The sequence below is a fragment of the Pseudomonas paraveronii genome (genome assembly GCF_963681955.1).
Lineage (GTDB): Bacteria > Pseudomonadota > Gammaproteobacteria > Pseudomonadales > Pseudomonadaceae > Aquipseudomonas > Aquipseudomonas paraveronii.
The window spans coordinates 1,204,832-1,320,174 of the sequence record NZ_OY817130.1 but is presented as its reverse complement, the minus strand read 5'-3'; the positions used below and the strand labels follow the sequence as shown (position 1 = coordinate 1,320,174).

The following is a 115,343-nucleotide window of genomic DNA, read 5'->3' as shown; positions in this document are numbered from 1 at the left end:
GCGACAGCGTGCAGTTGCATTTCGCGGCAACCGCCGACCAGCCGCAACGTCACGTCACGCTCACCCAGGCCTGCGCTTTTGTTCATCAAATCCCCGTCCCCAGCGCGCTCGAGCAACGCTGCCGGGTCATCGGCCTGCCGGCGGGCAAAACGCAGTATGCGGCGCAACCGTTCGAGCTGCTAAAACCCTTTACCCAGCTCAACGTGCAACAGGCCCTGCGAACCGCCTGGGTGCGCTACTGGTGGTTCACGCGCGCACCCGGCACGTCGGTCTCGCGCCGCGATCACGCGGTCGCGCAGTACAGCAGCCACCTCCAGGCGGCCGCTCAATTGGCCTGCGCCTGCGGGGCGATCACGGCCGATCAATTGAAACCGTTACTGACGGTCCTCGACCCGCCGAGCGGCGCGTTGCAGCTCGACGGTCAGAAGATCTACACCGAGCAACTGCTGCTCAAGCGCACGGGGTTGGCCGATGCCGAGATACCCGGTGCGCTGGTCATCACCCTGGATGCCGAGATCGTCCTCCAGCTGTTGTACCTGCCCTCCGAAGAACCGGCGCTGAACCTGTTCAACAGCCGCGTCAGCATGGAGCAATGGTTGCTCGATCACCCCACGCTGTTCCCCGGCGTGACGGCGATCACCCGAGACCACCAGATCGACTACCGCGAGGTCAGCGACCCCTTGCAAGCCGGCGTGACGCACCTGCTGGAACATCGCCTCAAAGAAAAACAGGCGAGCTTGGCCTACCCCCACGGCAGAGACCTCGCCGAGCATGGTCACAGAGCGTTGGATGCGGCCGATCAGGTTGACCGGCAACAGCAAAGCCAGGGTTTTTTCGCCTTGCCGCCGGCTGCCGAACTGACTGCCGTTGCGAGCGATGTCGCCCGCGACACCCCACCCATGCTCTTCGCCGGACTGACCGCCGACCTGCCCCTGGCCCAGCGCCGCCACGCGCTGTCGCGGCAACAGCAGCCGCTCTTCGGTGCCGAGCACGCGTCCGCCCTACGGCCGCCGCCGAACGATGAGCAACTGGCCACATTGCGCAGCCAACTCGACCGCTTGCACGAGGCGCAACAGCAGGCCCATGAAGCGGCCACCGCGCTGTGGAATCAACCCCAGCACCAACTGCTGGAGCTGTCCCAGCAAGCCAACCCCGACTACCACACCTTGCTCCAGGCACGCCTGAACGGGCTGCTTGCCGAGGCCAGCCTGCAGCGTCAACTCAACCAGATCAGCCAGGCCGGGCACGACATGCTCCTGACCGCGCTTGACCCGCTCAACGCGCCAGACCCCGAACTCAAGGTGTCGGTGGCAACCTTGACGCTGTCGATCAGCGAGCGCAGCAACGGCGCGGTCAACATCCAGCGCAAAGAGCTGGACGGCGTGCTGCTGATCACCCTGGAAGCGGCGCTGCTCGATGCGTCAACGCCTCAGGACCTGTTGCTGTACTGGCCAGGCAGCCAGGGCGGGCTGCAGCACTTCGCCTCGCTGCAGGCGCTTGAACAGTGGCTTGGTGTAACGCCGTCGGACGCTGCGTCGCTGGAACTGGCCCTGCTCAATCAGACCCCGTTCGAGTACAGCCTCACCGTACAACTCGATGGCTGGGTCACCCAGATCGAAGCGATGCTTCGGCGCTCCCCGGACGACACCGAGCGCCAAGCCCGGGAACTGGAACCCATGCGCGTGCAAGCGATCCAGGAACTGGGCGTATCGACCCACAGCGTGCGCGAACTGGCCTATGCGCAGCTTCTGGAGCAGAACCAGAGCGGCGCCCTGGCCGCGCAACTGCCGGCCTGGCTCGGCCAGGTGTCGGCTGCCGACAGGGCCGAACTCAAGGCCCTGCTGGAGCGCTACATCCTCGCGTTCCAGCGCGCCGACGAGGCATTGAACCTGAAGCTGCCGCTGATCAGCAGCTTTTGCAAACAACGCCTGCACGCACGGCTGTCCCGGGACTTCTCGCTCAAACAACCGTTCCACGTTCAGCTCGACGTCCCCGAATCGGTCACGCAGCAACAGCATTTCGTCGAAGCCCCCGGCGCACCGGGCACCCCGACCAAGACCGTCCCGGTGCCCAGCGCCACCCGGGTCAAAATGAGCCTGGATGAGCTGGCGCTGAGCAACATCGATACGCCGACCTCCGAGCGCTTGACGTTCATGAAGGTCGAGGTCAGCACCCAGGACGCCACCGAAGGCCTGGCACTCACCGCCGGGCTCAGCGCCAACTACCTGCGCCGGCTGGTGCCGGAACTGGACCTGGCCCAAGCGTATGAAGACCTGATCGTCGAGGCTTACCAGGGCTCGGACCGCGAAGCGGACTTCAGCCGTGAGTATCGCCTCGAATGCCTGCTCGACCCTCATCGCCTGCTGCTCACCCTTCAGGGGCGCCTGGCGTTCCTGCAAAAGCACATCACCGCCACCGAACTGAACACCTTCAACATCGCCGTGAATGCCAGCACCGCCCAAGCCTGGCGCGCCGATGGCAATGACATTGAGTTGCTTCCCGCCCACCTCAGCGTCGGCGGGCCAGACACCCAGGACGGCCCAAGCACCTTGTCCGGCGTCACCTTCATCCGTCAGAAAAACACCGGGAGCACCCTGCTCTATCTGCCCGAGAGCCCGGACGGCCAGGCCCTGCGCAGTTACAACAGCCTTGAAGCGGCGCGACTGGCGCTGTTCCGCCTGTGCCTGAACACCACGATGGTCAACTACCTGGCCGGCCGCGCCTTGCTCGGCAACGTGGCCAACCACGTCAGCCGGATCAATCAAGCGGTACTCCGGCATTTCGACGCGCTGATCGGCGTCGGCACCGCCTGGCCCGTCACCACGTCGCTGGCCAGCCATTTGCTCAACGCGCAAATGGGCCGCGTCAAGGAGGCCCACCGCGCCAGCTCCCGTTCCAACAGCGATCTGTACCTGGAACGCTATGCCATCAAAGGCGTGCAGGCCTTCAGCTATATCAAGATGGCGCTCGGCGTGGTCCCCGTGGTGGGCAGCGTGATCGGCCTTTACGATGGCTGGGTCAGCGCCAATGACGCGGTGGCTGCGTTTCGACGCGGTGATCATGCCCAAGGCATGCACGCCATCACCCAAGTCCTGCAATCATTGATCGACGCCGGCATCGACGTGGCCGGCGGGGTGCTGATCACACCCAATGCAGCGCGCACGCGCACGTTTGGGCGCCAGTTGCGCAATGCCTTCAAGGGTGCCCGCTACCTGCAACCACCCATGAGCCGCAAGGCGCGCCGCATCGCCGAGCGCTTCAGCGGGTATGAGTATGCCAAGGAGATCGCCCTGGCCCATCTGACCCCGGCGAGCCACGGTGTTTATCGCAACGTCTACCGCCATGCCGACGGCGACTTCATTGTGCGGCAGGGCAACGTCTATCAGGTCGAACTGCAGAACGGGCATTGGCGCTTGAGCGGCAACACGCTGAAGACCTACAAACAACCGATTGCCCTGGATGAAGCCGGCCAATGGGACACCCACTTCGGCGTCTATGGCACCGCGCAACCGGTCGGCCTGGCGGGCGGCGGCGGCGTGCTCGGGCACCTGGCGGACACCCTCGAACCGCTCTGGCCGATGGCGATTCGACAACGGCTGCCGATCTGGTGGACCGATCATGTGCTGCGCCGCCAACTGGCGCTCAACGATGCGATCAATACGCTGAGCAGTCGGTTCGACACTCAACTGGCCGCGACCAGCAACCTGCAACACCTGTCCAACCAAAGCGACATCGCCACCCGCAAGACCTTGCAGCCGACCCTGGATCAGGCCTACGCCAAAGACATCGAGCTGGCGATTGAGCAGGCCAACGCCGTTCAGGACGTGATCGCCTTCACCCCCAACAGAGAGCACCTGGCCCTCAAAGGCATGCAGAGCCGCGCCGCCCTGATTGTCACCAGCCGAGCCGTGGAGCGCTTGAAAGTCGCCGCGGCCGCGCTGCAGGAATTGACCGGGCAATTCGCTGACCTCCAGGTGCCGCCGACGAGTCCGGCCGCCATCCTGCAGTTTCTGCAAACCCGCAAAGGTCTCAGCCAGAACATCGTGCAGGCACTCGACCGGATCGACCGCATCTTTCTGGTCATGAACGAATGGAGCGCCAAGATCAACCTTATGGCGCAGGAAGCCGATATGCGCCTGCAGGGCAGAAGCACCCGCAGGACCGCGCAACAGATCGACGCGGATCTGCACAACACGCGCACGATGGTGGGCGAGGCTCGCGACGACGCGGCGCGCTGGAACGAACTCTACGATGAAGACTTTCGCACGCACCTGCGCACCGTCCACAGCATCGATACGTTCAACCGCTACGATCACGTCACCGATCCTTCCTGGTTGTACTTGCAAAGTGAGGTCAATCGCGTCTATCTCGACGCCCACCTGGCCCTGAACACGCATTTCGCACTGACAAAGACGCCCACCACCGTCAGCCAACGCACGCGAATCCTCAACGAATGTATCGATGCCTACGCGCGTTTCAGCCTCAGCGTTAAAACCTTGAGTGCAGGCTACCCGCAACATTTTGACCTGGATAACCTGGACGCCTTGCTGAACAACCTTGAGCGCATGACTCAACTGGCCCGTCAGCGCATCGGCACGCCCGCTCGCCTGCGGCGCCCACGACCCGACGAACCACAAGGGACGGTGTTTGAAAGCGAAGACAACCGGCTGCTGATCGGCATAAAAAGCACCGACCCTGGCACCAACACCACGCGCTATACCATCGACAACCTCAGCGGCCACACCGAGACCTGGGAGCAACGCCCGAACGGTCGGGCCCAGCGCCAACCGGCGCCGCCCGTGGAGTTCCCGGCGGAGGCGAACGTGAAGTCGGTGATGGTGAGCGAAGCCCAGAACCGCCTGCGCGCCGTGCCGGCGTACCAGGTCAAAGTCGAAGCCTACGCCCGCCAGGGCATGTTGCCGGTGGACCTTGAACACATGCTGGTCAGCGAAGCCGCCGAACTCACCTTGCGCGCAAACCGCATCGCGCGCCTTGACCCCACGGAGCCGAGCATCCAGCCATTGCGCGCGACCGCCACCGAGCTGAGCGCCGCCGGCCGCACCCTGCGCACCCGCCAAGCATTGGCCAGCCGCCAACCCACCGACGGCATGCTCGATGATCTGGTCAGGCACCACGTGGTCGAGGTGCGTCGAACCGCGTCGATGACCGAGCTGGCGCGGCGTGCGAACGGGCACCGCGACTTCATGCAGGAGTATGAAGTCTGGGACCTGACCGCCACCCCACCGCGCCCCGTGTGGTACGCGCACTTTCATTACAACCGCCGCACGGCCACCTTCGACGAGTTCGAAAAGGCCCACTTGAAACTGCCGGAGCATCGCTACTTGACCCATGCCGACGACCCCTCGCTGCCGTTCTCGGACATTGGCAGGCAGTCCGCCGCGTTGCCGCATATCCGGCCGCTCTGGGTCGCCCAATAGTCGCGCAGGCCTGCGGCTGTCAGCGGAACGCTGCGGTCACAGCGTCAAAAACAGTTTTTCATCCAGCGGCGGGCCGATCCGCGCTCTGACGATCTGTTCCACCACGCGGTTATTGCCCGCCTCGGCCACCAGGTCTTTCTGGGTCTTGGTGCGCTGCGACGGGATCTTCAGGTGCGCCGCCGTGTAGAGATTGCGCGGCGAACCTTTGGCCGGGTAGTGGAAATGGGCATACCACAAGACGTCGACCTTGCCTTTTTCACGCACGGCGTATTCGGTGAAGACATCGCCGCTTTTGGTCGCGGTGTCTCGCTGGACCAGGTTGATGTCGACGAACCCGTGCTTCCACAGGTAGTCGATGTTTTCCGGTTTGGGGGGGAGGAGCTTGTAGCCATCGGCGCAGTGCTGGCGGGCCTTGATGAGCAACTCGTCCGCCGCCGTGCGCCACTGTTTGACCAGTTGTTCGGTTTCGGGCCTGCCGCTGTGGCTGGTTTCAGCTTGCAGGGCCGTTGCCCGCAGCCGCTCAGCCTGGGCTTGCAGCATGTCGTTCCAGTCCAGCGGGTTGATGCCCTCGCGGCGTTGCGGGTCGTTGAGTTTGCGTTTCTGGAACGCGATCGTGCGTTCAATGCCGGCGCTTTCTTCGAGCAGTTTTCTGGCGTCGGACTTGAGCGTTGAAAGCGACTTGGGCGACTGCGCGGGCCGTGCAGGTTGCGCGGGAACGATCTTCACCCACTCGCCGTCGCTGGGGTGTTCGCTGTAGCTGGCGACCGGCTGGCCGGACTGCGGGTCCAGTACATCAATGATCGCGCTGGTGCCTGCCGCGTGAGGACGCGCGGTGCCGATCAAGGTTTCCTTGTCGCGGGTTTTGAAGGTGCGCTGGCCCGCCGGCTTTTGTTGTTGATCGATTTGCGCGACGGTGGCCGGCACCAGTGCTTGTTCCTCGCGAATCACTTCGCCCAGGTCGGTTTGGGCATCGTTGATCACCGCGCGCAGGCGTTCGGTAAACAGCTGCTGATACTCGGCCCGCTGAAGACCGGGGTTGGACTCTTGCAAGGCGAGGCTATCGCTGAGCACTCGCTGGTACGTGCCAATGACGGTTTGCAACGTCGCCTTGCGTTCGCTCAAGCTGTAGCCGGTGTACTGCCGCAGGTCCAGGTGCGCCCTATAGACCGGGATCAGGTTGGTTGAACTGAATCGCTCCAGGTAGAAAGACTCCACCGGGTCAGCCGTTCGGACATAGCGATCAAGGCTCAGTTCTTTGAGATTGGACAGCGTGGCGAGCTTCATGCGCAGGGCGGTAATCGCAGGTGGCTGCTTGTCTTGCTGCTTGAGAAAGTACGCGGCCTTGGTTTTGCCGAACGATGAATCGCGGGTCCACTTTTCCAGTACGGCGGCGGAGGCCTGGGCCGCTTCGCGCACGTTTTCCAGGTTTTTGTAGACCCTGGCGTAGTTGTCCATCAGCTCGATATAGGCGCTTTTCGAACCAGACCTCGCCTCGCTGACCACTTCCGCCATCGACCGTCCGCTGGAGACGTGTTGATTGCTGTCTTCGGCCAGCAAGGTGTAGAAACGTTCGATTTGACGGTAGTTGTCGAGCACTGCGCCGTAGAGCTTGGAGCGCGCCTGTTTTTCCTCGGAAAGATCGTCCACCGCGCCGAGTTTTTTCGGCGCCAGGCGGTCGATGGCGGTCTGAACGGCCGCACTGTGCGCCTCAGTGCGTTGCTTGAGTTGCACGAGTTGCTGTTCGCTGGTTTGCCTGAGGTTGTTCGTGAGTTCCAGCTGCGTCAGGTACGGCGCAAGGAAGCGCTGTTGATGCTGACCGGTGGTGGACAGCCCCCACAGCGTGCGCAGTTTTTTGCGGGCCTCGACGTAGTCATTAATGCTCACGACCAACTGGTTATGCGCCTCAACCCTGGGCACTTCCAACTGCAGCGCATCCTCGACGGCTTGGCTGAACAGCTCCCCCCGCTCCTGTTGCGCCTGCCGATTCTGTTTGACCCGCTCGGCGACACCGTTCTTGCGCGGCATGCCACCGCGCAACCGCGGGCTGCTGTCGAAACTCCAGCGGCCCTGTGCGTCACGCCTGATCGGCGGGCCGGTACGCGCACGGTTGTTCGCGTCGATGATGAACACCCCGTCGAGGTCGTTGGCCACCCGGAACCACTGGTTGTCGATGTTGGCGTACAGCCGGCCCTGGCTCAGGTACAAGCCCTGTTTTTGCCCCTCGGCAATCGCGGCACCGACATCGCCCGGCGCGGGTACCCGGAATGACTCGACCAGTGCAAGCTGGCCGGGGGTCAACCGGCGCGGGCTGGAGAACGCAAAATCCAGCATGCTCGTATTATCGCCGACGACACCCGCAGAGGGCTCTATGCTGCTTTGGCGCAGGGTCGCGCGATGGGCGTTCGGCGCCTGGCCTGGCGTGCGGCGCGTCGGTCCATCGTGCTTCGGGATGGCTTTGAGCGCGTCGAGCGTCAGCGGCGGTTGTGCGATATCGGCGGGCGCGGCGTGGGTCAAGACCATGCCCATATTGAGCAACAGGTTCACCACGGTCGCCGTGCTGTCGTCCTGAGCGTTCGGGTTGGACAGTTTGCGGATGTCGTCCTCGCTGCCGGCCAACTGCAACAACCACCCCGCCATCGCCCCAGGCCCGCGCAACACGGGTAGCAAGGTGTTGAACAACAACCCGCCCAGCTCCTTGAAGGAGGCCCAGCGACTTTGTGCGTCCGATACCGACTGCCCCTCGGCCAGGCTCACCAGGCTGTGGGTATTGCTCTGGTACAAGTGCTGCATCAGGCGCCCTTGTTCCAGGTCCTGGCGTAATGTGCGTGCCGCGTCATAGCCGTCCACGGCCAGCGCCGTCGGTGCCGGCTGGGCGGGCGCGTCGAACTCGTTGAAGACGCTGTAGCGGGCAATGTTGGGGGTCTTGAACCCGCCGTTGCCGTACACCGCGCGCGTCCTGTCGTCGGGCAACCAGGCCAGTATGCCTTGCTGTAAAGGGCCGGGCTGTTGCACCGCCTCCAGCAGCGCTTGGCGAGAGGGAAACTCCTGCAGCACCGGAGACAACATCGGACGGTAGAGCAGGTGCGGGCCGACAGCCGAATCGGCCGGCTCGATGACAAACATATTCTGGACCACATCGGGTGTCGCACCGGGCTTGCGTAAAAACGCCAGGGGCCGCATGACGATGTCTTGCCCGTCGACCGGTTTCGCTCCAGCGCCGGGGGTCAGCACCGCCTCCACATACCGGTAGCCGTGCGCGGTGATGCCCGCTTCGCCCTTGAGTTTGAGTTCCAGTGCGCGCATGGCCAGTTGGCGCGGGACCTGTTGGGCGAACAAGGCGCTGCGTCGACGTGATTCATCGCTGTCGCCAAGCAGGTGGGTGCGCAGTAGCGCGGGGTAGTGTTTGCCGATGTCCACCTGGCTGACGATGTCTTTCAGGCGCTGGGGCATTGCGGGGTCGCTGATCGGTTGACCTAAGTGACGCACTTCGATTTCCCCCTTGGGCAGCCCGGCCAGATTGCGCAAGGCCATGTCGGTCAGGCTCATCGTGACGCGCTCGATATAGCCGCCGCCCAACGTGCCGACCGGTACCTTGAAGGTGACTTCGAGGTGGTCCGCGAGCAGCCCGGTGTCCTGCAACTGCGCTTGCAACTGTTGCTGGGTATAGGTGCGAATATCGGGGACGTCCGAAAAAAAGTTACGCCCCTGATTGCGCTGGACATCGCTGGCCAGTTCGAGGGCGTGGCGGTGGTAGGCAAGGCGATCGGCCGGGTCGGCGTTGCGCAGCCACTGCGGCAGTTTTTCCTGCAGCCGCGCCAGTTGTGCGGAATCCGGGGCATAGGCGCCGACAAACCATGGGCTCGGATCGCTGAGCACGCGCAAGCGCTGCTCCAGAGCGTTGAGGCCACCGGCTTGTGGGAGTTCGAGGGCGTCTATCGCCTGCAACTGGTTGTTCAGAAGGATGCCCGCTTGCGCATCGAAGATATTCGCGTCCGGCTCCTGGCGTTTCCAGGTCAAGTGGTCGAAGACGAAGTCGTTTTCCAGCGTCTCGCCCCAGGCCTTGCCGAAGGCTTCCAGGGAGTCGTAAGGGGTAATCTGGCCGTTGGCAGCGGCATGCAGAACCTGGGTGCTGGCGCCGATCTGGCGGGTGATCAAAAGATCCGGGCTGAGCTGCGTGGAGGCACCACCAGCGTAACGGACGCTGGTGTCCAGCACGAAGACCCGGGCCGCGTCGTCACCGTTGGCACTCACGCGTTGCGCACGCTCGGGCCAGGTGACCACCTGGTCAAGGGTGGCGCGTTGCGCAGCGCTAAGGCCGGGCTGTTTCAGCGCCGCACTGCGCAGGTTGTCGCTGAGCATGCCGCTGAGCCACAACCAGCGATTGTCCGCCCCGGAAGCAGTTTGTCCCCAATACCGCGTCAAGGCTCGTGCAAAACCGTCTTTGAGGCTGGGCCGAAGGCTGCGGATCACCAGCTCGATGGCCGACATGTCGATGTCTTCGCGCCGGTTGCCTGACGCGTCGGGGACTCTGAGGGTGGTACCGGTGCCTTGTTTGACCAGTTTCTGCGGCCATGAATACTTGTCGGTGAAATCGATGTCGGCTCCGGTGGCCAGGTGGTTGAGCGCGACATCCAACAGCGGGGTCAAACGGTATTGAACCGGGTTCTCCGCGATCGGCTCTGCCACCGAGGTCTGCGCGACGTCGAATTCCAGCGTGGGGTACAGGCTTTTGATCGCCTCGCCGAGCATGTCCCTGACCACCGAGTACACGTCGGGCCGCGTCGCGAACTGGCTGCTGACGGCGTGGGCGGCGAGGTTCGTGGCGCTGGGTAAGGGATGCACGGCGGCGCTGGCGCGGCCCAGGGCGGTGGTCGCGAATGCCGTGGATGAAGGGGTCGGATTGACGGGTGGTGCGGCAAGGTACAGGCGAGGGATAAAGGGCGTGGCAGCGGTGCTAGCGGTCATGGGGCACATCCTTGGCGTGGAAATACGGTGTCGTCCCAATGACGCATAAAGTGCCTTTCGGGACGAATCTCGCGGCCAAAATACCCACTCATCCCTACGGTGAAATAAGAAATGCGTAATTGACTATGTCCACATGCGCGAGGCCCGCCAGGACTCCGGATCAGCGCCCTTTGGCAATGTATGGCCGGATATGAACATCACGCCCAGGCCTGCGTGTCGACAGCCCGCACAACATGAGACAAACTCACCCCATTCGCATTACTCATCAATATTGCTCATGGAGACCACGGTGCTGGAAATCCGCCACCTGAAAACCCTGCACGCCTTGCGCGAGGCCGACAGCCTGGTCGAAGCCGCCGAACGCCTGCATTTGACCCAATCCGCCCTGTCCCACCAGTTCAAAGAGCTGGAAGAGCGCTTGGGCATGCCGTTGTTCGTGCGCAAGACCAAACCGGTGCGTTTCACCAGCGCCGGCCTACGCCTGCTGCAACTGGCCGACGCCACCCTGCCCCTGCTGCGCGGCGCCGAGCGTGACATCGCGCGCCTGGCCGGCGGCACCGCCGGGCGCCTGCACATGGCCATCGAATGCCACAGTTGCTTCCAATGGCTGATGCCGACCATCGACCAGTTCCGCGACGCCTGGCCCGAAGTCGAGCTGGACCTGGCGTCCGGTTTCGCCTTCGCCCCGCTGCCGGCCCTGGCCCGTGGCGACCTGGACCTGGTGGTCACCTCCGACCCGCTGGAGCTGCCGGGCATCACGTATGTGCCGCTGTTCACCTACGAAGCCATGCTGGCCGTGGCCAACCAGCACCCGCTGGCGAACAAGTCGTACATCGTGCCGCAAGACCTGCTCAGCGAAACCCTGATCACCTACCCGGTGGAACGCGACCGCCTGGACATTTTCACGCGGTTCCTCGAACCCGCCGATGTGGAACCGGCCCAGGTGCGCACCTCGGAGCTGACGGTGATGATGATGCAACTGGTCGCCAGCGGTCGCGGCGTGTGCGGCATGCCGCATTGGGCGCTGCATGAATACAGCTCGCGCGGTTACGTCAAGGCCAAGCGCCTGGGTGAGAAAGGTCTGTTTGCAACGCTGTATGCGGGGATTCGTGCAGACATGCTGGACGCGCCCTACATGCGCGACTTTCTGCTCACGGCCAAGGACACGTCGTTTTCCACATTGGATGGGGTCAGCGCCGTGCGTTGAGGGACGCACGGCTCAGTCCTTTGAGCGCGCCAATCAGGCGGTGGTGGTCAGCGATTGGCGATAAAACGGCAGGATCAGCTCACGCGTCAAGGGCGCCAGGTGCAGGCCGCCGTCACCGGCAGGGTCGATCCAGCGCACTTCTTCGATCTCGGCCGCCGGGGTCACCGGCACATCGATCTGCACCCGGAACAGTTCAGCTTGCACCGTGAAGCCCGGTTCGTTGGCGGCCGGGGCCGAGAAGCGGCCGAGGTAGACCGCCTGGCTCGGCTCGATGCGCACGTTCAGCTCTTCGTGCAGCTCACGGGCCAGCGCCTCGACCGGTTGTTCGCCGGCATCGATCTTGCCGCCCGGTTGCATGAATGCCTGGGTGCCGCGCTTGCGCACCAGTAAAGTCTGGCCGTCGCCGCCGATCAAGAGAGCGGCGGCGATACGGATAGTGGTTGGCATGGACAAAATCACCTTGAATGCAAAGGCACAATAATCCCATGAAGCGCCTCAGCCTAAAAGCTGCGGCTCTTCCGGCTCCTTGATAAACACGCTGTACTTGGCGCCCTCCATCGCTTCAAACGCGATCAGCTTGTCCACCAGCGGCAGGTTGAGCACCTTGCCGGCATTGAGCAGCAACATGCCGTTATCGGCGTTGAGATTGCGCGCCAGGACCATGCCTTCGGCCAGTTCGCGGGTGCTCAGCACTTTGACGTTGGGGTCGCCCAGGGTCACGTCGCTGAGGAACGTGGCGCAGGCCAGGACGAAGTTTTCGACCATGTCCGGATCATAGAGCCGCCCCGCGTACTTGCGGATGTACAGCAGTGCTTCACCGCTGTTCATCTGCCGCTCCAGGATCAGGCCTTTCTGCAGTTCGATGAAGTCCACCGCCAGTTTGAGCAACCGCGCGCCTTCGGGAATCGCATCGCCCTTGAGGTGATCGGGAAACCCGGTGCCGTCCCAGCGTTCCTGGTGATGGCGGATCAGCCGGGCGGCGTCCTTCATCGGCTCCAGGGTCATCAATAACGATTCGCTTTGGGTCGGGTAGACCCGATAGCGTTCGCGGTCGTTGCTGTGCAGCAGGTCCGACGGGGCGGCCATCATGCCGTCGCTCCAGCTCAACTTGCCGATGTTGTAGAGCGCCGCAGCCATGGCCAGGTCACGGGCGCTGGCTTCGTCCACCGACTGGGCTTTGCAGTACACGCGGATCAGCTCGATCAACTGGCGGTTGGTCTGCTTATGCTTGGGCAGGCGCAGGTTGGCCAGCAGCGAAAACACTTCGGTGCCGGTCACATAGCTGCGCTTTAGCTCGTCGTAGGCCAGGTCGAGCATGTCGGCGGTTTGCTGCAACTCGCTGGTGCGGGCTTCGACGCGTTTTTCCAGGGTGGCGTTGAGCGCCTTCAACTGTTCGTTCTGATCACGGGTCAAGCGCTCAAGGCGCACGCGCTCGCGTTCGGAATGCTGGTGCTCCAGGGACTGGCGCAACGTCAGGAGCATTTCCTCGTCGTTCCAGGGCTTGCTGATATAGCGGTGGATCTGACCTTCGTTGATCGCCTTGATCATCATGGTCATGTCGGCATAACCGGTCAGCAGGATGCGCGTGGTGGCCGGGTACAGCCGGTGGGTCTCGGCCAGCAGCATCGCGCCGTCCATCGACGGCATGCGCGCGTCGGTCATGATCAGGTCGACGGGCTGGGCAGCCATGATTTCCAGGGCCTGGGCACCACTGCCGGCCAGCAGCACATCATAAGGCTGGCCCCGCAGCAGGCGGCGCAGGCTGTTGAGGATCGACTCTTCATCGTCGACCAGCAAAATAGTAGGTTTGTAAGGGGACGTCGTAGCAGTTGTTTGTTCATCCATGGCGACACCTCCTGACAATGGCACACAGTTGCTTCATTGCACCCCCGCGTGATCCATCGCTGTACTTGCGCAAGCAATGAGCGCTAGATGCTCGCGGGGTAATTGGGGTTGATTTGACGCCAACTGGCGTACTTATTCAAGGGATCCGACTATGCTAGTAGCATGAAGCCATGACTCGCCCCGTTTACCGAAGCATTCAAGGTAAGGAAGCCCGATGCGTAAGAATCTCCAGTTGCCCGCGCCCCGGTGTCAGTCATGAACCCGTGCTCGGGACGGGCCAACCGACGAATCCTGATCGTCGATGACACGGCCTCCATCCACGAGGATTTCCGCAAGATCCTGTGCGCCGATGCCAATGGCGGCCTGTCCCTGGACAGCATCGAAGAAACCCTGTTCGGCACCGCCCCCACCGTGCGCCAGACCTTTGAGCTGGACTCTGCCTACCAGGGCCAGGAAGCGCTGGCCCTGGTCAACCAGGCCGTGGCAGACAAGGCGCCCTACGCCCTGGTGTTCATCGATATGCGCATGCCGCCGGGCTGGGACGGCCTGGAGACCATCGAACAGCTGTGGAACGTCGACCCAAACCTGCAGATCGCCCTGTGCACGGCCTACTCGGACTATTCCTTCGAAGCCATCGAAGCGCGTATCCAATACAGCGACCAGTTGCTGATCCTGAAAAAGCCGTTCGACAACCTGGAAATCCGCCAGATGGCCAGTGCGCTGACCTGGAAATGGCAGTTGGCCCAGGACGCGGCGCTCAAACTGATGGGGCTGGAGCGCACAATTGAAGAACGCGTGCAGGAACTGCTCAAGGTCTCGCACCTGCTGCAATACGACGCCCTGACCGAACTGCCCAACAGCACCCTGCTGGGCGATCGGTTGACGCAGGCGATTGCCGTCTGCAGGCGCCATGACACCCAGCTGGCCGTGATGTTTATCGGCCTGGACCGCTTCAAGCGCATCAACAATGCCCTGGGCTATCCGGTCGGCGATGACATGCTCAAGCAGGTCAGCCAAAGCCTGGTGGCCACAGTGCGCGCATCGGATTCGGTGTTTCGCTACGGTTCCGATGAGTTCGTGCTGGTCCTCAACGACATCAAGCACCCTCAGCAAACCCAGTACATTGCCGAAAAACTGCTCGGTGCCATCAGCGCGACACGCTATGTGGCCGGGCATGACTTGAGTGTCACCGCAAGCCTGGGCATCAGCATTTACCCCAACGACAGTTTCAGCGCGGTGGAACTGATCAAGAACGCCGAAACCGCCATGCACACCAGCAAAGCCCATGGCCCCAATGACTTCAGTTTCTTCGTCAACGAGATGAACCTGCGCGCCCAGGCCCAGCAGAGCCTGGAAAGCGCGATCCGGCAGGGCTTGCAGCGCAATGAGTTCATGTTGCACTACCAACCGAAACTGGATTTGAACAGCGGGCGGATCGTCGGCGCCGAAGCCCTGATTCGCTGGCACCAGCCCGATCACGGCTGGATCTACCCGTCAGCCTTCATTCCCGTGGCCGAAGACAGCGGCCTGATCGTGCCCTTGAGCCAATGGGTGTTGCGCCAAGCCTGCGAGCAAGCGCATGCCTGGAGCGCCGCCGGCCTGCCTGCGCTGTGTATCTCGGTGAATATTTCGGCGATTGATTTTCGCCAGCGCAATTTTGTCGCCAACCTGGCGGCTATTCTGGAGCGCACGGGCCTGGCGCCCGGTTTGCTTGAACTGGAAATTACCGAGAGCGTGCTGATGCAAAACGTCGAGGACACGCTCGTCACCCTGCGAGGCATCAAGGCCCTGGGCGTGCGGCTGTCGATCGACGATTTCGGCACCGGCTATTCCAGCCTCAGTTACTTGCGACGGTTTCCCATCGATGTGCTGAAGATCGATCAATCCTTCGTGCGCGGCTTGAGCGAAAACAGCCAGGATGCACAACTGATCAGTGCCATCATCAGCCTGGGCAAGAGTCTGGACTTGAACATCGTTGCCGAAGGCGTCGAGACGCTTGAACAGTTGGATTTTCTCAAAGCCCACCACTGTGAGGAGGGCCAGGGTTTTCTGTTCAGCAAAGCCGTGGCTGCCGATGACTTCGCTCAATTGATGCAGGCCGGGCACCCCAGCCTGATGCCTGACCTATAACTGTCCATCAAGGAACGAACGCTTGAGCCGTCTCCCCTCTCGCTCTCCTCGCCTGTCCCCTCGGGCACTCGGCTTTGTCGTCGTCCTGGGGTATGGCGGCGCCCTGCCCGTGTTGGCCGCGCCGCTGGATGAACCGCTCAAACCGCTGCCGCCGGTGCCGCTGCTGGATGCGGCAACGGTTGAGCTGGGTCGCCAGTTGTTCAACGAGAAACGTCTGTCGGTCAATGGCAGCCTGTCCTGTGCCGGTTGCCATCGACTGGAGACGGGCGGGGCCGACGACAAGCCGTTTTCCCTGGGCTTTGATGGCCAACCGGTCAAGATCAATACGCCCACGGTGTTCAACGCCAGCCTGAACTTCAAGCAGTTCTGGGATGGTCGGGTCGACACCCTCGAGGCCCAGGTCGAACAGGTGGTCATCAGCCCGCGGGAAATGGGCAGCGACTGGAAGACCGTGGTCGACAACCTCACGGCCATGCCGCAGTACCAGGCCCAGTTCACCCAGGTGTACCCCGACGGCGTAACGGCGGCCAATGTGCAAAATGCCCTGGCGACTTATGAGCGCACATTGCTCACGCCCAACTCACGCTTCGACCAATACCTGCAAGGCGATACCGAGATCCTCACCCGCGAAGAAAAATACGGCTACCAACGCTTCAAGGAATATGGCTGCATCGCCTGCCATCAAGGCATGAATATCGGCGGCAACATGTTCCAGAAATTCGGCGTGATGGGGGATTATTTCAAGGACCGTCCCCCCGCCGAGACCGACCTGGGCCGCTATCTCGTCACCCACGACGAGGAAGACCGCAACGTGTTCAAGGTGCCCAGCTTGCGTAACGTCGCCGTCACCGCACCGTATTTTCACAACGCCTCGGCCAAGACCCTGGAAGAAGCCGTGGATGTGATGTTCACATTCCAGCTGGGGCGCGTTCCCTCAGCAGAAGACAAGGAGCAGATCATCAAATTTCTCAAGACCCTGACCGGCCAATGGGCGGGCAAACCTCTATGAGCAAACGGTCATGAGACTCTCCCGCCACAACGTCGTCCAATTGCTGCTGGCCACCGCGACCGTGCTGCTGGCCTCGGTCCTGGTGTTCCTGTACATCAAGTCAACCGCCGACCAGACCAGCCGCTACACCGAGTCCCGTGACCTGATCCGCCAGATGCAGCAGCTCAATGCGCAGTGGGACAGTGAAGTGCTCAAGGCCAGAATCGCCCTGACCCACAACTACGATCCCCTGGTGACGCCACTGACGCAGATCACCCGACTCTGGGAGGAACTGCACCACCACGCGTCATATCACGCGCCTAAAGACCTGCCAGGCTGGCAAGCCAGCCTGGACGCCGGCGAGGCGGCGATCCGGGACAAAGCGCGGCTGGTCGACCAGTTCAAGTCCCATAACGCGGTGCTGCGCAACTCCCTGGCGTTCCTGCCGACCGCCGAAGACGATATCCAGGCCCAGTTCTCCCAGCTCGACGACGAGGGCCGACTGTCACTGCAAGGCGTCGCCACCGACACCTATGACCTATTGCTCAGCAGCATGGAATTCGCCCAGGTCGCCAGTGACGACCGCGCGGCAGAGATCCTGTTGGGCCTGAACCTGCTGGCCGTGAACAAAGAGCACTTGCCGGCTGACTTCCACCTGCCGGTGGACATTCTCAGCAACCACATCGCGCTGATCCTGCGCGAACAGCCACTGGTCAACACCCTGCTGGAACAGATCGCCGCAGTTCCCGTGGCCGAGCGCCTGGACGAGCTGACCACCCACCTCAATCAGGATCAGCAGGCCTCCGACCTGATCGACCAGATGTATCACAACTACTTACTGGTGTTCTCCACCCTGCTGGTGGCGTTGCTGCTGTACCTGGCCATCAGGCTGTTGCGCAGTTTCGCCGAGATCAACCGGGTCAACCGCGCCCTGCACACCGCCAACGCCAGCCTGGAGCAGCGCGTGGAAAAACGCACCCGCCAGCTCAAGGATGCGCAAAGCGAACTGCTCGACAGCGCCCGCCAGGCCGGCATGGCGGAGATCGCGACCAATGTGTTGCACAACGTGGGCAACGTGCTCAACAGCGTGAACATCTCCGCCGAACTGGTCGCGCGCAAGCTGCGCACCAGCAAAGCATCGGGGTTGGGCAAGGCCATGCAGTTGATCAACGAGCACCCTGATGACCTGGGCACTTACCTGCGCGAAGACGAAAAAGGCAAACTGCTGCCCGGCTACCTCAACCAATTGGTGGAAGCCATCGCCGTCGAGCAACAGGGCATGAGCGATGAGTTGGCGCAGTTGAGCAAAAGCGTCGACCACATCAAGGACATCGTCTCCACCCAGCAATCCTACGCCGGGGTTTCCAGCGTGCTGGAGCCCTTGCAGGTCAGCGCCCTGATGGACGACGCGCTGCGCATGAATTCCGGCGCACTGAATCGCCACCATGTGACGGTGGTCAAGGAATACGCCCAGGTGCCTGAGATCATGGCCGACAAACACCGGTTGCTGCTGATCATGGTCAACCTGATCAGCAACGCCAAGTACGCCATGTCCAACCTGAGCGACCGGCCTCGGCAGATTACGTTGTCGATCAAGACCGTGGAGGACAGCATCCTGCAAATCAGCGTCAAAGACGAAGGTGAAGGCATTCCCGCCGAAAACATGACGCGGATCTTCACCCACGGCTTCACCACGCGCAAAGAAGGCCATGGCTTCGGCCTGCACAGCTGCGCCCTGGCCGCCATTGAAATGAATGGCCGGCTGACCGCCCATAGCGACGGCCCGGGCAAGGGTGCGCTGTTCACTTTGCAAATCCCCCTCAACGATGCAGCAGGCCCCGCATGAACCAACCACCGAACCGGCGGATTCTGCTGATCGATGACACGCCCTCGATTCACGAAGATTTCCGTAAGATCCTCAAGCCGCCCCTGGAACAGAACCAGGCCCTGGACGATATGGAAGCGACGCTGTTCGGCACCCGCGACAAACCGCAAGGCCCGCTGTTCGAGCTGGACTCCGCCTACGGTGGCGAGGAAGGTTTACACCTGCTCAAGGCGGCCATGGCCGCGCAACTGCCCTACGCCCTGGCCTTCGTCGACATGCGTATGCCCCAGGGCTGGGACGGTGCGCAAACCATCGAAGAACTGTGGAAAGTCGACCCGAACCTGCAAGTGGTGGTGTGTACCGCGTACTCGGATTATTCCTGGGAGGATCTGCTGTTTCGCCTACACGCCCATGACCGGCTGCTGATCCTGAAAAAGCCATTCGACAACATCGAAGTCCAGCAAATGGCCAACACCCTGACCGCCAAATGGGACATGGCCCGGCGCGCGTCTTTGCAAACCAGCCAACTGGAACTGTTGGTGGAACAACGTACCCAAGCGCTGACCCACGCCAGCCAGGCCCTGCAACTGGAGATCGACGAGCGCAAACAGCTGGAAAGCCAACTGGTGCAATCGGAAAAACTGGCGTCCCTGGGGCAACTGGCCGCGGGCGTGGCGCACGAGATCAACAACCCGGTGGGGTTCATCTCCTCCAACCTCGGCACCCTCGACAGCTATTTCAAACAGTTGGAGCAGATGCTCGATGCCTACCGCCAGGCTGAAGCCGCGATCGGCGATGATCAGCTCGAAGCCCTGCGCCGTCGCCTGGACCTGGACTTTCTCAGGGAAGATATTCCGACGCTGATTCGCGAAACCAAGGAAGGCATCGGCCGTGTGGCGCAAATCGTCAAGGACTTGAAAGACTTTTCGCGGGTGAACAACGACCAGACCTGGCAGTGGGCCAACCTGCAACAAGGCATCGATTCGACCCTGAACATCGTCGCCAGCGAGCTCAAGTACAAAGCCGACGTGATCAAGCACTATGCGCCCTTGCCGGAAATCGAGTGCCTGGCCTCGCAGCTCAACCAGGTGGTGATGAACCTGGTGATCAACGCAGCACAAGCCATCGGGCCGGAGCGCGGCACCATTACCATCAGCAACGGCGTGGAAGGCGAGAGCATCTGGCTGGAAGTCGCGGACAACGGCTGCGGAATTGCCCCGGACGCCCTGCAGAATATCTTCGACCCGTTCTTCACCACCAAGCCAGTGGGCGAAGGCACGGGGTTGGGGCTGTCACTCTCCTACGGCATCGTCAAGAAACACCATGGGGAAATCTCCGTCAGCAGCGAACTGGGCAAAGGCACCACGTTCCGGGTGGTGCTGCCCATTCGCCAAACACTTAGTGCCCCTGAAGTGACGTAGCGTGGGGCAGAATCGACAGCCAACCCGCCGGCTTTTTTAGCATCACGGCGCGCCGCCAACTGTCTATATCGGGCCAGTCCGCCGTGTCTATGCGACCCAAGCGAATGCACCTACAGGTTGTTCAGGGTTTCCTTACTGGCGCAGAATGTCGCACCGACCAGAAGAGTCCGACCCAAGGTAACCGTATGAGCCTGTCCTTGCTAAGCCGTTACGCGGTGTTTGCCGTATGCGTCATTTTCACCCTCGCCAGCCTGCCCTTTATCGAACATGAATGGTTATGGCCCATTACCCTGGTCACCGGCATCCTCAGCCTGCTCGGCCTCTTCGACCTGCTGCAAAGCCCTCACGCGATACGTCGCAACTACCCGATCCTGGGCAATATCCGTTACCTGGTCGAAGGCATTCGCCCGGAGATCCGCCAGTACCTGCTGGAATCCGACAGCGACGCCCTGCCCTTTTCCCGGGCGCAACGCTCATTGGTCTACTCGCGCGCCAAGAACGAAACCGCCGACAAACCCTTCGGCACCTTGATCGACGTGTACCAGTCGGGTTTTGAATTCATCGGCCACTCCATGCGCCCCGCTCCGTTGACCGACCCGAGTTCGTTTCGCGTGATGGTCGGCGGCCCGCAATGCAAGCGGCCGTACTCGGCCTCGGTCTTCAATATCTCGGCCATGAGCTTCGGCTCTCTGAGCGCCAACGCGATCCGCGCGCTCAACCAGGGCGCCAAGCTGGGCAACTTCGCCCATGACACCGGCGAAGGCAGCATCAGCCCCTATCACCGCGAAAACGGTGGCGACCTGACCTGGGAGCTGGGCAGCGGCTACTTCGGCTGCCGCACCCGCGACGGCCGTTTCGACCCGGAGCGCTTCGCCGAGCAGGCGCAGAACCCGCAAGTACGCATGATCGAAATCAAAATGAGCCAGGGCGCCAAGCCTGGCCATGGCGGCATCCTGCCCAAGCACAAGGTCACCCAGGAAATCGCCGAGACACGCGGCATTCTGATGGGCGAAGATTGCGTCTCGCCGTCGCGCCACAGCGCGTTTTCCACGCCGATCGAGTTGATGCACTTCATCGCCCAATTGCGCGAGCTGTCCGGCGGCAAGCCGGTGGGCTTCAAGTTCTGCCTCGGTCATCCGTGGGAATTCATGGGCATTGCCAAGGCCATGCTCGAAACCGGCATCCTCCCCGACTTTATCGTGGTCGACGGCAAGGAAGGCGGCACCGGCGCCGCGCCCGTGGAGTTCACCGACCACATCGGCGTGCCGATGCGCGACGGCCTGCTGTTCGTCCACAACACCCTGGTGGGCTTGAACCTGCGCGACAAGATCAAACTCGGCGCCAGCGGCAAGATCGTCAGCGCCTTCGACATCGCCAGCGTCCTGGCCATCGGCGCCGACTGGGCCAACTCGGCGCGCGGCTTCATGTTCGCCATCGGCTGCATCCAGTCGCAAAGCTGCCACACCAACAAATGCCCGACCGGCGTCGCCACCCAGGACCCCCTGCGCCAACGCGCCCTGGTCGTGCCGGACAAAGCCCAGCGCGTGTTCAACTTCCACCGCAACACCCTCAAGGCCCTGGCCGAAATGCTCGCGGCAGCGGGCCTGGAGCACCCGTCGCAACTGTCGGCCAAGCATCTGGTGCGACGCATGTCGGCGACCGAGATCAAGCTGTTCTCACAGTTGCATGTGTTCCTCAAGCCTGGGGAATTGCTGACCGGGGGAGTGAACGGCGAGTTTTATTCGCGCATGTGGCAGATGGCGCGGGCGGATAGTTTTGAGCCGCAGGAAGTGGTGGCGGCGTAGTCCAAACGGCGCCTGGAGCTCAGGCGCCCCTTAACGAACCCTCCCGTCGGCAGATATATCTTTCATCACGACAACTGCAGTCTTGTCCTGAAGATACACACTGTAAAAGCGGTTCTCGATCAGACGCTCTCCCTGTTGCTGTCGGCCCCACCAATCAAAACTCCGAGTAGGTGAGAACGGTACTATTACTCCCGAACGGCTCAGTAACTCTGGCAGGAGCAGGACATGAACGTTAAGCACATACCTCAAAGCAGGCATTAGTTTCATTGTGCCCTCAGCACCACCGAGCCAATCGTTGCTGAAGTTATTGACCATCTGAACGTGCTCGATACCCGATAGCCGCTCGTTGGTTATCAACTCATAAGACAGGTAGTGAACGACACTGTTTTCCAGTTCCTTCTGTAACGTTAATACACGCCCATAGGCATAAGAAAAAGCCAGCATTGCCAGTAACGGCAGCAGCAATAGCAGTCCCCATTTCTCCCCGCCCAGCACCAGTACGTTTAGGGAAAAATAGAACACCAGCACCAGAAATGTCGACATCCCCATCATCAACCTGGCATTGCTGTCAAAAAACCTGAAAACCAGTGCCAAGCCCGGTATCGCAAGAAACGCCACTGCAAGGGCAATAAGGCAGATCAGGCTCAACATAAGCCTTTGGAAAAATGTGTTATCGCTTTTGAAAATGCGATAAAGGCTCAAGCAAAAGCCGCACGCCGCGAGCGCGAGCACCAGAGCTATTAACCAACGGTTTCCGTCGTGAGCCAACAATGCAATGTGCTGCACGCAGGTCAGCAGGTCATTGCTCAAAAGCCGTAACCAGTCGCCGTCAAGGACGCGCAAAGCCTTTCGTTCCGCAACCGTGAACTGATAGGCCGTCAGCACATAAATCAGAACCCCCAAGGTCAGCTTCAAACATTGATCGAGCAATAACAGCAAACTGCGACGTAACGATAGGTTCCTGTCCACTTCCCGAATCAATTCAACACAACACAATCCGATGTATACGTTGATGACCATTTGATAAAAACCCAACCCCAACGCCATTAACAGCCCCGCCACGGCCTGTCGCAAAATCATTGAGCGATGACGAAACGTAATTGCATAAATAACAGCCACCACCCCAAAAGCCATTGTCGGGCCGTCATAGTGATAGGAAAGGTTTTGCAGGAAAAAAGGGCTGTACCACAGTGGTAATACCACCAGGCAAGTTGCGGCTGTAGATCTTTGGAATAAGTGCGTAACCAACGCGTTAAGCGCACAAACAAACAACACCATCGCCAACACTAACGGCAATGGAAAAACATCCGGCGCACCGCTGCTAAAAGACAGCCCTTGATAAAAAAGCTCGACCCACAGCCGACCACTCTCTTGCCAGGCCATCCCGCCGGATAGTGCTCGCCAGTTATCATCAAGGTAGAGGTGGTCAGCTAGGATCAGTGGCCAGGCGAACAAAAAGACAGCTACGCCAAATAATTTGGACCGGTGGCATCTTGAGAGCGGCCTCAGCCAGAAATCAGTCATCGTCTACCTCACTGCGTTCATTCAAACCCCACGTATGCCCGTCTTTTTTTAGAACAATATTCCGGATCACATACCTCGGCCGATGCTTGGCCTCCATATAAATGCGCCCCACATACTCGCCCAATATCCCGATCCCAATCAGTTGCACCCCACCCAAAAACAAGATCGCCGTCATCAACGACGGATACCCCGGCACCGCATTGCCAAACAGCACCTTGTCCACCACCAGATACCCGGCGTACACCAGCGCCAGCAGCGAAATACCGCCGCCGATATAGCTCCACAACCGCAGCGGCAAAGTGCTGAACGAGGTGATGCCATCCAGGGCCAGGTTCCACAGTTTCCAGGCGTTGAACTTGCTCTGGCCGACAGCGCGGGGGGCGCGGTCGTACTCGACGATGGCGACGTTAAACCCCGCCCAGGACAGCACGCCTTTCATGAACAATTGCTGCTCGGGCAAGGCCTTGATCACGTCCACCACCTTGCGGTCCATCAACCGGAAGTCGCCGACGTTTTCTTCGATGTGGGTGTAGGAAATGCGATTGAGCAGGTGATAGAACAGCGACGCGCTGTGGCGCTTGAGGTAGCCATCGCTGGAACGATCCCTGCGCTTGGCCAGCACCACATCGGCGCCTTTTTGCCATTCGGCCAGCAACTGCGCGATGACCTCGACCGGGTCTTGCAGGTCGACATCCATCGGGACCACCGCATCTCCGGTGGCATATTCGAGCCCGGCGAACAGCGCCGCTTCTTTACCGAAGTTACGCGAGAAGTTAATCAGCACCACGCGGCTATCGGCCAAGGCGAGCGCCTGGGCATACTCGGCGGTGCGGTCGGAACTGCCATCGTTGATAAACACGATCTCGACCGTATGCTCGCGCAACGCAGCCTCTTGACGCACGCTGCGGTAAAACACGCCGACCGCCTGCTCTTCGTTATACACCGGCACCACCAGCGAGAGCCTCATTGCCCACGCTCGCGAAACACCACGCACCGCGACAGCAAAAACCCGCACACCAGGCTGATCAGCGAAAACGCCGCCACGGTGACAATCCCCGGCACCAGCCAACGATCCGCCAGCCAGCCCACGCCCAGGCTCAAGCCACCCATGCACAGCATGAACAGGCCATAGCGCGGCAACGAGGCCGGCATCGCAAAGGTGTAGATCGCATTCACATAGAAGGAAAAGCTCGCCGCCACGCAGAAAGCCAGGAGGTTACTGACCGCCTGGCTCAGCTCAAAGACCGCTCGAAACACAAAAAACAGCTGCCAATGGATCACCGTATTAGCGATGCCAATCACCGTGTAGCTGGAGAATCCCTTCCACAGTCTGGCCATAGCGTTGTCCCGTTGCGACTGGCTCCAGCAAGCCACGGCGCCCGCGCTCCGTCTACTGTCAGAATTAACAGGTAGCGCCGCCGCGCCATTGAGACATTCAGTAATACCCAGCCTTTGCAATTGCTTATAAATACCGCCAACCTGCGCCCGCCCGACGTGCGGCGTAAGACAACCGCCGCGCGCGCCAATCATTTCTAAACCTTTCGTACAAGAGCCCGCTGCCATGCTGAACGGACGCGACCCCCGCATCGATTTTTTTCGGGGCCTGGCGTTGATCTTCATTTTCTGGGATCACGTCCCCCACAATCCCCTCGGCCAGATCACCCTGCGCAACTTAGGTTTCAGCGATGCGGCGGAGGTCTTTGTGTTCCTCGCCGGTTACGCCGCCGTGCTGGCCTACGGCAAGATCCTGCAACGCGACGGCTACTGGATCGCCGCGCTGAAAATCCTGCGGCGCGCCTGGGTGCTGTACGTGGTGCATATCTTTTTGCTAGCGCTGCTGATGGGCATCGTGTTTTTCGCCAACAGCCATGTGCAAACCCGTGATCTGGTCGAGGAAATGGGCCTGACGCACTTCGTCACCCAGCCGCAGCAGGCGCTCACCGATGAATTGCTGCTGCGCTTCAAGCCCAACCTGATGGACCCGCTGCCGCTGTATATCGTGCTGCTCGGCGGGCTGGCGCTGATGCTGCCATTGCTGCTGCGCCAGACCTGGGCGGTGGTGGGCGTGTCGTTGAGCGTGTACCTGCTGGCGCCGTGGATGGGCTGGAACCTGCGGGCGATCGCCGATGGCGTGTGGTACTTCAACCCCGTCACCTGGCAGTTGCTGTTTGTGCTCGGCGGCGCGGCGGCGATTCATGCCGGCCGGCCACGCCCGGCACAAACCCGTGGGCTGCTGCGCCAGCCGCTGTTTGTCGCGGCGGCGGCCTACTCGCTGCTGGCGGCGATCATCACGCTCGCCTGGCGCTGGCCCGAAGTGCATGACGCGCTGATGCCGGCGTGGCTCAGCGACCTGCTGTACCCCATCAGCAAGACCGACCTGTCGCCGGTGCGCCTGGTGCACTTCCTGGCGCTGGCCTATGTCACCGCCAAACTCTTGCCGCATACCGGCTGGACCCGCCATTGGCTGGCGCAACAGAGTTGCCGCATGGGCCGCTATTCCCTGGAGGTGTTCTGCCTCGGCGTGCTGCTGGCGCCGCTGGCGGACATGCTCAATGCCCTGGCCGGCGATGCGTTGGCCATGCAACTGTTCAGCGCGATGGCAGGCATGGTGTTGATGGCGCTTCTGGCGAGCTGGCTGGAATTCAACAAGCGCCTGGACAGCTCGTTGCAAGAGCGACGCGCGCTGCCCACCGCGTCATTAAATAGTTAGCCCCGGCAGGTTTCGCGGCGGTGCTTCCATGCCCTTCCACTTATCGTGAAAGGTCATGGCATATGTCGACTTATCAACTGCTCAACGGTTTGTCAGGGAACTTGCAGTCCAGCAACGCCTGGTCACACCAACAAGCCCTTGAGCAGATCCAGCACAACGTCATTCAAGCCATGAACAGCTTGAACCCAGCGCAAACCGCCCGCTACGTCAGCTTACAACGCGAAGCACTGAAAGCCCTGGCGGCGCTGGAAACCGCTCAGCAAGCGCTGACCCGCGACTTCAAGACCCAAGGCCTTGCGCAATTGCGGGAAAAGCTCGGCGGGCGCGATCCCGAGCAGTACACCCTTTTCACCCGTTTCAAGGAAAAACGAGAGCAGGGCTTTCCCTGGGACCCGTCGGACCCGCTTACCCCGATCGGCTATGTGCCCATTCCCGAGGGCGCCAATCGCACGCGACGAGCCGAATACGACTTTCACTACATTCACCACCTCAAGCACCTGTCACTGTGGGAGGCCGCCTGCCTCAACTATGGCTTCACCCACTCCATCCCCGGCGACTCGGGTTTCAGCCTGGTGGAAGCCAGCTATATCGTGGGGCCGGACAACGACCGCAGCTTGAGCACGTCCACCTTCATCGACGCCGCCCGCGCGCTGGACCTGGGTGCTCAGTTGCGTGACAAAACCCGTACCGCCATGGCGCCGGATGGGGCGTTGCGCCCATTGTTCGAGGCGTCGGCCAAGGCCAGCCTGTTGTTCGACGTGATCGAAGCCTATCGCAACCGCGCCACCACCGGCGTCACCCTGGAGATCTACACGCGGCTCAACGCCGCCATCGAAGGCACTGGCGCGCAATTGCCGTTCGACACGCTGAACCTGAGCTCCGGTATCACCCCCCTGATCTCGGTGCCCTTCGTCCCCTGGGATACCTGCATCCCCGTGCCCTTGATACTGATTCGCGTGGCCAGCCTGGGCGTGCTGTCCTACTTCCCCTTCCGCCCCGGAGGGGCGTTGAAATACCACAACGATGCTCAAGCCGCCGAGTGCGCGTTTCGCACACAACTCACTGACAGTCACGCGAAAAAAGACTTGGGCTGGTTCTCCCGGCAATTACCCTTGATCGGGCTGTCGGTGTTCAAATCACTGATCGATAAAGAGCAGCACCTGAAGGGGTTCAGTTGGTTAGGCGCGTATGTGTACGACGGCTTTCACCTGGCCTTCCCGCCAAAAACCCTCGACAACATCCGCTTCAGCACCGACATCAAATCCGGGCGTGAAACCACCCTGGTCCAGGCGTGTGTCTATCGCCAGATCCAGCGCTTTCAGTCAGACCTGGACACCCTGGCGCAAACCCGCGCGGAAAAAGACTGGCAAGCCCTCAAGGATGCAACGGCGGCGATTGCCGGTGAAGTGCTGCAAATGCTGCTTATGCCGCTGCCCGGCGGCGTGACCGGCATGAACCGGGTCATGCAGCTCACGGCCATGGGCAGCCTGACCTACAGCGCCGCCCAGGGCGTAAATGAGTTGGCCAGGGGCGAAGCCAGCGGATTTGCCTCGGCGCTGGCCGATGTCACCGACCTGGCAGTCAGCGGCAAGTTGATCTCAACCGCCGGAAGGGCTCATCGCCGACGCATGCACGAGTACCTGGAAAAACTCGGCAACCCGTACAAGATCACGCGCGTCGACGGCAGCCATGGGCTCTGGAAAGCCGACGCCCAACCGTATGCCCACGACAACCAGCGCCTGGTCAACGGTATCAGCCCCAATGCGTTGGGCATTTACACGCACCAGGGGCACCTCTACGCCAAACTGCGCCAGGGCGAGACGGACGTGCTGGTCGAAGTCAAATTCGACGACGCGCACAAACGCTATGTACTCACACAGGGTAAAGACGGCTACACCCCAGCGATCATATTCGTCCCAGAACTCCAGGCCTGGACCTTCGATTTGCACAACGCCCATCTCCTGTCCAACCAGGAGTTGCTGCAACGCATGCTGCCTGACGGGGCGTCGACGATCCCGTCGGCTGACCTTGAACACATGCTACGCAGCACCGCCACCACACGCGATACACTGGATCGCGTGTGGCAGGCCCAACCGGCACCGTTGAACCTGATCGAAGGCGCCAGGCGTCTGCAGGTCGATCAGGTCATCCAGCAAATCATCGAGCGGTTCCCCCAACCCGGCCAACTGCCGGCGCATGCCGACAGCACGGTCTTCTGCCTGCTGACCCAACTCAACGGCTGGCCGACCGACACCCTGCTGCATATCCACGATGCACAAGGCACGCGGCTGGAGACCTACGGCAAAACCGAGCAACCACCCCCACGCCCCCATGCCATCAACCTCAAGCGCCACGAGGATGGCAGCTACACAGACCTCAACGACGACGGCAGCGGCCCCGAGGGCAACGAGCACCTGCTTCAACTGATCATCCGCCAGCAACCACGCGACTCGGCCCTGGGCAAAGAGGACCAACCCAACGCCTCCGAGGACGCGCGCGTCAGCAGCGTGCGCCGACAGGTTGGCGCATTGGCAAACACCGAGCGCCACGCGCTGTTTTCGGCGCTGTTCGATTATTGGGGCTACGAAAAAGGCGAACTCGCCGCCGCGCCGGCAGCCAGACGGTTTCTGCCGGTCAAGGTCTCACCGGCCTTGATTACCGTCACGCCCTTGCTGAAAAAACTGCGCGACCTGAACCCGCCCCTGACCGCCGCCAACCTGACGCGACTACTCGCCGAGCACCCGCTGACAGCACGCCAGCAGGAGGCGTTTCTGAGCGGAGGCACCCTGCCGGTGGCGTTTGTTGAACGACTCGATCATCAACGTACCGCGTTGCGCATCGATGCAGTGATCGACAGCCTGTACAACCCCCGCGACTTCAATGCCGACACCGACCTCTGGGCCAGGGAATTCGCCGGCGCGCTGATACGCGACAGCCTCAAGCGGCCGTTTGTGGTCACCGATGTCAGCCAGGGGCAGACCTTCGTGCCCAGCGGTCCGGACGACCTCACCGTAAACCTGCGCCTATACCCAGGCGGTCGTTACTGCGCCTACGACATCCGCAACGCTGGCGAAATCCCCGTCTCCCCCGTCCAAGACAGCTTCTACCTGGCCATCGCCTCGGTGCTCCACCCTCACGAACGTCAGCTGCTGGGCATGAACGGCGCCACCGACGCCAAGGGCCTGCGCAAAACCCTGGGGGATAACATGAGCGCGCGCCGCAACCCAGAGGGGTTCGTCAGCCTGGTCAATGGCTCACTGGCGCCCTACGAACACAACCTGATGCTGCCACCGCACCTAAAACCCAGGGCCGACGGCATCTTCAGCATTGAGGGCAACGAATACCTACCGCTGTCCGGCAGCCTGTACCGGATCGTCTTCGACAAAAAGCGGCTCAAGTGGCGGCTCAAACACCCGAAAAACATCGGCGTCGACACCCCACTCCTGGAACACAACGGCCAGGGTGCCTGGCGGCTGGCCAGCGAGAACCCCATGACCTGGGACGCCCATCAATTGCTCCATCGGCTGGGCCATAAGGACTACGCGTTCACCCGGCAACAGGCCGATCGAATCCTCGCCCTGACCGATACACCGGACCACGTATTGCGCCAGGTTCACCGCGCCGGTCACCCGGCCCCGCCGTTGCTCGCCGACACCTGTAAACGCTTCAAGATCGAACAACAGATCCAGCGCTTCATCGCAGCATTGCGGGAGGCCCCCAATACGCAAGATGCCGATCCAGACCTGCAATTGCTGGTGATCTCCGGGTTTCCGGAATGGCCGGACAGCCACCGGCTGCAGATCATCGGGCCGCACAATGAAGTGCGCTATCAACACCCGGCCACTTCGGGGCCGCATGTTGAAACGATCCGCGTGACCGAGTCGCAGTACAAGGAGGCCCGGCTGCTGAACCAACTCGCCCGCCACGATGCGCTGATCAACGCCTTGCTCGGAGAGTTACCTGCATCTGCTGAAGAACGCTTGTTCAAACTGGTGAAAAAAATCATCGAGTTTGCCGAGAAAGAAACCAACGATCTGTTCACCTCACTCTACCGGGAGAGCGAGCACGGCGGCCCCAATGCGTTACGCGAACGGTTCAAGGTCGCTCATCCGGAATTACCCAACAGCACGGTCGACGGCATCCTCGGCCACGCCACGCCCCACGAGCTCAAGCAGTTGCACGAGCATGACAAGGTAAGCCTGCGCCTGGGCGAAAAAGCCCGGTTGACCGCCCACGAGGTGCGTCTGAATCGAGCCTTCGAGGGCTTGTACCTGGACAACCTGATCAACCCGGACAGCGACCGGATCATCCTGCACCTGCTTCAATCCGTCAGCGGCTGGCCAACGGACCTTCGAATAGAGGTGCGCGACCGACATTTCAACGGCCCCAGCATAGAAGGCGCCGGCAACCCGGCCGGGACGAACCGGAAAGTGTTGGTCAAACAACACCGGGTTTACCACGCTTATGATCCTCAAGGCACAGCACTCGCCACTCCCGACGGCAGGGGCAGCCACCTGCTGCCGGCCATCATCCAGACCTTGAGCCCTGCCGAACGGACCTCATTGGGAATCACTGCCGAATACGACCTCACGCCACTGCGCGAGCAGATAGCCAACCTGGCCTTGTCCCAACGTGTGCAAATAAAGAGTCTGTTGGACCTGCCTCACCTGCAACCCTGGCTGCAACCACCCATGGGCCTGGATCGCTCGTTCCTGGCGTACCCCGTCTGGAACTGGCTCTGGCCATTCGGCGGTAATCGTGCGCCGAGCCTGAGGAGCCGGGTGCAGGAGCTCTACCCTCGGTTTGACAACGATGCCGCCCGCGCCTTCATCCACCGACTCGGCCTGGAAGAACCCGCCGCCCTGATCGAACTGGACCGACGCCAGGCCGAATTCAGCTTCATGGACACTGAACTGACACGCTGGAGCGACACCCCTCGCGCCATCGACGCCCCCCAGACCGACCCGTTAGGCGTGCATCTGGGTCAACGCCGCTACATCGCGAACCAACTGCGCAGGGCGTGGCGACGGGATGAGTCGATGTTGCATTATGTTGCCGGCTTGTTCGACGTCCACTCGCTGACGTTGCGACTGGACGACAATGACCTCCCCACAGACGCCTTTGGTACGGGGTTCACCGGGTTCGAACACATCGAGCACTTGAGTATCGCCGGGAACACCTTCCCCGCCGCAGGCCACGCGTTCCTCGCCCTTTTCCCTAACGTGCGCGCCTTACACATCGACTGTCAGCTGACCGAACTGCCCACGGCTATCACCGACATGACGCAACTGACCCACCTGGACCTGCAATTCAACAGGCTCCGCTTAACTGAAGCGTCGGCCGGGCGACTCACCAACCTGGTCAATCTGCGCAGTCTTAATCTGAGCGGCAACCCCCTGGGCATCACCCCGGACCTTACCCGGATGGTCCAACTCACAAGCGTGAGACTAAGGGGCACCGATCTCCATGAATGGCCGATAGGCGCCGCAGAGCACGGGAATCTGAACACGCTGTATTTGCAGGAAAACCAGATTTCAAGCATTCCCGAGCAAGTCTTTACTCACATCAGGGCGCGCATGCGAAACCGCCGTATCTATCTGCATGGCAACCCGCTGTCCGCGCAAGCCCTGGAACGTCTGGAGCAATACCGCAACGACAGCGGCATTATCATGGTCAGAACCGTGCCAGGCATCACTCACTCGCCCGCGACAGAACGTAACGTCGCGCCCTGGCTGGGCGCCCTCGACAGCGCTCAACACGCGCCGGCGAAACAACTGTGGGACGCGCTATCAAGCCAGGAAGGCGCCCGGCCGGATGACACCTTCAGAGTGTTGGCAGACCTGACTAAATCGTTGGACTACCAGCAGGGCGGCGCAACACGCAAAACACTGACGCGTCGTGTCTGGCGGTTGCTCAACGGCATGGGCGAGTCCACCGAGCTGCGCGAAAAAGTGTTCCTCAACACCAGTGCCGCAGGCACCTGTGGCGACGGGGCCATACTGCTGTTCAGCAACATGGAACTCATGCACCGCGTGCATCAGACCCTCGCTCGGTACGACAAGCAGCGGATCGACCGCGAACTGCTCGGCCTGGCCAAACAGGTGTACTACCTGGAGCAGCTCGACCAGTTCGCCGACGATCACATCAGCCGCTTGACCGTGCAAGGACGTTCGCCGGACCCGGCCGAAATCACCCTGTTCTATCGGGTGAGGTTGCGCGACGAATTCAACCTGCCGGTCCAGGTCGAGCAAATGTTGTATTCCGTGGAGGGATATGGCGTGGTCGAAAACGATGTCCAGCAGGCCCGTCAAATACTGCGTGGGCTGGAGAACTCACCAGGGCTGGCGAACTCCTATAGAACCCGCGACTTCTGGCTCGACTACCTCGAACGACGCTTCCCCGAGCCGTTTTTAACCATCAAGGACGTGACCCGCTACAAGATCGGGCTCTTGCAAAAGGAGCTGCCGGACAAACACTCCGATGAACACCTCGACCAGCTGCAAGCGCTGATCGACACGCAGACCGCCGAGCGCAACCGCCTCATCGGCCAGTTGACGGACGCCGCCCTTCACGCGTTGCAGCGCGATTGAGCGCATCAGGGCGGCCTGTGCGCCACAGGCCGCCCTGAACAAGCGTTACGCCGAGCGCGCGACGCCTTGGGCAACCTGGGTCGGTTGCAACTTGAACGTATAGAACAGCACCGTCAGCAGCACCAGGAATACCGGGCCGACATACAGCGCGACGCGGGTGTCCGGGAAGTACGCCATCAGGCCCACCACCAGCACCAGAAACGCCAGGGCCAGGTAGGAACTGATCGGGTACAGCCACATGCGGTACTTCAGGCCCGCCTGTTCCGCCGGGCTCAGGCTCTTACGGAACTTGAGCTGCGCGAGCAGGATCATCACCCAGGTCCAGATCGCGCCGAAGGTGGCAATCGAGGTGACCCACACAAAGACTTTCTCCGGCACCAGGTAGTTGAGCAACACGCCCAGCAGCAGCGCAGCGATCGACAGCAGCAACGCATTGCGCGGTACGCCGTTGCGCGAGGTGGTGCCGAAGGTTGCCGGGGCCTGGCCGTTCTGCGCCAGGCTGTAGAGCATGCGCCCGGTGCTGAAGATGCCGCCGTTGCAGGACGACAACGCGGCGGTGATCACCACGAAGTTGATGATACCGGCAGCGGTCTTGATGCCCAGACGCTCGAAGGTCATCACGAACGGGCTGCCCTGGGTACCGATTTCATTCCACGGGTAGATCGACAGAATCACGAACAACGCGCCGACGTAGAACAGCAGAATGCGCCAGAACACCGAGCCGATGGCATTCGGGATGGTCTTCTGCGGGTTCTTCGCTTCACCGGCGGTCAGGCCGATCATTTCCACGCCCAGGTAGGCGAACATCACCATTTGCAGGGACATCAACACGCCCTGCACACCATTGGGCATGAAGCCGCCGTGAGCCCACAGGTTGGAAATCCCCAGCGCCACACCGTCATTGCCGAAGCCGAACGCGATGATACCGACGCCGCCGATCACCATGGCGATGATGGTGACGATCTTGATCAGGGCGAACCAGAACTCGAACTCACCGAACGCCTTGACCGCGATCAGGTTGACCGTGCCCATGCTGATCAACGCCGCCAGGGCCCAGATCCAGCGCGGCACATCGGGGAACCAGACGCCCATGTACACGGCCACGGCGGTGATTTCCGCGACGCAGGTCACCAGCCACAAGAACCAGTAGTTCCAACCGGTGAGGAAGCCCGCCAATGGGCCGAGGTAATCCTGGGCATAGCGACTGAACGAACCGGCGACGGGGTTGTGGACCGCCATTTCGCCGAGCGCGCGCATGATCACCAGGATCGCCAGGCCGCCAATGATGTAAGAGAGCATGATCGCCGGGCCGGCCATTTCAATGGCCTTGGCCGAGCCAAGGAACAGGCCGACACCGATGCAGGCGCCGAGGGCCATCAGGCGAATATGCCGTTCGCCCAGTTCACGTTTCAGCGGGCCGCCCTGAGCGGTCTCGCCATGAGGCAGGTGGTTGCCAACTGGCATAGGGGTACAACCTCGTCTTGTTATTGGATTAAGCCACCGAGTACTCGACGTCACGGCAGGTCCGCCACAACGCCTCATACCGGGCTCGCCTCATGGGCCAACCCGTCTGGCCAGGGCCAGATCAGCGGGGGTGCAGTATAAAAAGCTCAAGCCAGGGTTTTTCACTTAATAAACGCCAAGATTCAGCGAGAAGTCGCGGTAAAAGCGGCTTTTGTGGAGGTGCATTACCTGGATAGCGTAGGGATTTTCTCCGTTTGACGCGCGCCGAGTATTGCACAGCTTTGGTGCAGCGTCATGCCCCTACCTAGGCCGTATATACCCAGCCGAAGGCTCTGCTTCAATGCTTTGAGCCCATCAGGCAGACAATGCGGAAGCCGGCCACGGTCGGACGAGAAGCATCGCCATATCAGCAGCCGGGCCGCCCATTCACCATGGGACGCTTCGATTGCCAGGACGGCAATCCCAGCGAAAGGATCTCCCCATGCCAACCCCCTTCGACGTACTCCAACAAGGTCGAACGCAACGCCTGGCCGCCGATGGCCAATTGATCAGCGCGTTGTTCAACCACCTGACAACCGGCAATTCCACCACAGTGATCGTGCCCGAGCACTCCACCCTGGGCTGTTGGCTGCAGGTGTACCGCCGCGCACTCAGCCGCCCCCACTTGCAGGCCTGGACCACGCGCCTGCCGGTGGCGCTGGCGGGCCTGGATGTGCCACTCGATACCGCGCCGCTCGAACTGCCGGCGCAATCGGTGCTGAAGTTCTACGGTTACCCCTACCCCGGGCATCGCGGCCAGCGCCGGGTGATCACCCAGGCGCTCGATCAATCGAACAGCTTCGTCGACCCCAAGGCGGGCCTGAATGACCGTTTGAGGCGGTTGAATCAGGACCAGCAGCAGATCGCCGACCAACTGCAAGCCCTGCTCGACGACGACTTCAACCTGTTTTCCGTCTACAAGACCTATTTCACACTCGATTCCGGTTCGTTCTGGGCCAGCACCCAGCAAGCCGGCGTCGCGTTACTCGACGCCATCACCCGCAGCCCCGCGTTCCTGGCGCTGGACGTGGTCGACGGCCTGCAACCCGGCGCGTATACGTTCGACCCTGCCACGCGCCGGCTCATCGGCAAAAACGCCTGGGGCGGGATGGTGGATATCGACATCGAACACCTGCTCGCGCTGCCCCTCGACGGCCAGCTCGAACAACTGGTCGCGGTCGCCGAGCAACTCGGCAGCTTTATCCACCAGAACGGCCAGTTCAGCCTCGCCCAACTGCTGAAGTGCCACGATCTGCCGGTGCCCGACACACTCGCCGACGCCCGCGCACTGATCGACACGCTGCGCCAGTCAACGCCGTTGACCACGTTGCCGGTCAGCGACCTGGCCGACTCCGATCTCGCCCTGATGCAATACCAGCAGTGGCTGGCCCAGGACCACGACCGCGACGTCATGGCCGAGTGTTTGCGCGGGCTGATCCAGGACCCGCCCAGTGACCACCTGATCGACACCGCCAGCGTGACGCTGACACCCGCACCGGACTCCGCTGCGCCGCACCACCCCGCCGTCATCCCGCGCCCCGCCTGCGGCCCCTTCACCCTCAAGCAACTGCTGCAACAACATGATATTGAGCCACCGCGCAACGTCGACGAGGCCCAGGACACCCTGCAAGCCCTGGCGATGAACCTGCCGCGCCGCGTCGAGTTCGACGACTACCATGGGCTGTTGAGCGCCACGCCCCACTCGCCGCTGCAACTGCTGAGCGAGCAACGGCAAACCCTGCTCGCGACGGCCAATAACCACCTGCCCGCCAGCCCTCCACGCCTGCTCGACCGCTTGTGCGGCACGCTGCTGACCGACACACCCGCCGACGAGGTCCGCCGCCAGGCCGATCATCTGCTCAAGCAACTGCTGCGCCAGGAGCCGGCGCAACAACTCGGCCAACGCCTGGTGACGGCGCTGCACTGGTACGGGCAGCACCCGGACGAAACCGCCAGCCAGACCAGCCTCGACCTGCTGGTGCTGAGCGCAGTGATCCTCGACCTCGACCCTGCAGCCGGCGAAGAGGGCGCGCCCGTCGCCGGTTTCGACCTCAGCGCCCACGCGGGCCAGCCCCACGGCGAAGTGCGCCAAGCCCTGGAACTGCATTTGGTCCGCACCTGCACCGTCTCGGCCCGTGCGGCACCGCTCGCCGCCCACCTGTTGTTGGCCGCTGCCGCGCCGGAGTTTCTGGTGCAGGAGCTGCCCGAGACCTTGTGCTTTCGCACCTCGATCGCCTGGATGAGCTTCAAGCAAGGGGTCTTGATCGCGCAGGCCATGGCGCCCGGCTCGCCGCGCCACCTGACCTACCACGACATGCTCGCCCTGGCGTCCCAGCCCCCCACGACCGCCGAGCAGCAACAGTGGCGCGAATACCTCGCCACCCGCACCCTGCTCGACTGGGCGCTCGCCGTGGGCGAACTGCCCGAGCGCGACACCACTGCCTACCTGGCGCAGGAAATCGACGCGCTGAAGCTGCGCCTCACGCAACGCCTGCACGCCTTGAAGCAGGCCCTGATCACCTTTGCCGACGTAGCGCCAAGCCGCCGCAGCATTGCCCTGGCCGACCTGAAGAACGTCTTCCCCAACCAGCCATTGCTGGACAAAGCCTGCCTGTGGCGCCCCATCCCACCGCTCGCCGGCGGCAGTCTGCGCTTTCCGATGCACCATCACGAACGCCAGAACTACAGCCTGCACAGCCTGGTGGAGTTGCACATGGATGGCCAACTGAGCGACAGCCGCTGGCAATCCACCGAGCCCGAGCTGGACCTGGCGCGACTGCGCCCGTCGTTCGGGCGCCTGGGCAATATTCATCAACGCTTCGACACAGCCTTCAGCGCCCATATCGAACGCCTGAAGCAGGCCTACAGCACCCTGATCGAAGACCTGCTGGCGCAACTGCCGCTGGCGGATCGGATGTTCCTGCAACAGGCCGACCTGCAGCTGTTGGTGCTGAAAAAAGAGCCCGGCAAAGACCTCGCCCTGCTGAGCCCGGAGGAGGAACTGGCGCGCAGCGCCCGAATGGGCGTGATCCTGCGCGGCACATCAGCCACGGCGGTGCAGGAATACGAGCTGTTCCCACTGTTGAACCGCGTTCACAAACGCAGCGGCGCGCCGTTGGCGTTCCGCGAGGGCGGTACGCTGATAACGGTGATCAGCGGCACGCCCCATGCCACCCATCCAGTCACCCCACTGCTGATCGGCGATGACCTGCCGTTGGACTGGGACGCCTATGCCAGCGGGCGCCCGCCACGGCCGGGGCAGCGCGCCAAGGTGATCGTACACACGCTGTGGTCATTCAGACCGACGTCCGCCCCCCCCACCGACGACCGCGCTGACCTATGGTTCGGCGCTCAATCGCACGATTGCCCAAGCCATCGTGCAGCAGCACTTCTTCCTCGAAGTCGATGCCTTGCACGCGCACGCCCGGGGCACCACGCAGCGCGAGCAGCTTCAACAACGCTGGGATCGATTGTGGCAGCGCCTCAAAGCCTTCGTGCCGTTCTGGTCCTGCGCCGAAGACCTCGGCTCCGGTAACACCCGTCGTGTCATCGACGGCGGATATGCCTGCTTCATCGACCTGTTGACCCTGTTGTTTCCCACCCAACACTTTCTCAAGGCATCGCTGAGCGTGCTGAAAAAAACCGCGCCGCTGCCGATCAAACTGCTGCAACTGGGCCGCTTGAGCAGCACCTTCCTCAACACCGTGCTGAACCCGCTGGATGGTCTTCCGGGCTTGTTCAGGCTGGCACGCAGCGGGGCGATCCGGCTGAGCAGCGGCACACGGAAAATCCTCGACACGGCCATCACACAGGTGCAACGCCACACCGCCGACCTGCGCCTGCTGGACTACCCCCGGCTGCTGGCCGGCGCCGACATCGGCAGCGGCACGGTGTTGCGCGGCAGTGACCTGCTGCGCATCAACGCAATCCTGCACAAAAACCACTGGCACCCCTGCCACCCCTTCACCCGCAAACCCTACGGGCCACCGAGCCCCAGCTTTCGCCTGGACAACGCCCTGGACGTGACGCCGATGCAGACCGCCAAGGGCCATCCGGTGCTGGTCACCGACCGCCTGTTCGCCACCCCGCCGCTGCTCATCGCGCGCCGTGATGCCACCGACCTGCTCGACCACGACAGCCTGTTCCGTCTGCAGCACCAGGCGCCGACCCATCTGGACGACCTGACCTCGCCCGCCTACTTCAAGGCCGCCGAAGGCTTCGACAGCCAATGCGGCCCGAGACGAAGCAAACGCAGCCCGATCCCGTTGATCTGCTTCACCAAAAAACTCACCGCGTTCAACGCCCCGATCCACCAACGCCGGGCCGAGGCCATCGAACACATTCGCCTGATCCCCGCGCCTGCCATCGGCACCGACACGCGCAAGCTGGTCCACAACCGCCGGCTGTACGCAGTGACGCCCCAGAACACCGCATTTGAATTGACGCCCGTGGCCGCGCCGACACCGTTGACCTACAAACCCCAGGTCACCGGCCGGCTTATCGAGAACGAAGCGCAATTCGGCCTGCCCAACAATCAAGTGGACAATAAACTCACCCGCGAAACGCGGGTGGTCGAACTGAACGGGCTGACGCTCGGTACGGACGACAAACGAACCCTGCGCGCCATGGCGATCGAGCTAAGCCCGGGCGGGGGCACGCGCATTATCGTGGAGGCCGACGCCGGAGTCTTTTACGAAGCGACCCCCAGCACACCCGCGCCCGCGATGCTGTTCAACCGCCTGGACTTCAGCCAGGGTGGCGAAGCCGAACAACTGATCCGTGCATTCAGCCAGCGCAAGCTCGACTATTTGAGCGCCGCCGGGTTTGTGCATAACCGTCCGCTGGTCACCCTGCCCACCCTGGAGGTACTGAACATGCAACTCGCCTCGCGCGGTTTCAGTGCCGCAAAACGCAGGCGCCTGACCGAGCAGGCCGAAGGCCTGCGAACCATCAAGCAGCGCGAGCTGTTGCTCAACGCCAGCGATCAGGGCGAACGCCTGGACCTGGATGTGGCCGCCGCCCCCTTACAGCTCGACACCTGGCCGCACTACGTTGCCCAGCCGGGCCAGACCATCAATCAGTACCTGGCCACCAAGGCCCAGGCCAGCACCCTGGCGCTGGTCAAGGCCACCGGCATCGGCCCGTCCAACGTCGCGGGGCTGGGGGTCGACGAGTTGGAACGGCTGTCCATTGCCGAATCGCTGGTGATGTGGCAGTACAGCCGGGCCGGGCAGCCCAACTACACCGAAGTGATCCTCAAGACCGGCGCGGGCAATTGCGACCAGATGGCCCATGTGGCGAACGAATTGATCCGTTTCAACGGCGGTGCCTCGCGCGTTTGGGGCACCAGCCCACCGGCTCACGCGTTTGTGGTGGTGGGTATAACGCCCCCGACATTGGGTTCGACGCTGAACTTCAGCGAAGCGGGCTGGAGGGGCCTGTGGATATGTGACCCCTGGGCGGCCATCGTCTGCCCGGCAAACGAATACATTCGCGAGCTCAGCATCAAAATGTACGCCTGGTACCTGGCGGACATTTCGGTGTTATTCAACGACCACGGCACCTACCGCTGGGGCCGGGCCAACGACCGCAACTGGCTGCCCCTGCTACGCAGCGCAGTGAAACGCCCACAGCCGTGAACCGACACATTTCGCAACTAACGACTAAGCTACACCCAAGTCCGATCAATCTACGTCAATGGATGAATCGACTATGGGCGCTTTATGGCAAACCGATTCGAAGCAGGCTGCGCAGCCAACCGACAGCCCGGATCAACCGCCATTGCCACACAGCGCCCACACGCGAAGCCGGTGGTGGCGCCTGGTGTGGCTGGTGCTGTTGTTCGCGCTGCTGGCGCTGGGCTGGGCCGCCAGCGTAGAAATGCACACCTCGCGCCTGCAGGCCCGCTACCTGAGCCCGTTGGCCGCTTCCCTCGGTTACCGCCTGGAGCCCGGCGCCAGCGATGCCATCGTGTACCCCGGCGACGGCCCGTTCGACCGGCGCCTGGGCTACAGCGCGCTGGATGAATTCTTGCCGCGCCTGCTCAAGCGCAATTACCTGATCCAGGCCCAGACGCGCTTCTCCCCGGCCTTGATGGACTACGCCCGGAACGGGCTGTTCGTGCCCTACGCAGAAAAAGTCCAGGCCGGCCTGAGCATCACCGATTGCCGCGCCGCGCCGCTGTATACCTTCATCTACCCACAACAGCTCTACACCCGCTTTGCCGCGATCCCGCCGCTGGTGGTGCAGAGCCTGCTGTTCATTGAAGACCGCGACCTGCTCGACCCCAAGCAACCGCTGGCCAACCCGGCGGTCGACTGGCCGCGCTTTGCCAAGGCGGCCTGGTCGCAAGTGGCCAAACTCATGCATCTGCCGGGGCAGACAGCCGGCGGCAGCACCCTGGCCACGCAGCTGGAAAAATATCGCCATTCGCCCGACGGCTTGACCGTGTCCGGCGGCGAGAAAATCCGCCAGATGCTGTCCGCCAGCGTCCGGGCCTACCAGGCCGGGCCGGACACCCTGGGCAGTCGGCAGACTATCGTGCGCGACTATCTCAACAGCGTGCCGTTGTCCGCCGTGCCGGGCCACGGCGAAGTGCACGGCCTGGCCGAAGGCCTGCGGGTGTGGTACGGCGCCGACTTCAATCAGGTCAATCAGGCCTTGAGCGACAGCGCGCAAGACCCGGCGAGCCTGGCCAGACGCGGCCTGGCCCTGCGCCAGGTGCTGTCGCTGATGATCGCCCAACGCCGCCCCTCGCACTACCTGACCAAAGGCCGCGAAGAGCTGGCGCAATTGACCGACAGCCATCTACGCCTGCTCGCGCAGAACCAGGTGATCCCCGCCACCTTGTCCGCCGCCGCCCTCGCCAGCCCTGTGACCTACCGCGACTGGCAGCAGCAACCGACCCTGCAGCCGGTGGAAACCAACAAGGCCATCAACGTTGCGCGCAGCCGGCTCGCCAGCCTGCTCAACCGCTCGCTGTATGACCTCGACCGCCTCGACCTGTCGGCCACCAGCACCTTGCACTACGCCCTGCAAACCCAGGCCACCGACTACCTCAAGCACCTGGCCGACCCGGCGTTCGCCGCGCAGATGGGCCTGCTCGGCCCGCGCCTGCTGACGCCGCAAAGCACACCGCAGGTGCGCTACAGCTTCACCCTCTACGAACTGACGCCCGACGGCGCACGCGTGCGGGTGCAGACCGACAACACCGACCAGCCGTTCGACATCAACGACGGCAGCAAGCTGGAACTGGGCTCCACCGCCAAGCTGCGGGTGCTGACCACCTACCTGCAAATCATCACCGAGCTGCATGAGCGCTATCAGGCACGCACGCCCGCCGAGCTGAAAAGCGTCGAGCTGCCCGAGCAGGACGTGCTCTCGCGCTGGGCGCTGAATTACCTGACCCAGCACAGCGACCGCGACCTGGCGAAGATGCTCGACGCCGCCCTCGACCGCACCTATTCGGCCAACCCCGGCGAGGCGTTTTTCACCGGCGGCGGCCTGCACCGCTTCCATAACTTTCGCAACGAAGACAACGGCCGCAACCCGACCTTGCGCGATGCCCTACGCGAATCGATCAACCTGCCGTTCATTCGCCTGATGCGTGATCTGGTGCGCTACACCACCTATTCGGGCGAAGACAACAGCGCACGGCTGCTCAAGGACGACAACGACCCGCGCCGCCAGGAATACCTGGCCAAGTTCGCCGACCACGAAGGCACCGCGTTCCTGCTCAAGTTCTGGAAGAAATACCGCCACAAAGACACCCAGGCCCGGCTCGACACCTTCATGGACAGCCTGCACCCCACCGCGATCCGCCTGGCCGCCGTCCACCGCTACCTGCTGCCCCAGGCCAGCCAGGAAAGTTTCAACGGCTTCGTGCGCTCGCACCTGAAGCCCCTCAAAACCACCGATAAGCTCAGCGACGAGCGCCTCGAACGCCTTTACCAGAGCTACGGCCCCGGCGCTTACAACCTGCCGGACCAGGGCTATATCGCCAAGGTGCATCCGCTGGACCTGTGGTTGCTGGGCTACCTGCTCAACCACCCCGAGGCGACCTTCGACGAGATCGTCAAAGCCAGTGAATTCGAGCGCCAGGAGGTCTACAGCTGGTTGTTCAAGAGCCGCCACCAGAGTGCGCGTGACAGCCGCATCCGCACCATGCTGGAGATCGAAGCGTTCCTCGATATCCACCAGCGCTGGCAGGCCGTGGGCTACCCGTTCGACCACCTGGTGCCGTCGCTGGCCACCGCCATCGGCAGCTCCGGCGACCGCCCCGCCGCTCTCGCGGAACTGATGGGGATCATCCTCAACGACGGCGTGCGCTTGCCCGTGCTGCGTATCGACAGCCTGCAATTTGCCAGCGGCACGCCCTACGAAACCCACGTCGCCAACGACCCGAACCGCGGCAAACGGGTGCTGCCCAGCGCAGTCGCCACGGCGTTGCGCGGCGCGCTGTCGCAAGTGGTCGACGCCGGCACCGCCAAGCGCGTGGCCGGCAGCTTCAAACTGGCCGACGGCACACCGCTGGCGATGGGCGGCAAAACCGGCACCGGCGATAACCGCATCGAAGCCATGGGAGCCGGCGGGCGCATGCTCAGTTCCAAATCGATCAACCGCACGGCGACCTTCGTGTTCTACATCGGCGCCCATCACTTCGGCACCCTCACCGCGTTTGTGCCGGGGGCGTCGGCGCAGCACTTCACCTTCACCTCGGCCTTGCCGGTGCAGGTGCTCAAGGGCATGGCGCCGCTGCTCAACCCGCTGCTGCAACCGGGCGACCCGGCGCTGTGCCTGGCGGGCACCCCCTGACGCCAGGCGGCACTATCTATCTGCCACCTCGGCGCGGCAGCGTTGAACACACTCCTGGATCACCCTTAGACAGGACCTGATCCATGCCCCAATTACCGCCACCCAACAGCGCCTTCAACGGCGCCCACTACACACACATCCGCGACGCCCTGCCAGACTGGCTCACCCAGGCCACGCCGGGACGCCTCGGCGCACTGAAAGCCGCAGGCGTCAAACACGTGACCGCGCCAGCCCCGCTCAAGGCCGCCATTGCCGAGCATTGGCAACAACAAAACCGCCTGGACCAACGCCTCGCCGGCTTGAACGACGTGTACGCCTTCGCCGAACCCCTGCTCAAACACGCCCTGCGCGACTACGGCAACCTGGATGTACGCAACACCTACCTGCGCCTCTACGTCGACGCCAAGACGAGTGGGTGGAAGCTCAACGTGACCGGCGCCCAGGCGAGCAAGACCTTTTCGTTGCTCGATGCGGCGCTGTACAACTTCGCCGCCGACCAGACCTTTCTCGACTTCGCCTTCCTCGGCCCGACCGATGCGCGCGGGCAACGCGACGTGCTCTCGATCACCCACCGCCGCAGCGGCACGCGGCTCACCGCGCAACAGTTCAAAGACATTTGCCGCCAGCTGGATATCGGCGCGCAGTATCAACTCAAGCTCAGCCAGGCCCTCGGTTTCAAGAACCCGGCACTCGCCCGCACCCTGCACGGCGAGGTCACGGCACGCCACAAGGCCGCGCTGAAAAGCGCCGCGCTCCTGGCCCTGGCCAAGGCCGACCTGAAGCCCGATGCCCATGTCGCGATGCTCAATCTGCTGGACGACCAGCCGACCCCGCAGCTCGACGGCGCCGCGCTCCAGGCCTACACCCTCAGCCTGATGAACGTCGCTCTGGTGGGCATCGTGCTGTTTATCGCCGCGCCCAGCCCACGGGTGATCGCCTACGTCGCCGAAGACCCCGAGCACCCGCTCAAGGAATACCCGTCGCCCCAGGCGTTCATGCAAGAACTGACCCGCCAATTGCGCGACAAGGCGCGCTATCAAGTGTTCTTCAGCCAGTTCGTGCCCCACGCCAAACGCGCGGCCTTTTTCGCCGGGATCAATGCGCGCCTGAGCCACATCCAATGGCATCAGAAACAGCCCACCGACAGCGGGCCGAGCTGGCAAGACACGCCGATCAGCGATCCCAACCTGCACTTCAGCCTGCACGCCTGGCAGGACGACTATCGCCAGCGCCCGCCTTCGCCGGCCGCCGATACGCTGTGGGACTACCTGTTTCGCACCCAACTGAACAAAATCGTCAACGACGCACGCAACATCGCACTGTCCACCGTCGACGCCGACCGCCGCGCCCGCTGGGCCTGGTGGGACAACCTGGAGCAGATGCTCGCCGACATCCTCAACGCGGCGTTGCTGGTGGTCACGCCCTTCGTGCCGGTACTCGGCGAATTGATGCTGGTCTACAGCGCGTACCAGGTCATGGACGAGGTGTTCGAAGGCGTCGTCGATTGGAGCGAAGGCCTGCGCACCGAAGCCTGGGAACATGTGGTGGGGGTGGCCGACAGCGTGATCCAGTTCGCCCTGTTCGCGGCGGGCGCCAGCATCGGTCAGTTGGCGCGGCTCAAGCTCTCGCCGTTTGTCGAGGGCCTGGTGCCGGTGCAGCGGGCCGACGGCTCACGGCGCTTGTGGAACCCGGATATCAGCGTGTTCGCCCAGAAAGACCTGATCCCCGAAGGCTCGACTCCCGCGCCCTCGGGCTTGCACACACACCAGGGCAAAACCCTGCTGGCGCTGGACGGCCATCACCTGGAGGTGCATTACGACCCGCTCAGCGACGCGCACCGCGTGGTCCACCCGGAACGCGCGGACGCCTACCGGCCGCGCCTGCAATTGAACGGCGACGGCGCCGTGACCCACGAGGGCGAACGCCCGCGCACCTGGGAGCGCCCGCAGCTGCTGCGGCGTCTCGGGCATCGGGTGCAACCGTTCAGTGACACGCAACTGGAACAGCTCAGGGTCGCCAGCGCCACCGAAGACGGCGCGTTGCGTCGTGTATACGAGCACAACGAAGCGCTGCCGCCGCTGCTCGATGCCGGCCTCAAACGCCTCGAAGCGGCCGAATCGATCCAGGTCGCCAGTGACAGAATCCGCACGGGGCAAGCCTTGAGCGCCGACCCCAGCTCGGACTGGTTCGAGCAAATGGTCACCGAACTCGACGGCTGGCCCCAGGACAAAGCGCTGCAAGTGTTCCTCAAGCCCGACCTGAGCGGCAGCTCGCACCGCTATGGCGCCGCGCAAGCCGGCCCCGCCGACACCTTGCGCATCAGCCTCGGCGAGGTGCTGTCCGGGCACTTGCCGGAGCGGGTGCTGGGCTTTCTCGATGAAGCGGCGATCCCCCCCCTGCTCGGCGCCGAGGTGCCGGAATCGCAGCGGGTACAGGCGTTGCGCGATCTGCTGGCCAACTACGTACTGAGCCAGAGCCGCGATATCGCCCCGGCGGTCTACCGCGCCCGCGAAGAGAGCGACGACCCCGGCATCGTCGGCCTGCGCCGGGACCATCCCGACCTCGACCTGAGCCTGGCCCGCCGCCTGCTGGAGCGCGCCCGCCCCCACGAACGCGAGGCCTTGGCGAACGACCGGCACGCGCCCCTGCGCCTGCGCAATCAAGCCAGCGAATTGCAGCTGGCGGCTGATTCGGTGCATGCCTACGAAGGCTTTTATCCACCGGCCATGCCCAACCCGGCGACTGAACACCTGCTGCTCAAGAGCCTGCTGTTCAATACCGATGCACTCACCGATCTGCACCTTGAAATCCGCGAAGCCACGGTCACGGGCACCCTGCGCAGCCAGGCCGGTTCGGACACGGCCGCCACACGCCGGGTGCTGGTTCACACCCGCCTGGGCTATTCGGTCTACGACAATGCCGGCCAACCGTTACACCGCCCCGCCAGCCTGTATGAAGCAGTGTTGCTCGCGCTGCCCAGCGAGCCACGCACCGCCCTGGGCTACCAACCCGGCGAGGGCGAAGACTTCAAGCACTGGCTGATGACCCACCTTGAACCCCTGGCCGAGCGACGCAAGGTCCTCGCCGGGCCAGACACCCACCGCGTCATGGAGCGGGATACCGCGCAATTGCTCGGCGGCCCGCTGCTCAGCCGCTGCCGCCCCGCCCCGGCCGAGAACCACGCGGCGTTTGCCAGGGACGTCCTGCAACGCTTGTTTCCGAGCCTCAGCGAGCAACGCCTGAACCGCTTTATCGAGGACATCCCCGCCGACCAATTGAGCAGCACCCTGAACGAACTGACGCTGGAGAAACACACCCTGAACACCCAGCTGCAAACCTGGAAGCAATCGCCCACCCATCACCCCAAAGGCAGCGCCCAGGAACGGCAACAACTGGCCGCCCGCAGACGCCTGGCCCTCCAACTGGAACAGTGCTGGGGCGAACGTTACGCCGAATACACCGACGATTGGGGCAGAACCCAATCCGGCGCGCGGGTCAATCTGGACGGCATGCCGTTACCCGAGTCGCTGCCCGCGCTGACCGTCAACTTTGAGCATGTGACGTTCCTGAACCTGAGCCAGAGCAGCGTCGGGCAATCCCATTGCGGTTTGCTCAAACACTTCCCGGCGCTGCGCTCCCTGGACCTGAGCCACAACCACCTGACGAGCTTGCCGGTCGAACTGACGGCGATGCGGCAGTTGCGCAACCTGAACCTGTCGAACAACCGCATGGTGCTGTTCCCTGAAGACGTGACGCGCCTGCGCAATCTGCGGCGCCTGCACGTCGCGATTCTGGACCACAACCCCCTCACCGCCGCACCGGATATCACGCGCATGCCCAACCTGCGCCGCCTCGACTTGAACCACACGCAAATCCACCAATGGCCCGCCGGCCTGTTCGCGCACGCCAGGAACGAGCTGTTCGACCTGAACCTGAGCGGCAACCCGATCACCACCCTGCCCGCGCTGACCGCCGAGCCGACGGCCGCGCGCACCGTGGCGCGCACGCGGCTGGACCGCCACACGCTGAACGACGATCAGCGCGCCCTGTACGAACGCTACCGCACCGAGGCCGGGCTGGACCCGTATCGCACCTATGAACCCCAGGGCAACAGCGACCCGTGGCTGGTAGACGCCGACGCGGACACCCGCGTGGTGCGCGAGCACCTGTGGGACGCCGTCGAAGACGAGCACGGCTCCCAAGGCTTTTTCGAGGTTATCAAGTACCTGGAGCCCCCCGAGTTCTTTGAAAACCCTCAAGACCGGCAGCGCCACGCCGCCAACCAGGCCGGGTTGACCCAGCGGGTCTGGCGCTTGATCAACGCCGCCCACGCCGACAGCGCCCTGCGCGAGCGCCTGTTCAAGCTGTCGAGCTTCCCCGGCTTGTGTGGCGATGGCGGCGCGCAGATTTTCAATGAAATGGGGATCGAGGTCATGGCCAGCGAAGCGCGGCGTTTTTCAACGACCTTGCCTGAACTCGAAGGCCGCCTGGTGACCCTGGCCAAGGGCGCGGCGCGGCTCAAGCAGCTCAATCAGGTGGCCCAGGAAGAAGTCGCCCGGCGCCTGCGACCCAAAGCGGCCGGTGGCGAAGGCCAGCGCCTGCGCTCAGAGGTGCTGGACGGCGAAGCGGGCGAGGTGGACGAAGTCGACATCCACTTGGCCTATCAGACCGCGTTGGCCAACGAGCTGGACCTGCCGTGGCTGTCGGACCATATGCTCTACCGCGACACCGCCGACGTCAGCCCGAGCCGGATCCAACAGGCGCACACCAGCGTCAGGGAGTTGGGCCGGGGCGATGGCCTGGTCAACCAGATGTTACTGGAGCCGTACTGGGAGACCTTCCTGCAGGAAACCTACGACAGCCTTTATCAACAGAATCTCACCGAGTACACCGAGAAGTTCTACCGCCTGGACGACCTGCAAACCCTGCAGGCGCAATGGCACGCCGAACAGGAGCCGCAGCAGAAAGCCCGGCTCAAGGACCAGCTCAAGGCCCTGGCCGACGAACTGCAAACGCAGGAAAGCGTGGTGTTCGCCGACACGCCGATCAGCGACGCGCTGTACAACCGCCTGCTCAATGACCTGGGCTACAACGAGAAGGAATGGATGCGCGGCCTGACACGCGAGGCGCTGAAAAAGGCGCACCTGCGCCGTAACCGCGAGCCGCTGTCCGCACGGTGAGGCCAGCGCAGGCGCGAGCATGTTCGCGCCTGCCCTCGTTGATCAGCGGGGGTCGGCATCGGCCATCCAGCGACAGGTCTGGGACCGGCTGACCTGACTCCGATGGTCGGCCAGTATTGTCGCCGCCGTCGGGATCATCCAGCGCGAAAATGACAGCGGCAGCTCGGTTTGCCGGGTCGCGTGGTGCTGCTCGGGGCTCTTCAGATACGCAGCGGTAAACAAGTCGTCCCGACCGACTGCCTGCGGATAGTACAGGTGGATATACCCCTCTGACTGACGGGTATGAACGTCCACGACCTGGCAGAACTGCACGTAATCATCCGCACCGTCGTCCACCCGATACCGCCCCGGCCGGTTGACCAACTGCACCTCATGACCCGCCAGGAGCGCGTCGACCCCCGCCTGGACCGGTGCGCGGGCCTTGATCACCGCGATCCTGGCATGAACTCCCTGTTCATACAAACGGGCCGCCGCCGCGCGCCAATCCGCTTCAATGCGTTGCGCCGTGCTGCGGTGCTTCACCGGCCAGCGGGCAGCGCTCGCTTGCGCCAACTTGCGACGCATCGCTTCAGCGCACTCAAGCAAGAAAAACGCCGGCACAGCGAGCACGTCTTGCAGCGAATGAGCCCTTTTGGCCGTGGGGACCATCCTCAACACCTGGGCGATCATTCGCTCGACACCGGCCACCGTTTGCTTGCCGTGCTCGATCATCTCGACCAACGTGTCGGCCATTGCACAGCCGAGCGTGGCGGGTGCTCGCTCCATCGGGTCCCACAAACCATCGGCCGCCTGTTTGAAGGAGGCAATCAACTCATCCGCGCGGTCATGCACTTGAGCGATGCGCGCGGGCTGTTCGTGAGTCGGCTCAATGATACGCACCTGATAAACGTCGTCGCCGCGGGTACGAATCAGGCTGTTGCGCGGCGCGCCGACAGGTGCAGCCGGGGCGTTGTCCGCCAGCGCCTCCAGCAGATTTTTTTCGGCGGTGGCGTGCAGCTCGTCGATCAAGGTTTGAAGCTCATGCAGGTAGTCCAGATCAAACGCTTGCGGCGTAATCGCCCTGCAAAACGCCAACCGGTCGGCGGTATCGCCATACACCTGCAGCACGCTGTCGAACAACTCGATCCGCTCGGCTCGCGTCAGCGCCATGAACCCCGCATGGGACTGACTCGCGCACGCGACGCGCTGAAGGGTCTGTGCCAGCATCCCGGCAAACAGCGCGTCGCCTCCCGAACCCTCGGCGCGCCAGGCCGCCTGCCACAAACGCCGGACCTGCTGCGCCTGCAACGCCAGCACCGAGGCTGGCGCAACGGCCAGCGTGAGGGCTTGCCCCTTATCGGCGCCACAGCCGATGACCGCCGTCAACTCATCGAGGTGACGATTTTCCAGTTCACGCCAGTGAATCGACCAATTGTAGGCGGCCAGGCGGTTGCGCCGGCTCTCGTCCACTTGCCCTTGCGACATCGACGCCAGCGAGGTATCGAGTGACGCGATGTAGCGTGCTTCCAGACTACCGAGGGTGCGTGCTGTGCCCACCAGAGACTCGAGCAACGCACAGACCTGCGCCTCATAGCCCAGGCGCGGTGCCAGGCCGCGCAGCTGCCGGAGCGCGTGTAATTGCTGGGACAGCGCCTTCAGCTTGACCTGCAAAATCTGGTGGTATTGCTCACGCACCTGGTTAGCCGCTGCATCTGCAAGGTTGTCGGCAATGCTGTCCACCAGCCTGGACAGCACGCTCACTCGGCTCTCAGCCTCAGCACGCGTGCTGTCGGCGCCGTCGTAGAGCGCTTGCCACTCTTCAAGACGCAGATCCGTCTGTTGCCGAACCTGCTGAATGAGCGCTTTCACACGGAGAACGGAGCCCCATTTATCCGGCTGCTTGAACTGCTTGGGCACTGGGACACGGGTCAATTCCAACGGGTTTTGCAGCCTCTGCGGCGTCGCAAACATCAACGCTGACAGGTCCAGTTGCAACTGCACATTGGCCGGCGAAACCCGGTGCGCCAGCACCCACGCCAGGTTGCCAAGCACGTCGACACCCGTGGTAGCCCCGACATCCTGGCGCACAGCGTCCATCAACTGCCCCAGCCACCCGCTCAGCGTGTCCACGCCCTGCACCAGTGGCATCAGCCCATCGGGCAACGACCAGCCGGCCGCTTTGAAGCAGGCCCAATGCCGTGCATCACCACCCGATACGGGCCATTCACCCAAGGTTTCCAGCGCCAGATAGAACACCTCGCGCAAGGAATGCACCGACTCGAGGTCCTCGCTCACCTCCACCGCCAGCGCCGCGTTGTCATCGGCCGGTAGGGCGCTGAGCAGCGGCTCGAACACCGCTCGGTGATTCGTCGGCAGCCATGCCAGGACACTGTCGCGCAAGCCACCAGGCGCCTTGATCGCTGTGTGCAGATCCTCCAGCGAGGCAAATTCCTGTACGACCGGGTTCAACAGCGGTCGATACAACAGGCACGCGCCCGGTGACGCCTGCCGGGGCATCAACAGGTGCATGTGCTGCACAACGGCCGTCTGCCCTTGGGGCATGGCCTTGAGCGTCAGCGGCAACAGACGGGAGGATGCCCGCAGCCCCCCGGCACGCTCGCTAATGAGGCGATAGCCCTGCTGGGTCAGCCCATGCAGCCCCTGGATTTTGTACGCCATTGCCAGCATCTTCAGCTGTGACAGCACCTGATCGCCGGCCAGGTCCCGGTCCCAGTCGTTGGCGGCGTCGCCCTTGGCAAACCGTTGCCTCAGGATCGCGCCGTAAGCCTTGGCGATATCGGCTTTGATCAGCCAGTCTCTGAGCAAGGGCTCGGTCAGCCAGGCGGGCGCGGGGGCGCCTTTGAGCGTGATAGCGGTGGGGCTCGGCGTGAACCCGCCCAGGGTTTCCAGCGCCCATTCGGTCAGGGTCAACTCAAGGGACGCAGCGCTCGGCGGGCCGAACACCACATGGATATCCAGGACCTTGAGCTCAAGTGCGCGTGGCTCGTTGTCCAGACAGTCTTGCAACGCTGTTTCGGCAAACGCTGCCAGGGACGGGACTTCGGGGAAAAACCGCCGGCCCGCGCCCTGGTTCAAGTGGCGCACCTGCTCGACCAGTAGACGCCCATATTGAAGTCGATCAGTTTGCGCGGCGTTGAACAGCCACGCCGGAATGGCCTCGTGAACGCCTTGTCCGAACGCCGTCAGGGGGGACACAAACCAGCGACGTGTGTCGGTGATGGCATTGAGCAGGGCCTGATACTGTTGCGCGGTTCTACGCACCGTGAGGTCGATGGCGGCAATTTCCCTCAACTGGCGTGCCAGGTAACCGCTTGCCAGCGATTCAGGGGCCAGGCCTGCGTGCTCACCTACAAACCACTCACCTGCCGGTTCATCCAACAACGGGCTCAGGTGATCGGCCAGCAACGGCCCGATATCGTCCAACTGGTCGATCAACTGCACGCCCATGGCCGGGCTGTAGAGCGCCATGTCCGTGGAATGCGTTGCCTGGAGCAACCACAGAGGCAGCACTTCGCCCGAATCGTCGTCTCCCGCGTCCTCGCGGCGCAGGTGAACCGTAGAGACGCGCAACGGACCGGCCGGAGCGGTCAGCTCCCCGCTGGGGTTGGTGAAAGACAGCGAAAAGAACGTATCAAGATGGCGCTGGCTCATGCCAGGCTGTCTGGGCGTATCGCTGACGACGCCCATCAACGCCTCGACCAGCGGCCACCAACGCGTTTGCCACCAGACCTGCAACTGCTCCCGGTAAGACGCCAACAACAGCGCGCCGCGCTCATTGACCAGCACTTCACACTCGAAGAGGTCCAGTGTGCCCGGTTCATAGTCATCCCCCACCCGCTGGACACTCTCATGGTGGCCCGGCACGTAGAGCACCGGTTCACCATTGACCAGCCGCGCCACCAGTGCGTCCGCCAACGCGGTGTAGTCATACGTCGCGGTTTGGCCCGCCAGCGGCGTGCGCAGGTAAAGCTGCTCGGCGGTCAGTGTACGCGCCGCGAAGTGCTCGTCCAGATGGGCCTGGGCGCTGGCCTGGGCCACCGCCCGTAGGGACGGTGGATCGGCGAACAGGGTGTGGATCGTATCGATGTGGGTCTGACGCAGCAGCGCCGTGGGATTGGCTTGTGTCACAAAACGAGCTCCTTGCCTGGTGAGTCGGCGACTCACCCAAGCCAGGGAAACTAGTTCTGCAGCCATGGGCAACTGCGGTAGACAGTTAGTCTGTTACATCTGCGAATCCCGGATCACCGTGACGTTTGCTTCATGCGCGCCGCCTTCACTCGTCCTCGAACGATTCCAATACGGCGCGCCGCTCATGGGCGCAACGCGTCAAAGATGATCTGCACGTTGCCGAAGTACTGGCCGGGCAGATAACCGTCGTCAGGCTTCTGCGCGGCGATTTCCAGCAGCACGCGTTTGCCGACGCGGGCCTCCTCTTCCGGCACCACGCGCAAGGCGTCAAGCCCCAGTTCCTGTTGGTTGAAGGTGACTTTGAGCGCAATGTTGTCGCGGCCGTTGAACAACACCGGCGCATAGGCGAGGTAAGCGTCCACCGCGCCCAGCACGTTTTTCACGTCGAAAGGCTCGCGCAACGCGCTCAGGGTTTCAGTCACCGGGTTCCAACGCATGGTTTGCTCGCGCTCCAGAAAGCCGGGGTTGAGCGGCAACACATAAAAGTCGCTGGTGGGGACTTTGACCGACACCTGAAACACCGCCTCCTCGCGGGCGGCCAGGGCGCTGAAGCTGAGCGCACTCAACAGCCCCAACATGGCCCACCGGCTCATCCTTTCACCTCTTGATTCTTCTGCGTGTCGCCTTCCACCAGCTTGAAGGTGTAGTGGCGCCCGGCTTGTTTTTCGAAGGCAAAGGTGCGCCCCGGCAGCACGTGGTTTTTGGTGGTCGGATGGCAGTCGGTCGGCTTGCCGGCCACGCAGTTCTTGAACTCGTCGACCACGATCACGCTGTTGCCGTTGTTGCGCAGCTCATAGCGCGCGGCGCCGTCGTCGATGCGGGTGTCGTAGCGGGTGTCCTTGGGCCGCACGAAAAACACCGTGCCGTAGCCAGCCAATACGCTGACGCCGGCCTGCAAGGTTCTTTGATATTCCTCACGCTCTTCTTCGGAGAGGGCAAAGGCGTCTTCTTTTTCCGGCACCACCGGGATGTAACGCACCCGGAAATACCGCTCGCTGGCGCGCTCGCCCATGTACAACAAGCGTGTGCTCTGCATGCCGTTGGCCGGCACGATCAGGCGCGCGGGGCTGGCCATCAGGCCATTGCGGGTGCTGGCGTCGGCCTGGGATTGCAGCGGCACTTCCTGGGGCACGCCGCTGGCGTCGTAGACGATTTCGAGGATCTCGACCCTGACGAAGGCGGTACTCGTGCCGCCATTGAAGATGCGCTTCAGGTAGCTGCTTTTGCTGCCGTCCAGGTAGTCATACACCACGCCGACGTTGATATTCGGGCCTGCCTGGACGCCCAGGGAAACCAACCATATGCCCAGGATTGCGGCTAATACTTTCATTGCATAACACCTCATTAACGATTGGCCCGAGGCCAACGCACTAGACTTGCGAATCCCAAATAACCGTGACCGCGCCCGCGTAAGTGCCAGGGTCCTGCGCCAGCATCTCGGCGACCGCCTGTTGGCTCACCTCGAAATGCAGCGTGCCGGGGCGCCGGTCGACGTACATGGCCGGTTTAAACAATTGCGTGCCCGCGCCGCTCAACAGCAGCGGCTGGCGACTCACCGCCGAGCCGTCGGGGTTGCTCAGGCCGTGGGGCAAACTCACGCGGATATCCACCGGGACTTCATGACCGTTGGCAGCATTCCTGATCGCGCAGGTGTCGCCGATCACCCGCTCGCAGGCCAGCTGCATCTTGAAACGCGAGGAGGCGTAGAGATTGAAGGTCTGGTCCCGGAACAACCGCGACGGTTTGCGCCCCTGTTGCAACCAGGCTTGCCAGCCGCCCTGAGGCACCAGCTCGACCCGGTCACCGCCCGGCGGAATTTCGACTTTGAGGATGTGGTCCACGGCGAGGACGAAGTTCAGGTTGATCGCGTTATCGCTGGGCAACATCACGTCGCCCATGTCGAAGTCAGCGCCTGGGCCTACCCGGTAAGTCAACTGGCCGGTGTAGGTGCCTGATGACATGCCCAAGGGGTTGGGTGTGCGCAGTTCGTAGGCGAAGTCCAGATAGGTGTAACCCATGGCAGGAATCGCATAATGCGTGAATTTGACGCAAGCCCCCTCAACGGGAGTCCGCCAGAAAAACGCGTAGGTTTTACTCCCGAAAAAACCATGGCCGGTGTAGCCGCAGGGTGGAGGCGGATACACCCAGCTCAACCCCCCCCACAAGGCCCGGTGGGCGGAAAGCGCATTCGGGATGCCTGTCAGGTTCTCTACCGTGTCGCTGAGTTCATATTGGGAGCCTATGCCCGCAACACGCAGCTCGACCTGCTCGGTTTCCCCGGTCTCGGTATGTGTCACCGTCAAGGTTCGCCACTGTGCGGGCACCGAAAACATCGCGTGATTACGCGGGTCGGTGCCGGGCATCAGCGGCTGCGCAGAGTCATAGCGCACCGGCAACCGAATGCTGAAGATGCCAACACAAAAACTGGGGTAGGCCGCGCAGTAGCCACTGACCGGCGTGGTGTTGACGAACTTATTGTGCTGCGCCTGACTCGGGTCGGGCCGAAAGCTCGCCGTGATGTCCTGGTTCAGCGCCATGGCGGACGGCGCAACGCCCAGCGCCAGTGCCCCGAGCAGCAGTTGGTATGGCTTGATGTTCATGTCTTCAATCCTGTGTGAGTCAACCCGACTGCTGTTGAGTGAGTGCGGCATCCGCCAGGGTGTCCGGCGTGCAACGTAAATCACCGATCATCAGCACATCGTTTTCACTGCGGGCCTGGCTCGGGTCGAGGCGGAACTGGCAGAGCAACTGGTTGCCCTGGCGCACTTCCAAGGTGGGCGAGCCGGCGTTCATTTCCATCGAGAAGAACCCGTCCACTTCGCTGACCCCACGGCTGGCGTGGTTGATCACGTGATGGCCCTTGAGCGGGCGGCCTTGCGGGTCGACCAGGCGACCGAGCACGGTGACGGTTTTCATCACGCTGATCTTGCGGTAGTCCACCCCGCCTTTGTTGATGTGGTAAGCGCTGCGCGGCGGCTGGATGTTCGCCGCCGGTGGGTGGTTGCCGTCGAAATCGAACGCCACCGAGCCGGTTTTATACGCCGTGATCGGCACGAAGTTGCGCCCCGGCCGCAGCGTGGTGCTGCCACCGCTGAGGTCGTCGGCGCGCAGGGTGATGTCGTCCAGATCGGTTTCCACATCGACGATCATGCCCGCGCCGTCGCCGTGGTACTGGCTGGTCAGGGCCATCTTCTGGCCACCGACGGCGAAGGTGCTGTGCAGGTTGAGGCCGCCGGTGAGGTTGCCGTTGAAAGAGGAGCGCTGGGCAAAGGCATCGCCGGCGAGCGTGTCGCCGTGGAAGCTGGCCATGCCGGACAGGCCGACGCCGTAGGTGTCGGTGAGCACGGTGGCCGAGACGTTCTGCAGCACGTGGTCGCTGAGGTCTTTGCGGTAGGTCAGCGAGCCGTTGTTGTCGCGCTTGCCGTCGCGCGAGGTGCGCGAACCGATGCTGCCCGACCACTGTTCGCCCGGCCCGCCGAGGGCCAGGTTGAGGGTCAGGTCGACGCCACGGTTGCGCCGGTCGCCGGTGCTGTGGCTGGCGGGGCGGTCGAACAGCGACAGGCGCCAGTTGGCATCACTGCCGAACAACGTGTCGTGTTTGCTCCAGCCCAGGTCCAGGCCGACGCCCTCGACGTTGCCCTGGCTGTGGGACAGGCGCGCATTGAGCGAATGCTGGTTGATCAGGCGGTGGTTGATCGACAGCGACGAGGTGCTGGTCTGGCCGACAAAGGTTTGCCGGGTGCGCAGCCGCGTGCCGTCGGGCAGCGTGTCGTAGGTGTTGCGGGTGTCCAGCCAACTGCGGTTGTGGCTGGCGATCACGCTGCCGGCGCCATAACTGTAGAGGCCTTGCAGGTCCATGCCGGTGCCGTGGTCCTGGGTCTGGTAGACGTTGGCGTACAGGCTCGCATGGGTCGCCAGTGTCCAGTCGATGGACGTGCCGTATTGCATGCGGTCCTGCACCTGGCGGCCGGACAAGCCGACGATCACGCGCGGGTGCAGCAGGTAATTGACCGAGGCGCCGGCGGTCATGTCGCCCTTGTCGCGTTGCTCCCAGTTGTTGAACAGGGTGCTTTCGCGACCGGCAAACAGGTTGTAGCGCCAGCGCTCGTCGTGGTTACGCCAGTTGTTGGGCTTGTACACCAATTCCTGGGTGGTGGCGGTGACCTGGCCGTCTTCGACCAGGCGCACTTCCACTTCATAAATGCCGCCGGGCAATGGCCGCGTGTCGATGCTCTGCAAACCGGCCGCCACCGCCTGGGTGTTGATCAGCAGGCCGTTGCGGTAGATCTCCACCGAGCCCTGGCGGTTGGAGGTGACGTAAATCGGGTACACGCTAGGCTTGGGATTGCTGATGGCCAGGCTGTCGGAACTGCCGAGCATCACACCGACGGCGATATCCGGCGCGGCGCCGAACGCACGCGGCTGGCGATTGAGCCCCTCGGAGGTAGGCGTGAAATACCCCAGGCGCAGGAACCGGCCTTCGAATTCGCGCTGGGCGTACAGCGAATACAGTGCGTGATAGAGCTGCGTGTCCGGCCCGCCGAGGCGCGCCAGTTGCAGGTTGAGCGCGTGGCTCCAGTTACCCAGGCTACTGCTGGCTTCAACGCCGAAACGTCCGCCGAGTTCCTGGTCTTGTCCGCCGTTGAGGTTCAACTGATTGCTGACAATCAGGCCCGTGCTGCCATCCTGGGGCTGGTGGTAATAACGTTGATGATCGGTGTCGTGCTCGGCGTTCTCCGTGAGGATCGAAACCAGCGAGTTTTCCAGGTTGTAATGCACCGCCAACATCTTTTCCGGGCAGGTTTGCGTGCAACTTCCCAGGGCCACGCCTTGTTGCAGATAGTTGCTCCAGGTATCGCGCTCAGCCGGTTGTACCGGGCTGTCGCTGATATCGGTAAAGTCCAGCAGCGTGAGGCGGTCATCGCGCGACAGTACCACCATCGCCTCGCCCAACAAGACTTCGTCGCGCTCGATACGCACGGCCAGGGGCACATCAAAAAAGTGCTCTTCGAATTCGCTCGGCAGACCTTTCGCCTGAGCCAGCAAACTGCGCGGCGTATAACTAGTGTCAGTCGCTGCCAAAGCCGCCGAACAGGCAAGCAAGGCCAGCGCCGCCGCGATGGGTTTCATCGGGAACATGAACTTAATACTCTAGGGCGAACTGCAAACCATCGGGGAACCGACCACAGGCAATATCGCCTGTGGTCGGGTGATCAATAAGGCCAGGCCTTATCGAGTGCCGGGCGCTTAGAAAGTGGTGCGCGGCACGTTGTCGAAGATCACGGTGGCGACGCTGGTGTAGAGACCGGCCTGGGTGTCCGCCGGCTTGGCGGCTTTAATGGTCATCAGCTTTTGCAGGCCAGGGTTGGACTCTGCATCGGCGGCCACTTCTTGCGGGGTGCCGGTCAGGGCCACGGAGCCCAGGCTGATGGTCAGCGCAATGGAGTCCGTACCGTTGGTGAGCGCTGCCGGACCATCCTGCAGGTAGGCATCGATCGAGCCGCCGGTGTTTTTCAGGGTGAACATCGAAGACAGGGTGCTCAGCTCACCGGTCACGGTGTTGTAGGTCATGATTTCGTCACGACCGAAGTTGGGGTCCAGAGGCTGGGCGTGGAACTGCTTGGTCGGAATATCGGCCTTGATGTTGATCGTGGTACTTGCATCGTTGGCGGCCATGGCAGCCGAAGAACCCAATACCGCAACAGCCAGAGGGAGCAGAACAGCAAACTTCTTGATCATGCTTGAATACCTAATAGTCATTTAAAGGAAGGCGGTTAACTCAAAAGCAAGTCAAGACTCACTTCCAACTAACACCTGGGCATCAGGTTCATTTTTTATGAACCTTCACCGCCGCAAATAATCGACCAAATCAAGCTCAACGTAAGCAGGCACGCTCCGAGAAACATGCAGGCCAATAGGCCATTACGCTGGAGGAAGAAATACAATAAATACGACTTTCAAAAAAACAACTGTAAGATTTGAGTGACACACAGATAAATCAATAAAAGCAGCACAGATATAAAAACCAACTTAGCCGATAAAGCCGCGACTGTAGTATTGAAACTACATGCGAGCATTGCTCTATACGTTCAAACTGTGCGGCACCGGCTGACCTCGGTGAATGAGCGCAAACGCCTCCCCTTCAGCCAACCCGCTCAAACCGCCGCCGCTTCAGGAACAACCCCACCCCCAGCGCAACGGCAAAGATCGACAGCAACCCCAGATCAAACCCTAACAAGCGGATTTGGCCCGTAGCAACGCAGCCGGCCGCGCCCCCCACCACTAACAGCACCCCTAGCCATTTGCGAAGCAGATATGCCTTGAGAAACCGGTCGAGCAGAAAGAACAGCACCAGGGCAATGACCAGTTGGATAATTTCAGACATGTGCATCTCCAGTCAGGTCTTGATGATCAGTGTCGAGCTGGAGCGTTGCGGGCCGATGCCGCCGCTGACCTGCGCCTCGATGCTGACCAGTACGTCGCCGGCATGATAGGTGGGCAAGATTTCATTGGCGTACATGCGCACACCGGCGCCTACAGGAACACCGACGTATGGGGAGGCCACAGCAGAGGTGGCACCAGCGAAGGCACTGGCAGCAAGGTTAGCGATCTTGGTGCGTTGGGCATTGAGAACATCGCCCTGCTGCCGGGTCAGCGGCTTGGAGATGCCGATCATCATCACGCACGGCAGGCTCTTGGCCAACATCTTGTCGTACACCTCGACGACCTTGTTGTTGACCTCATAGTGGGCTCGTCCTGCCTCGCCAAAATGCAGCTCGCGCAGGCGCCCGCGTTCGCTGTCGGTGAGGGTGATCTGCGATACGTTGAAAACGATCCCGTGATTGCCCATGTATTGAAAAGTCCCTTCGAACTTCATTGCACGCATCCTTTCGAGCCAAAGGCGGGGATTCTCTACAAGGAATGCATCGAACTCAAATCATTTCGCCCTTGCCGGCAACGTGTGTTGGCTGGACGCTTACGCTTTCTTGCCAAAGCCGCAAAACAGGTGTCAGACCACAGTCACAATACTGTTGGTCTGCCGCCTATTTTCGCTCGTTCTCACGTCCGCTTCGGCCATACAAAGTCACACCTCCCCCCATCAGGCACCCGCTCCAAATAATCCTGATGCTCCGGCTTACTGAACATGTTTGAGCTTGATCACCTGCTCGATCAACAACGCTTTGCTCGACTGCTCGGCGTGGCTCTCACAGATAATCGGCCCAGTGACCCCGCCTATCCCTACGCAGCCGCCCATTCACCTGCAAAAACAACTGCCTAAGGCGACTCTGCTGGGAATCAGCAAACGAGGCGATAAGAACCTCAGAAGATTGTTGGTGCAGTGCGCCAGGGTTTACATGCTTAGGCTGAAATATCAGCACGGCGCTCTGGCCGATTGGGTGCGCTCAATGCTCTGTCGTCGCCACTCGAACGTCGTGGCATGCGCTTTGGCCAACACGCTGGCACGAATCGCATGGGCGATAGCGGCTCACCATACGCAATTTGAAACCGGGCCAGAGGCTTTAGCTGCCTGAAGCTGATGTTGTGCTGTGCTAAGAATCACCCACCTAGGTTTTGCGATGACTGAACAATCGATGACGTGAACGGCCCACCGGCCTGGCAAAGAACCTGTGTCGAAAATCGGCTTTTCAAGCCGGTACACTTTTAAGGATTGCCAGGCGCGACTCTCATTGTGGCGCGGAGCGTGCTCCAACCAGACGCCGGATAGATTTAGGCAAGCCAACTAACCATCACTGATCAGCATTGCAAAAAAGGGGGTGACCATAGATTTTCGACTTTGGCGTCGGGTCGCATCATGAGGGGCTGGCACCAGAAAAGAATCGGGAGCACAGCACCGGATTTAAACTTGAGGCTTTGAATGTGTGGGTGATGGATCGCTTACAATCACCATCGTCGGGTGGGCTAGAATATCGCAATTCGTCAATGATCTGGACAACGCAGTGGACTCCCCTTCCCCCCTGCCGCATGCCGACAGGGGGGGGCCAGACCTACTGGACGTGCGTGAGCTTGAGCACCTGATCGAGGGCGCTGAGCAGTCGTTCGAACACGGTAAAGCGCTCGTCCTTCAGTTCTGCCCAGCGTTCGATGAAGAAGCGGCCTTGATCGTCGATCTGGATCGGCGTGGTGAGGATCTCGCCACTGCGCGAGTGATGCACCAGGTTCACTTCGTGGGGTGAAAGCTGCTCGACCATGAACTGTCCCGGTCGCGTCAAGCGTGAACGATCGGCGGGCACATAGGCGGGAGGAGGACGCTTGCCAGGGATGCCGACACTCAAGGTGAAGTCGCTGCGGATCGCCGTCAACCGGTTGGGGTACAACGACGAGCCGTAGGCCACTGTCCACTCCAGCCCTGAACGCAACTCGGTGGTCGTGCCCGTCGGTACATCGAATGTCCGCAGGCTGATCGCGCCTTGCGTTTGGGCCACCCCGGCAATCCCTTCGACCGGATACACATGGCCGTTCCCCATGTGCGCCACCCACTTGTGCGCGCCCTGGGCGACCTGGTCTTGACGGATGACCTCGCTGGCGAAGAAGTTGAACATCGACGTCCGCGACGTGCGCGGTTCGCTCATGCCCTTGGTGTAGTAGCTCGATACGCAATCCAATGCGCGGATGCGCAAGCCGTGCTTGCCCGCCACCTCCACCACGCTGGTGTAGGTGTGCGGCCCCAGGTACTCGATCATGTGGCCACGGTCGAGGGTCCACAGGTGGTCTTTGAGCGGTTTGGCCAACACCCCGGTTTGATGGAAGGCATCCAGGTGCGCCTGGTGCAGGTCGGTGAACAGGTGCTCCATGTACAGGGTTTTGACCCCCTGCGCCTTGAGTACGCTCATCTGATCGATCAGCAGGGCTTTGCTCGATTGCTCGGCGTGGCTCTCGCAGATGATCAGCCCTGGGGCGTGTTGGTAGCTGCGTTCGATAAAGTCGGCAGGCGTGGTGTTCGCCGGCAGGTCCGGCAAGGTGGGCCGGGGTGGCAGTTCATGGGTTTTGAAGAACTCCTGCGCGCGCTTGTTCAGGCGGTCGCGGGTTTTCCGGAAGGCGTTTTCGGCGGCGGCGATTTTCGGGTTGAGGGAGCCGTAACGGGTGTCGAACGGATGCGGGTCTTTGCCCATTTGGTGCAGTTCGTGGGTGAACCGTGGGTCGATATCGAAGTCGCTGAAGGTGTTAGCCGCGCGGGGTGCGCTGAGGAACACAGGGGGCGCGCTGTAGGAGGTTGGCAGGGTCAGCTTGAAATCGGCTTTGGCCAACGGGTCGTCGGCGATCGAGCCGGGCACGTCGTTCCAGATGCCTACCGGCTGGCCGGCGGCGACGTCTTCAACGCGCACACTCAGGGTCTTTTGCAGGTCGGCCAACCCTGGGGTCTGTGTGTGCGTGTTGAGGCGGCGGCTGTCGACCAGCGCGACCCAACCTTCGCTGGGTTTTTCGGCGAGGTCGGCCTCGATCAGTTTGTGGGAATAAAAATTGCGCTGGGCGTTGGGTCGCGGGCTGACCATCGCACCGTTACTCAGGTTGAAGGCTTTGTCCACCTCGTAGCCGGTGGACGCATCCAGCGCACAGACGGCGATTTTTTCGCGGCGCGCGGCAAGGATCAGGGCGCGATAGGAGTGCGGCGAGTCTTTGGCGATCCCCAGGGCTGCCTCGACTTTTTTCAGATAGTCGCCGATGTGCCTGTAGCTGCCGCCGGCGTTGAACTTGTCCAGTTTGGCCCGGAACAAGTCGCCCGGCAGGTATTCGATATACAGGCGCCGCACGCCCTGCTCGTAGAGGGTGGGCATGTTGTCGATCAGCAGTTGTTTGGCGGCGAGCGAGCCAGGCACCGCGCCCAGCACCAAGCCTTGGTTTTCCTTGAAGGCGCTTTCCAGGATATGCCGATGGCTCGCGTTCACTTCCAAGGCCAGCACATCGGCCCTGGGGACGATGGGTTTGAGCTGGGCGAAGAAGGTGTCGGCGTCGCTGCGCAACTGCAGGTATGCCTTTAAATACGGAGCCCGTAGCGAGCTCATTTCATAGGTCAGCAGGCTGTCGCGGGTGCCCTCGCCTAACAACTGATCGACACTGGAGAGTTGCCCAAATTCCAATGTCATCACGGTTTCATAGTCCTTGGCCTGTTCGATCGGCACTTCATAGCGCTGCAACGCGTGGGGTGTCGGCAGCGCGCGTTTCGGCGCGCCGCCGGTGAGGCCCGAGCGCACCCAGCGCCCCTCGACCGTCTGGTTGACCAGGCGCGCGGTCGACAACAGTTTGCCGCTCACCGGGTCTTGGCGAAACAGCAGATAGCGGCCCAAGGCATCGGGTTGCTTGGGCGCCCATAACGGCCGGCCTTCGAATAGTACGGCCTGCATAGCGGCGGGCGCGGGGGTCGGGGGCTGCAATTGTTTGATCAGCGCCATGGCCTCGCGCGGCGCGGCTGGGCGCATGAGGTGGCGCATCGGCCGCACCAGCGGGCCGATGGACTTGAGTGCCGGGCGCAGGTCGGTGAACACCGCGCCAAGGCTGTTGCTCAGGTAGCCGACGAAATGTTGCAGCGCGGCGTCGGTGTCGCCCTGGTTGTAGGCGTGCAGGGCGAGCATGCCGTCCTTGAGCGCCAGCAGCAGGCCCAGGCTCAGGCTCAACACCGGGAACGGCGCGGTCGCAATCGCGATCAGCGGTTCGAGGCAACGCCAGACCAGGCCCATGATCATGTCAGTGCGATTGACCGTGGTGGCGGCGACGTCGTCGATCTTGCGTTGCAGCTTCATGTCGTGCAGCAGGTGACGCAGGTCGAGCACGGGCGGCACGCGCTCGATCGTGTCGTAGCGCGCCAGGCTCAGGTCGGTGCTGTTGAGGTCTGCGGGCAGGCCGGCCTGGGCGGTTTGCAGAAAATGCCGCACGCGCACCTGGGACTGCACCGTGACGCGGGTGCAGAAGTAGTCGAGCATGCCGTCGACTTTTTTCAGCAGGTAGTTGAACTGCCTGGCTTCACGGAAGAACACGCCGTCCGGGGCCTGCGGCGTATAGAGCAACACCGGGTTCGCGGCGTGGCTGAACAGCAGGGTGTCGATCACCCAGTCGCCGTCGATCATCAGGCGATGCACGCGGTAGGTGCTGCGCGTCTCGACCGAGGTGTCGTCCAGGCTCTGGATGGCGCGCTCGAGCCAGTCCAGATCGACCTGGACGATATGGCCTTTGAGGCGCGACTCCAGCGCCGCGCTGCGCAACTGCAACTGGTTGATGGCCAGCGTTGCATCGCGGCGCAGGGCATAACCGGGGCTGGTGGGGTTTTGCAGTTTGGCCTGGACTTCATCGGCGTAGCGCTGGCCGATCCACACGCCGCGCACTGACAGCTCGACGTTGCGTGGCGTGAGCTTGCTCAGGTCGACCCCGGCCGGGCCCATGAAGGTGGCGACGGTTTCGAACTTGGCGTCGAGAAACCCCAGGGATTCCTCATAACCATCGCGATACAGCCGGGTATAAGTCACGGACGCGGGGCGCGTTAACGCCGGGAAGTTTTTGGGGTATTGCACCCACACCGTATCGGGGTCGACATCGTTTTGCCGCTGGCGGCCGAGCAGGGTATTGAGCTGTGCCTTGGCCTGGGCATGCAGGAATCGCTCGAAGGTGATGAAGCGAGCGTCGGACAACGGGTGCTGTGCGTAGGTGTTGGCGGCGCCTTCGGCCTGCTCGGCCAATAGCGTCAATTGTCGGCGCTGGGCCTCGCTGGCCGCGCGGTACCACGCTGGGGTGCCCCAGTGGTAATCGTCGGTCTGCACCGCCAGCAGTTGGCCGCGCAAGGCCTTGAGGCAGTCGGCGTGGCTGCTCGCCTCGCTGAAGGTGACCTGACGGTATTCCTGGTGTGCCGGGATGAAGCCCAGGCCGGTCATGAAGGTGTGCAGGCCCGCACGGGACTTGAGGGCGACTTGCTCCAGCAGATAAGCGCGCATGGCGTCGTCTGCACACCACGCGAGGAGGTGGGCCTGGCACAGCACTTCTGAGTCGAACCCATGAAACTGCTGGGCCTGGGGCGCTTCGGGGGTACACAGCAGCAAGCGCGTGAGGCCGCCCTGCTCGTCGCTCTCGCGCAGCAGCCAGAGGTCTTTGAGCACGTAGCCATTGAGCGCCACGCTGCTCGCGCGCAGTTGCGCGTCGGTGCCGCGACGCAGGCGGGTAAAGCGTTGATAGTCGGCCTCGGTGATGTGGTGTTGCAGCATGGCGGTGTAGGCCAGGGCATTGAGGCGGCGGTCGAGCATCTGTTCGATGGCGGCATGGATCTCGGGTTTGGCGTAGTACTCGCGCCGCACGGTTTCAAACGCCACACGCGGTTTGAGGGTGTCGAGCAGGCCGACCAGATAGTCGGCGGTCAAGTCTTGATAGGCCTCGGGCAGCGGCGCGTCGCCATAGGTGAAGGAGGTATTGAGCAAAAACGTCGACCCGGCCAGTTCGTCGCCGCTGTGCAGGCCGCGCAGCGCCAGCTCGGTCAGGCTGTGTTTTTGTTCGTAGGTGCCGACCCTGGCCACGCTGCGACGCGTGCGCACGTGCAGGCGGTCGGGGTCCAGGTCGTTGATTTCCAGGTCAGTGGCCAGTTGTTCGAGCAACTGATAGCGCGCCAGGGTCTGCGGCGAGGCGGCATGGCCGAACAGGTTCAGCAGGGTTTGCCGAGCCTCGTCGTACTCGGTCAGGTGCCGCGCCAGAGCCTCGCGTTGGTGGCTGGGGGCGTTGCGGTACCAGGCCGGGGCGCTGTGTTCCAGGCAGCGGTCCAGCAGGCGTTGGGCGCGCAATTCCAGGCGCTGACTGAAGTCGGGCAACGCGGCGCGTATCGCAGCGTCCAGCTCGGCAAGCAGGTGTTGGGCGCTGGGGCCGGGGTTGTTCAGAGCCCAGTCGATATCCAGCGCGCGCTTGGCCAGCCGGGCGTCGTAGGTGTGTTCGCACAGCGGTTCGCCATCGATGGCCGCCAACAGCAGAGGCCAGACGCCCATGACGGACAGCCCCTGGTATTGGCGCGGCAGCAGGCTCATGAACTCCTTACGCCAACTGCCGACCGCCATCGCTTCGCGCAGTCGGCTGTTCATCTCGGCCAGCGAGCCAAACGACTCGAAGCCACGGGCCGGGGTAAACAGCACCACGAAGCCGACGTCATCCGCAGCGGTCAGTTGCGTGACCATGGGGGTGTTTTTTTCGGTCAGCACAAAGGCCCCGGCGAATTCGATCGTCTGCGCTTGGTAGGTGAAGGTCAGCGCATAGATGCCCGGTCGAAAGCTCGGCCCCAGCCCCAGGTTCTGCACCAGCCGGGCTTCTTCACGATGCAGCAGATAGTCCTGAATGTTGAGTTTGGCTTCCAGTTCCAACGCAACCAGGCCCGCGTCGTTGGCCATGAACGTGCGCAGGCTTTTGCTGCCCAGCACACCGACTTCGTCCAGCTTCTGCAACTGCGGCGTGAGGTCGCGTTTGAGCGTCGCCAGCCGTTGCTTGCCCTCGTCACTCTGCAGGTCGGCCTGGGCCACATCGGCGTACAGCGCACGATTTTTTTCGACATGCGCTTGCGTGTACGCCTTGAGCGTCTGGTTGAGTTTTTCCAACTGCTGCAACTCGATGGGGAGCGGCCGTTTGGACAGTAACGGGGTGTCGGTTTCGAGTAACTGGTGACCGATCTGATGCAGATAGCCCCGTATTTCCAAGGAGGTCGGCGAGTAAGGGGGGGAAATCAATGTGCTCATCGCACTGGCTCCATGCACATGGGAAGGGCTATCAGCATGCTGGGCGCATCACGCGAGGCGGTGGTAGTTAAGTAGGGCCGCGACCATTGGTCGACTGATCTTGAACGGCCTTAAGATATATCTTAAGTTATATCTTAACCAGAACGGAGAGGCCCAAAATGAGAGAGCATGATTCCCACCACCACGGCGACGGCCGAGACGGCTTCGAAAAACGCCCCGGCCGCGAACGCGGCGGCCGCGGCCCACGCGTGTTCGCCCCCGGCGACCTGAAGTTGCTGTTGCTGGCGTTGATCGCCGAACAGGCGTGCCACGGCTACGACTTGATCCGCCAGATCGAAGGCCTGTTCGACGGCGCCTACAGCCCCAGCCCCGGCGTGATCTACCCCACCCTGACCTTTCTTGAAGAAAGCGAATTGATCAGCGGCGACGCCGAAGGTGGAAAAAAACGCTACACCCTGACCGACGCCGGTCGTCTTTCTTTAGTTGAGCAGGCGATTGCACTGGAAGGCGTGCGCATGCGCATCGATGTCAGCAAACGCTCGCTGCGCGGCCATGATCGCCCGCCGGAAATCCACGAGGCGGTGCATAACCTGCGCCATGCCCTGCAACTGCACCATGGGCGCTGGAGCGCCGAAGAAATCGCGCGCGTCGCCGCGTTGCTCAACAGCACCGCCCGCGCCATCGTCGACGGCCCGGCCGTTCAACCTGTCCAGGGGAAAACCCAATGAATACGCCCGTCATCCATCGCGTCACCCACGAAATCAAACGCCGTCGCCTCGACGTGCTACGGGTGGTCGATATCACCCCGCGCATGCGCCGCATCACCCTCGGCGGGCCTGAGCTGGCGGGGTTTGTCAGCCTGGGCAGTGACGATCACATCAAGCTGATGTTCCCGCAGAACGCCGCCGAGCAGGCCGCGCTGCAAAGCCCGACGTTCAGCATCAAGGGCGATGGCCCGCAGCCGGCGATGCGCGACTACACGCCACGGCGTTTCGACCTCAGCCTTGGCGAATTGGATATCGACTTCGTGCTGCACGGCGATGGCCCCGCCTCCACCTGGGCCGAACAGGCCCAAGTCGGTCAGCACCTGTACATCGGCGGCCCACGGGGCTCGATGATCGTGCCGGATATCTTCGACAGTTACCTGCTGATCGGCGACGAAACCGCCCTGCCCGCCATCGCCCGCCGCCTCGAAGAACTGCCGACCGGGCGCAAGGTGCTGGCGGTGATTGAAATCGCCGATGCGGCCGAGCAACAGGTGCTGCAAAGCGCGGCCGAGGTGGAAGTGATCTGGGTGCTACGCGGCCAGGTTGACCTGCTCGACACCGTGCGCACACTGACGTTGCCGAGCGGCGCGCTGTACACCTTCGTCGCGATGGAAACCAAGCTGTCGCGCCAGGTGCGTCGGGTGTTGCTGGACACGCACAAGGTCGATGAAGCGTTCCTCAAGGCCGTCGGTTACTGGCGTGCCGAGGGCAGTGAGGAAGAATGAGCCTGGCGCGGGTGTTACGGCACCCCCATCACCAATACCCCGCTGCCGCTGGTGGCGCCAGCGGCAGGTAGCGACCCCGCGCGCCGAACCAGAGAAAACGTCACATCGTCGCCCCCCACGCTGTTGGTAATGTGGGTCAGGAACGAACCGTTGACTGGAACCGCAGCCCCCCCACGGAGAAGGGCAGTGCCCACGTCCGGATTGGTCATCCTCAGCAGGCGTGTATCGAACGATGACGGGCTGCCTTTGTAGGAAATGGTTATCGGCGTGGTAATCCCGCCGTCCGGGCATGAGTAGGTAAGCCTGCGGTCGCTGCGAATCGTCGTGGTCAACGGATCGGCGCCGATGGCCCGCTGGTGGACGTTGCCGAAATTGATCTCGATCGGGTTGTTATTGTTGATCGTGCAGGTTGATGGGGAGATGGAGAAGTTATTGGCGGCGATATACGTCAGGGCAAGCGCTGAACTGCCGGAGTTATAATTATTGGTCTGGTCGAGGTTTAACCTTCCGAGGACATCGCCTATTCGAACATCGATGGGGTTAGTCGGATTGTTGCGTATCAAAATATACGGCGTTACATCGACCGGAACCCCTACGCCGTTATTAGGCATGGTCGTCATTCGAATACCATTCGGAACAGGGGTGTTGTAGTAGCTTCCATTTATGCGTAGACCGGTGCCTTCGCGGGTGAATTTGGGACCGGGCACCCAGGCGGGACCGACTCTTGCCGACGTTGCCCAGTAGTCCGTATACCAGGGCTGGCTACCACCAAAACCGGAGAATCGGCACTCCAACCTCACCCCTTCGAGCATGATCCGGGTTCTGTCCGCCCCCAGCTGGACGGTGACAGGGACTTGCAGGTTGAGCGTCCCGCCGGCGCCTACAAAATTCCACGGCCCGCCATTTACACGACAATCCGTTGCTCTCGCGATCGTACTGAAACCCATCAGGACGAACAGCGCCATCGCACTATAAAGTTGTTTCATGTTGATCTCTCTTGCGTCTCTACCCAGGCATTGCCCAGCGAACATTCAGCCAGCGCTTTAAAGCCGCCCTGGGGTGAGGTGAGGTTTATCTGAAGCGGTTTCCGGACTACGAGTGGCGGGTCACCACAACGGTTGTTCCAGCGTAAAAGTAGGCCGCTGGTCGTCTCGACTAAAACGAGAAAACGAGTGGGAATGTCACGGTACCCCCATCACGAGTACACCGCTGCCGCTGGTGGCGCCAGCGGCAGGTAGCGACCCCGCGCGCCGAACCAGAGAAAACGTCACATCGTCGCCCCCCACGCTGTTGGTAATGCGGGTCAGGAACGAACCGTTGACTGGAACCGCAGATCCCGCACGGATGAGGGCGGTGCCCACGTCCGGGTTGGTCATCATCAGCAGGCGTGTGTCGAACGACGACGGGCTGCCTTTGTAGGAAATGCTTATCGGCATGGTAATCCCGCCGTCCGGGCATGAGTAGGTAAGCCTGCGGTCGCTGCGGATCGTCGTGGTCAACGGATCGGCGCCGATGGCCCGCTGGTGGACGTTGCCGAAGTTGATCTCGATCGGGTTGTTATTGTTGATCGTGCAGGTTGACGGTGTGATGGTGAAGTTGTTGGCAGCGGTGTAGGTAACCGAGATCCTTGCCGTATTGGCGTTGTAGTTGTTCGTGGCGGTGAGACGCAGGATTCCAAGCGTATCCCCTGCTCGAATATCGATCGGATTGGACGGATTGTTGCGTAGCAGAATATAGGGCGTGACATCGATCGGATAACCTCTCAGGTCGTCAGGCAGCGTGGCGAACCGTATTCCATTCGGGATAGGAATATTTCGGTACGTTCCATTGATTCGTAAACCGGCCCCTTCCTGGCTGAATTTGATACCCGGTACCCAGGGGGTCCCCGCCGAGCTACCCGTTGCCCAGTAGTCCCGCCGGGAAGACGGGCTTTGCGAGCCTCTGGAGAACCCACATTCAAGCCGTGCGCCTTCCATCATTATCCGTGTACGATCTGCGGCCAAGGTCACCGTAACAGGGACCCGTAGGGGGAGTTCCCCGACTATCTCTGTCCACTGTCCGCCATTCACACGGCATGTAGCGGCGCTTACGATCGTACTGAAACCCATCAGGACGAACAGCGCCATCGCACCATAGAGTTGTTTCATGTTGATCTCTCTTGCGTCTCTACCCAGGCATTGCCCAGCGAACATTCAGCCCGCGCTTTAACGCCGCCCAGGGGAGAGTTGAGGTTTGTCTGAGGCGGTTACGGATAGTCCAGCGTAAACGTCGAGGTCACCGTGAACAGGCCATGCCCGATGGTTTGATCCCTGATCGCATCCGGCTCGCCCTGCACATAGGCCTTGAGTTCGATGACATTGTTGCCATTACTCAACACCTGTTCATCGCTGACGGTATTGAGCGGCAATGGCTTGTTGCTCGGCGTCTCTAAACCGACCCCAATACCTGACGCACCGCTTCCACCGTCCAGCGCGAACAATCCGGGGAGCGCCATGTTTTCCCTACCGCCGAACGTGATGGTGACCGTGTTGCCAATCGTGGTGTCGCAGTCCTCCAGGTGCAGTTTGAAACCCTTCCCCTGTGAGCGCGTGTTGATATAGAGGTGCTTGCTGGTAACGTCCCAGAGTTCCAGGGTGATGGCCTCGTCGCCAGGGCGGATCGTACAGGCCTCTTCAACCAGGTTGCCCTTGAAACTCAGGTTATCCGCCGCCTGCCCCGCCGGGATCAGGCCGAAGATCAACAGCCATGCCAGTCCGGCACATGGCCAGCCTTTATGAAGCATTTCATGTCGCATGGGCTCAACTCCTACTCGTATTCGGCCAATAGCGTGGCCACCGCCGTAAACCTTGCCGGGGCCAGAACTGCACCCAGCGGTTTGACCGGTACGACTTCCAATACCGGCGGCGACGACAGGGTTATCTCCAGTGGCGTATTGAGTGGAAACGGCAGGTTATTCTGAAAAATCCGAATGCCCAGTTCAGGCACATTGGTCTGCACCGCCGAGCCGTCGAACACCGTGGGCGTGCCGTTCACACTCAACTTCAGCTCCCACGGGAGCGTGGCAGGGCTGCAACTGATGGTGTAACCGAGCCCCCTGCGGTATTTCACGCCGTCGACTCGCTTGACGCCGACGTCCCCAAAGTCGACTTCGATTGTGTTGCCGCCATCGATCGTGCAAGGAGGAGGCTCGTTCAGCGTTCCGCTAAAGGTCAGGTTGGCCGAAGCACCACTGCAAAGGCCGATGGACCACCAGACGAGCAACGCTCGCGGTTGCCAAAATGTCATTGATCGTTCCTCTTCATTGGTAATCGACCACAAGGGTGGCGGTCGCATCAAATGCGCCTCCCGTCAGCTTGCTGCCCGCCCGTTTGACCGGCACCGCCTGCACCACCGGAAAGTTCGGATAGGTAAAATTCACCGCCGTATTCAGCGGCCAGTCAGCCCCGTTCACGAACAGCTTGACCCCAAGATCCGGTTTGCGGGTCACCAGCACACGATTGTCGAACGCAGCCCCCGAACCCTTGAGTTCGAGGGTCAACGCGTTGCTGAAGGGGGAGTCGCACCTGACGGTGTAAGGCACGTCTCGACGATAATTGACCCCGTCCACCCGCGACGTCAGCAGGTCGTTCCCAAACGGCACATCGAGCGTACTGCCGTTGTTAATGACACAGGGCGGCGGCGCGATGATGACCGCGCGGATGGTCAGGCTGGTTTCAGCTTGCACGCCTTGGCCGACAGCCCACAGCAGGCTGCCAACGATAAGAATGGCCCACGGGCCGGTTGAGGTTGCCATCACTCTGCCCCTACTCATAATTGAGCCTGAAATCCACCACGGCCCGAAACGCCCCACTGGTCAACGCCGCGGAGGTGCGCGTGGGTTGAACATTCCAGGTCTGGACATTGCCGCCCAGGGGTAAAAACAACGGTTCGCCCCTGGCGCCCAACTGCACATCCCGCCCCAGTGCATCGGTCAATTGCAGGCCCATCCCGGTGACGCCTTGCACTTTGACCAACCGCGGATCATCGGCATCGGCGGGCGCGGAAAACGCCACCGACAGCACGGGTTGAAAGGCACTCCAGGTCAGGTTCCCGGTACGTTCACTGCGGATGCTGCCTGCGGTGCGGTGGCAATCGGTAAACCGCAGCTGAAACGCCACCGGTTTTGCCTGATCGCCGGGACGCTGCAACTGGCTGGTCGACACGGCGCCCAGGTCGACCGTTTGATGGAGTGAGGCCATCTCCAGGCTGCAGGGGGTTTCATGCATGGCCCCGGAAATGTTCAGCAGCCCATTCATGCCCTCGACATCCTCGGCCTGTGCGCCCCCCGCAAAGACCAGTAACAGGCCGCCCAAGACCTTCACATTGCGCGACTTCATGACGTTCTCCAGCAGCAGGCACTATTCATTAGGCGTCGATACTTGCGAGTTGACCTTGCAAGTATTGCCACCGCAGGTGAATGCCAGTACCGGACGCCCGCCGTAATCATTCACATAGGCCAAATAAGGCGTTGTGCCGAGTACGGTGGCCGTTGGCCCCAAGGTCAGCGTGCCTTTGGGCGGAACCATCAGGGGTTCGAAGCCCGGCACGGTTTTACCGTCCTTGGTGCTGCGTGCATCCACCAGGGTCACGTAGTAAGGCGTAGGGTTATTCACCTGGTAACGCTCGCCTTCGCGGGTAAGGGTCAGTTTTTCCTGCCACGGGTTGGATAAGTCTTGCTGGCTTGGCGCAATGGCTTGCGGCCGATAGAACAATTTAATCCGGGTCTGCAGCGCAATTTGCAGGGTGTTGGCCTTATCGCTGCGCGGCGGAATTTCCCGCAAGTTGAAGTAGTAAACCGTCTCTCGATCCTGCGGTAACGATTTGGCCGCCGGCAACGCCTGAACTTTCACCTGGCTTTGCTTCCCTGGCTCCAGGCGTTGAACCGGCGGGAGCACGATCAAGGGCGAGGTGATTTTTTTGCCCTCTTCGTCCTCGATCCAGCCCTGAGCCAAATACGGCAACTGGGTGTTGTTGTTGGTGATGTTCACGCTGGTGGCCTCTTTGCCACCATCAAAAATCACTCGGGTACGATCCAGGCCAACCGCCGCGTTGGCGCTCTGGCTCAAGCCCAGGGCCAGCAGCGTGAAGGCTTGGAGTGTGAGGCGCGTTTTGAGCATCATGAGGATGTGTTCTCCATATCGGTAGGCTTCCCGGTCAGCTTGGCTGGCTCGGGCAAGGATTGATCAGTGGCTACCCTGCGGCAGCCCAGTTGCAGGGCATGGGTCAAGCCATCGGCGGGCAAAACGCCTGGGAGCGTGAGGACGCATCGTTCGGCCCCACCCCAACTGACGATCATCTCTTCGCCGGGCTGAATACCGCTGAGGTAGACATTGCCGCCGTCATTCACAATCCCGGTGTCCTGCTGTTTGACGTTCTTCACCGTCGCGCCGAAGGGCGGGGAACTGCCATCCGGCAGGCGCAGAACCGCCATGGCCTTCTGGCCGGAAATCACGTCCAGGAATCGATATCCGATCGCCCCTTCGGTGAGCGTCAGTTGCGTGACGGATTGAGTGGCTTCGACATTGCTCGGCAAACTCTCCAGATCGACACTGGCCGCCGTGCGCTGATAGCTGCCGATATCGGAAATGACCGCTTTGCCGAAGGCGTTGCTGCGGGTCGGCGCGCCATAACCCCGCACAGGCACATCGGGCACACCGGCGGTATCGACCATCAGGCGGGTGCCGCCCGTGCTGTTGGTACGATGCAGTGCCGCACCGTAAGGCGTGAGCGTGCCGCCACCACGCGCCGAGACACTGAGGCTGGTGTAATCGCCTTGTTGTTTACTGGCGGCGAGATCGATGTCTGCCTGGTCACCGATATGACTCAGATAACCACTGGCAGCGTTATCGCTGGCACTGAGCTGGTAGCTATTACGCTCATCGAGGCGATCACTGTAGCGCGTCGAAAAACTGTTCTTGCCTGCCGCCCTATTGGCATCCAGCGACAGCGTGCCGCTGCGCCCCAACGGCAGACTGACCGTCAGCGCCATGCCGTTATCCTTATAGTTGTATTCCTGAGTGCGATACATATTCAGCGAAACGCTCAAGTTCTTGACGCTGCCAACATTGAAGTAGCGTGACATCGACACGTTCCAACGCTGAGTGGCCGGGCGCTCCCAATACGTTTGTTTGTTGTAACTCAGGTAAACCGTGGCATCCAGATCCCGAAACTGCTTATTCAGCGTGGCCGTATAAAGTGCCTTGCTGCCACCAATCGGTTTCCAACTGCCGCTGTACTCACTGTCTTTGTCGAGCCCGGCGAGTTCGCCGTTCCTCCCGTAATGTCGAGCATCGAGGTATTCACTCATGCTCAAGTAGTTCTTCTCGGAAAAGCGGTAACCGGCAAAGGTGACTTGGCTGTCGTATTCTTCAAACTTCTTGGAGTATTGAAGGCGGTAGGATTTTCCCGAGAGCGTCTCATTCCACACACTCGCGTGCGACTGAGTTGCATCCAGCGACACAGCACCGAACGCCAACAGGTCACGACCGGCACCGACCGACAGCGCACGGTAGTTGTTATCGGTTATACCGCCGCCATACAACGACCAACCGTTACTGATGCCCCACGAGAACTCGCCACTGCCGAAAAAGTCACCATCGCCGCCGTACTGAAGATTGGACGGTCGCCCACTCGCCAGTTTGTAACGCACTTGTCCAGGCCGCGTCAGGTAGGGAACACCCGCCGTATCGATCTGGAACGTGTGGACCGAACCATCCTGCTCTTCCACCCGCACATCCAGCCTGCCGCTCACGGCGTCATTCAGGTCCTGAATACGAAACGGTCCGGCCGCGACCAGCGTTTCATACAGCACACGCCCCTGCTGGCTGATGATGACCCTTGCATTGGTCTTGGCGACCCCGACCACTTCAGGTGCGTAACCGCGCAAGTTGGGTGGCAGCTGGCTTTCATCCGAGTTGAGTGCAGCACCGGTAAAACGGAAGCTGTCGAACAGGTCCGAATACAGGTAGTCCTCACCCAGTACCAGGCGCGCTTTGAGCGCAGGAATGGCGCGATAGGCATAGTAGCGACTCCACTCCAGCGTCGGATGCCTGGCCGCCTGATCGCGGTCTCTGTCGACACGCCCCTGCCAGTCCGCCCGCAGGCGCCAGGCCCCGGCATTGGCGCCCACGGTGCCGTTGCCACTGAAGTTATGGCGGACACTGTCATTCTTTTGGTGACTGGCTTGCGCCGTCACGTTGTAGTCAACCAGCAACCCCGGCACCCCCTCGTCCCAGCGGGAGGGTGGGTCCCAGTTGATGGCGCTGTATTCAAGGTAGGCCTGGGGGAGGTTGATGTTCAGCGTGGAGGTGGCCAAATCGCCGGCGACTTCCATACCCGGCAAGCCTTGAATATCCAGGCACTCCCCGCCTTTCCACCAGGTGAGCCCGGCAGCGCCGGAGGCCTTGAGGCCCAACTGCTCCACAAGAGCGCGCGACACACAGGCCTGACTGCCTTTGGGGTCATCATCGGGGGGATAAAACGTCACCGATTGCTCAGAAATAGGCTGGCTATTGATCTGCACAACCATCGAGTAGGTGCCCGGCAGAATAAACCCACTGCGAGCAAACTGAGACAAGTCAATATTGGTGCGGTCAACGAGATCAAGAACATCGGTATTAAACTCGATATCCCCTGCACCCAATGCAGTTCCCACCGCTGACATCAACCCACCAAACAGGCTTGGGCGGAGCGTTTTTTTGATCTTCGACGCATTCAACATGAAAACAACCCATCACTGTTCAAAAGTATTCCAACTTGAACCGCACCGCAGCAAGGTGAGCGCCAGGCACCAGCGGCAGTCCGTTTCCAATCAGGCGAAGCGTGTAGTGAAGTGTCATGTCACCTTCAGCCAACGGCAGCAGAGGCATCGGCTCACCCGGAACACTCTCTTGACCAGCCGCATCCCAGATATGAAGGGCAATCCCCTCTGAATCGCCGAAGGCAGCAAAGGAGCGACCGTCTCTATCGCGAGCCCCGTCAAAGGTCACTTGCAGATGCTGCCAATCCGGCAGACTGACGCCTGGCCGCGACGGGTCGGGGCGACTCAATGAGCAATTGACCAGACGCAGCTGGAAGGGGTGTGGTTCGCCCATCGTATTTCGCAAGAGCCGACCTATGGGTTCGGGAGCCATCTCGATGGATTGATCGGCACTGACCAATTCCAGCCCGCAAGCTGAGTCAATGATCTCCCCCCCCAACGTGACGACCCCGGCGCCTTGCGCAGGCTCCTGCGCGAACACGCTAGGGTTGATGAACATCGTCAATGAAGAGGTGATAGCAAGGCGTATGAATGTTTTCACCGTTTTCTCCCGCCAGCGTCCCCCGCCACCTTAAGTGGCGGGGGGAAAACTCACTGATAAGCCAAGGTGAAATTGGTTACCGCGCTGAAGCTGCCAGGGACGATCGGGTCCGCAGCGGCGCCTTGTACATAGGCACCGAACTCCAGGGTGTTATCACCGACGACAATGGCCTGCGGAGTCGTAGGGACACCCAGCTCAACGAGTTTGTTGCCATGCGTCATCATGATGCCGATGCCACCCGCACCGCCGACCGTGCCGATCGCGCCAGGCACAGCGCCCGAGGGTGCCCCGGTGAAGGTGGTCGTCACGGTGTTATCAGTGAGGCCAGTCAAATCGCAGCCTTCAAGTTCAATAAGCATACGTCGGGCTTCAGACTTGCCGCCGCTTTGCAACTGATGCTTTGCGATCGCCCCCAGGTGAACGGTCTGATCGACGGAGTCAGGCTTAATGGAGCAAGCCCCCGAGTGGACCGAGCCGATGAACGTAACGGTTCCATCCGCCGCCTGAACAACGGATGCCGAACCCATCAGCAGCCCGATAGACAACAGTGCAGTTTTCATTTTGCTTTTCATTTACCAGTACTCACACATTAATAAAAAGAAACCCTGCCGCAGCAGTGCGTAGGACTTATCAAACAAGCGACGAACAGGTTTCAACTTCCTATTCCACCTCGACAACAATTGGGATCACGCGATGGCGCGCAAAACAGTCTTTTCCAATTATTTGTATTGCAAAACAGGAGTGCGTTCGAAGCGAGACAATTGTCTAGGTCTATCACGAGCAAGTAAGCCGTCTGTTTCGCAAACTTGCGTAGCTTTGTTACACCCAGACACATAGGAAAACTATGGCGTTTTGCCAAAACTTTAAAAGTATCCGTAGGAAAACGGCTACATGAAGATTAATGAGAATCTATCAGCAACTAACAAGTATGTAAGAACAGGATTACACGCGCAGAAAATAGCAGCACTTACTTGGCCAAACCCACTAAATAATTAAACAAAAAATGAGGAGAGGAAGCCGCGCGCGAACGCCACTGTGGGCGATGCCGATGACGGCGAATGCGGGGGGTTGATAGGGTAGGTGTTCGGGCCGGCAAGCCCACATTGGAGCGTGTTCTCATGAACAACTCGGTCAACGGTGGGCGCCGGACTTGCCCGCGATAGCGGTGTATCAATCACAACAGGCTCGTCTGGCCCCCTGCTATCGCGAGCAAGCCGCGCCTTTTTATCGGGCCTGCTTGAGCCATGTGTCCAAGCCCACCACCGCCAGCGCAATCAGCACAAACCCCGCCAGAATCCCCCCGGCATTCACGAACACCTGTGGATAACCGAGGGTACCGACGTCGAAAAACGGGTACTGGTACTGCCCGAGCAAATCCCCGCGCAGCAGCACATAGGCGAAGTACACCAGCGGGTACAGCACCCACAGGCCAATGTGCCTGAACCGCAAAGCCCCCTTGGGCACGCAGCGCCACCAGTAGACGACAAACAGCAACGGCATCACGTCGTGCAGCAATTCGTCGGCGATGAACTGGAACCCCTCGGGCTGCCACAAATGCCGCAGCAACAGGTTATAGGCCAGGCTCACCAGCACGATGCTGACGGCAATCGCGCTGCTGACCCTGGGCGCCAGGAAAAACCGCTTCGCCGCTGAATCACGCTCAACCACGGCGTAGCTCAGCACCACCACCACCAGGGTGTTGGTCAGCACCGTGAAGAAGCTGAAAAAGTTGACCAGCCCGCCCAACAGACTGGCGCCCGTCGACCAGCGCGAATAGAAAATCAGGTATTGCTGAACCGCCAACCCCACCCAACCGGCCAGGGCGGCCGCCGCTACACAGCGCTTCATGGGTTCAGTCCAACGGGCGTTTGGTGCGCATCAGTTTCACGTACAGCCCTTCGACTTTCTCCCGCGCCCACGGGGTTTTGCGCAGGAACGTCAGGCTCGACTTGATACTCGGGTCGCTCTTGAAGCAGCGAACATCGATGCGCTCGGCCAAACCACTCCATTCGTAGTGTTCCACCAGGGTGGTGAGGACGTGTTGCAGAGTCACGCCGTGAAGCGGGTCGTTGCTTGTCGCGGTCATGCCAGGCCTATCGCAAAAAGAGGAAATACAGCCGCGCACCTTAGCCGACGGGGCGAACAGGTGGAAGCACCGCATTGAATATAGCCCCTGGGGAAAAGTTGCTCTTTTCAGAGCAAAAAGAGATGTTATATTATAACTATAACAATCAAAAACAAGCCGTTCGATAACGTCTGCCGCCTTCTCTTTTTTGTCGTTTTGCCAAGGAATGTCCGATGTCCCTCTCCTCTGCCTGGCGCTTGTCCCCCCTCGCCGCCGCCCTGCTGATCTGCTCCGAAGCCCACGCGCTGGAACTGCCACCCCAAGTCATCACCGCCAACCCGTTGGGCAGCGAGCAACTGGCTTCACCGACCACCGTGCTGGAAGGCGATGACCTGACCCTGCAACAAAAAGGCAGCCTCGGCGAGACCCTGAACAAGCAGCCGGGCGTGTCGTCGTCCTACTTCGGCCCGGGCGCCAGCCGACCGATCATTCGCGGCCAGGACGGCGACCGCATTCGCATCCTGCGCAACGGCGTGGGCGCACTGGATGCCTCGTCGCTGTCCTACGACCACGCCGTCCCGCTGGACCCGGTCAACGTCGACCGCATCGAAATCGTGCGTGGCCCGGCGGCCCTGTTGTACGGCGGCAGCGCCATCGGCGGCGTGGTCAACACCTTCGACAACCGCATCCCCACCGAAGCCATCGAAGGCATCCACGGCGCCGGTGAATTACGCTACGGCGGCGCCGACACCACGCGCAGCAGCGCCGGCAAGCTCGAAGCCGGCAACGGCACCTTCGCCCTGCACCTGGACGCCAACGCGCGGCAATTCAATGACCTGAAAATCCCGGGCCAGGCCCGCAGCCGCCACGCCCCGGAGACCGAAGACGGCCCAGGCAAAAACGGCCGCCTGGGCAACAGCGACGGGCGCCAGGACGGCGGAGCGCTGGGCGGTTCCTACACCTGGGACGACGGTTATGCCGGGCTGTCCTACAGCACCTACGACAGCAACTACGGCTCACCCGCCGAGCAGGCGGTGCGCATCCGCATGAAGCAGGACCACTACGCATTTGCCTCCGAGATCCGCAACCTGCAAGGCCCGTTCACCTCGGTGAAACTCGACGCGGGCTACACCGACTACGAACACCGCGAAATCGAAGGCGGCGAAACCGGCACGGTCTTCAAGAACAAGGGCTACGAAGCACGGGTTGAAGCGCGCCACCAGCCGCTCGGCCCGTTCGACGGCGTGGTCGGCGCACAAGTAACCCGCAACGAATTCTCGGCCCTCGGCGAAGAAGCCTTCGTGCCCCAGACCGACACCAACGCCGGCGCACTGTTTATCCTCGAAGAAATGCAGGCCACCGAACGCCTGAAACTCAGCCTCGGCGGACGCCTGGAGCACACCAGCGTCGACCCGGACGGCAAAGGCAACGCACGTTTCGCCAATGCCAACAAAACCAACGACTTCACCGCCGGCAGCCTATCGTCCGGCGCGGTCTACACCCTCACGCCAATCTGGTCCCTGGCCGCGACCCTGGGCTACACCGAACGCGCGCCGACCTTCTACGAGCTGTACGCCAACGGCGCCCACGTCGCCACCGGCACCTACGAATTAGGCGACGCCAACCTGAAGAAAGAAAAAACCGTGTCCAGCGACCTGGCCCTGCGCTTTGACAACGGCACGCACAAAGGCAGCTTCGGCGTGTTCTACAGCCGCTTCTCCAACTACATCGGCCTGCTGGGCACAGGTCGCACACTGAACGACGAAGGTGAAGAAGACGCAGCCGGCATCCCTGAATACAAATACTCGGGAGTACGCGCCCGTTTCGCCGGCTTTGAAGCCCAGGATCACTGGAAGCTCGGCGAAAGCGCCTACGGCAAATTCGCGCTGGAACTGTCAGGCGACTACACCCGCGCCACCAACCTCGACACCGGCGAAGCCCTGCCACGCATCGCACCGCTGCGCCTGAACAGCGGCTTGTTGTGGGAACTGGACCGCTGGCAAGCACGCATCGACATCGAACACGCCGCCGGGCAAGGCCGCGTGCCGACCAACGAAAACGGCACCGACGGCTACACCACGTTAGGCGCCAGCGCCAGCTATCGCTTCAACGTCGGCGGCAGCCAGTGGCTGGCGTTCGTCAACGGCGAAAACCTGACCAACCAGACCGTGCGCTACGCCAGCTCGATCCTGCGCGACATCGCCCCGGCAGCAGGCAGAAGCGTGCAAGTGGGCCTACGCACCACCTTCTAACCACCCAAAAAAACGCCGCTATGGAGATCCAAATGTGGGAGGGGCGGTGCCGAGTGGTGGGGCAAGAGCGTTTGGGTTACTTTTGCGCTTTTCAAAAGTGACCCGCCGTAAGGGCGGAACCATAAGCCGCCGTTACCAAAGAAACGCATATACACCCCACTCCCCGGGCTGACTACAAGGCCGCCACACCAGCAAACTCCCCCGTTTAACAGCGACAATCCGTCACTGTTACCAAATCCGAAATAATGCATCTTGCGATTTTCACTTTCTCTCAACGCCCCAGCGCATTATCCTTGGCGGCAATAACCTGAAACGATTCACCCTCGGTCAACCCCATCTTGCCGACTAACCCTCGCCATAAAGACAGCGCTGTCTCACACCCAACCGCGCCTGGGGATAAATCGCCCGCCTGTGGATAACCCCCGCTACCCCCAGAAAAACCCAATTAACGCTGAACCAAGCCCGTGCCAAATCGTCATCTACAGTGAAGCAACACGGGGATACATAATTCCAACGTCACGGAGAAACACACTATGAGCACTGATGGTGCCTCAAGCCCAAGCCGCCTACTGCCCAGGCTGCTAGGCGTCTTGCTGCTGATCATGGGCCTGGCCCTGCTGGCCGGTGGTATCAAGCTGAGCCTGCTCGGCGGGTCGCTGTACTACCTGCTGGCCGGTATCGGCATCACCCTGACCGGCCTTCTGCTGCTGGCCACCCGCCGCGCCGCGCTGGGCCTGTACGCACTGGTGCTGTTCGCCAGCACCGTGTGGGCACTGTGGGAAGTCGGCCTGGACTGGTGGCAGTTGGTGCCGCGCCTGGCACTGCTGTTCGCCCTGGGCATCGTCATGCTGCTCCCATGGTTTCGCCGTCCATTGCTGCGTGGCCAACCGGCACCGCTGGGCACCGGCGCGCTGAGCGTGGCCGTGGTCCTGGCCGGCGCTGCCGCCGTGGCCAGCCAATTCACCCACCCCGGTGAAATCAAAGGCCAACTGGACCGCGACGCGGTGCCAGGCATGGCCAGCGCTGCGCCAACCCAGGCCGATGGCGACTGGAACTCCTACGGCCGTTCGGCCTACGGCGATCGCTACTCACCCCTGGCACAGATCACCCCGGAAAACGCCCACAAACTGGTGCCAGCCTGGACCTTCCGCACCGGCGACATTCCCGGCGCAGGCGACCCCGGTGAAACCACCGCGGAAAACACCCCGCTGAAAGTCAACGGCATGCTCTACGTGTGTACCCCGCACAGCCAGGTGATTGCCCTCGACCCGGATACCGGCAAGGAAATCTGGCGTTTCGATCCGAAGATCACCACCCAAGGCGCCGAGAGCTTCAAGGGTTGGGCGCACATGACTTGCCGTGGCGTGTCGTATCACGATGACGCCGCCTACGCCTCCGAACAGAGCCCGACCGGCAGCGCCAGCCCGGCTGCCGCGCCGAACGCCTGCCCGAAACGCATCTTCGTACCGACCGCCGACACCCGTCTGATCGCCCTGAACGCCGACACCGGCAAGATGTGCGAAGACTTCGGCGACAAAGGCCAGGTCGACCTGCGTGCCAATATCGGCAGCTTCGCCCCAGGCGGTTACTACTCCACCTCGCCGCCGGCCGTGACCAAAAACCTGGTAGTGATCGGCGGTCACGTCACCGATAACGTCTCCACCGACGAGCCAAGCGGCGTGATCCGCGCGTTCGACGTACACACCGGCAAGCTGGTGTGGAACTGGGACAGCGGCAACCCGGACGACACCACCCCGTTGGCCGAGGGCAAGACCTACACCCGCAACTCGCCGAACATGTGGTCCATGTTCTCCGTGGATGAAAAACTCGGCATGCTTTACCTGCCGATGGGCAACCAGATGCCCGACCAATACGGCGGCGACCGTACCGAAGATTCGGAAAAATACAGCGCCGGCCTGACCGCCCTGGACATCGACAGCGGCCACGTGAAGTGGACCTTCCAGTTCACCCACCATGACCTGTGGGACATGGACGTGGGCGGCCAGCCGTCGCTGATCGACATCAAGACCGAAGCCGGCGTGAAGCAAGCGGTGATGGCGTCGACCAAACAAGGCAGCATCTACGTGCTGGACCGCGCCACGGGCCAGCCGGTGGTACCGGTCCACGAAGTGGCCGTACCGCAAGGCGCCGTCGCGGGCGATCACACCTCTCCGACGCAACCGAAGTCTGACCTGAACTTCATGCCACCGCCGCTCAAAGAGCGTGACATGTGGGGCGTGACCCCGTTCGACCAGATGCTGTGCCGCATCGATTTCAAATCCATGCGCTACGACGGGGCTTTCACTCCACCATCGCTGCAAGGTTCGATCGTCTACCCGGGTAACTTCGGCGTGTTCGACTGGGGCGGCATTTCCGTCGACCCCGTGCGCCAGATCGCCTTCGTGAACCCGAGCTACATGGCATTCAAATCGAAACTGATCCCGGCCGCCGACATCGCCAAGCAAGGCCCACGCGTCAGCGAAACCGAGGGCGTGCAGCCGAACAAAGGCGCGCCCTACGGCGTGATCCTCGAAGCGATGCTGTCGCCGATGGGCCTGCCGTGCCAGGCGCCAGCGTGGGGTTATGTAGCAGCGGTCGACCTGACCACCCACAAAACCATCTGGATGCACAAGAACGGCACCGTGCGCGACAGCTCGCCGGTTCCGGTCCCGCTGACCATGGGCGTGCCTAGCCTGGGCGGCACCTTCACCACCGCCGGTGGCGTGTCCTTCCTGAGCGGCACCCTCGACCAATACCTGCGTGCCTATGACGTGAAAAACGGCAAGCAACTGTGGGAAGGTCGCCTGCCAGCCGGTGCGCAAACCACACCGATGACCTACACCGGCAAGGACGGCAAGCAGTACGTGCTGGTCATGGCCGGCGGTCACGGCTCCCTGGGCACCAAGCAGGGTGACTATGTGATGGCGTTCAAACTGCCGGATTAAGCGGTACCGGCAGCACAACAAAGGCGGCTTCCCTCATGGGTAGCCGCCTTTTTACTGCGGTTTTTTCACAGCAGAACGTGTTCGCGCCGCATCCACCGCTCAAACGCCATGGCGGTCAACGGCCGGCTGATCAAGTAACCCTGGGCGGTGTCGCAATTCCACTGTTTGAGCAGCGCCAGGCTGGGCTCGAACTCAACCCCTTCGGCCACCACCTTGAGCCCCAGGTTATGGCTCATTTCGATGGTGGAGCGCACGATCACGCCGTCGCCGCTGGTGCCGTCGAGGTTGCGCACAAAGGACTGGTCGATCTTCAGCTCCTGCACCGGCAGGCGCTGCAATTGCGCCAGCGACGAATAGCCGGTGCCGAAGTCATCCACCGACAGGCTGATGCCGCAGCCGCGCAGTTGTTCCAGCACGCTGAGCGCCTGTTGCGGGTTGTGCATGATCGCGCTTTCGGTGATTTCAAAAATCAGTTGCTGGGCCAGCACGGCGTATTGCAGCAGCAAGGCTGTGACGCGAATCGCCAGGTCGTCATCGGCCAAGTCGTCCACCGAAATATTCACCGACAGCTGGATATGCAGACCACTGTGCGCCCACTCGGCGATCTGGCGGATGGCTTCTTCGATCACCCACAACGTCAGGCTCCCTATGCTGCCGGTGCGTTCGGCCAGGGGGATGAATTCGACGGGTGACACCAGGCCCAGGGTCGGGTGCTGCCAGCGCAGCAAGGCTTCGGCCTGGCGCACATGGCCGTGCTTGAGGTCGAGCTTGGGCTGATAGCACAGGAACAACTCACCTTCGAGGGCGGCGCGGCGCAGGTCGCGGATCAGGGTGATCTGGCGCTGGTGCGCCAGGTCGCGGTCCTGCCGGTAGATCTGCAGATAGCCAGGCAAGGCCGCCGCATCATGGCGGGCAATGGCGGCGCGGCTGATCAGTTCGTCGACCTGCTGGCCGTCGGTGGGATACGCGGCGATGCCAATGCTCACTTCATGGCGCAGTTCGTCGTTGCCGATGCGCTGGGGTTCGGTGATCAGCGCGTAGAGACGGTCGGCACGGGCCACGGCGCGGTCGATCTGGGTGTTTTCCAGCAGCACCAGAAACTCGCTGCCGGTGATGCGCGCCGCCGTGTCGCTGGGCAGCAGGCTCACGGACAAACAGCGGCTGGCTTCGCGGAGCATTTGCTCGACGCCTTGCGGGCCGAAGCCTTCATTGATCAGCCGGTAGTTTTCAATCCCCAGGTACAGCAACACCACCGGGCGCTGCGCACTGATCGCACTGCCCAGGCGCTCCATGGCCAGGGCGCGATTGGGCAGGCCGGTGAGCGAGTCATGCAGGGCGTTATGGGCCAGTTGCCGTTCGCGCACGGCAATCCCGCTTTGCATGGCGTTGAAGGCGCGGGCCAGCAGGCCGAATTCATCGTTGCCGCGCACCCGTACCGGCGTGCGGTAGTCACCGGCGCCGATGCGTTCGGCGGCCTCCACCAACGCATTGAGCGGGCGCGACACCCGCCGCGCCAGAAACAACGCGCCGGCCAGCGACACCAGCAACACCGCCAGGGCAATCCCGAGAAATTGCTGGCCCAGCGGCGCAAAGGCTTCCAGGGCATGGTCCAGCGGGCTTTGCAGCAGCACCCGCACTGCATCGCCATCGCCGGTGTTGGCCAGTGACAGCACATGGCTGAGCACGCGCTCACCGTAGAACAGATCGATCTGCGCCTCGGGGTTGGGGTGTGGCTCGCGCAGCCGGTTGACCAGGGTGGCCTGGTAGCCATCGGGCTGAGTGCTGAACAGTGCGCCGGGGCGCGCGCCTTGCACACTGAGGAACGACACGTCGAGGTTGCTCATGGAGCGCAGTTCATTGGCAAACAGTGTGTCCATGGGAAAGCCCATGACGACGCGGGCGACGGGCAGCGGGTCGAGCACTTCGTCTTGCACCAGCAAATAGGGGCGCCCGTCCATGGCCACGATCAGCATTTGCAAGCCACTGCGGCGTGCCTGGCGCAGTGCCGCGTCGTAGGGAAACGGTTGACCGCTGGAGAGCACAGGCAGGGTACTGACCATCACCTTGCCATCGAGCCCCAGCACAAACACTTCACTGCCACGAATGCCGGTCCCGTGTTGCCCCAGGGCGGCCAGGATCGGCGCGGTCTTGCCTGCGGCCACAGCATGTTTGAACGAGCCGTCGGCGGTGAGCCAGTCCAGCCCGTATTGCAAGCGGCGGCCGCGCAAGTCCAGCAGGCGTTCGAACACCTGAGTGCCGGTTTTCAATTGGACCCGCGCCTGGTTTTCCATGGCGCGGCTGGTGGCGGCCTTGACCGCGAAGTAGGTGGCAGCGACCACCAGCAGCAGCAACAGCGCCAGCACTCCGGCAATACGGGTCTGAAACGTGTGGCGCCACGGCATGGCCGCGGCCCGCGCAAGCGTGCGCCTTTCTATGCCATTGCGTCCCTTCGTCATGTGCCTTCCTTGCGACGACTGACTCTGCGTCAAAAAAACATCCATTTTTAGAAGATGTTGGGTTTGAGCAGATTAGCTGGGAGTTCAGCCAAGCGCACACAATAAAAACGGGATATTTCGCGTCATATTATTGGCGACAGGCAATTTGACATCATCCCCCTCGCGCGCGCATGAAATCCCCCCAGCGCCGCACCAGGTAGTTGTGTTCATCCATCACCGAATTCCACACCGCGATATGCCCCATGCGCTGTTCATAGGAGCCGCCGTCGCGCACTTCGCCGATATCGATCAGCGGCAGGCCATCGCTGCCCGGTAATTCTTCCCGCGCGGGCTTACCGGCGTACCAGTAGTCCCATTCGGCGCTGGTCAAGTGATCGCGGCTGCGTGCCGGGTTGCCGATGTAGTAACCCTGGCGGGCCATCACCGCCCCCGGCCAGCCGGACAGCCACCAATTGAGGTACGCATAGGCCGCGTCGAGCACCGGGCCCTGGGCATGGCGCGACAACGACAGGCCACCGAACCAGGCGCGATAGCCTTCACGCGGCACCGCCAGGCGGTACTTCACCCCCGCACGGTGCAGGCGCATCAGGGTCGGCGACCACAGGCTCTGGATATCGATGCTCGGGCTGAGCATCAAGTGCGCCGCCTCTTCATCGTCGGACCAGAAGGCTGCGAAGTGCCCTTCTTTCTGCTTGCGCACCAGGATATCGGCGAGCACATCGATCTCTTCGATGCTCATATTGCCGATGTCCTTGAACGTCGCCAGCCCGGCACCCTGCACCGCCAGCGCGGCATCCAGGGCACCGATGGCGGCGTCACTTTGCAGGGCGGTGCGCGCGCGCAACTGCGGGTCGAGCAACCAGCCCCAGCTTTCATTGCTACGGCTGAACGCCTCGGGCAAGCGTTCGGGGCGGTAGGCGAAGCTGTCGGCGTTGTGGGTCAGGGGCAACATGCTGATGCGTTCGGTGACGGTGCTGCCGAGGCTGCCATCGTGCTGCACAAACAACCGCTCACTGGGCACGCTGCCGCTGCCCAGGCGGTCGCTGGGCGACAGGCGACCGCGCTTGGGCAGGTCGTTGATCTCGTGCCACAAGGCGATGCGCCGCGTGTCGATGGGCTGGATTGCGCGGGCGGGCCACACGAAGTCGACGTTGTGGAACCACTGGTCGTACAGGTCGTAGCTGTCGGGCTGCATCACCGCGATGCGCTGGGCCTGTTCGACGTCATGCACCTGGTATACCAGGCGAATGCCCAGTTCTTGCTCGGCCCGCACGCGCAAGCATTCGAGCAAGGTCACCGAAGTGCCGAGGACTCTTAAGGTGATCATGCTGCGAACCGCCGTGAAAACGCTTCAAACGAGCGGCGCAACTGCGTGGGGTCGATGCCGCGCAGGATAAACACCAGGCGCGATTGGCGGTCGGTACCCGGCCACGCCGGCAGGTGGACTGGCGCATGCAGGCAGTGCTGCACGCCATGAATGACGATGGGGGCCGAGCTTGCGTTCACGTTGAGCAGTCCTTTGACGCGAAGGATTCGTTCGCCATGGCATCTTAACAGCATCGACAACCACACTCCGAAGCCGACCCAATCGAGCGGTTGGTCGAAGGTCAGGCAGCAGACTTGCGCGGCGCCATGGCTGGCCGTGGTGGTCCGGTGCAGTTGCCAGCGGCTGACTTCGACCGCCGGTTCGGCGCTGCGCAAACCTTCGCCGAGCAGCAGTTGATCGCCGCTGTGGATGTCGTGGGTATTCAGGATCGGCGTGCCCGGGTTCAGCGCCTGTAGGTGCACACGCAGCGGCTCGCAGTCGTCCACCCGGTCGGTCTTGCTCAGCAGCAAGCGATCCGCCGCCGCCACCTGGGCCAGCCATTCCGGGTGCAGGCGTTCCTGCAGGGCGGCGTGGCTGGCGTCGACCAGGGTGATGACCAGGCCGATATGAAAACGCCCGCGCAGTTGCACGTCGTTGTTGAGGGTCGCGAGGATCGGCGCCGGGTCGGCCAGGCCGGTGGTTTCCAGGATCACCCGTTTGAAGGCCGGGATCTCGCCGCGCTCGCGGCGTTGCAAGAGGCCGAGCAGTGCGTCTTTGAGTTCGCCACGAATCGAGCAGCAGACGCAGCCGCTGGGCAGCAGCACGGTGTCCGGCGCCACCTCTTCCACCAGCAGGTGGTCGATGCCGACGTCGCCGAACTCATTGATCAGCAGCGCGGTGTCGCCAAGGCTCTCGCCTTGCAGCAGGCGCGTGAGCAAGCTGGTTTTGCCGCTGCCGAGGAAGCCGGTGATGACGTTGAGGGCAATACTCATATGTTACCTCCACCCCCTGTAGGAGCGAGCTTGCTCGCGAAAAGCCCGAGAGCGCCGCGTGCATCCAGGATGCCCGCGTCATCGTTGACGATTTTCGCGAGCAAGCTCGCTCCTACAAGGGGCATTCCAAGTGATCGAGTAGTTGCGGGTCGAGGGGGTCCAGCGGCCGCCCGAGCAGGGTTTCGGCCGCTTGCCAGAGTTGATCCAGGCCGCTGGCCAACGCCTGTTTGCCGGTGGCGCCCAACAGCAGGTATGAGGCGCCCTGGAAGTCTTCGACCTGGAGCCGGAACACCGCCAGCACCTGGTTGATCGCGGCGATCCGGCGCAGGCGTTCGCGGCGCCGGGGCAACTCATCGCCCAGGGGGTCGCTCCAGTGCAGGTCTTCGCCGAGCAGCCCGCAGAGTCCGCACATCGCTACACCCCGCTCATGGCATGACATCGCCGGAGTTCGGGCCCAGGGTCTGGCCGACGAACAGGTTACCGCCCGGCTCGCTGGCCAGCAGCACGGCGGTGGGCGCTACTTCGTCGGCCAGGCCGAAGCGGCCCAGGGGCAGTTCGGCGGCCTTGGCGCGCTTCCAGCTGTCGCTGATGCCGCCCACCAACGGCGTTTCGATGGGCCCCGGCGCGATGGCGTTGACCAGCACGTTGTCCTTGGCGACTTCCAGCGCCAGGGATTTGGTGAAGCCGATCACACCGGCCTTGGCCGCTGCGTAATGGGTCAGCTCGGCGCCGCCCTTGATCCCCAGTTGCGAGGCGACGTTGATGATCCGCCCCCAGCCCTGCGCCAGCATGTGCGGCAAGGCGCGCTGGCTGGCGACGAAGACGCTGGTGAGGTCGACGCGCAGCATGTCGTTCCACATCTCGATGGAGAGGTCGACGCAGCGCGCCTGGGTGAGCATGCCGGCATTGTTGACCAGAATATCGATGCCGCCGAAATGCTCGACGCAACGATCGACACTGGCCTGGGCGCCTTCGACGGTGCCGACATCGGCCAGGCACTCGAACACTTGCGCGCCGAGGTTGCGGCAGGTGATGGCGGTTTCGGCGAGGCTGACGGCATTGCGGTCGGCCAGCAGCAGGCGTGCGCCTTCAGCCGCGTAGGCACGGGCGATGGCGGCACCGATGCCGCTGCCGGCACCGGTGATCACGGCGCGGCGATGGGTCAGTTGGTTCATGCAAAAACTCCTGAAAAAACACAGTGCCAATGTGGGAGGGGGCTTGCCCCCGATAGCGGTGGTTCAGATAAAACAGCTGTGACTGACACACCGCTATCGGGGGCAAGCCCCCTCCCACATGGGATCGAGTACATCCGTCAGTCGGGCCAGCGCACGGTCAGGCCTCCGTCGATGACGATGCTTTGCCCGGTCAGGTAGCTCGATGCATCACTGGTCAAAAACTGCACCAGCGACGCCACTTCATCCGCCCTCCCCACCCGGCCCAACGGAATCGCCCGTGCGGCCTTGGCCAAACCTTCCGGCCCGAGGGAGTTCTGCGCGTCCAGCGATTGCGGGGTCTCGATCAACCCCGGGATCACCGCATTGCAGCGAATTCCCAATGGCGCCAATTCCACCGCCAGTGAGCGGCACAACCCCGGCACACCGGCCTTGGCCGCCGCGTAATGGCTGTGCTCCTGCCAGCCATATACGCCGCCGGCAATCGACGAAATCGCCACCAACGCGCCGCCCGCGGGCATATGCCGAGTCGCCGCGCGGAAGGTGCGCATCACCCCCGTCAGGTCGACGTTGAGCATTTCGTCCCACAGTTGATCGGTCATTTCCAGCAGCGGCGCACGGCGCAGCAGACCGGCGTTGGCCACCGCATAGTCCAGGCGGCCAAAATGCTGCACGGCGTGGGCGGCCAAGGCGTCCACCGAGGCGGTATCGCCCACGTCCAACGGCAGCATCAGGCATTCGCCAGCCGCCTGTTCCACCAGGGACACGGTGGTGCGCGGGTCATGGGGATCGGCCGGGTAATACCCGCCCACCACCGCCACGCCGTTGCGCGCATAGGCCACCGCGAGGGCTTGGCCGATGCCGCTGGCGGCACCGGTAATCAAGGCAACTTTACGCTTCATCAAACACTCCTTACTGCACGGTTTCCGGACGCACATGGCGTGCGGCAAACATCAGCACACCGGATAAAAAGCACGGCAAGGCGCCGAACCACAGGGCGGCGGTCTGCCAGTCGCTGCCGGCGGACAACACTTGCGTCGCGCCGAAACCGGCGACCACCGCGCCAATCGGGCCCATGGCATGAATGATCGCGCCGCCGGTGGCACGGATGCTGGTGGGGAAACTTTCGCTGATGAAGAACAGCGCCGCCGAGTACGGCCCGATCAGGAAGAACAGGCCCAGGCTGTACAGCCCGACCACCATCGCCATGTTGCTCGGGCCGAACAGCATCCCGGCGAACGACAGCCCGCCGAGCATCCAGCCCAGGCCGATGACGTTGCGGCGGCCGATCTTGTCGCCCATCCAGCCGTGGCTGAGGTAGCCGCAGTAACCCACCAGGTTCGACAGCACGAGGATGATCAGCGAGTTCTCGAACGAGATGTGGTGAACGCTGACGATCACCGACGTGCCAAGCACGCTGAACACCTGGATCGCTGCCCAGTTGAGCAACAGCGCGGCGCCGATCACCAGGGTGGCGCGGCGGGCCGGGCCACGGAAGGCGGCTTTGAGGCCGGCTTTGCTGTGTTCGTCGTAGTCCACGCCGTAGGTCGCGGCGACGTTTTGCGCTTCGCTCACCGCGCCGCTTTTACGCAGCTCGCTGATGCGCTGATGGATCTGGAACTGCGGGCTCTCCTTGAGCTTGCGCGCCATGATCGCGATGACCACGGCCGGAATCGCGGCAAAAATGAAACACCCCTGCCAGCCGATGATCGGCAGCAACAGCGCGGTCAACCCGGCGGCGATCAGCGCACCGACCGGCCAGCCGCCCTGCACCAGGCTGTAGATAAAGCCACGGCGCTTGGTCAGTCGCGGATCTTCCGAGGCGCCATACAGCTCGCTCAAATACGTGGCGTTGACGGTTTCCTCGGCATAGCCCAGGCCGCCCAACGAACGGATCAGAATCAGCGGCGACTTGCCCCACGCGCCACCGATCGCGGTCAGCGCCGAGCACACTGCGGAACCGGCCACGGTGAAGATAATGCCTTTGCGCCGCCCCAACTTATCGACGACGGGGCCAATGGCAAATGCCACCACCGCCGTACCCACCGCCACCCAGGTCGCGATTTCAGCTTGTTCCACCTCGCCCCAGCCGAAGTGCCGGCCGATCTCCGGCAGCAACGTGCCGAACAGGATGAAGTCGTACACCGCAAACACCCAGGCGAAAAACGCGATCCAGGTGGCGAAGCGCACTTCCTGGGACGTCAGTTGCCGGGGTTTCCAGCCAGTCAGGTCAAGCTTGTTGTAGATGGACATGAATCACGCCTCAAAGGTGGGGGGGGTCAGCTACGCGGTTTGAACCCATCTTGTAGGAGCGAGCTTGCTCGCGAAAATCATCAACGATGACGCGGGCATCCTGGATGCACGCGGCGTTCTCAGGTTTTTCGCGAGCAAGCTCGCTCCTACAAGGGGTGGGGTCAGGTACGCGGTTGGCGGCGGATAAAGTCATCGGCGATTTCGTCGAAGGTGACGAAGCGCACGCCGGCATGGCTTTGGATGTGTTCGATCAAGCGTTCGAGCATCAGCAGCACTTGCGGGCGGCCGGAGACGTCGGGGTGGATGGTCATGGTGAACACCGCGTGTTCGTGTTCGCGGTAGACCCAGTCGAACTGGTCGCGCCACATTTCTTCGAGGTGACGCGGGTTGACGAAGCCGTGGCTGTTGGGAGCTTTTTTGATGAACATCATTGGCGGCAGGTCGTCGAGGTACCAATTGGCCGGGATCTCCACCAAGTCGGTTTCTTCGCCGCGCACCAGGGGTTTCATCCAGGTGTCGGGGTGCTGGCTGTAGTCGATCTTGGTCCAGCTGTCGCCCTTGCGCACGTAGTAGGGGTGGAAGTCGTTGTGCATCAGGCTGTGGTCGTACTTGATGCCTTTTTTCAGCAGCAGCTCGTTGGTGACCTTGCTGAATTCCCACCACGGTGCGACGTAGCCGGTCGGACGCTTACCGGTCACATGGGTGATCAGTTCGATGGACTTGTCGAGCACGATTTCTTCCTGCTCGGCGGTCATCGCAATCGGGTTTTCGTGGCTGTAGCCGTGTACGCCGATTTCGTGACCGGCGTCGGCCACCGCCTTCATCTGCGTGGGGAAGGTCTCCATCGAGTGGCCGGGGATAAACCAGGTGGTGCGCAGGCCGTAGCGCTCGAACAGTTTGAGCAGGCGCGGCGCGCCGATTTCACCGGCGAACAGGCCGCGGGAGATATCGTCGGGCGAGTCTTCGCCGCCGTAGGAACCGAGCCAGCCGGCGACGGCGTCAACGTCGACGCCGAATGCACAGAGGATGTCTTTAGCCATGGGGTGTCTCCTTAGAGCGTCAGTTGGGATTCGACGGACAGCGCAGCCCGCAACAGGCGTGCGTCTTCCCCCGTCGGGGCGATGTGGATGACGGCCGGAGTGATCACGCTGCCGACCAACTTGCGTGGTCGAGGGCTTGCACCGGGTCGCTGCGACCGTTGGCGAAAGCCTCGGCCATTGAAGTGGCGTCTGACATCAAGGCGCTCCTACAAAACGTACATATTAATAAAATGTACATTTTACAAAGGCAGCTTTCGTGCCAGTCTGTGTCGACGGATTTTTCTGTGATTGCGCTTTATCGACCAGAGTGGCGGGATAGATACTTTTGTAGGAAGTTGTAGGAAGCAAAAAAACCTGGTGCGGCCCCTGCAGTACGCGCTCAAGCGAATAATGTATCTTTTATTAAAAAGTACATTTTGGTGCAGAAAAGTAACAATCCTACCTTCAAGGCCCCAAAAAAGTGCCACCGACGTGGCGCGGAGTGACAGGCGCATCTATGAGAGAATCCCTGGCTGCGTCCTACATACACCCGACCTCTTTAGTTCAGAGAACACGATGAAAGCAGTGTCCGCCTCGGCCTCCCGTTACGCGATGATTCACCAGCTTTTGCGTGACGCGATCGTCAACGGCACCGCGCGCCACGGGCTGGTCCTGCTCGAAGCGCCGCTGGCCGAATTGTTCGGTACCAGCCGCGTGCCGGTACGCAAGGCGCTGGACCTGCTGCATGCCGAAGGGTTGATCTGCCGTTTCAACGGGCGCGGTTACCTGATCAACCCCGAGGGCGTGGTCATGGAACCGCTGCGCCTGCCCCTGAGCCCGGCGCACCTGGGCCTGAACGACGAGGACGAACTGGTGGATACACGGCCGTTGGGCGAGCGGATCGTCGAGGAAATCGGCGCGGCGCTGTCCACCTGCATCGCTTTCGGCCATTACCGCCTGGATGAGCAAGCCGCCGCCGACCACTACGGCGTCAGCCGCGCGGTGGTGCGTGAAGCGCTGATGCGCCTGCGCGACCGTGGCCTGGTGGAAAAAGAGCCCTATTCCCAATGGCTGGCCGGGCCGTTGACGGCGCGGGAAGTCACCGAAGACTACGAACTGCGCGCCTGCCTGGAGCCCGAAGCGTTGCGCCAGAGCGCGCCGAACCTTGACCGCGCGCTGCTCGAAGCCATGTTGCAACGCGTGCTCGACGCCCAGGACAGCCCACAGTGCAGCCTGGAAGCCATCGAGCAGATCGAAGAGGATTTGCACCAACGCTGCCTGGCCGGCCTGCAAAACCGCAAGATCGCCGCGCTGATCCGCCAGGGCCAGAGCCCGATGATCATCAGTCGGATTTTCTATCGCTTGCTGGGGATCGGTGCCGACCCGGCGATGCTCGCCGAACACCGCTTGATCCTGGAGTTGTTGCTGCACGGCGCGTTCGATGCGGCGGCGTTGAACCTGCGCGAGCACCTGCAACGGGCGCGGCAGCGGATGTTGCAGCGGTTGAAGGTGTTGTCGGTACTGCCGGAACAACCCCTGCCCGCCTACCTCCACAAAATCAGCTGACCGCTCCCCCATTGACCGGGCCTCTGCAGTAATTTCATGCAATATGTTGCTATCCAGCCCCCGCCATTGAAACCACCGCTGGCCCGCCCCATCTAACTGGCATACTTCCCTATGCAGGTGCCCCATGAGCGACCAGCAAGATATCCCTGATTTCGACGCCAACGAATACGCCGACCCTGAAAACGCCGAGGGTCACTCGTCCAATACCGGCCTGGCCCTGCCTGGGCAAAACCTGCCGGACAAGGTCTACATCATCCCGATTCACAATCGCCCGTTCTTCCCGGCGCAAGTATTGCCGGTGATCGTCAATGAAGAACCGTGGGCCGAAACCCTGGAGCTGGTGAGCAAATCCGACCATCACTCCCTGGCCCTGTTCTTCATGGACACGCCGCCAGATGATCCACGGCATTTCGACACCTCCGCGCTGCCGCTGTACGGCACCCTGGTGAAGGTCCACCACGCCAGCCGCGAAAACGGCAAACTGCAATTCGTCGCCCAGGGCCTGACCCGCGTGCGGATTCGCACCTGGCTCAAGCACCACCGCCCACCGTACCTGGTGGAAGTCGAATACCCGCACCAGCCGACCGAGCCGACCGATGAGGTCAAGGCCTACGGCATGGCGCTGATCAATGCGATCAAGGAACTGCTGCCGCTTAACCCGCTGTACAGCGAAGAGCTGAAGAACTACCTCAACCGCTTCAGCCCCAACGACCCGTCGCCGCTGACCGACTTCGCCGCCGCCCTCACGTCGGCGACCGGTACTGAGCTACAGGAAGTGCTGGACTGCGTGCCCATGCTCAAGCGCATGGAAAAAGTGCTGCCGATGCTGCGCAAGGAAGTCGAAGTCGCGCGTTTGCAAAAAGAACTCTCCGCCGAGGTGAACCGCAAGATCGGCGAGCACCAGCGCGAATTCTTCCTCAAGGAACAGCTCAAGGTCATCCAGCAGGAACTGGGTTTGACCAAGGACGACCGCAGCGCCGACGTCGAGCAGTTCGAACAACGCCTGGAAGGCAAAGTGCTGCCGGCCCAGGCGCAAAAACGCATCGATGAAGAACTGAACAAACTGTCGATCCTCGAAACCGGTTCGCCGGAATACGCGGTGACGCGCAACTACCTGGACTGGGCGACCTCAGTACCGTGGGGCGTGTACGGCGAGGACAAGCTCGACCTGAAACATGCGCGTAAGGTCCTGGATAAACACCATGCCGGCCTGGACGACATCAAGAGTCGCATCCTCGAATTCCTCGCGGTGGGCGCTTATAAAGGTGAAGTCGCCGGCTCCATCGTGCTGCTGGTCGGCCCGCCGGGCGTGGGCAAGACCAGCGTGGGTAAATCGATTGCCGAATCCCTCGGGCGGCCGTTCTATCGCTTCAGCGTCGGCGGCATGCGCGACGAGGCCGAGATCAAGGGGCATCGCCGCACCTATATCGGCGCCATGCCCGGCAAGCTGGTGCAGGCGCTCAAAGATGTGGAAGTGATGAACCCGGTGATCATGCTCGACGAGATCGACAAGATGGGCCAGAGCTTCCAGGGCGACCCGGCTTCGGCGCTGCTGGAAACCCTCGACCCGGAACAGAACGTCGAATTCCTCGACCACTACCTGGACCTGCGCCTGGATCTGTCGAAAGTGCTGTTCGTGTGCACCGCCAACACCCTGGACTCGATCCCCGGCCCCTTGCTGGACCGCATGGAAGTGATTCGCCTGTCGGGCTATATCACCGAAGAAAAAGTCGCCATTGCCAAACGCCACCTGTGGCCAAAGCAGTTGGAAAAAGCCGGCGTGTCGAAAAACAGCCTGACCATCAGCGACGGCGCCCTGCGCGCCTTGATCGACGGCTATGCCCGCGAAGCCGGGGTGCGCCAGTTGGAGAAACAACTGGGCAAGCTGGTGCGCAAGGCGGTGGTCAAGCTGCTGGATGAGCCGGAAGCGGTGATCAAGATCGGCACCAAGGACCTGGAAAGCTCCCTCGGGATACCGGTGTTCCGCAACGAACAAGTGCTGTCCGGCACCGGCGTTATCACCGGGTTGGCCTGGACCAGCATGGGCGGCGCGACCTTGCCGATCGAGGCGACCCGCATCCACACGCTCAACCGCGGCTTCAAGCTCACCGGGCAACTGGGTGATGTGATGAAAGAGTCCGCTGAAATCGCCTACAGCTACATCAGCTCCAATCTGAAGTCGTTTGGCGGTGATCCAAAGTTCTTCGATGAAGCCTTCGTCCACATGCACGTACCCGAAGGCGCCACGCCGAAAGACGGCCCGAGCGCTGGCGTGACCATGGCCAGTGCGCTGTTGTCGCTGGCGCGCAACCAGCCACCGAAGAAAGGCGTGGCCATGACCGGCGAGCTGACGCTGACCGGGCATGTACTGCCGATTGGCGGGGTGCGTGAGAAGGTGATCGCGGCGCGGCGTCAGAAGATTCACGAGCTGATCTTGCCCGAGCCGAATCGCGGCAGTTTTGAAGAACTGCCGGAGTATCTGAAGGAAGGGATGACCGTGCACTTCGCCAAGCGTTTTGCGGATGTGGCGAAGGTGCTCTTCTGATAGCCCTTTAGCACTTGGGCGGGCGTCATCGCGGGCAAGCCCACTCCCACAGTTGACCGAGTACATCCTTTGGAATGCGCTCGAATGTGGGAGCGGGCTTGCCCGCGATGACGCCCGCCCAGCCACCCCAATACACCGCCTGCCCGCCACACCCTGCCTCATCTTCGGTTATGCTCGCTCTTCGTCGCACATCAACGGAGCCCCCATGACCGCTGCCCGCCTGCTTCTCCCCTTGAGCCTTGCCCTGCTGGCCGCGTGCGCCAGTGCCCCACAGCAAAACGTCAGCGTGGAAAAACAGAGCACCTGCCCGCTCCAGCTCAAAACCGGACAAAACCTGATCCTGACCCTGCCCAGCAACCCCACCACCGGCTACCGCTGGGCCATCCAGGATTCCGCCGGCGGCGTGCTGCGCGCACTGAGCCCCGAGGTCTACAGCAGCACAGAATCCGGCGTGATCGGCGGTGGTGGTCAATCCACCTGGCGCTTCCAGGCCTTTGCGTCCGGCCAGGGCCGTTTGCGCCTGACCTCCCAGCAACCCTGGGAACCGGAAGCCGAACCGACCGAGACGTTCGACTGCGCCATCACGGTGAACTGATATGCCATGGCTGATTCTTGCGTTGATGGGCGCCGGCACCTTTATCTACGGCCTGACCGTCCATGCGGCGTTACTGTGCCTGCTGGTCAAACCGTTGCCGGTCCTGGCGCTGCTGGGCTGGCTGCATGATGCACCGCCCACCGACTATCGACGCTGGATCAGCCTGGGGCTGATTTTCTCCTTGGTGGGCGACGTGCTGCTTGCCTGGCCGGGTGACCTGTTCATCTTTGGCTTGGGTGCATTTCTGTTTGCGCACTTGGCGTACCTCAAAGCGTATTTCAGTGACTGTCGCCGCCTGGCGCTATTGCCGCTGATCTTGGCACTGGGCGTGGGCGCGATCCTGCTGAGCATCCTGATTTCCCACGGCCTGGGTGACTTGCTGATACCGGTGGTGGTGTATGCGCTAGTGATCAGCGCCATGCTCTGGCGTGCGCTGGCTCGGTTGGGCAGCGACGTGCCAAAACGCTCGGCAGGGTTGGCGGCTGCGGGCGCGGCGTCGTTCGTGTTTTCCGACACGCTGATCGGCATCAACCGATTTGTGGTGGCGTTCGATGCAGCGCCGTATTTGCTGATCACTACGTATTGGCTCGGCCAATGGGGCATCACTGCGTCTTCCTTTGCGTTGCAGGATCGCTCGAATACCCTTAAAGGCGGATAACCAACAACTGGCTATTAATTTTATTTCTATACGATATAAAGCACTGTAAACCCCTACAGTATTCATCCCTCTTTGCTGGTCATAGTCTGTATAGCGCTCACACTCCACTCACTCAAGGAATGATCATGGACGCTACCCAGAAAAAGAACGCAGACTTTAAAGTTTCGCTCTCTGCCGAAACGACATTTACCACGCCTCACGCGATAAAATTTCACAGTTATCATATCGAACTGCACTCATTGTTCGGCCATCTGGACTTTGTAGTTGAACTCAACAAGGCGTCAACTCAAAGTCATAGGAGCCTGGGGTTGTCGTTTGTCAGAGACATTGCGACTGGAACTTATCCGGCAGATGGATCGGGCAATCAGTTTGCCCAGTTTATCTACATGGTGTATCACGGGCGCCCCGATGACAGTGGGTTTACCCAATATACAGCCACGCGCGGCACGGTAAATATCGAGGTGAGCAGGACTGGAAACCTTGAGCACTTCACACTTAGGTATGACGTAACCGCAGAATCTGCAGATGGGCATTCAATCCCCATTAAAGGAGAATCTGAGATTTACGCTAAATTCCACCAATAACCTACAACACCTGGGGGGAGGCGTCATATGCATTCTCCCTCTGGCTCACCACAGTCCCCAATTTATAGCGCAACTTATCAGACAGCCCGCGCATCCCACGTCCAAGTTGGCTAAAATGCCGGCCTCTCCCCCTCGTCGCCGGAACAACCGTGAGCAAAGAACCCGATCGCCTATTCGCCCAGCCCCTGCCCCAGGTGCCGGACTTCGCCTTTAACGAGGACGTGGTGCGGGTATTCCCGGACATGATCAAGCGCTCGGTGCCCGGTTACCCGACCATCGTCGAAAACCTCGGCGTGCTCGCCGCGCAGTTTGCCCAGCCCAACAGTGCGCTGTACGACCTGGGTTCGTCTCTCGGCGCGGTCACCCAGGCGTTGCGCCGCCACGTGCGCACCGACGGCTGCCACGTCATCGCGGTGGATAACTCGGCGGCGATGGTCGAGCGCTGCCGCGAATACCTCAATGGCCAGGACTCGATGTTCCAGGAGTTGCTGCCGGTGCAGGTGATCGAGGGCGATATCCTCGCGCTGCAGTTCCAGCCGGCCTCGGTGGTGGCGCTGAACTTCACCCTGCAATTCATCGCCCCCGATCAGCGCCTGGCGTTGCTCGGGCGCATCCGCCAAGCGCTGTTGCCGGGCGGTGCGTTGATCCTCTCGGAGAAGCTGCGTTTCAATGATGCGCAAGAACACGCGCTGCTCACCGATCTGCATGTCGCGTTCAAACGCGCCAACGGCTACAGCGAGCTGGAAATCGCCCAGAAGCGCAGCGCCATCGAAAACGTCATGAAGCCCGACAGCCTCGAAGAACACCGCGAACGCCTGCTGGCGGCCGGGTTCTCGACCGTCGTGCCGTGGTTCCAGTGTCTTAACTTTGCCTCGTTGATTGCCTTGCCATGATTGATCTGTCCCCCCTCGCCCGCCACTTGGTCGGCACTCCCCTGGCCGTATGGGCCCAGGGCCTGCAAGCGCAACTCGATAGCAAGATGGAAAAGGGGCATGGCGACCTGGAGCGCTGGCAGAGCGCGCTGGATGCACTGCCGAAAATCCAGCCCAGCGAAGTCGATTTGCTCAATGGCCTGACCCTCGACACCGTTTGCGACGACGCCACCCGCGCGCAAATGCATACCGCGCTGATGGGCCTGAGCCCGTGGCGCAAAGGCCCGTTCCACCTGTTCGGCGTGCATGTGGACACCGAATGGCGTTCGGACTGGAAGTGGTCGCGGGTCGCGCCGCACCTGGACCTGAAGGGCAAACGCATTCTCGATGTCGGCTGCGGCAACGGCTATTACATGTGGCGCATGCTCGGCGCCGGTGCCGACAGTGTGATCGGCGTGGACCCGAACTGGTTGTTCTTCTGTCAGTTCCAGGCGGTACAGCGCTACCTGTCGGCACCGAACGCCTGGCACCTGCCATTCCCGTTCGAGGACTTGCCGGCGAACCTGGAAGGCTTCGACACCGTGTTTTCCATGGGTGTGTTCTACCACCGTCGCTCGCCGATCGAGCATTTGCTGGCGCTGAAGGACTGCCTGGTCAAAGGCGGTGAACTGGTGCTGGAAACGCTGGTGGTCGAAGGCGATCAGCAGCAGGTGCTGGTGCCGGAAGACCGTTACGCGCAGATGCGCAACGTGTGGTTCCTGCCGTCGGTGCCGGCGTTGATGCTGTGGCTGCGCCGGGCCGGGTTCAGTGAGGTGAGGTGCGTGGATGTGAGTGTGACCACGGTGGAGGAACAGCGGGGGACGGAGTGGATGAAGTATCAGTCCCTCAGCGACTTCCTCGATCCAGAGGATCACAGTAAGACGATTGAAGGGCTGCCGGCGCCAATGCGAGCGGTGATCATCGCCAAGAAATAACCCCGATCTCCCTGAAAAAAATGGAGATCAACATGTGGGAGGGGGCTTGCCCCCGATGGCGGTGGGTCAGCTATAGATAAGCTGACTGACACACTGCTATCGGGGGCAAGCCCCCTCCCACATTTGCTCATCAGTGTTCCTTAGAGGGGTGGTTTAGCTCTACGGGCCTTGAAGAACTCACTCAACACCGTCCCGCATTCCTCGGCCAGCACCCCGCCTTCATACAATACCCGATGGTTGAGAAACCCCTGGGTAAAAAACTGTCCCTGGCTTTGCACAATCCCCGCCTTCGGCTCCAGCGCGCCGTAGACCACCCGCGCGATGCGCGAATGCACGATCAGGCCCGCGCACATGCTGCACGGTTCCAGCGTCACATACAGCGTGCTGCCGGGCAGGCGATAGTTGCTCAGCGCCTGGGCGGCGGCGCGGATGGCGACCATTTCGGCATGGGCGCTGGGGTCGTGGCCGCTGATCGGGCAATTGAAGCCACGGCCGATGATGACACCGTCCTGCACCAGCACCGCGCCCACCGGTACTTCGCCCAACGCCGCGCCCTGCGCCGCCAGCGTCAGGGCTTCGCGCATGAAGTCCTGGTCGCGGCTGCGGTCGATAATCGCCGTGGGGCGAAACTGGCGCATCACGCTACCTCGATGGCGGCCATCAGGCCGGTTTCCATGTGGTCGATCACATGGCAGTGGAACATCCACACCCCCGGATTATCCGCCACCAGCGCCACGCGGGCGCGTTCGTTCTTGCCCAGCAGGTAGGTGTCGGTGAAGTACGGAATCACCGTGTGGCGGTTCGAGGCGATCACTTTGAAGCTCATGCCGTGCAGGTGGATCGGGTGCTGGTACTGGGTCATGTTTTTCAGTTCAAAAATGTAGCTCTTGCCCTTCTCCAGCTTGGCAATCGGGCGGTCGGCGCAGGCCTTGTCGGTGATGTCCCAGGCCTGGCCGTTGATCTGCCACAGGCTCGGCGGCTTGCCGTTATCGACGTTGACCGATACCGAGCCGACCCATTCGAAATTGAAGTTGAGTTTCTCGGCGTTGGCCAGGTCCGGCTCGCTGATCGGGTTGGCGGGCAGCGCAGGCGGCCATTCAGTCGGCGCGTCGGCGTTGGCCACCGAGCGGAACGTGCCCAGGCGCACCGGGCCGTTGCGGATCGACAGTTCTTCGCCCGCCGGCGGCGCCTTGATCGCCAGGCAGATACGCATGCCCGGGCCGAGCCAGTATTCCTTGCCCAGGGGACGCGGCTCGATGGGGTTGCCGTCCAACGCATAGATCTGCGCGTCGACGTCGGGAATATTGAGGCGATAGGTCAGCGTGTTGTCGAGGTTGAGCAAGCGCACGCGGGTGATCTGCCCAGCGGGTAAATCGATCACCGCCTGGGCCACGCCATTGATCGTCGACAAGCGCCCGGCCGTGCCGCCACGCGCCGCTTCACGGGGCACGCTGAACGCGACAAAGGCGCCCTCTTCGTCGACGTGCCAGCTTTTCAGGCTGAGGGTGCGTTCGTGCTTGAAACCGGTGGGCTCGCGCTCTTCGACGATCAGCGGGCCGACCAGGCCACGGCCGAGTTCTTCGCTGCTGTTCACGTGAGGGTGATACCAATAGCTGCCGGCGTCGGGCACGCGGAACTTGTAGTCGAAGTATTCGCCGGGCAACACCGGCAATTGCGAAACGTAGGGCACGCCGTCCATTTCCAGCGGCAGGCGGATGCCATGCCAGTGGATGGTGGTGGCGACCGGCAGGTGGTTGATAAAACGCACCCGCAGCCATTCGCCCTGGCGCACGCGCAGCTCGGTGCCGGGAGCCGACGGGCCGAACGCCCAGGCTTGGGTTGTGTGCCCCGGCACCAGTTCCACATCGAGGGGCGCGGCGATCAGTTCGTAGTCGTGTCCCGCCTCGGCCTCGGCGACCTTGCCCAGCCAGTAGCGGTAGCCGCCACCGGCACCGACGCCCACTACGGCCAGGCCGGCAAGACCACCCAGGATTTGTCGACGGGAAAAGGATCGGGACACAACAACCTCACGTATCTGCCGCAGACCAGGGGTCCGCAAAGGGCAGACACGATACACCTGCGACGGCTAAACAGTAAGACTTCGCATTGCCGCATGCCGAAAACACCGAAGGCTAATGTGGGAGGGGGCAAGTCGAATCGTCGCACCGCCCCTCCCACATTGGATCTTCATTGCTTTTAGTGCTTGGCAGCGGCCAGGATCAGGGCCTTCATCTCGGCGACCGCGCCTTTGAAACCGACGAACAACGCGTGCGCCACCAGCGCATGGCCGATGTTCAGTTCGTTGATGCCCTTGATCGCGGCCACGGCTTCGACGTTGTGGTAGTGCAGGCCGTGGCCGGCGTTGACGATCAGGCCGTGGTTGAGACCGCAGTTCACGCCGTCAATGATGCGTTGCAGCTCATCGGCGACTTCGGTCGGCGTGGTCGCATCGGCATAACGCCCGGTGTGCAGCTCGATGGCCGGCGCGCCAACGCGGTGCGAGGCTTCGATCTGGCGCTCATCGGCATCGATGAACAGCGAGACTTCGCTGCCGATCTGCGACAGGCGCTCCACTGCGGCCTTGATGCGTGCTTCCTGGCCGGCCACGTCGAGGCCGCCTTCGGTGGTCAGTTCCTGACGGGTCTCCGGCACCAGGCAGATATGCGCCGGGCGGATGCGCTCGGCGAACGCCATCATTTCTTCGGTGACGCCCATTTCGAAGTTCATGCGGGTTTGCAGCACATCCTTGAGCAGCAGCACGTCACGCTCCTGGATGTGCCGGCGGTCTTCGCGCAGGTGTACGGTGATGCCGTCGGCGCCCGCTTCTTCGGCGTCCAGCGCGGCTTTGACCGGGTCCGGGTAACGGGTGCCCCGGGCCTGGCGCAGCGTGGCGACGTGGTCGATGTTGACGCCGAGAAGAATGCGATTGCTGGTGGTCACGGAAGCGCTCCTGAATAGGGAAAGAAACGCTGCACAGCATACACGGGGTTGTCAGGGCTTTCGAAACAACTCGCGACTGACCAGCGGCCGCCCGCCCAGATGCACGGCCAGGGCCTGGCGCATCAGGCGCTTGGCGGCGGACAAGGCGCCCGGCGCGCTCCAGTCAGCTTCGCTCATGGCCAGCAGTTCGGTGCCCTGAAACAGGCCGGGTTGCAGCAGGTACACACGCTCCAGGCCGGCGTCGACTTGCAGGCGATACATGCCGTCGGCGGCGATGGGCTCGCCGTGCAGGTCGTTGCTCAGCTCAAAGCCGTAGCCCAGGTCGTCGAGCAGGCGCCATTCGAACGCGCGCAACAGCGGTTCCAGCGGGCGGCCTTCGGCCAGGGCCAGCAGCGTCGCGGCGTAGTGATCGAAGACCGCCGGGTGCGGGTCTTCGGCGGGCAACAGGCGGATCAGCAATTCATTGAGATAGAGGCCACTGAACAGCGCTTCGCCATTGAGCCAGGCGGAGTTGCCGACGCTTTCCAGGCGGCCGACGTTTTTCAGCTCGCCCTTGCCACGAAATTCCACGTCCAGCGCCACAAACGGCCGCGCCAAGGTACCTGTCTTGCCCCGCGCGCTGCGCAACACCGCGCGCAGGCGCCCCTGGGGCGTGAGGAAATCCACCAACGCGCTGGTCTCGCGGTAGGCGCGGCTGTGCAGCACATAGGCGGGTTGGCTGGGAGGCGGGGTTGAGGACATGGGTTCTCGTTGCTGGAATGCACTAGTGAAAACAACACAAACCTAATGTGGGAGGGGGCTTGCCCCCGATGGCAGTGTGTCAGTCACTTATTTGCTAACTGACCCACCGCTATCGGGGGCAAGCCCCCTCCCACATTTTTTTTCCCTGCGGCGTCCTTACAGGTCGCCGTAACCCAGGGAGCGCAATGCGCGCTCATCATCGGACCAGCCACCCTTCACCTTCACCCACAGGTTCAGCATGATCTTGGAATCGAACAGCAATTCCATGTCCTTGCGCGCTTCAGTGCCGATGCGCTTGATGCGTTCGCCCTTGTCGCCAATGATGATTTTTTTCTGGCCGTCACGTTCGACGAGGATCAGCGCATGGATATGCAGGGTCTTGCCTTGCTGCTTGAACTCTTCGATTTCGACGGTGATCTGGTACGGCAGCTCGGCGCCCATCTGGCGCATGATTTTCTCACGCACCAATTCGGCGGCGAGGAAACGGCTGCTGCGGTCGGTGATCTGGTCTTCCGGGAAGAAGTGCTCGTTCTCCGGCAGGTAGCCGGCAATCACGCGCTCCAGGGCTTCGAGGTTGTGCCCGTGCTGGGCCGAGATCGGCATGATCTGGGCGTTCGGCAGTTGTTCCTGCAGCCAGCTCAGGTGCGGCATCAGCTCGGCTTTGTCTTCGATGCGGTCGGTCTTGTTCAGCGCGACGATCAACGGGCCGGTGACGTACTGCACGCGCTCGAGGACCATCTGGTCTTCGTCGGTCCACTTGGTGCGGTCGACCACGAAGATCACCACGTCGACGTCTTTCAACGCAGCCGAGGCGGTCTTGTTCATGTAGCGGTTCAGGGCTTTCTCGCCGCCTTTGTGCATGCCCGGGGTGTCGACGTAGACCGCTTGCACGGTGCCTTCGGTCTTGATGCCCAGCATGTTGTGACGGGTAGTCTGCGGCTTGCGCGAGGTGATCGCGAGCTTCTGGCCGAGGATGTGGTTGAGCAGCGTGGACTTGCCCACGTTGGGACGGCCGACGATGGCAACATAGCCACAGCGTGTTGCGGTTGAATCAGTCATGGCCATTCTCCACGCCCAGGGCAATCAGTGCTGCAGCGGCCGCTACCTGTTCGGCAATACGACGGCTCACACCCTGACCTCGGCTTTTTTCATTCAATAAGGTGATTTCACATTCCACGAAAAAGACGCGGCAATGCGGTTCACCCTGGATATCCACCACTTCGTAGCGTGGCAGTTCGCACCCGCGGGACTGCAGGAATTCCTGCAGACGGGTCTTGGGATCTTTGTTGGTGTCGACCAGGGTCAGGCTTTCGATCTCGGACGTCAGCCAGGCGGTAACGCGCGCCTTGGCCGCTTCCATGCCCGCATCCAGATAGATGGCGCCGATCAGCGCTTCAAGCGCGTCGGCCAGGATCGACTCACGACGGAAACCGCCGCTCTTCAACTCACCGGAACCCAGGCGCAGGTACTCGCCCAGGCCAAAACCACGGGCCAGCACGGCCAGGGTCTCGCCCTTCACCAACCGCGCACGCAAACGCGACAGCTGGCCTTCACGGGCTTGAGGGAAGCGTTCGAACAGGGCTTCACCGGCAACGAAATTGAGGATGGCATCACCGAGGAATTCCAGGCGTTCGTTGTTACGCCCTGCAAAACTGCGGTGTGTGAGAGCAAGGACCATCAGTTCCTGGTCTTTGAAGGTGTAGCCGAGCAGGTGCTCGAGACGACTTAGAGAAACGCTCACGGTTTACCCATATCTGTTTGGTGGCACCGGCGGCCATCGACGATTGACGCAGTGTTCAAATTCAAATCCTGGTTGGTGCTGCATGAGGCTGGACATTGTCCAAGCCCCAAAAAAGCATTCGGCGCTGTGATCACAGCGCCGTCTGTATTACTTGATCAGCCCGACCCGCGAGAAGTTCGGCAGGTGGCTGAGTTTGGGTTCCGGCCAGCTCATCCAGACCGCGAAGGCCTTGCCGACGATATTCTGGTCGGGAACCATGCCCAGCAGGTCCTTGGGAATGGTTGGATCATCCCAATAGCGGCTGTCGTTGGAGTTGTCGCGGTTGTCGCCCATCATGAAATAGTGCCCGGCCGGCACTTTCCATTCGCCATCGGGCATTGCGCGGTAGCGACTCATTTCCTTGCGGATTTCGTGCTCCACCGCACCGAGTTTTTCCTGATACAGCTCGGCGCTGCCCAGGGTGTTCGGTTCGGCACCCAGTAGCTTCTCGGCCACCGACTCACCGTTGATGAACAGGCGCTTGTCGCTGGTGTAGCGAATCACGTCACCCGGCAGGCCGACCACACGCTTGATGTAGTTGACGTTCGGATCGCTCGGGTAGCGAAACACCATCACATCGCCGCGCTGCGGGTCGCCGATCTCGATGACTTTTTTGTCGATCACCGGCAAGCGAATCCCGTAGGAAAACTTGTTCACCAGGATGAAGTCGCCCACGTCCAGGGTCGGTTTCATCGACCCCGACGGAATCTGGAACGGCTCCACCAGGAACGAACGCAGCACCAGTACGATGAACAGCACCGGGAAGAACGATTTACCGTATTCAACCAGCAAAGGTTCTTTGTTCAGCTTCTCGATCACCACGACATCGGGCTGGCTGACGCTGCCCTGATAGGACGCGATAGCCGCCCGCCGACGCGGGGCGAAGAACACCAGATCGAGCAACGCCAGGAGTCCGCAAACGGCAACGGCGATGACCAGCAACAGCGGGAAATTTAGCGACATAGGACCTAACTATCCAACCTGAGCACCGCAAGGAAGGCTTCTTGTGGAATTTCCACGTTGCCCACTTGCTTCATGCGTTTTTTACCGGCCTTTTGCTTCTCAAGCAGCTTGCGCTTACGGCTGACGTCGCCACCGTAGCATTTGGCCAGTACGTTCTTTCTGAGTGCCTTGACGGAAGTCCGCGCAATGATCTGCCCGCCAATGGCGGCCTGGATCGCGACGTCGAACATCTGGCGCGGAATCAGTTCTTTCATCTTCTCGGTCAACTGTCGACCTTTGTAGTGCGCGTTGTCCTTGTGCACGATCAGTGCCAGGGCATCGACCTTGTCGCCGTTGATCAGCACATCCAGCTTCACCAGATTAGCCGACTGGTAACGATCGAAGTGGTAATCCAGCGAAGCATAGCCGCGACTGGTGGATTTGAGACGGTCGAAGAAGTCCAGGACCACTTCGTTCATCGGCAAATCGTAGGTCACTTGCACCTGGGTCCCGAGGAACAGCATGTCGTGCTGTATGCCACGTTTCTCGATACACAGGGTAATGACGTTGCCCAGGTGCTCCTGCGGCACAAGAATATTGGCGCGCACGATCGGCTCGCGCATGTCTTCGATGGAAGACAGGTCCGGGAGCTTGGAGGGGTTGTCGACGTAAATCGTTTCACCGTTTTTGAGCAACAACTCAAAAATAACGGTTGGCGCGGTGGTGATCAGGTCCAGGTCGTATTCGCGCTCAAGGCGCTCCTGGATGATCTCCATGTGCAGCATGCCGAGGAACCCGCAACGGAAGCCGAAGCCCAGGGCGTCGGAGCTTTCCGGGGTGTACTGCAACGACGAGTCGTTGAGGGTCAGCTTTTGCAGGGCTTCGCGGAAGTCTTCGAAGTCGTCGGAGCTGACCGGGAACAGGCCGGCGTACACCTGCGGCTGGATGCGTTTGAAGCCCGGCAGCACGTCGACGTCAGGGGTGGAACTCAAGGTCAGGGTGTCACCCACCGGCGCACCGTGAATGTCCTTGATGCCGGCGATGATGAAGCCGACTTCACCGGCTTTCAGATCAACGGTGGCGGTGTGTTTCGGATTGAACACACCGACGCTGTCCACCAGGTGGATCTTGCCGGTGGATTTGACCAGGATCTTGTCGCCCTTTTTCACACGGCCGTGGCGCACGCGTACCAGGGAGACAACCCCCAGGTAGTTGTCGAACCAGGAGTCGATGATCAACGCTTGCAGCGGATCTTCGTAGTTGCCGGTTGGGGCAGGAATGGTTTTCACCAGGCGTTCGAGCACTTCGTCGACGCCCAGGCCGGTCTTGGCGCTGCACTCGACGGCGTCGGTGGCGTCAATGCCGATGATTTTTTCGATTTCTTCCTTCACGCGGTCCGGATCGGCCTGCGGCAGGTCGATCTTGTTCAGCACCGGCATGACTTCCAGGCCTTGCTCGATGGCGGTGTAGCAGTTGGCCACGGACTGGGCTTCAACGCCCTGCCCCGCGTCCACCACCAGCAGCGCGCCTTCACAGGCCGCCAGCGAACGGCTGACCTCATAGGTGAAGTCGACGTGGCCGGGGGTGTCAATGAAGTTCAGCTGGTACTTGATACCGTCTTTGGCGGTGTAATACAGGGTAACGCTGTGGGCCTTGATGGTGATCCCGCGCTCGCGTTCGAGGTCCATGGAGTCCAGCACCTGGGCTTCCATTTCACGCTCGGCAAGGCCGCCGCACATCTGGATGAATCGATCGGCCAGCGTCGACTTGCCATGGTCAATGTGGGCGATGATGGAGAAATTGCGGATATGACTCAAATCACTCACGGATCAACACTCAAAAAGGCTGCAGGCAGACTGCCCGCTGAAAAATAGCCGGGAATTGTACCTGATGCTCGGGCCAGGCGTCATCTTTGCTGACCAGAACAAAAATGCCCCGATCTCTCGAACGGGGCATTTTTTGTTCATAAGCGCACGATCACCCGGCGCGGCGCAGCAGCCAGAACCCGGCCAGGGCGCATATAGCGGTCGGCACCAGCACCGCAAACAACGGCGAGAAACCGAACACCAGGCTCGACGGGCCAAGCAAATCCTGGGCGATACGGAAGGCAAAGCCCACCAGCACGCCGGTAAAGACCCGCTGACCGAGGGTCACGGAGCGCAACGGGCCGAAGATAAACGAGATCGCCATCAGCACCAGCGCGGCGGTGACCACCGGCTGCAGCACCTTGACCCAGAACGCCAGCCAGTAGCGACCGTTGCTCAGTCCCTGGTCCTTGAGGTAGTGGATATAGCTCCACAGCCCGGAGATCGGCAGGCTTTCCGGGATCATCACTACCGTATTGAGCAGTTCCGGCTTCAGGGCGATGTCCCATTGCTCGGTCGGCACATTGATCACTTCGGTGCTGGCCTTGGTGCCCTGGCCGACATTGCGGAAGTAGGTGGTGGTGACGTCGGTCAGTTGCCATTGCTCGGCGCTGTATTGGGCGCGCTTGGCGAAACTGGAGGACAACATGTGGCGTTCTTTGTCGAACGTGTAGCGAGTGACCCCCACCAACAGGCCGCCCGGCTGCACGGCGTTGATGTGGATGAACTCATCACCCTGGCGGTGCCACAAGCCATGCCTGGCGCTCTGGGCATCGCCCGAGCCCTGGGCCAGGGCGCGATTGGCCTGGGCGGTGGATTCGGCCGGCGGTGCGACGTATTCACCGATCAGCACGCTGCACATCATCAGCAGCAACATGGGCTTCATCACCGCCCACACGATACGGCCGATGGAAACACCGGCGGCGCGCATGATGGTCAGTTCACTGTTGCTGGCCAGGCTGCCGAGGCCGATCAGGCAGCCGATCAGCGCAGCCATCGGCATCATGTCGTAGAGACGACGCGGCGCGGTCAATGCCACGTAGCTCAGCACGTCCCACACGGTATACGTGTCGGTGACGTTACCCACTTCATCGATAAAGGCGAACAACGACGCCAACCCGAGAATGATGCCCAACACCGCCAGGATGGCGATCAGTACGCTGCTACCAATGTAGCGATCGAGCTTAGCCACGAGCCAACTCCTTCTGGCCAAGACGGCTCTTCATTTTCAGACGGATAGGTTCCCAATAGAGCAGCCCGAGGCCGATCATCAGGAAGATCCCGTGTACCCACCACAGGCCCAGCGTCGGTGACAGCTTGCCCTTTTCCAGGGAGCCACGGGCGGAGATCAGGATGGTCAGGTAGGCCATGTACAGCAGGATCGCCGGCAGCAACTTGAGGAAGCGGCCCTGGCGCGGGTTGACGCGGGACAGCGGCACGGCCATCAGGGTCACGATGAACACCAGCAACGGCAGGGAAATACGCCATTGCAGCTCGGCGATAGAGCGCAACTCCGTGCTGCCCAACAGCGCCTGGGTCGGGATCGCATCGCGGTCGGTGACCTCGTTGCTGATGTCCGGGCGGGCGAGCATCACGCCATAGGTGTCGTACTTGATGGCGCGGTAATCGGCCTGGCCGGGGCTGCCGTCATAGCGATAGCCGTTTTCCAGGATCAGGTAGCGGCTGCCGTCGGGGCGCACTTCCTGGCGCCCGGAATCGGCGACCAGGACGGAGATGCCACGGTCTTTCTTGTCCTGCCCCAGGCGTTTCTCGGAGATGAACACCCCGCCGAGGTTGGCGCGGTCGTCAGTGAGGGTTTCGGTGTAGGTCACCCGCGTACCGTCACTGAGTGCCTGGAAGCGGCCCGGTTCGAGGGTGTCGAACTCGGTCATGGCGTCCTGTTTGTTCAGCACCAGTTCGAACTGCATGGCGCCCTGGGGGGCCAGGCTCAGGCTCAGCCAGGCGACGATCAGCGCCACGCCGGCGGCCGGGATCATGGTCATGCCCAGCAGGCGTTGCTGGCTCATGCCGGTGGCCGAGAGCACGGTCATTTCGCTTTCAAGGTACAGCCGGCCATAGGCCAGCAGAATCCCGAGGAACAGGCCCAACGGCAGGATCAGTTGCAAAAAGCCCGGCAGACGAAAGCCCATGATCAGGAACAGTGAGCCGGGGTCCAGAGCACCGGAAGCAGCCTGAGCCAGGTATTTGACGAAACGACCACTCATGATGATGACCAGCAATACCGCGCTCACGGCACTCAGGGTCAACAGGACTTCGCGGGACAGATAACGGAAGACGATCAAACCAGACACTCCAGGGTTGTCAGGCTAAGGCGGCCAAACAAGCAAGCATAACGAGTCGGCCCGTTTAAACAGGCCGGCTAAAAAGATGGCGCATTATCCTGTGATTGACCGCGCCTGTCACGGAGCTTACTCATGCGCGTACACAAAGCGTGCGGCAAGGGTTGTCAGGCTCCGCCAGCGAGGTTCAAACTGCGGGCTTTGTCGCTGGCGGTTTACACGGCTGCCAGGCTTTAAAGCCGGAGCACACAGACTCCAGGCTCACAGACCTTTATAAGGGACCCGAACATGGAATTGGTTGTAAAAAGCGTTAGCCCCGAAACGTTGAAAACCGCCACCCTCGTGGTCGCTGTCGGCGAAGGCCGCAAGCTCGGCGTTGCCGCCAAACAACTCGACGAACTGAGCGGCGGCGCCATCAGCGCGGTCCTCAAGCGCGGCGACCTGGCCGGCAAAGTCGGCCAGAGCCTGCTGCTGCAAAGCCTGCCCAACCTCAAGGCCGAGCGTGTGTTGCTGGTGGGCGTGGGCAAGGACGCCGAACTCGGCGACCGCCCGTTCCGCAAGATCATCAGCGGCATTCTCACCACCCTCAAGGGCCTGGGCGGCAGCGATGCAGCGCTGGCACTCGATGAAATCGTGGTCAAAGACCGCGACAGCTACGGCAAGACCCGCCTGCTGGCCGAAAGCCTGCTCGACGGCGGCTACGTCTTCGACGAGTTCAAGAGCCAGAAAGCCGAACCGCGCGCCCTGAAGAAAGTCACCCTGCTGACCATCAAGGCCGCCCAGGCTGAAGTCGAACGCGCCGTGACCCACGCCCAGGCTATCGCCGCCGGCATGTCGTTCACCCGTGACCTCGGCAACATGCCGCCGAACATTTGCCACCCGACCTACCTGGGCGAACAGGCCAAGGCGCTGGGCAAGGAATTCAAGAGCCTGAAAGTCGAAGTGCTGGACGAGAAGAAGATCAAGGAACTGGGCATGGGCTCGTTCTACGCGGTCGGCCAGGGCAGCGATCAGCCGCCACGCCTGATCGTGATGCAATACAACGGCGGCAAGAAGGCCGAGAAGCCTTACGCCCTGGTCGGTAAAGGCATCACCTTCGACACCGGCGGCATCAGCCTCAAGCCGGGTGCCGGCATGGATGAGATGAAGTACGACATGGGCGGCGCCGCCAGCGTGTTCGGCACCCTGCGTGCGGTGCTGGAGCTCAAGCTGCCGATCAACCTGGTGTGCATCCTGGCCTGCGCCGAAAACATGCCGAGCGGCGGCGCGGCCCGTCCGGGCGATATCGTCACCACCCTCAGTGGCCAGACCGTCGAGATCCTCAACACCGACGCCGAAGGCCGCCTGGTGCTGTGCGATGCCCTGACCTACGCCGAACGCTTCAAGCCACAGGCAGTGATCGACATCGCCACCCTGACCGGCGCCTGCATCGTCGCCCTCGGCTCCCACACCTCGGGCCTGCTGGGCAACAACGACGAACTGATCGAGCAACTGCTCAGCGCCGGCAAGGCCGCCGACGACCGCGCCTGGCAACTGCCGCTGTTCGATGAGTACCAGGAACAACTGGACAGCCCGTTCGCCGACATCGCCAACATCGGCGGCCCGAAAGCCGGCACCATCACCGCGGCCTGCTTCCTGTCGCGCTTCGCCAAGAACTTCAACTGGGCACACCTGGACATCGCCGGCACCGCCTGGACCAGCGGCGGCAAGGACAAGGGTGCCACCGGCCGTCCGGTGCCACTGCTGACCCAGTACCTGCTGGATCGCGCCAAGGCCTGAAAACCGTGACCCCGGGGCGGCGCTACAGCCGCCTCGGGCTCCAGGAACCGCAATGACCCAAGTCGACTTCTATATATTGCCCAGCGCCGACCCGCTCGCGCGCCTGGACTTTGCCTGCAAACTCACCGAAAAAGCCTGGCGCATGGGCCACCGCATCTACCTGCATTGCAGCGATGCCGCTCAGCGCGACGAGCTCGACGCCCGCCTGTGGCGCTTCAAGGGCGAAAGTTTCGTACCCCACGGCCCCGCAGAAGCTGAACCCGAAGGCCAGGTGGTCCTGGGTGTGGGCGACAGCTGCGGCGATCACCATGACCTGCTGGTCAACCTCGACCTGAAAGTCCCGGCCTTTGCCAAGGCGTTCGCCCGTGTGGCCGAAGTGGTGGTGGAAGATCCGGCTATTCGTCAGGCCGCGCGGGAGAGTTTCCGTTTCTATCGCGAACAGGGCTATCCTTTGCAGGATCACCGGCTACAACGACTTTGAGTGCATGATGGACACCCCGAATACGATAAAAAAAGACGACCACCTGTTGGACGACCTGGAGTCGATCCGTCAGTTACTGGGTGATGACAACCTCCAACCGCCGCTGCTGACGGAAACCGTCAATGGCGACGTGCAGATTCCCCTGCTGTTCGACATGGTCGGCGCCAAGCCGGTTGAGCCGCTCGAACCGCCACCTGCCCCGGCCACCCCGGTTGTCGAAGCGGCGCCCGCTGCAGCGCCTGCCGAAAAGACCCCGGATGCCTTGCTGCTGCACCTGGACAACGAACTGCGCGCCGCCGCGCAATTGATCATGCAGGACGTGATCGACGACTTCGCCCCGCATATCGAAACCGAGATCAAGCGCCGGATGGATGCGCGGATGGAGCGGTTGCTCAGCCAATATCAGAATTAGCGCCCCTGTAGGAGCGAGCTTGCTCGCGAAAAACGTCAATGATGGCGCGGACATCCTGAATGAACGCGCGGCCCTTCAGGTTTTCGCGAGCAAGCTCGCTCCTACCCCTCGCCCCTATCCCCCGTTATACTTGTCGGCTTTCCTGAATTAATGCCAACTAGGGTCCCGCCGCGCATGGATAAGACCTACCAGCCGCACGCTATTGAAACTTCCTGGTACCAGACCTGGGAGTCCGAGAATTATTTCGCTCCGCAAGGCGCGGGCGATTCCTACACCATCATGATTCCGCCACCGAACGTCACTGGCAGCCTGCACATGGGCCATGGCTTCAACAATGCGATCATGGATGCGTTGATCCGTTTCCGTCGCATGCAGGGCCGCAACACCTTGTGGCAACCGGGCACCGACCACGCCGGTATCGCCACGCAGATGCTGGTGGAACGCCAACTCGAAGCCACCGGCCAGAGCCGTCACGACCTGGGCCGCGAGAAATTCCTGGAAAAAGTCTGGGAATGGAAGGATCAGTCCGGCGGCAACATCAGCCGTCAGATCCGTCGCCTGGGCTCGTCCGTCGACTGGAGCCGCGAGCGCTTCACCATGGACGACGGTCTGTCGGAAGCCGTGAAAGAAGCCTTCGTGCGCCTGCATGAAGACGGCCTGATCTACCGCGGCAAGCGCCTGGTCAACTGGGACACCAAGTTGCACACGGCAATTTCCGACCTCGAAGTGGAAAACCACGACGAGAAAGGCTTCCTGTGGAACCTCAAGTACCCGCTGGCCGATGGCGCCAAGACCGCTGAAGGCCACGACTACCTGATCGTCGCCACTACCCGTCCGGAAACCATGCTCGGCGATGCCGCCGTGGCCGTTAACCCGAACGATGAGCGCTACCAGGCCCTGATCGGCAAGTTCGTCGAGCTGCCGCTGGTTGGCCGGCGCATCCCGATCATCGCCGACGACTATTGCGACCCTGAATTCGGCACCGGCTGCGTGAAAATCACCCCGGCCCACGACTTCAACGACTACGAAGTCGGCAAGCGCCACAACCTGCCGCTGCTGAACATCTTCGACAAGAATGCCGCCGTACTGCCGGCCTGCCAGGTGTTCAACCTGGACGGCACGCTGAACGAGAGCATCGACGGCAAGATCCCGGCCGAATACGCCGGCCTCGACCGTTTCGAAGCGCGCAAGCAGATCGTTGCCGCCTTCGACGCCGCCGGCCTGCTGGTCAGCGTCGACGACCACAACCTGAAAGTGCCGAAGGGCGACCGCTCCGGCACTATCATCGAGCCTTGGCTGACCGACCAGTGGTACGTGTCCACCAAACCGCTGGCCGAGCCGGCGATTGCAGCCGTGGAAGATGGCCGTATCCAGTTCGTGCCCAAGCAATACGAAAACATGTACTTCTCGTGGATGCGCGACATCCAGGACTGGTGCATCAGCCGTCAGTTGTGGTGGGGCCACCGCATTCCGGCCTGGTACGACGAGTCGGGCAAAGTCTATGTCGGCCGCGACGAAGCCGAAGTGCGCGCCAAGCACAACCTCGGCCCGGACGTAGCCTTGCAACAGGACAACGACGTACTGGACACCTGGTTCAGCGCGGGCTTGTGGACCTTCTCGACCCTGGGCTGGCCGCAGCAGACCGAATTCCTGAAGAAATTCCACTCCACCGACGTGCTGGTCACCGGCTTCGACATCATTTTCTTCTGGGTCGCCCGGATGATCATGATGACCATGCACTTGGTGAAAAACGAAGATGGCACGCCGCAGGTGCCGTTCAAGACCGTGTACGTCCATGGCCTGGTGCGCGATGGCCAGGGCCAGAAGATGTCCAAGTCCAAGGGCAACGTTCTGGACCCGCTGGACATCATCGACGGTATCGACCTGGAAACCCTGGTGCAGAAACGCACCTCAGGCCTGATGCAGCCGAAACTGGCGAAAAAGATCGAGAAGCAGACCCGCGACGAGTTCGCCGACGGCATCGCCAGCTACGGCACCGACGCCCTGCGCTTCACCTTCTGCTCGCTGGCGTCCACCGGTCGCGACATCAAGTTCGACATGGGCCGCGTCGAAGGCTATCGCAACTTCTGCAACAAGATCTGGAACGCGGCGCGCTACGTGCTGGATAAAGGCGAAGACTGCGGGCAGAACGGCGAAGCCGTCGAGCTGACCCTGG

At 62.0% G+C, this 115,343-nt stretch carries 73 protein-coding genes and 1 pseudogene (2 of these 74 running past the window's edge); 28 read left to right on the top strand and 46 right to left on the bottom strand.

Features of this window, described 5'->3' with window-relative positions; all coding sequences use genetic code 11:
• A protein-coding gene (locus U5A08_RS05745) for a dermonecrotic toxin domain-containing protein (RefSeq protein WP_321850696.1) crosses the window boundary here: on the top strand, positions 1 to 5,438 show its 3' portion. It extends 214 nt beyond the left edge of the window; the window shows 5,438 of its 5,652 coding nt (coding positions 215-5,652); its start codon lies beyond the left edge, outside the window; it ends in the stop codon at positions 5,436 to 5,438.
• A gap of 36 nt (positions 5,439 to 5,474) precedes the next feature.
• Here the strand turns inward: U5A08_RS05745 and U5A08_RS05740 are convergent, their stop codons facing one another.
• Positions 5,475 to 10,403, bottom strand: a complete 4,929-nt coding sequence (locus U5A08_RS05740; RefSeq protein WP_321850695.1) for a dermonecrotic toxin domain-containing protein — start codon at positions 10,401 to 10,403, stop codon at positions 5,475 to 5,477.
• 289 nt (positions 10,404 to 10,692) lie between these two features.
• Between U5A08_RS05740 and metR the strand changes: the two genes are divergently transcribed.
• Entirely contained in the window at positions 10,693 to 11,610 is a 918-nt protein-coding gene (gene metR / locus U5A08_RS05735) for a transcriptional regulator MetR (RefSeq protein WP_017844590.1), read from the top strand.
• Positions 11,611 to 11,643: 33 nt separating this feature from the next.
• Here the strand turns inward: metR and U5A08_RS05730 are convergent, their stop codons facing one another.
• Positions 11,644 to 12,057 (bottom strand): NUDIX hydrolase, encoded by a 414-nt coding sequence (locus tag U5A08_RS05730; RefSeq protein WP_253393577.1) that lies wholly within the window; start codon positions 12,055 to 12,057, stop codon positions 11,644 to 11,646.
• A gap of 48 nt (positions 12,058 to 12,105) precedes the next feature.
• Positions 12,106 to 13,455, bottom strand: a complete 1,350-nt coding sequence (gene nosR, locus U5A08_RS05725; protein WP_253393576.1) for a response regulator c-di-GMP phosphodiesterase, NosR family — start codon at positions 13,453 to 13,455, stop codon at positions 12,106 to 12,108.
• 255 nt (positions 13,456 to 13,710) lie between these two features.
• Between nosR and U5A08_RS05720 the strand changes: the two genes are divergently transcribed.
• From U5A08_RS05720 to U5A08_RS05700, 5 genes are all read left to right on the top strand, one after another.
• Positions 13,711 to 15,585: a putative bifunctional diguanylate cyclase/phosphodiesterase gene (locus U5A08_RS05720; protein WP_321850691.1), complete on the top strand. Its 1,875-nt coding sequence runs from the start codon at positions 13,711 to 13,713 to the stop codon at positions 15,583 to 15,585.
• Between the two features lie 52 nt (positions 15,586 to 15,637).
• On the top strand, positions 15,638 to 16,594 hold the full coding sequence (locus tag U5A08_RS05715) for a cytochrome-c peroxidase (protein WP_425262842.1): 957 nt from the start codon (positions 15,638 to 15,640) through the stop codon (positions 16,592 to 16,594).
• Positions 16,595 to 16,604: 10 nt separating this feature from the next.
• Positions 16,605 to 18,419, top strand: coding sequence for a DAHL domain-containing sensor histidine kinase (locus U5A08_RS05710; RefSeq protein WP_321850690.1), 1,815 nt, complete (start codon positions 16,605 to 16,607; stop codon positions 18,417 to 18,419).
• A complete protein-coding gene (locus U5A08_RS05705) occupies positions 18,416 to 19,819 on the top strand; it encodes an ATP-binding protein (RefSeq protein WP_253393572.1) in 1,404 nt (467 codons plus the stop codon). Before U5A08_RS05710 ends, U5A08_RS05705 begins: the two co-directional genes overlap by 4 nt.
• A 185-nt stretch (positions 19,820 to 20,004) precedes the next feature.
• A complete protein-coding gene (locus U5A08_RS05700; RefSeq protein WP_321850688.1) occupies positions 20,005 to 21,624 on the top strand; it encodes an FMN-binding glutamate synthase family protein in 1,620 nt (539 codons plus the stop codon).
• A 30-nt stretch (positions 21,625 to 21,654) separates the two neighbouring features.
• Here U5A08_RS05700 and U5A08_RS05695 read toward each other — a convergent pair whose 3' ends face one another.
• Genes U5A08_RS05695 through U5A08_RS05685 form a run of 3 tightly spaced genes read right to left on the bottom strand, consistent with a single transcriptional unit; the run spans position 21,655 to position 24,486 of the window.
• Positions 21,655 to 23,148: a glucosyltransferase domain-containing protein gene (locus U5A08_RS05695; protein ID WP_321850686.1), complete on the bottom strand. Its 1,494-nt coding sequence runs from the start codon at positions 23,146 to 23,148 to the stop codon at positions 21,655 to 21,657.
• On the bottom strand, positions 23,141 to 24,115 hold the full coding sequence (locus tag U5A08_RS05690; protein ID WP_321850684.1) for a glycosyltransferase family 2 protein: 975 nt from the start codon (positions 24,113 to 24,115) through the stop codon (positions 23,141 to 23,143). The genes U5A08_RS05695 and U5A08_RS05690 overlap by 8 nt, the downstream gene beginning before the upstream one ends.
• Complete coding sequence (locus tag U5A08_RS05685) at positions 24,112 to 24,486, bottom strand: GtrA family protein (protein ID WP_253393567.1); 375 nt, start codon at positions 24,484 to 24,486, stop codon at positions 24,112 to 24,114. Before U5A08_RS05685 ends, U5A08_RS05690 begins: the two co-directional genes overlap by 4 nt.
• Before the next feature lie 223 nt (positions 24,487 to 24,709).
• Between U5A08_RS05685 and U5A08_RS05680 the strand changes: the two genes are divergently transcribed.
• Positions 24,710 to 25,858 carry an OpgC family protein gene (locus U5A08_RS05680; RefSeq protein WP_321850681.1) on the top strand — a complete coding sequence of 383 codons (1,149 nt, stop codon included), beginning with the start codon at positions 24,710 to 24,712 and terminating at the stop codon, positions 25,856 to 25,858.
• Positions 25,859 to 25,920: 62 nt separating this feature from the next.
• A complete protein-coding gene (locus U5A08_RS05675) occupies positions 25,921 to 32,448 on the top strand; it encodes an NEL-type E3 ubiquitin ligase domain-containing protein (protein WP_321850679.1) in 6,528 nt (2,175 codons plus the stop codon).
• Positions 32,449 to 32,493: 45 nt separating this feature from the next.
• On the opposite strand, the gene U5A08_RS05670 is transcribed toward U5A08_RS05675, so the two are convergent.
• Positions 32,494 to 33,912 carry an amino acid permease gene (locus U5A08_RS05670; RefSeq protein ID WP_253393564.1) on the bottom strand — a complete coding sequence of 473 codons (1,419 nt, stop codon included), beginning with the start codon at positions 33,910 to 33,912 and terminating at the stop codon, positions 32,494 to 32,496.
• A gap of 481 nt (positions 33,913 to 34,393) precedes the next feature.
• On the opposite strand from U5A08_RS05670, the gene U5A08_RS05665 reads away from it, so the two are divergent.
• From U5A08_RS05665 to U5A08_RS05655, 3 genes are all read left to right on the top strand, one after another.
• Positions 34,394 to 37,486: a hypothetical protein gene (locus U5A08_RS05665; protein ID WP_321850678.1), complete on the top strand. Its 3,093-nt coding sequence runs from the start codon at positions 34,394 to 34,396 to the stop codon at positions 37,484 to 37,486.
• 2,177 nt (positions 37,487 to 39,663) lie between these two features.
• Positions 39,664 to 42,765 (top strand): transglycosylase domain-containing protein, encoded by a 3,102-nt coding sequence (locus tag U5A08_RS05660; protein WP_321850677.1) that lies wholly within the window; start codon positions 39,664 to 39,666, stop codon positions 42,763 to 42,765.
• A gap of 83 nt (positions 42,766 to 42,848) precedes the next feature.
• Positions 42,849 to 47,945, top strand: a complete 5,097-nt coding sequence (locus U5A08_RS05655) for a dermonecrotic toxin domain-containing protein (protein ID WP_321850676.1) — start codon at positions 42,849 to 42,851, stop codon at positions 47,943 to 47,945.
• A 42-nt stretch (positions 47,946 to 47,987) separates the two neighbouring features.
• Here U5A08_RS05655 and U5A08_RS05650 read toward each other — a convergent pair whose 3' ends face one another.
• The 8 genes from U5A08_RS05650 to U5A08_RS05615 form a co-directional block, all read right to left on the bottom strand.
• Positions 47,988 to 52,073, bottom strand: a complete 4,086-nt coding sequence (locus U5A08_RS05650; RefSeq protein WP_321850675.1) for a hypothetical protein — start codon at positions 52,071 to 52,073, stop codon at positions 47,988 to 47,990.
• Positions 52,074 to 52,255: 182 nt separating this feature from the next.
• Entirely contained in the window at positions 52,256 to 52,726 is a 471-nt protein-coding gene (locus tag U5A08_RS05645; RefSeq protein ID WP_253393559.1) for a CS1 type fimbrial major subunit, read from the bottom strand.
• Complete coding sequence (locus U5A08_RS05640) at positions 52,723 to 53,463, bottom strand: molecular chaperone (protein ID WP_253393558.1); 741 nt, start codon at positions 53,461 to 53,463, stop codon at positions 52,723 to 52,725. The genes U5A08_RS05645 and U5A08_RS05640 overlap by 4 nt, the downstream gene beginning before the upstream one ends.
• A gap of 40 nt (positions 53,464 to 53,503) precedes the next feature.
• On the bottom strand, positions 53,504 to 54,733 hold the full coding sequence (locus U5A08_RS05635; protein ID WP_253393557.1) for a hypothetical protein: 1,230 nt from the start codon (positions 54,731 to 54,733) through the stop codon (positions 53,504 to 53,506).
• 19 nt (positions 54,734 to 54,752) lie between these two features.
• Complete coding sequence (locus U5A08_RS05630) at positions 54,753 to 57,272, bottom strand: TcfC E-set like domain-containing protein (protein ID WP_253393556.1); 2,520 nt, start codon at positions 57,270 to 57,272, stop codon at positions 54,753 to 54,755.
• 108 nt (positions 57,273 to 57,380) lie between these two features.
• The gene (locus tag U5A08_RS05625) at positions 57,381 to 57,872 is read right to left on the bottom strand and encodes a CS1 type fimbrial major subunit (RefSeq protein WP_253393555.1); all 492 of its coding nucleotides are present in this window, start codon (positions 57,870 to 57,872) and stop codon (positions 57,381 to 57,383) included.
• A gap of 403 nt (positions 57,873 to 58,275) precedes the next feature.
• Entirely contained in the window at positions 58,276 to 58,518 is a 243-nt protein-coding gene (locus U5A08_RS05620; RefSeq protein ID WP_253393554.1) for a hypothetical protein, read from the bottom strand.
• A 12-nt stretch (positions 58,519 to 58,530) separates the two neighbouring features.
• Entirely contained in the window at positions 58,531 to 59,010 is a 480-nt protein-coding gene (locus tag U5A08_RS05615; protein ID WP_253393553.1) for a hypothetical protein, read from the bottom strand.
• 400 nt (positions 59,011 to 59,410) lie between these two features.
• On the opposite strand from U5A08_RS05615, the pseudogene U5A08_RS05610 reads away from it, so the two are divergent.
• A pseudogene (locus tag U5A08_RS05610) lies at positions 59,411 to 59,665 on the top strand (transposase); the annotation flags it as partial.
• Positions 59,666 to 60,139: 474 nt separating this feature from the next.
• Here U5A08_RS05610 and U5A08_RS05605 read toward each other — a convergent pair.
• Positions 60,140 to 65,842 (bottom strand): membrane-targeted effector domain-containing toxin, encoded by a 5,703-nt coding sequence (locus U5A08_RS05605; protein ID WP_321850674.1) that lies wholly within the window; start codon positions 65,840 to 65,842, stop codon positions 60,140 to 60,142.
• Between the two features lie 158 nt (positions 65,843 to 66,000).
• On the opposite strand from U5A08_RS05605, the gene U5A08_RS05600 reads away from it, so the two are divergent.
• Together U5A08_RS05600 and U5A08_RS05595 are read left to right on the top strand one after the other, a co-directional pair.
• Complete coding sequence (locus tag U5A08_RS05600) at positions 66,001 to 66,570, top strand: PadR family transcriptional regulator (RefSeq protein WP_253393551.1); 570 nt, start codon at positions 66,001 to 66,003, stop codon at positions 66,568 to 66,570.
• Entirely contained in the window at positions 66,567 to 67,334 is a 768-nt protein-coding gene (locus U5A08_RS05595; protein ID WP_253393550.1) for a siderophore-interacting protein, read from the top strand. The genes U5A08_RS05600 and U5A08_RS05595 overlap by 4 nt, the downstream gene beginning before the upstream one ends.
• A gap of 14 nt (positions 67,335 to 67,348) precedes the next feature.
• Here U5A08_RS05595 and U5A08_RS05590 read toward each other — a convergent pair whose 3' ends face one another.
• From U5A08_RS05590 to U5A08_RS05535, 12 genes are all read right to left on the bottom strand, one after another.
• A complete protein-coding gene (locus U5A08_RS05590; protein ID WP_253393549.1) occupies positions 67,349 to 68,320 on the bottom strand; it encodes a fimbrial protein in 972 nt (323 codons plus the stop codon).
• A 195-nt stretch (positions 68,321 to 68,515) separates the two neighbouring features.
• Positions 68,516 to 69,481, bottom strand: a complete 966-nt coding sequence (locus tag U5A08_RS05585) for a fimbrial protein (RefSeq protein WP_321850672.1) — start codon at positions 69,479 to 69,481, stop codon at positions 68,516 to 68,518.
• Positions 69,482 to 69,579: 98 nt separating this feature from the next.
• The gene (locus tag U5A08_RS05580) at positions 69,580 to 70,128 is read right to left on the bottom strand and encodes a fimbrial protein (protein ID WP_198729777.1); all 549 of its coding nucleotides are present in this window, start codon (positions 70,126 to 70,128) and stop codon (positions 69,580 to 69,582) included.
• A gap of 11 nt (positions 70,129 to 70,139) precedes the next feature.
• On the bottom strand, positions 70,140 to 70,619 hold the full coding sequence (locus U5A08_RS05575; RefSeq protein ID WP_198729776.1) for a fimbrial protein: 480 nt from the start codon (positions 70,617 to 70,619) through the stop codon (positions 70,140 to 70,142).
• A gap of 13 nt (positions 70,620 to 70,632) precedes the next feature.
• A complete protein-coding gene (locus U5A08_RS05570) occupies positions 70,633 to 71,127 on the bottom strand; it encodes a fimbrial protein (protein ID WP_321850671.1) in 495 nt (164 codons plus the stop codon).
• A gap of 10 nt (positions 71,128 to 71,137) precedes the next feature.
• Positions 71,138 to 71,710, bottom strand: a complete 573-nt coding sequence (locus U5A08_RS05565; RefSeq protein WP_010212831.1) for a fimbrial protein — start codon at positions 71,708 to 71,710, stop codon at positions 71,138 to 71,140.
• 21 nt (positions 71,711 to 71,731) lie between these two features.
• On the bottom strand, positions 71,732 to 72,493 hold the full coding sequence (locus U5A08_RS05560; protein ID WP_198729774.1) for a fimbria/pilus periplasmic chaperone: 762 nt from the start codon (positions 72,491 to 72,493) through the stop codon (positions 71,732 to 71,734).
• Positions 72,490 to 75,093, bottom strand: a complete 2,604-nt coding sequence (locus U5A08_RS05555; RefSeq protein ID WP_253393545.1) for an outer membrane usher protein — start codon at positions 75,091 to 75,093, stop codon at positions 72,490 to 72,492. The genes U5A08_RS05560 and U5A08_RS05555 overlap by 4 nt, the downstream gene beginning before the upstream one ends.
• Positions 75,094 to 75,112: 19 nt before the next feature.
• Positions 75,113 to 75,673, bottom strand: coding sequence for a fimbrial protein (locus U5A08_RS05550; protein WP_253393544.1), 561 nt, complete (start codon positions 75,671 to 75,673; stop codon positions 75,113 to 75,115).
• A gap of 50 nt (positions 75,674 to 75,723) precedes the next feature.
• Positions 75,724 to 76,233 (bottom strand): fimbrial protein, encoded by a 510-nt coding sequence (locus U5A08_RS05545; protein ID WP_253393543.1) that lies wholly within the window; start codon positions 76,231 to 76,233, stop codon positions 75,724 to 75,726.
• A gap of 664 nt (positions 76,234 to 76,897) precedes the next feature.
• Complete coding sequence (locus U5A08_RS05540; RefSeq protein ID WP_253393542.1) at positions 76,898 to 77,521, bottom strand: Pr6Pr family membrane protein; 624 nt, start codon at positions 77,519 to 77,521, stop codon at positions 76,898 to 76,900.
• A 4-nt stretch (positions 77,522 to 77,525) separates the two neighbouring features.
• A complete protein-coding gene (locus U5A08_RS05535) occupies positions 77,526 to 77,759 on the bottom strand; it encodes a VF530 family protein (RefSeq protein WP_010212838.1) in 234 nt (77 codons plus the stop codon).
• Between the two features lie 212 nt (positions 77,760 to 77,971).
• On the opposite strand from U5A08_RS05535, the gene U5A08_RS05530 reads away from it, so the two are divergent.
• Positions 77,972 to 79,990: a TonB-dependent receptor gene (locus U5A08_RS05530; protein WP_321850666.1), complete on the top strand. Its 2,019-nt coding sequence runs from the start codon at positions 77,972 to 77,974 to the stop codon at positions 79,988 to 79,990.
• A 533-nt stretch (positions 79,991 to 80,523) separates the two neighbouring features.
• The gene (locus U5A08_RS05525; protein ID WP_253393540.1) at positions 80,524 to 82,935 is read left to right on the top strand and encodes a glucose/quinate/shikimate family membrane-bound PQQ-dependent dehydrogenase; all 2,412 of its coding nucleotides are present in this window, start codon (positions 80,524 to 80,526) and stop codon (positions 82,933 to 82,935) included.
• A gap of 65 nt (positions 82,936 to 83,000) precedes the next feature.
• Here the strand turns inward: U5A08_RS05525 and U5A08_RS05520 are convergent, their stop codons facing one another.
• The 8 genes from U5A08_RS05520 to U5A08_RS05485 form a co-directional block, all read right to left on the bottom strand.
• A complete protein-coding gene (locus U5A08_RS05520) occupies positions 83,001 to 85,337 on the bottom strand; it encodes a putative bifunctional diguanylate cyclase/phosphodiesterase (protein ID WP_321852177.1) in 2,337 nt (778 codons plus the stop codon).
• A 205-nt stretch (positions 85,338 to 85,542) separates the two neighbouring features.
• Positions 85,543 to 86,718, bottom strand: coding sequence for an ABC transporter substrate-binding protein (locus tag U5A08_RS05515; protein WP_253393539.1), 1,176 nt, complete (start codon positions 86,716 to 86,718; stop codon positions 85,543 to 85,545).
• Positions 86,715 to 87,689: a CobW family GTP-binding protein gene (locus U5A08_RS05510; protein WP_321850663.1), complete on the bottom strand. Its 975-nt coding sequence runs from the start codon at positions 87,687 to 87,689 to the stop codon at positions 86,715 to 86,717. The genes U5A08_RS05515 and U5A08_RS05510 overlap by 4 nt, the downstream gene beginning before the upstream one ends.
• A gap of 112 nt (positions 87,690 to 87,801) precedes the next feature.
• On the bottom strand, positions 87,802 to 88,101 hold the full coding sequence (locus tag U5A08_RS05505) for a hypothetical protein (protein WP_253393537.1): 300 nt from the start codon (positions 88,099 to 88,101) through the stop codon (positions 87,802 to 87,804).
• A gap of 13 nt (positions 88,102 to 88,114) precedes the next feature.
• Positions 88,115 to 88,864 (bottom strand): SDR family NAD(P)-dependent oxidoreductase, encoded by a 750-nt coding sequence (locus U5A08_RS05500; RefSeq protein WP_253393536.1) that lies wholly within the window; start codon positions 88,862 to 88,864, stop codon positions 88,115 to 88,117.
• Between the two features lie 137 nt (positions 88,865 to 89,001).
• Positions 89,002 to 89,763 carry an SDR family NAD(P)-dependent oxidoreductase gene (locus U5A08_RS05495; protein ID WP_247402140.1) on the bottom strand — a complete coding sequence of 254 codons (762 nt, stop codon included), beginning with the start codon at positions 89,761 to 89,763 and terminating at the stop codon, positions 89,002 to 89,004.
• Between the two features lie 10 nt (positions 89,764 to 89,773).
• Positions 89,774 to 91,114 carry an MFS transporter gene (locus U5A08_RS05490; protein ID WP_253393535.1) on the bottom strand — a complete coding sequence of 447 codons (1,341 nt, stop codon included), beginning with the start codon at positions 91,112 to 91,114 and terminating at the stop codon, positions 89,774 to 89,776.
• A 161-nt stretch (positions 91,115 to 91,275) separates the two neighbouring features.
• Positions 91,276 to 92,154: a polysaccharide deacetylase family protein gene (locus U5A08_RS05485; protein WP_321850660.1), complete on the bottom strand. Its 879-nt coding sequence runs from the start codon at positions 92,152 to 92,154 to the stop codon at positions 91,276 to 91,278.
• A gap of 555 nt (positions 92,155 to 92,709) precedes the next feature.
• Between U5A08_RS05485 and U5A08_RS05480 the strand changes: the two genes are divergently transcribed.
• The 7 genes from U5A08_RS05480 (at position 92,710) to cmoB (ending at position 99,927) form a co-directional block, all read left to right on the top strand.
• Positions 92,710 to 93,699 (top strand): GntR family transcriptional regulator, encoded by a 990-nt coding sequence (locus tag U5A08_RS05480; RefSeq protein WP_253393533.1) that lies wholly within the window; start codon positions 92,710 to 92,712, stop codon positions 93,697 to 93,699.
• 124 nt (positions 93,700 to 93,823) lie between these two features.
• Positions 93,824 to 96,244, top strand: coding sequence for an endopeptidase La (gene lon / locus U5A08_RS05475; protein ID WP_321850659.1), 2,421 nt, complete (start codon positions 93,824 to 93,826; stop codon positions 96,242 to 96,244).
• Positions 96,245 to 96,449: 205 nt separating this feature from the next.
• Complete coding sequence (locus tag U5A08_RS05470) at positions 96,450 to 96,839, top strand: protease inhibitor I42 family protein (protein WP_253393531.1); 390 nt, start codon at positions 96,450 to 96,452, stop codon at positions 96,837 to 96,839.
• 1 nt (position 96,840) lies between these two features.
• Positions 96,841 to 97,497 carry a lysoplasmalogenase gene (locus tag U5A08_RS05465; protein ID WP_253393530.1) on the top strand — a complete coding sequence of 219 codons (657 nt, stop codon included), beginning with the start codon at positions 96,841 to 96,843 and terminating at the stop codon, positions 97,495 to 97,497.
• Positions 97,498 to 97,622: 125 nt separating this feature from the next.
• The gene (locus tag U5A08_RS05460; RefSeq protein ID WP_321850656.1) at positions 97,623 to 98,081 is read left to right on the top strand and encodes a hypothetical protein; all 459 of its coding nucleotides are present in this window, start codon (positions 97,623 to 97,625) and stop codon (positions 98,079 to 98,081) included.
• Between the two features lie 149 nt (positions 98,082 to 98,230).
• A complete protein-coding gene (gene cmoA, locus U5A08_RS05455; RefSeq protein ID WP_247402160.1) occupies positions 98,231 to 98,974 on the top strand; it encodes a carboxy-S-adenosyl-L-methionine synthase CmoA in 744 nt (247 codons plus the stop codon).
• On the top strand, positions 98,971 to 99,927 hold the full coding sequence (gene cmoB / locus U5A08_RS05450) for a tRNA 5-methoxyuridine(34)/uridine 5-oxyacetic acid(34) synthase CmoB (protein ID WP_321850654.1): 957 nt from the start codon (positions 98,971 to 98,973) through the stop codon (positions 99,925 to 99,927). The genes cmoA and cmoB overlap by 4 nt, the downstream gene beginning before the upstream one ends.
• Positions 99,928 to 100,067: 140 nt before the next feature.
• On the opposite strand, the gene tadA is transcribed toward cmoB, so the two are convergent.
• The 10 genes from tadA to lptF form a co-directional block, all read right to left on the bottom strand.
• Positions 100,068 to 100,565, bottom strand: a complete 498-nt coding sequence (gene tadA / locus U5A08_RS05445) for a tRNA adenosine(34) deaminase TadA (RefSeq protein ID WP_253393527.1) — start codon at positions 100,563 to 100,565, stop codon at positions 100,068 to 100,070.
• On the bottom strand, positions 100,565 to 101,947 hold the full coding sequence (locus U5A08_RS05440) for a multicopper oxidase family protein (RefSeq protein WP_247402167.1): 1,383 nt from the start codon (positions 101,945 to 101,947) through the stop codon (positions 100,565 to 100,567). Before U5A08_RS05440 ends, tadA begins: the two co-directional genes overlap by 1 nt.
• Positions 101,948 to 102,123: 176 nt before the next feature.
• Complete coding sequence (gene pdxJ / locus U5A08_RS05435) at positions 102,124 to 102,867, bottom strand: pyridoxine 5'-phosphate synthase (RefSeq protein WP_253393526.1); 744 nt, start codon at positions 102,865 to 102,867, stop codon at positions 102,124 to 102,126.
• 51 nt (positions 102,868 to 102,918) lie between these two features.
• Positions 102,919 to 103,608: a DNA repair protein RecO gene (recO, locus tag U5A08_RS05430; protein ID WP_253393525.1), complete on the bottom strand. Its 690-nt coding sequence runs from the start codon at positions 103,606 to 103,608 to the stop codon at positions 102,919 to 102,921.
• 156 nt (positions 103,609 to 103,764) lie between these two features.
• A complete protein-coding gene (gene era / locus U5A08_RS05425; protein WP_247403227.1) occupies positions 103,765 to 104,667 on the bottom strand; it encodes a GTPase Era in 903 nt (300 codons plus the stop codon).
• Positions 104,660 to 105,349, bottom strand: a complete 690-nt coding sequence (rnc, locus tag U5A08_RS05420; RefSeq protein WP_046384585.1) for a ribonuclease III — start codon at positions 105,347 to 105,349, stop codon at positions 104,660 to 104,662. Before rnc ends, era begins: the two co-directional genes overlap by 8 nt.
• Positions 105,350 to 105,496: 147 nt before the next feature.
• Positions 105,497 to 106,351, bottom strand: coding sequence for a signal peptidase I (gene lepB / locus U5A08_RS05415; RefSeq protein ID WP_046384586.1), 855 nt, complete (start codon positions 106,349 to 106,351; stop codon positions 105,497 to 105,499).
• Between the two features lie 5 nt (positions 106,352 to 106,356).
• The gene (gene lepA, locus U5A08_RS05410) at positions 106,357 to 108,156 is read right to left on the bottom strand and encodes a translation elongation factor 4 (RefSeq protein ID WP_253393524.1); all 1,800 of its coding nucleotides are present in this window, start codon (positions 108,154 to 108,156) and stop codon (positions 106,357 to 106,359) included.
• 151 nt (positions 108,157 to 108,307) lie between these two features.
• Positions 108,308 to 109,387 carry an LPS export ABC transporter permease LptG gene (lptG, locus tag U5A08_RS05405; RefSeq protein WP_247403236.1) on the bottom strand — a complete coding sequence of 360 codons (1,080 nt, stop codon included), beginning with the start codon at positions 109,385 to 109,387 and terminating at the stop codon, positions 108,308 to 108,310.
• Positions 109,380 to 110,498 (bottom strand): LPS export ABC transporter permease LptF, encoded by a 1,119-nt coding sequence (gene lptF, locus U5A08_RS05400; RefSeq protein WP_193040447.1) that lies wholly within the window; start codon positions 110,496 to 110,498, stop codon positions 109,380 to 109,382. Before lptF ends, lptG begins: the two co-directional genes overlap by 8 nt.
• Positions 110,499 to 110,783: 285 nt before the next feature.
• Here lptF and U5A08_RS05395 point away from each other — a divergent pair, with 285 nt between their 5' ends.
• From U5A08_RS05395 to U5A08_RS05380, 4 genes are all read left to right on the top strand, one after another.
• Positions 110,784 to 112,274 carry a leucyl aminopeptidase gene (locus tag U5A08_RS05395; protein ID WP_321850652.1) on the top strand — a complete coding sequence of 497 codons (1,491 nt, stop codon included), beginning with the start codon at positions 110,784 to 110,786 and terminating at the stop codon, positions 112,272 to 112,274.
• Positions 112,275 to 112,326: 52 nt separating this feature from the next.
• Positions 112,327 to 112,755, top strand: coding sequence for a DNA polymerase III subunit chi (locus U5A08_RS05390; protein WP_247403241.1), 429 nt, complete (start codon positions 112,327 to 112,329; stop codon positions 112,753 to 112,755).
• Positions 112,756 to 112,762: 7 nt separating this feature from the next.
• Entirely contained in the window at positions 112,763 to 113,167 is a 405-nt protein-coding gene (locus U5A08_RS05385) for a DNA polymerase III subunit chi (RefSeq protein ID WP_253400346.1), read from the top strand.
• A 174-nt stretch (positions 113,168 to 113,341) separates the two neighbouring features.
• Positions 113,342 to 115,343, top strand: the 5' portion of a protein-coding gene (locus tag U5A08_RS05380; RefSeq protein WP_321850650.1) for a valine--tRNA ligase. Its footprint extends 845 nt past the window's final position; the window shows 2,002 of its 2,847 coding nt (coding positions 1-2,002); its start codon is at positions 113,342 to 113,344; its stop codon lies off the right edge, out of view.

Coding starts and splice junctions, on each gene's coding strand:
- U5A08_RS05740 (WP_321850695.1), bottom strand. CDS start 10,403: ATGACCGCTAGCACCGCTGCCACGCCCTTTATCCCTCGCCTGTACCTT.
- U5A08_RS05730 (WP_253393577.1), bottom strand. CDS start 12,057: ATGCCAACCACTATCCGTATCGCCGCCGCTCTCTTGATCGGCGGCGAC.
- nosR (WP_253393576.1), bottom strand. CDS start 13,455: ATGGATGAACAAACAACTGCTACGACGTCCCCTTACAAACCTACTATT.
- U5A08_RS05720 (WP_321850691.1), top strand. CDS start 13,711: ATGAACCCGTGCTCGGGACGGGCCAACCGACGAATCCTGATCGTCGAT.
- U5A08_RS05710 (WP_321850690.1), top strand. CDS start 16,605: ATGAGACTCTCCCGCCACAACGTCGTCCAATTGCTGCTGGCCACCGCG.
- U5A08_RS05705 (WP_253393572.1), top strand. CDS start 18,416: ATGAACCAACCACCGAACCGGCGGATTCTGCTGATCGATGACACGCCC.
- U5A08_RS05700 (WP_321850688.1), top strand. CDS start 20,005: ATGAGCCTGTCCTTGCTAAGCCGTTACGCGGTGTTTGCCGTATGCGTC.
- U5A08_RS05695 (WP_321850686.1), bottom strand. CDS start 23,148: ATGACTGATTTCTGGCTGAGGCCGCTCTCAAGATGCCACCGGTCCAAA.
- U5A08_RS05690 (WP_321850684.1), bottom strand. CDS start 24,115: ATGAGGCTCTCGCTGGTGGTGCCGGTGTATAACGAAGAGCAGGCGGTC.
- U5A08_RS05685 (WP_253393567.1), bottom strand. CDS start 24,486: ATGGCCAGACTGTGGAAGGGATTCTCCAGCTACACGGTGATTGGCATC.
- U5A08_RS05680 (WP_321850681.1), top strand. CDS start 24,710: ATGCTGAACGGACGCGACCCCCGCATCGATTTTTTTCGGGGCCTGGCG.
- U5A08_RS05675 (WP_321850679.1), top strand. CDS start 25,921: ATGTCGACTTATCAACTGCTCAACGGTTTGTCAGGGAACTTGCAGTCC.
- U5A08_RS05670 (WP_253393564.1), bottom strand. CDS start 33,912: ATGCCAGTTGGCAACCACCTGCCTCATGGCGAGACCGCTCAGGGCGGC.
- U5A08_RS05665 (WP_321850678.1), top strand. CDS start 34,394: ATGCCAACCCCCTTCGACGTACTCCAACAAGGTCGAACGCAACGCCTG.
- U5A08_RS05660 (WP_321850677.1), top strand. CDS start 39,664: ATGGGCGCTTTATGGCAAACCGATTCGAAGCAGGCTGCGCAGCCAACC.
- U5A08_RS05655 (WP_321850676.1), top strand. CDS start 42,849: ATGCCCCAATTACCGCCACCCAACAGCGCCTTCAACGGCGCCCACTAC.
- U5A08_RS05645 (WP_253393559.1), bottom strand. CDS start 52,726: ATGAGCCGGTGGGCCATGTTGGGGCTGTTGAGTGCGCTCAGCTTCAGC.
- U5A08_RS05640 (WP_253393558.1), bottom strand. CDS start 53,463: ATGAAAGTATTAGCCGCAATCCTGGGCATATGGTTGGTTTCCCTGGGC.
- U5A08_RS05635 (WP_253393557.1), bottom strand. CDS start 54,733: ATGAACATCAAGCCATACCAACTGCTGCTCGGGGCACTGGCGCTGGGC.
- U5A08_RS05630 (WP_253393556.1), bottom strand. CDS start 57,272: ATGTTCCCGATGAAACCCATCGCGGCGGCGCTGGCCTTGCTTGCCTGT.
- U5A08_RS05625 (WP_253393555.1), bottom strand. CDS start 57,872: ATGATCAAGAAGTTTGCTGTTCTGCTCCCTCTGGCTGTTGCGGTATTG.
- U5A08_RS05620 (WP_253393554.1), bottom strand. CDS start 58,518: ATGTCTGAAATTATCCAACTGGTCATTGCCCTGGTGCTGTTCTTTCTG.
- U5A08_RS05615 (WP_253393553.1), bottom strand. CDS start 59,010: ATGAAGTTCGAAGGGACTTTTCAATACATGGGCAATCACGGGATCGTT.
- U5A08_RS05605 (WP_321850674.1), bottom strand. CDS start 65,842: ATGAGCACATTGATTTCCCCCCCTTACTCGCCGACCTCCTTGGAAATA.
- U5A08_RS05600 (WP_253393551.1), top strand. CDS start 66,001: ATGAGAGAGCATGATTCCCACCACCACGGCGACGGCCGAGACGGCTTC.
- U5A08_RS05595 (WP_253393550.1), top strand. CDS start 66,567: ATGAATACGCCCGTCATCCATCGCGTCACCCACGAAATCAAACGCCGT.
- U5A08_RS05590 (WP_253393549.1), bottom strand. CDS start 68,320: ATGAAACAACTTTATAGTGCGATGGCGCTGTTCGTCCTGATGGGTTTC.
- U5A08_RS05585 (WP_321850672.1), bottom strand. CDS start 69,481: ATGAAACAACTCTATGGTGCGATGGCGCTGTTCGTCCTGATGGGTTTC.
- U5A08_RS05580 (WP_198729777.1), bottom strand. CDS start 70,128: ATGCGACATGAAATGCTTCATAAAGGCTGGCCATGTGCCGGACTGGCA.
- U5A08_RS05575 (WP_198729776.1), bottom strand. CDS start 70,619: ATGACATTTTGGCAACCGCGAGCGTTGCTCGTCTGGTGGTCCATCGGC.
- U5A08_RS05570 (WP_321850671.1), bottom strand. CDS start 71,127: ATGGCAACCTCAACCGGCCCGTGGGCCATTCTTATCGTTGGCAGCCTG.
- U5A08_RS05565 (WP_010212831.1), bottom strand. CDS start 71,710: ATGAAGTCGCGCAATGTGAAGGTCTTGGGCGGCCTGTTACTGGTCTTT.
- U5A08_RS05560 (WP_198729774.1), bottom strand. CDS start 72,493: ATGATGCTCAAAACGCGCCTCACACTCCAAGCCTTCACGCTGCTGGCC.
- U5A08_RS05555 (WP_253393545.1), bottom strand. CDS start 75,093: ATGTTGAATGCGTCGAAGATCAAAAAAACGCTCCGCCCAAGCCTGTTT.
- U5A08_RS05545 (WP_253393543.1), bottom strand. CDS start 76,233: ATGAAAACTGCACTGTTGTCTATCGGGCTGCTGATGGGTTCGGCATCC.
- U5A08_RS05540 (WP_253393542.1), bottom strand. CDS start 77,521: ATGAAGCGCTGTGTAGCGGCGGCCGCCCTGGCCGGTTGGGTGGGGTTG.
- U5A08_RS05535 (WP_010212838.1), bottom strand. CDS start 77,759: ATGACCGCGACAAGCAACGACCCGCTTCACGGCGTGACTCTGCAACAC.
- U5A08_RS05530 (WP_321850666.1), top strand. CDS start 77,972: ATGTCCCTCTCCTCTGCCTGGCGCTTGTCCCCCCTCGCCGCCGCCCTG.
- U5A08_RS05525 (WP_253393540.1), top strand. CDS start 80,524: ATGAGCACTGATGGTGCCTCAAGCCCAAGCCGCCTACTGCCCAGGCTG.
- U5A08_RS05520 (WP_321852177.1), bottom strand. CDS start 85,337: ATGCCGTGGCGCCACACGTTTCAGACCCGTATTGCCGGAGTGCTGGCG.
- U5A08_RS05515 (WP_253393539.1), bottom strand. CDS start 86,718: ATGATCACCTTAAGAGTCCTCGGCACTTCGGTGACCTTGCTCGAATGC.
- U5A08_RS05510 (WP_321850663.1), bottom strand. CDS start 87,689: ATGAGTATTGCCCTCAACGTCATCACCGGCTTCCTCGGCAGCGGCAAA.
- U5A08_RS05505 (WP_253393537.1), bottom strand. CDS start 88,101: ATGTGCGGACTCTGCGGGCTGCTCGGCGAAGACCTGCACTGGAGCGAC.
- U5A08_RS05500 (WP_253393536.1), bottom strand. CDS start 88,864: ATGAACCAACTGACCCATCGCCGCGCCGTGATCACCGGTGCCGGCAGC.
- U5A08_RS05495 (WP_247402140.1), bottom strand. CDS start 89,763: ATGAAGCGTAAAGTTGCCTTGATTACCGGTGCCGCCAGCGGCATCGGC.
- U5A08_RS05490 (WP_253393535.1), bottom strand. CDS start 91,114: ATGTCCATCTACAACAAGCTTGACCTGACTGGCTGGAAACCCCGGCAA.
- U5A08_RS05485 (WP_321850660.1), bottom strand. CDS start 92,154: ATGGCTAAAGACATCCTCTGTGCATTCGGCGTCGACGTTGACGCCGTC.
- U5A08_RS05480 (WP_253393533.1), top strand. CDS start 92,710: ATGAAAGCAGTGTCCGCCTCGGCCTCCCGTTACGCGATGATTCACCAG.
- lon (WP_321850659.1), top strand. CDS start 93,824: ATGAGCGACCAGCAAGATATCCCTGATTTCGACGCCAACGAATACGCC.
- U5A08_RS05470 (WP_253393531.1), top strand. CDS start 96,450: ATGACCGCTGCCCGCCTGCTTCTCCCCTTGAGCCTTGCCCTGCTGGCC.
- U5A08_RS05465 (WP_253393530.1), top strand. CDS start 96,841: ATGCCATGGCTGATTCTTGCGTTGATGGGCGCCGGCACCTTTATCTAC.
- U5A08_RS05460 (WP_321850656.1), top strand. CDS start 97,623: ATGGACGCTACCCAGAAAAAGAACGCAGACTTTAAAGTTTCGCTCTCT.
- cmoB (WP_321850654.1), top strand. CDS start 98,971: ATGATTGATCTGTCCCCCCTCGCCCGCCACTTGGTCGGCACTCCCCTG.
- tadA (WP_253393527.1), bottom strand. CDS start 100,565: ATGCGCCAGTTTCGCCCCACGGCGATTATCGACCGCAGCCGCGACCAG.
- recO (WP_253393525.1), bottom strand. CDS start 103,608: ATGTCCTCAACCCCGCCTCCCAGCCAACCCGCCTATGTGCTGCACAGC.
- era (WP_247403227.1), bottom strand. CDS start 104,667: ATGACTGATTCAACCGCAACACGCTGTGGCTATGTTGCCATCGTCGGC.
- lepB (WP_046384586.1), bottom strand. CDS start 106,351: ATGTCGCTAAATTTCCCGCTGTTGCTGGTCATCGCCGTTGCCGTTTGC.
- U5A08_RS05395 (WP_321850652.1), top strand. CDS start 110,784: ATGGAATTGGTTGTAAAAAGCGTTAGCCCCGAAACGTTGAAAACCGCC.
- U5A08_RS05390 (WP_247403241.1), top strand. CDS start 112,327: ATGACCCAAGTCGACTTCTATATATTGCCCAGCGCCGACCCGCTCGCG.
- U5A08_RS05385 (WP_253400346.1), top strand. CDS start 112,763: ATGGACACCCCGAATACGATAAAAAAAGACGACCACCTGTTGGACGAC.